The sequence below is a fragment of the Bacillus cereus group sp. BfR-BA-01309 genome, assembly GCF_022664315.1.
Classification (GTDB): domain Bacteria; phylum Bacillota; class Bacilli; order Bacillales; family Bacillaceae_G; genus Bacillus_A; species Bacillus_A mobilis.
Window position 1 is genome coordinate 344,865 of sequence record NZ_JAKUHE010000002.1, and the last position, 115,343, is coordinate 460,207.

Genomic DNA, 115,343 nt, shown 5'->3' on the forward strand with positions numbered 1-115,343 from the left:
TTCACGCATTGCTTTTTCAACTTTATCTGGATTTACCATAAAGAATTTTTCCATTGTTGGTGCATATGGCATTGCTGGAACGTCTGGACCTGCAAGACGTGCGATTGGCGCATCTAAATCAAACAGACAGTTTTCCGCAATAATTGCTGCCACTTCACTGATAATACTTCCTTCTTTATTGTCTTCTGTTACAAGAAGAACTTTACCTGTTTTAGAAGCTGCTTCAATAATTGCTTCTTTATCTAATGGATATACAGTACGTAAATCAAGAACATGTGCAGAGATGCCATCTTGTGCTAACTTTTCAGCTGCTTGAAGAGCAAAATGAACACATAATCCGTATGTGATAACAGTAATATCATCACCTTCACGTTTTACATCTGCTTTTCCGATTGGTAATACGTAATCATCCTCTGGCACTTCACCTTTAATTAAGCGATATGCACGTTTATGTTCGAAGAATAATACTGGATCTTCATCACGAATTGCTGCTTTTAATAAACCTTTTGCATCATATGGTGTAGAAGGGATAACAATTTTTAAACCTGGTTGGTTTGCAAACATCGCTTCCACAGATTGTGAATGATACAATGCACCGTGGACACCCCCACCAAATGGTGCACGAATTGTAACTGGACAAGTCCAATCGTTATTAGAACGATAACGAATTTTTGCTGCCTCAGAAACAATTTGGTTTACTGCTGGCATGATGAAATCAGCAAACTGCATTTCAGCGATTGGACGCATACCATACATTGCCGCACCAATTGCTACCCCAGCAATTGCAGATTCCGCAAGCGGTGCATCAAGCGCACGATCTTCACCAAATTGATCATACAAACCATGTGTCGCTTTAAATACGCCACCTTTTTTACCAACATCTTCACCTAAAACGAATACTTTCTCATCGCGTTCCATTTCTTCGCGCATTGCTAATGTAATAGCATCAATATAAGACATTACAGCCATGAAACGTTCCCCCCTATTCTGCGTATACGTGCTTCAATGCATCTTCAGGTGCTGCATACGGAGCATTTTCTGCATATTCTGTTGCTTCATTTACGATATGCATAATTTCGTCTAACATTTGTTTTTCAGATTCCTCAGTTAACACGCCAGCTTCTTTTAAATAAGCAGCAAATGTTATAATTGAATCTTTTTTCTTTGCTTCTTCTACTTCTTCTTTATCACGATAAACACGATCATCATCGTCACTAGAATGTGCTGTTAAACGATATGATACTGTTTCAATTAAAGTTGGGCCTTCACCACGACGGCCGCGGTCTGCAGCTTCTTTTACAGCTGTATATACTGCAAGTGGATCGTTTCCGTCTATTGTATATCCAGGCATACCGTAACCAATTGCACGATCTGATACATTTTTACATGCTAATTGTTTTTCAACCGGAATAGAGATTGCGTATTTATTATTTTCACACATGAAAATAACAGGTAGTTTGTGTACGCCAGCAAAGTTTGCGCCTTCATGGAAGTCACCTTGGTTTGAAGAACCTTCTCCAAATGTAACAAACGTTACTAAATCTTTCTTTTCCATTTTTCCAGCTAATGCAATACCAACTGCATGTGGTACTTGCGTTGTTACTGGAGATGATCCTGTCACAATACGATTTTTCTTTTGACCGAAGTGACCAGGCATTTGACGACCACCAGAGTTTGGATCTCCAGCTTTCGCGAAAGCAGACAACATAAGTTCTTTAGCTGTCATACCAAACGCTAGTACAACACCCATATCACGGTAGTATGGTAATGCATAATCTTTCTCTCTATCAAGAGCGAATGCTGCTCCAACTTGTGCCGCCTCTTGTCCTTGACAAGAAATTACGAATGGAATTTTACCAGCGCGGTTTAATAACCACATACGTTCGTCGATTTTACGTGCAAGTAACATCGTACGGAACATCTCTAATACTTGCTCATCACTTAAGCCAAGCTCTTCATGGCGCTTTTCTTTTACTTCTGCCATTTTTCATAACCTCCTAAATCCACATTTTTATGCGTGTAACGCTTTTCCATCTACAGCTAATGCTGCTTCACCAATCGCCTCAGATAATGATGGATGCGGATGAATTGTATGTGCTACTTCCCACGGTGTTGCATCAAGTACTCTTGCAAGACCAGCTTCAGAAATCATATCTGTTACGTGTGGTCCAATCATGTGAACACCAAGAATGTCATTTGTTTCTTCATCAACTACAAGTTTTACAAAACCATCTGATTCGCCGTATACAAGTGCTTTTCCGATCGCACGGAATGAGAACTTACCTACTTTTAACTTATAGCCTTTTTCTTTCGCTTCTTGTTCTGTTAAACCGACAGAAGCAACTTCCGGACTGCTATATACGCATTTTGATACCATAGAATAATCAATTGGTGTAACTTCTTTACCCGCAATATGTTCTACTGCAACAATTCCTTCATGAGAAGCAACGTGAGCAAGTTGTAAGCCACCGATTACATCTCCAATTGCGTAAATATGAGATTCTTTCGTTTGATAAAACTCATTTGTTTGAATGTATCCTTTTTCCACAACGATATCCGTATTCTCTAAACCAATATTTTGCGTATTGGCTTGTCTTCCTACAGATACAAGCATTTTTTCTGCTTTAAATTCTTTATTCTCACCGTTATGTTCAGCTTGAATTGTTACTCCATTATCTTTTACCAATGTTTCTGGTAATACTTTTGCACCAGTTACCACTTTAATACCTTTTTTCTTGAATAGACGTTGCATTTCTTTTGAAACGTCCTGATCTTCTAGTGGTAGTATCGTTTTCGCATACTCTAATACTGTAACTTCTACACCGAAGTCAGCAAGCATAGATGCCCACTCAATACCGATTACACCGCCACCAACGATAATAATCGAACTAGGAAGCGTTTCCATTTTTAGAGCATGATCGGAAGACATTACATACTCTCCGTCTAATTCTAAACCTGGTAATGAATTCGGACGAGAACCTGTTGCAACAAGTACATTTTTTGGAATTAACATTTCATTCTCTTCTCCACTTGCAAGTTCAACTGAAATTGTCCCTGGCATTGGAGAGAAAATAGATGGGCCAAGAATACGGCCAATACCTTCAAACACATCAATTTTACCTTGTTTCATTAAGTGTTGAACACCTTTATGAAGTTGCGTTACAATCTTCTCTTTACGCTCTTGCACTTTCGCAAAGTTTAGTTCTACATTACTTGCAATAACCCCGAACTCTTCGCTTTTTTTAGCAGTTGCGTATACTTCCGCACTACGCAAAAGAGCTTTACTAGGAATACATCCTTTGTGCAAACAAGTACCACCAAGATTTTCTTTTTCAACAAGTGCAGTTTTTAAACCTAGTTGCGATGCTCGAATAGCAGCAACATAACCACCAGTACCGCCGCCAACGATGACTAAATCATATTCTCTTGCCATTATCTCAACCCCTAGCTACTGTTTGTTTTTCTCGTACAACATACTCTTTCGGCGCTTCTTCTTCACGTAATACACGAAGTGCTCCTTCTGCTAATGCTTGTAATTCATCTTCCCCTGGATGTACGATAACATCAGCAATCCAGTCCACACGTTCTTTTATTTCATCGACAAGAATTTTACTGTACGCAAGTCCACCAGTTAGAACGATTGCATCAATTTTCCCGTGAAGTACAGCGCTAGCTCCGCCAATCTCTTTCGCAACTTGATATGCCATTGCTTTATAAATAAGAGTTGCTTCCGGATCACCTTTTTCAACCATTTGTTCTACTTTGATTGCATCATTTGTACCGATTAGACTTACAAGTCCACCTTGTCCAACAAGCTTTTTAACCATTTCGTCACGGTAATACTCACCAGAGAAACACATCTCAACTAATTGTCCTACCGGTACTGTACCAGCACGCTCTGGACTAAATGGTCCTTCACCGTTTAAGCCGTTATTCACATCGATAACTTTTCCTTTTTTATGAGCACCAACTGTAATACCGCCGCCCATATGTGTAACTAATAAATTTAAATCCTCGTATTTGTGATTTAATTCTTCAGCTACTTTACGAGCAACTGCTTTTTGGTTTAATGCATGGAAAATGCTTTTACGTTCCATACCAGCAATACCGCTTATACGAGCAATCGGCTCCATTTCATCTACAACGACAGGATCTACTATGAATGCCGGAATATTTAATCCAGAAGCGATTTCATATGCTAAAATGCCTCCAAGATTTGAAGCATGATGACCGCTAAAGCCATTTTTTAAATCTTCTAACATCGAATCGTTCACTGTGTATGTTCCGCCTTCGATTGGACGAAGTAATCCCCCGCGCCCACAAACTGCGTTTAACTTTGAAATGTTAATACCGTGAGAATGTAGAACTTCTAAGATCGTTTCTTTACGAAATTCATATTGGTCAATAATTCTCTTATATTTTCCAATTTGTTCTTCGTCATGACGAATAGTCTCTTCTAAAACGGGTCTTTCATTATCAAAAACACCAATTTTTGTGGATGTACTACCCGGATTAATAACAAGAATTCGATTTAAGGACACTGTTGCTACCTCCACTAATAAATTCAAAAGGAAGTGGAAACCTCGTAAGAGGTAACCACACCTTTTGTAAAAGTAATATATGAATGATTAGCGACGGCTAATAATGTCGTGACCGTTGCGTAAGTATGTGCTACGAGAGTTTTTCAAGCTTGCAATGCGCTCTTCAGCTAAACGATCTGCTGCTACATAAGTTGCAATGCCATCACGTTTTGAAATTTCGATTACTTTTGCAATTGTGTCATAAATTGACTCAACACGTTTTAGTGCACGTTCTCTATTGTATCCATATAACTCGTCTGCTACGTTAATTACACCACCAGCATTGATAACATAGTCTGGTGCGTATACAATACCCATTTCATGAATCACGTCGCCATGACGATCTTCTTTTAATTGGTTATTTGCAGAACCTGCGATTACTTTTGCTTTAAGTTGTGGAATAGTTTCGTCATTAACTGTTGCGCCTAATGCACATGGTGCGTAAATATCACATTCAACACCGTAAATTTCATTTGGTTCAACTGCTGATGCACCGAATTCTTCTACCGCGCGTTGTACAGCTTCTTTATTAATATCTGTAACGATTAGTTTTGCTCCTTCAGCGTGTAAATGTTTGCATAGGTGATATGCTACGTTACCAACACCTTGAACAGCAATTACTTTTCCTTCTAAATTATCAGTACCGAAAGCCTCTTTCGCAGCTGCTTTCATCCCACGGTAAACACCGTATGCAGTTACTGGAGATGGGTTACCAGAAGAACCGAATGATGGTGAAATACCTGTTACAAAGTCAGTTTCTTCGTGGATAATATCCATATCATCTACTGTTGTACCAACATCTTCAGCTGTAATGTAACGTCCGTTTAGTCCTTGAATGTAACGTCCTAATGCGCGGAACATCGCTTCGCTCTTATCTTTACGTGGATCACCGATAATTACTGTTTTCGCACCACCTAAGTTTAAGCCAGCTGCTGCGTTTTTGTATGTCATCCCTTTTGCAAGACGCAATGCATCTTCAATCGCCGCTTCTTCAGAATCATATGTCCACATTCTTGTTCCACCAAGAGCTGGTCCAAGTGTTGTATCATGAATTGCAATAATTGCTTTTAAACCAGATTCTTTATCTTGACAAAATACTACTTGCTCATAATCATATTTTTCTAAGTATTCGAAGATTTCTAATGTCATTGTCGTTTCCCCCTAGTGTTTTACCCTTTTTGGTTTATTTTGAAGCAGTCGTAACTGCCAATGCTAATGAATATACTTTTGTTTCTGCTGAATCAGCACGAGATGTTAAAACAATCGGTGCTTTTGCGCCAGCAATCATAGCTCCTACTTTTGCATCCGCAAAGTATACGAGTGATTTGTATAGCACATTTCCAGCTTCAATCGTTGGGACGAGTAAAATGTCTGCCTTACCTGCTACATCACTTACTATGCCTTTATGTTCTGCTGCAATTTGTGATACTGCATTATCTAAAGCAAGTGGTCCATCAACGACACAATTTTTAATTTGTCCGCGGCGATTCATTTGAGTTAACATCGCTGCATCAATTGTCGCTTGCATCGCAGGATTCACAACCTCTACCGCTGCAATTGGTGCTACCTTTGGCAGATCTATCCCTATTGCCCGGGCAACTTCTACAGTATTCTGTATAATAGCAGCTTTCTGTGTTACATCAGGTGCAATGTTCATCGCTGCATCTGTAACAAAAATTAGACGATCGTAATTTGGAACTTCAAATGCTGCAACGTGTGAAAGTACGCTACCTTTACGAAGTCCCCACTCCTTATTTAATACAGCTTTCAAAATATTTGCTGTTGGGATGTTTCCCTTCATAAGCACATCTGCTTCGCCATTTCTTACAGCTTTAACAGAAAGTTCTGCAGCCTCAGCACTTGATGCTGCTGCAATCACTTCAATATGTTCTGAAGTTTGTAAACCATGTTCTTGTAACATCCCCATTATTTTTTCTTGATTTCCATATAGACGAAATTGAGCTAGCTGTAATGTAATTGCTTTCGCTACAGCTTCAATTACTTCATGATCTTCAGCTACTGCTACAGCCACAGTTTTTTTAGGCTGGCCTGCTGCTTGATCAATTAAGTGTTCTAACTTCATATTTTGTAATCAACCCTTTCCGTCGTCCCTCGTCTTTTTATAAAGCAAATACCGTGCCAACTTTTCAAAGTGGTCTTACCAATAATGAAAACGCATTCAAAATGCAGTAAAATCAATACTTTAGAAAATAACAAAATATTCTGTCTTGATTTGTCGTATTTTGTATACCATGCAATAAATTGCATGGTACGCAATTTATTGCATGCTATTTTTTGCACACTCATACTTTTCTAGCTTGTAATATAAATTTCGGACCGAAATTCCTAACGCTCTTGCCGTTTGTGTTTTATTTCCGCCAAACCTCTCTAAATATTCATGAATGATATTCCCTTCAAACTCTGTCACTAAATGTTCAAGTGGCTTTTCCTCTAACTCGGGTAATAAATGAGTTTGCTTTGACTCCACCTGCTCTTCATTATGTAATGGCGGTAAATGGTGTACATCAATATAGGTCTCGTTATAATTCATAAAGATAATAGCTCTCCCCAAAATATTTTCAAGCTCCCTCACATTTCCTGGCCATTCATATGATTGTAAATATAAAATAGCTGGATCAGTGAGCCCCTCTATATTTCGGCCATAATCTTGATTAATTTTTTGAATTAATCTTTCTGCAATTGCCGGTATGTCCCCTTTACGCTGACGAAGAGATGGAATTTGAATTGGAATTTTATTTAATCGATAATATAAGTCCTCCCTAAACTCTCCTTCTAGAATGCCTTTTTCTAAATTCACATGTGTCGCTGCAATTACTCGAACATTGATAGGAATCGCTTTCGTTCCACCAACTTTTACAATCTCTTTTTCTTGCAACACGCGAAGGAGTTTCGCCTGCGTATTTGCAGATAGTTCCCCTATTTCATCTAAAAAGATACTACCGTTATTCGCTTCCTCAAAGAATCCACGTTTTCCGCCTCTTTTCGCGCCAGAAAATGCCCCTTCCTCATAACCGAATAATTCACTTTCGAGCAACGTCTCCGAAATAGCTGCACAGTTTACACGAACGAACTTATTATATTTTCGATTACTTCCATTATGGATAGCATGCGCAAACAATTCTTTACCTGTCCCTGACTCTCCGCGTAGTAATACTGTCGCTGGTGTATTCGCCCCAAGTTTTGCCTGCTCGATAGCCGCCGTTGTTTCATCAGAATTTCCGACAATGTCATCAAATGAATATTTCGCTTCTAACGTTCGAATAATTTGCCTTGCCCTATTCAATTCATTTGTTAACTTTTGAATTTCTGATACGTCACGAATTACACCAACGCTCCCTTTCAATATCCCATCCACAATGACTGGTGCTACGTTTACAATTACATCTCGCTTTTTTTGCCCAATCTTCATATGTATTCCTCGTACCGCCCTACGCGTTCGAAGTACTTTCATATGCATACTTTCACCTTCTACAATATCAGTTGTAGCTGGCTTTCCAATAATGTCCTCTTCTGTTAAACCTGTTAATTTCGTATAGGCAGGGTTAATTACTAACCCTCTTCCTTTTTCATCCACGACTGAAATCGCTTCTTCAGATGAGTTAATAATTGCCTCAAGTAACGTTTGAATCTCTTTTAAATCTGTAACTTCTTCCGCAAGATCTACAACTTCTGTTATATCTTTAAAAATCGCAAATGCCCCTTGTACCTCTCCTCCTTCTTTTAATATCGGAATACGGGTTGTAATAATTTTCTTTTCATTCTCTAATGTCAGTTCATAATTTACTTCTATTTGTTTCGTACGTATAATACGAAGCAATTTACTAGTCGGAATAACTTCTAAAATATATTTCCCTACCGCATCTTCTTTTTTATATCCGATAATACGCTCTGCACTTTTATTAAACAGGCGAACTTGTCCCTCTCGATCAATCACAATCATACCGTCATGTGTAGAATTTAAAATTAAATCCCCTTGCTGCGTTTGTTCTTCTAACTTTCCAATTAAATCTTCCTTCTCATATGCTAATCTCGTAACAATTTTCGCAATATCGCCTGGTATAAGCAGCGTATCTTTATGCTTCTTCTTTAATAAAACTTTATGTAAATCAGCGTCACCTGTCATATCAAACATTACATCAATGTGCATAGTAAGAAACTGCGTTACACTCTCTCCAATCGTAACCCCATATTCCGTAGCCATTTTTAATCCTTTCGCTAACGGATTTATATCAATAATCCCTATAATTTGAAATATATTTGAACTTTGTAACAGATTGAGCAGTGTACTGCCACCTTCACCAGCACCAACAATTAACACTTTTTGTTTCATATATTACACTTCCTCTCGAAGTATCTCTGCAAAATTTTTCACACCCTTATCTTACTCGTTCAGCCCCCTCTTGACAAACCCCCTTTCCATATAACATCATTAAAATAAACAAAATAATCTGAAAAGGAGCGTTTATATGCAGCGTTACCTTGCTCTATTATTAGCACTCATTCCTATTTCATTAGCTGTGTTTGGCATTAAGTTAATGAGAGATACTGTATTTGGGATTCTATTTCCTCCACTTTCTATACTGTGGTTACAATTTTTAATTGGCGCTCTTTGCTTCGCGCTCGGGTTTTATATTTTTGGTGGCTTCGTCTTACACCGAGACCGTAAACGAAATAAAGTACAAGCTCGCTTTAGAAGATAAGAAAGCCCTACTGATTATCAGCCTCACCAATCAGGCTTTTACGGGCGGTTGATCTCCCACCTAACTTCTTTGCTTTCACTGAATTTTGAGGCGGGGTCTTACTGCCCGCAAATAGCGGGATAAATAAAAAAATGAGACCGTTACACGCGGTCTCATTTTTTTATTGGCGATAAGATTCTTGCCGTTTCAGGGTAATCAGTAATAATCGCCGAAATATTCATATCAAAATATTTTCGCATAAGCGTTTCTTCATTAATTGTATAAGGACGAACCTCTACACCACTCTCCATCGTTAATTCAGCAACAGCATCTTGCAGATAACGATAATTCGGGTGTACTGCTGTAGCACCCATTTTTTTTGCATACGCCCATGGACTATGCAAACCTTCGCGATATAAAATCGCTGTTTGAATATCAGGAGCCATCATATGACACTTTTTCATACTGTAGTGATTAAATGAAGAAAATATAACACGATCTTCTAGATTATATTTCCGCACAAGCGTTATAACTTCTTCTTCTAAACCTCTGTATGGAATTTTATTATTTTTAAGTTCAATATTAAGTAGCAACTCTGTTTTTTCAATCCATTCTAACACCTCTTCTAAAAGAGGGATTTTACAAAATCCTACTTTATCACTGAATGTGTAGCTCGCATCTAATTTACATAAATCCTCATATACATAATTTCGAACCGCACCTTTTCCATTTGTTGTCCTGTTCACTGTTTCATCATGAATGACGACAACCTTTCCGTCTTTCGTTAATTGAACATCAAGTTCAATTCCATCTGCTCTAAAAGATTCAGCTGCTTCAAATGAAATCATTGTATTTTCTGGGTACGTTCCCGCTGCACCACGATGTGCAAATATAAGAGTCATCCTCACTCCCCCAATCTTATGCTATACTATACGAAAAAGGAGGTACTTCTATGAGACCATTACAAATTTCTCCAGACACTGCAGTCCGCCTATCAAAGGCATTAGGTGTTCCACTCGAACAACTTATGCATATGCCGCAGCACATTTTAATTCAAAAGTTAGTTGAATTAGAAAAACAAAATAAAGACGAAGAATAATATAGTCCTGTTTTGCAGGGCTTTTTATTATTTTCTATTATATCACGGATGACTTCCCCGCTAAAATCCCCTAACAGATATACCTTGATTCCATTTAATCTTTTTTCAAACATTTAATTGACTATAGATGAACCCCCTCTTTTAATAAAAGAGGGGGTTCACTACTCGATTCAGTTACTCAAATTATGCATTTTTCTTTTCTTTGTTAAAAATCATAAATAATTTATATAATCCTAAAGAAGCTGGAATATTCATAAATGCAAATGCCTCATAAGTATAATGAGGAGCTGTTTCCCATAGTAATAAGAAAGTAAACACACCTAACGTACTAATCATCGCAATACGTATAACTTCCGATTCATTTTCATCTTTCTTTTTATAAAGTATAACAGCCGCCAGAACAGCTACATAAACGAATAATTTGATAACATACGAATATATAGTAACGATTTCATAATTCGTTGTACTATAGTTCGATATGTAATTAGTTATCATGTCATTCTTCTGCTCAAACCATTCTCCAATACGGTACATGGAGAACTGACTTGATACCCATTCTCTAGTTATTTTTTCATTTAAATGTTGTACATAACCCGTTACACCAAGTTCACTGAAACGTTGCACTATAACTTCTTTATTGTGTTCATTCAAATCCTTTGTATTCTTTATGTTTTCATCATCAATATAATCTGCATCCGCCTGATTCCACACACCATACGTATCTTTGTTCAGCCCCATTTTCACCCAATGAGTGAATGGAATTTTTTCAATTTCATTATCGGTACTAAGATTTAGCTTTGTCGTTATACCTTTAAAACTTATAATAAGGATTAAACAAAATAAAACACTACTTAATACCTTTACGGAATACTCCTTACGAAACTTAAAAATATTTTCAATTAAAATCGCTAACGCTACCGCCAATGCTGTCGGTCTTATAATATAAGTACAAGCCGCGAAAACTCCTAATAAAATCCATAAAATAATCTTCATTCTTTTTGTTTCCGCCGTTTTCAAACACAAATATGTATACATCGTTGCTGAAATAAAAAATATTACTAATGTATGTGTATAGAAAACTGGCGCCTGCCAATATATAAAAATATTTAGCACAGATAACACGATCGATATGTGAGCAACTTTAAAGTTTGTAATTTTCCTTACAATCAATACATTTAAAATGATACTACCTGTTATACATACTATTGGTAATATTTTCATTGCCATATCTACACTTCCTACTAATTTAGCAAAATATCCTCCTAATAATACAATATGTGTATTATATGGATAAAATAGAAGCTGTCCCATTTCTAAAAATTGATTATCTCCATTAAACACAGAAACAATTCCTTGTTTAAGGATGGCATAATCTCCTATAACAGGGTTAAATGCGATGGAAGTAATCATTACTTCCGTCGTCAAAATGATTACGATACCTAAAGCAATCATAATATTTGTGTGCGTTCTTTTCATTTTATTAATAACCCATTTATAATACATAAAGAAGAGCGCAAATAAAAGCAACGTTGCCGCTATAACAGCACCGACTTTTTGGGGAGTATACTCCTCAGTCGGATAAGGAAATTCACCACTCATTAATATTATTTTCGGGATAAAAAATTTACTTACTATCATTGGAAATATAGATAAAAACACCGTCATAACAATGATTGGGTAAGCTCGATTCACTATTTTTTTTTAAAGTCATTCATCCATTCTCCTATATCTCTTAACTTTCCCAACGTTATAGAAATTATGATGTCAAACCCACGTATTTCCTATACATATCCTTATGTTCATTGCATTTTTCCACATAAATTTATATATTCCCTCAAAACCCTTAAATCGAAGGAAATAAAAAGACCAACGAATTCTAACATTCATTGGTCATTAAATAAAAAGTTCATTGGTTTTAAATTTAATATCGAGTATAAGTTTCAAGAATGTTTAAGCTTTACTAAAGCTTAAACTCCTTACCGATTCTACTCTCAGCTAGCCTTATGCTCAAGTCTCAGCTTATCCGCAACCATTGCGATGAATTCAGAATTCGTAGGTTTTGCTTTTGACATGGATACTGTATAACCGAATAAGGACGAAATAGAATCAATATTTCCTCGACTCCATGCTACTTCAATTGCATGACGGATTGCACGCTCGACGCGGCTTGCTGTTGTATTATATTTCTTCGCAATATCTGGATACAATACTTTCGTAATAGATCCCAGTAATTCGATATCATTGTACACCATAGAGATTGCTTCCCTTAAATACATATACCCTTTAATATGAGCAGGCACACCAATTTCATGAATGATACTCGTAATACTTGCATCTAAGTTTTTCGGTTTTCCATCTATTGTCGTTGCTGAACGGAAAGATGGAAGTGGACGTTTAATGGTAGCGTTCGCCTTACCGCTCACTTGACGAATATGACTCGTTAAATTCTCCATATCAAATGGTTTTAATATGAAATATGAAGCACCTAAGTCAACTGCTTTTTTCGTCACATCTTCTTGTCCAAATGCTGTCAACATAATTACGCTAGGCTGTCTTAGCCTTTCAATATGTCGCATTTTCTCTAGTACAGCTAAACCATCTAAATGTGGCATAATAATGTCTAAAACAAGTACATCCGGCTGCTTATCAGTTAATAAATTTAAACACTCTTGACCATTATAAGCAGTACCGATTACTTCCATATCATCTTGAGCAGCTACATAACTCTCTAGCATTGATACTAATTCTTTATTATCATCCACAAGACATACTTTAATTTTCTCCACAGCTTTTCCTCCCTTACCGAATCGATTCTCCGACATGTGTATCCTTCTAGGCTACATGAATTGTTCGACAATTGTGTGAAAATTCCCTTTTAAAGTTTGTTACTTTCCGATAAAATCACAAAAAAATATGTTTATCGCTCATTTATTCCCTTTCGCAACACATTCCATCATAGAAATACAACGAAACGTTCAACCCTTTTCTTTTATTTTACAACAAAAAACACCTCTTGCGGAGCTTTTACAAAATTTCAACGAATTTTTCAACAGAAAAGCGAGCTAATTAATAATTAGCTCGCTTTTCTTTCTTGTTCATAAATGTTAATTCCAGCCTCATGTAACATCCATTCAATATGAACACCATATCCTGATGTTGGATCATTTACAAATACATGTGTAACAGCACCAATTACTTTTCCGTTTTGTACAATTGGACTTCCGCTCATGCCTTGTACGATACCACCCGTTTTCGCTAATAAACGTTTGTCTGTGACTTTTATTACCATGCCTTTTGTAGCCGGAAACTTTTGCGGTACTGTACTAACAACTTCAATATCAAACGCTTCCACTTTATCTTTATCAATAACTGTTAATATTTTTGCTGGTCCCTCTTTTACTTGATGAGATAGTGCAATCGGCATTGCTTTATCCATTACACCATTTGGTATATTTGTATTTAATTTCCCGAATATGCCAAATGGACTATTTATTGTAATATTACCAATCACTTCACGATCTGGTGAGAACCTCGCTAATTTCTCTCCTGGATTCCCATGACTACCTCTTTCAATTGATGTAACCGTCGAACGCATAATTTGTCCATCTTCGACTTGAATCGGCTTTTTCGTATCGTTATCAGAAATGACATGACCAAGTGCCCCATATTTCATAGAATCAGGATGAACAAATGTCATTGTTCCGATTCCAGCTGCCGAATCACGAATATATAAACCAATGCGATAAGACGATTCTCCGCTGTCTTTTTGTGGTGTTAACTTAGTGCGGATGTGTTTTCCATCTCTTAACAAAACAAGATTAAGCGGTTCACCTGTTTCACCACTATTATGAATAAATGGTGCTACATCACTCATTCTTTCAATTGTTTTACCATTAATTTCAGTAATCATATCTCCAATTTGCACACCAGCTGTCTCACCAGGAGATACTTTCCCTTTTTCAGTTTGAATTAAATGATGGCCTACAACAAGTACCCCTTTTGTATTTAACTTCACACCAATTGATTGTCCACCTGGAATAACTTTAAAATCTTTTAATACTTTCACATTTACTTTTTTTACTGGAAAACCAGCAAGCTGAAACACCATATCTGCTTCACCATTTTGATGAGAATTTACCATAAGTCCTTGTTTTTGTTCATTTGAACTTACTGTAAACACATGACGATCTGTAGATGAAGCTTTAAAAACCGGTAATGACGCTATTTCTGATTGTTGTCCTTCAAAAACAACAAGTTGCTTCGGAGATGAAATAAACGTCCGAAGCGGTTTAAAACACCCAATAAAAACTAAAGAAACAAGGAGACAAATACCTATTATTTTGCGAAATCTTTCTAATTTCAATTTGTTCACTCTCCTCGCTCCTACCCCACATTCAGCCTTTTGGCTTCACTTTTTAATCTCTCCTTGCAGCGCTTTATTTATAACCGGAAGAATTAAGAAATCATTATTTGAGAAAAAAAGCTATCCATTACTGGATAGCCTCTGCTGTCTGTTTAAAATGATGCGCTTGCGTAAGTAATTCTTTCGCATGTTCTGTCGTTAAATCTGTAATTTCCACACCAGAAATCATTCGAGCGATTTCGGTTACTTTATCCTCCATAGTTAAAACGGTAACTGATGTAATTGTTCGATCATTCGCTACTTGTTTTCGAATAAACAAATGCGAATCCGCCATTGAAGCCACTTGAGGTAAGTGCGTAATACAAAGTACTTGCGAGTTTACTGATACTCGATAAATTTTTTCCGCAATAGCCTGTGCAACTCGACCACTTACACCAGTATCCACTTCATCAAAAATAACTGATGCAACACCTTGATGCTTAGAAAAAATGCTTTTTAAAGCTAAAATAATACGAGATAACTCTCCGCCAGAAGCGACCTTTGAAAGTGGTTTTAGCGGCTCACCTGGATTTGTTGAAATATAAAATTCCACATGATCGTAGCCATCCGCCGTAAGTCTTACCGGTGTTCCCTCTACAAAAGGCTCTTCAGCATTTCCTACTCGCTTCATAATTCTCACTTCAAATTTTGTTTTTTCCATATACAATTCTTTTAATTCCTGATGAATGGCATTTGTAAGATGCTCCGCAAGTTCATGACGCATATTACTTAACGACGTTGCTTCTTTCAGAATAACACTTTCTAATTCCTTTAATTGCTTCTTCGTCGTTTCAATATGAACGTCTTTATTTTCAATCGTAAAAATTTCTTGTTCAATTTTATCAGCATACGCTAAAATCTCTTCTACAGTATTTCCATATTTTCTCTTTAGCATACGAATTTCATTTAAACGCGTTTCAATTTCGTCTAAACGATTCGGATCATATTCCATCATATCGAGCTTTTCTCTAAGTTGATATGCAACTTCTTCTAATAAGTAGTAGCTATTTGCAATTGAATCATGGTTTTCTTGATACACTTCATCTAAATGTGTAATACTCTCCATTTGTCCCATTGCGCTTCGTATATTATCTAACCCTTGTCCGTCAGCGCTTAATGAGCGATATGCATCGCCTAATGCTTTGTAAATTTTTTCGAAATTAGAAATTTGCAATCGTTCTTCAGTTAATTCATTTTCTTCATCCATCTTTAAATCCGCCTTACAGATTTCTTCATGCTGGAATTGAATTAAATCTAAACGATGCGCCATTTGTTGTTCATTTTCACTTAACGATTTTAACTGTTTTTTTAACTTCTCATAGTCAGCGTATACATTTTGATATATACCCAATTGTTTAACAATGCGATCTCCATCAAAATGATCAAGCATAAACATATGACGCTCTTCATTCATTAAATCTTGTGTTTCGTGCTGCCCATGAATATCAACAAGTGTTTTTCCAATTTCCTTTAATATACTAAGGGTAACCAGCTTCCCATTTACACGACATACACTTTTTCCGTTTGCAGCGATATCACGCTTCAAAATAATCATGCCGTCTTCTATTTCTATATCCAATTCTTCTGCCTTTTCAATACACGGATGCTTATCATCTTCTACATAAAATAACCCTTCTATCTCAGCTTTTTCTGTTCCGTATCGAACAAATTCCGCTGAACCACGGCCACCTACAAGTAAACTAATCGCATCAATAATAATCGATTTTCCAGCTCCTGTTTCACCACTTAAAACCGTTAATCCTTTTTGAAAAGAAATATTTAATGCCTCAATAATAGCAAAGTTTCTAATCGATAATTCCGATAACAATGCCCCATTCACCTCGTTATAAACTAATCCCCTATTAAGGGCTTTTCTCAGTTCTTCATTCAAATAGTCATACTATATGTTTGTATGTATAAATTACTTTTCTAACCGCTCCATTGTACCAAACATTTGTTTTACGGGTCAATCCACCTATTTTCTAATTTTATTCAAAGAAAATATTATATTACAATTAAGAATTCACATTTTTAACCAATAAAAATATCCTGTTCACTTTCCACTTTACAGAGGAAAGCAAACAAGATTTTTTTGTTACAACATATTTAAGAAACGATCAGAGACAACACCTGTATCTTCAGGTGTACGGCAAATAATTAAGCAAGTATCATCACCACAGATGGTTCCGATGATCTCATCCCACTCTAAATGATCAATAAGTGCTCCAAGTGAATGAGCGTTACCAGGCAATGTTTTTAGCACAAGCATATGTCCTGCCGTGTCTAATTTTACAAATGAATCCACTAGATTGCGTTTTAATTTTTGTAACGGGTTAAATCGTTGATCCGCTGGCAAGCTATATTTATAGCGACCATCATGTAATGGCACTTTCACTAAGTGCAGTTCTTTAATATCGCGCGATACTGTTGCTTGCGTTACATTAAATCCCTCATTACGTAAAATATCAACTAATTCATCTTGTGTTTCAATTTCTTTGTTCGCAATAATTTCCCTGATTTTAATATGGCGCTGACCTTTATTCATACATTTGCACCTCACACTATCTCTTACCATAGTTTAAACATTGGTATACTTCACTTATTTATGTTAACTTATAATTCGTTGCTTGTACACAATTGTTTTTACAATCATTATACAATTACAACAAAAAGAGGAACAACATATGTTATTCCCCTTTTCCTTTTTGTTTTAGGACATCATGCGCCTCTGTAACTACTTGCTCAACAGAAACTGGAGAATGATTTTCGCCATTCTCGCGTTCACCATGCCATTTCAGATGAATTAAAAATTCAATATTACCATCCCCGCCCGTAATTGGTGAGAATGTTAAACCTTCTACGTCGTATCCTTCTTTTATAGCAAAGTCGACAATCATTTCCACGACAGCCTCATGTACTTTTCGATCACGAACGATACCTTTTTTCCCAACTTGCTCTCTTCCAGCTTCAAACTGTGGTTTAATTAACGCCGCTACATCTCCATTAGGCATAAGCATTGTTTTTAAAACCGGCAGTATGAGCTTTAATGATATAAATGAAACATCGATACTAGCAAATTGCGGTAAACCACGGTCTAATTCTGCTGGTGTCACGTAACGGAAGTTTGTCCGTTCCATTACGACAACACGCTCATCTTGACGCAATTTCCATGCAAGTTGATTGTATCCTACATCTAATGCATAAGATAATTTCGCTCCGTTTTGAAGCGCACAATCTGTAAAGCCACCAGTTGATGAACCAATATCTATCATAACTTTATTTTGTAAATCAAGATGAAATGTCTCTAATGCTTTTTCAAGTTTATAACCACCACGGCTTACATACGGCATAACTTGTCCCTTCACCGTAATCTCCGTATCTTGTGGGATCTTCTCTCCTGGCTTATCAAGTCTCATCTCATTCGCATATACAAGTCCGGCCATAACGGCGCGTTTTGCTTTCTCACGTGTTTCTATAAGTCCTCGCTCTACTAATAGTACATCTACTCTTTCTTTTTTTGCACTCATTTGTTACGCCCTTTTTTGTTTTGATGGAATCATTGTATGAATACGGTCTACAACAGCTTCTGTCGTTAAACCTATTTCTTCTAATAATTTTGTTACACTACCGTGCTCTATGAAACGGTCTGGAATACCCATTCTTTCAACTAACGCACTATGGTACCCGTTCTCAGATGCAAATTCAACTACTCCCGTTCCAAAACCGCCGATTAAGCAAGCTTCTTCAATCGTTAAAATCGGTATATTTTTTCCTAAGAGGTCATGTAAATATGCTTCATCCATCGGTTTAATAAAGCGAGCGTTCACTACTTTCACTGAAATCCCAGCCTTTTCAAGACGCTCAGCTGCTTCCATTGCCATTGGTATTGTCGTACCAAATGTTAAAATAGCCGCTTGTGTACCTTCTTTTAACGTTTCCCATGAACCGATTGGAATCGCCTTTAATTCTTCATCCATATGAACACCAAGTCCATTACCGCGTGCATAACGTAATGCGATTGGTCCATCTTCATATTGCATCGCCGTATATACTAAATGTTGCCCTTCATTTTCATCTTTCGGCATCATAAGTACCATATTCGGCAAATGACGTAAGAATGAAATGTCAAACACACCTTGATGCGTTTCACCATCTGCTCCTACTAAACCAGAGCGATCGATTCCGATAAAGACATTTAAATTTTGGCGGCATATATCATGAACAACTTGGTCATATGCTCTTTGTAAAAATGTTGAATAAATCGCTAAGAATGGCTTCATACCTTGCGTTGCCATACCCGCTGCCATTGTTGTAGCATGCTGTTCTGCAATACCAACATCAATCATACGATCCGGGAATTCTTTTTGGAATTTCTCAAGTTTCGATCCAACAGGCATTGCAGGTGTAATTGCAACGATACGCTCATCCGTTCTCGCTAGCTTAAGTACTGTATCACTAACAACAGCACTCCATGCTGGTGCAACTTCTTTCGGTTTCACGAAGTCACCTGATTCAATTTTATAAGGCCCTGTTCCATGCCAAGTTCCAATAACATCACTCTCAGCTGGTTTATAACCTTTTCCTTTTTTCGTAATAACATGAACAAGCACTGGGCCTTTTGTTTTCTTTGCATATTGCAACGTTTCGAATAACTTTTCATAATCGTGCCCATCAACTGGACCTAAATATGTAAAGCCTAATTCTTCGAAAAAGACACCGGATACTAGTAAATATTTAAGACTATCTTTTATTTTCTCTGCTGTCGCAGCAACTTTCCCACCGACTGCTGGGATTTTCTTTAATATATACTCTAGTTCATCTTTTACCCAATGGTATTTCCCTGCGGTACGTAGACGTCCAAGCACATTATGAAGCGCACCAACGTTTGGTGCAATTGACATTTCATTATCATTCAAAATAACAATCATGTCTGTTTTTTCATGTCCAATATGGTTCAATGCCTCTAAAGCCATTCCGCCCGTTAGAGCACCATCTCCAATGATTGGTATAACATATTCTTTCGTTTTCTTTAAATCACGTGCTAGAGCCATTCCCATTGCAGCAGATAATGATGTCGAGCTATGGCCAGTTTCCCATACATCGTGCTCACTCTCGCAACGTTTCGGGAAACCACATAGGCCCTGATATTGCCTTAATGTACCGAATTCCTTTGCACGTCCTGTTAAAATTTTATGTACATAGGATTGATGTCCTACGTCCCATAAAAATTTATCTTTCGGACTATCAAATAATTTATGCAGAGCAATTGTGAGTTCTACTACACCTAAATTAGGTGCAATATGTCCACCTGTTTGAGAGAGCTCTTCAATTAAAAATTTACGAATATCCTCACTCAATCCCTCTAGTTCACCGATAGACATATCTTTCAAAAAACTAGGGTTTTGAATTTGCGTTAGATCCACATGGATCACTCACTTTCATTTCATAATCTGTCAACATGTCAAATATTATAAAAAACATTTACACAAAACAAGAAATTATCTTTTTTTATTTTTCACCTTGTCCTGCAATTAACCAGTCTATTGCGCCCTAATCCTATTATAAACCATATTTCTTTAGGCGATGAAAAAAATAGCCGCTAACACGAAGTGATAACGGCAATGTAATCTACATATATTTTTGCCAATAACAAGAAAAGAAAAACCTTTTCCTACATTTATATCATAAAATGATGAATGACTCAACAAATGGAAACGCTGTTATATTAGTTATTACGTTTTGCAATCAAATCGCAAATAGATAGTAAATATTCATCTTGTAATTGCAAGGAACCAATAGCATCTTTTGCTTTTGCAATTGTATCTTCTAAAATATCCTTTGCTCTATCTAGAGTAAATAACGTCGTATATGTGCTCTTTTCGTTGGAAACATCACTACCAATCGGTTTTCCAATCTCTTCTTCGGTTCCTTCCACATCTAGAATATCATCTCGAATTTGGAACGCTAGGCCAATATATTTCGCAAACGCAAGTAATTTTTCTTCTTGTTCTTCTGTGGCATCAGAAAGTATCGATCCGGCAAGTACAGCGAATTCAAGTAGTTTCCCAGTCTTATGCTTATGAATATACTCCAACTCATCAATCGTAAGCTGTTTCCCTTCAGCTTCCATATCTGCCACTTGTCCGCCAACCATTCCTTCTGGTCCTGCCGCTTTTGCAAGCTCAAGTACAAGTCTTACTTTTTTTTCTGCAGAGATTTCCTTTTGTTCATATGCCATAATAACTTGAAAAGCATACGTCAACAAACCATCGCCTGCTAAAACTGCCATCGCTTCACCAAATACTTTATGATTTGTGGGCTTCCCTCTTCTTAAATCATCATCATCCATACAAGGTAAATCATCATGAACTAACGAGTATGTATGTATCATTTCAAGGGCACAAGCTGCACCTACTCCAAGATTTCTTTCTTTACCAAACGCTTGTAATGTCGCAAATAAAAGTAACGGGCGGAGACGCTTTCCACCCGCTTCCAAAGAATATGCCATCGCTTCACGAAGTACATTTGGGCATTGTAATTCATTTGCATAGCTTACAAGCTTCTCTTCTACGAAAGTTTTACTTTCTTTCAAAAAAGTATCAAAAGCAACAGTCACTATGCTTCATCTCCTAAAGCAGTAAACGGTTCAAGCTCTCCATCTTCCCCAAGAATAACTGCCATTTGTTCTTGTACGTTCTTCAACTTCTCATCACAAAGCTTAGATAATTCCATACCCTCTTTAAAATAAGAGATTGCTTCTTCTAAAGGTACGTCACCTTGCTCTAGCTTAGAAACGAGATGCTCAAGTTGCGAAATTGCCTCTTCAAAGCTTAATTTATTTTCCATTATTCAATTCACGCTCCTCTATGCCTGATACGCTACAATCTAGTATTCCATCTTGTAATTGAACTGAAACAGCATCTCCAAGGCTGACATCTTTCACACTTTTTAACACTTGCTTCTCTTCATCATATACAAGCCCGTACCCTCTCATCATTACTTTAAGCGGATTTAACGCTTCAAGTTTTTGAGCTACTCTTACAAAGGCAAATTCTTTCGTTTGAAGTAATGTTTGCATTTCACGTTGCAATTGCTTTTGCAATGTTTCAACCGCTACCTTTGTTTGCATAATTTTTTGAGCTGGGTGGTGCTTCTCTAAATAAAATGAAAGTTGTTTTAACTGATTTACCTTTTTATCAATATAGCGCTCTTTCGCTAAAACAAGCTGTTCTAACGCTCTATCTAATTGCTCTTCTTTTTGCTCATATACTTGTCTTGGATAACGGAACGCATAAGATTTTTGCAATACTTGTAGTTTTTCTTCTTTTTTATGTACTAACTCTCTCATTGCTCTTTGCAATCTTAGAGTTCTTTGTAATACCTTTTCTTGTAACTCTATAATGTTAGGCGCTGCCAGCTCAGCTGCTGCAGTCGGTGTTGGCGCACGTAAATCGGCAACAAAATCCGCAATTGTAAAGTCCGTTTCATGGCCTACTGCCGAAATAATAGGGATCTCACTCTTAAAGATTGCCCTTGCAACCATTTCTTCATTAAACGCCCATAATTCCTCAATAGAGCCTCCCCCTCGCCCAACGATTAGGACATCTATCTCTCCCATTTCATTCGCTGTACGAATCGCTTGTACAATGGAGGGAGCTGCTGACTCCCCCTGTACAAGTACTGGAAACACAATAATATTTCCAATTGGATAACGACGTTTAATCGTTGTTATAATATCACGAATCGCAGCTCCTGTTGGCGACGTAATCACACCTATTGTTTTAGCATAAGGAGGAATTGTTTTTTTATAAACTTGAGAAAATAAACCTTCTTCCTCTAAACGAACCTTTAATTGTTCGTAAGCTAAATGCAGGTTTCCGATTCCGTCCGGCTGCATGTCTTGAATATAAATTTGATAAGAACCGCTCGCCTCGTAAACGGAAATTTTCCCTTTCACAAGTACCTTCATCCCATTTTCAGGTCTGAATTTAATATTACGATTATGACCCGCAAACATAACCGCTGCGATTCTTGCATTTTCATCTTTCAATGTAAAATACATATGACCACGACTATGATTTTTAAAATTGGAAATTTCACCTTTTAACCAAACAGACTGCAAATGCGGATCATATTCTATTTTTGTTTTTATATAGCGTGTTAACGCTGTAACGGTTAAATATTGTTTCTCCATTTCTCTCTCCTCATAGCCGACTCAAATTATTTACAAACGACACCTGCACGTTTAGCAGATTCAACAGTATTATGAAGAAGCATTGTGATCGTCATTGGACCAACACCCTTTGGCACAGGTGTAATGTAACCAGCAACATCTAACACGTTGTCAAAATCAACATCACCACAAAGTTTGCCTGTTTCTAAACGGTTTACACCAACATCGATTACAACCGCTCCTTCTTTAATATAATCAGCTGTTATCATCTTAGGTCGCCCAACTGCTACGATTAAAATATCAGCTAACTTCGATAACTCTTTCATATTTTGCGTCTTAGAATGACAGTATGTGACAGTTGCATTTTCATTTAAGAACAATTGTCCCACTGGCTTGCCGACAATATTACTTCTTCCAATTACTACAACATGTTTTCCTGAAATATCAAGGTTTGTTTCTTTTACTAATTCTACAATACCGTGCGGTGTACATGGAAGGAATGTATCTTGTCCCGTCATCATACGTCCCACGCTGATTGGGTGAAATCCATCTACATCTTTTTCTGGTGAAATTCTTTCAATGATAGCTTTTTCTTCAATATGTTTTGGTAAAGGTAATTGCACTAATATGCCGTTAATACGGTCATCGCTATTTAAGCGATCGATTTCAGCAAGCAAACGCTCCTCAGTAATTGTTTCAGGAAGTTCAATTAGCTCTGAATAGATTCCTACTTGTTCACAGCCCTTTTCTTTTCCTTTTACATAAGAACGAGATGCTGGATCTTCTCCAACTAGAATAACTGCTAATCCTGGTACAATCCCTTGCTCTTTCAACTTCACAACTTCTTCTGTTAATTGTGCTCGTTTTTTCTCCGCAACTTCATTTCCTTTGATGATTACTGCTACCATTTTAAGATTCCCCCTTAAAGAAATTACAGTGTATCTTTTATATTAGATAAAACGCCGTTAATAAAACGACGAGATTCCTCATCCCCAAATGTTTTAGCAATTTCAATCGCTTCGTTAATTGTTACGTTGTGTGGAATTTCTTCCATGTATTTCATTTCATACACAGCTACACGTAAAATACTGCGATCAACAATACTAATACGCTCCAGCTTCCATTTTTTTAAGTTTTGACGAATCGCTTCATCAATTACTTCTTTATTTTCTACAAAACCTACTACAAGTGATTCTAGAAATTCATTTGTTTCTTCACCTTCATCTAGCGTGTTTTCCACAGCTACTTTCGGTTCTAATTCACCTGTAATATCCATTTGATATAATGCTTGCATCGCTCTTTCTCTAGCCGTCCTACGTTTCATTGTAACTCTCCTTTATGCTTCAAGTCTTTCCTTATGCTTTGTTATATTATTATAATTTATAAGCCGTCAATTCACTTACTCTTACAGTTTTCATTGATTTTCCAACCTTATAATACAATGATAATAACACAATTTATCGTTTCACACACGGGTTACAAGGCTGAAAAATAATAAAAAGATTAACTTCAAGTTCCATATCTTATCACAATGTACGTTTTTTGGAAAAACGAAACATTTCCTTTTTGATTTCTTTTTTTTTGAAATAGTATAATAATTAGAGGGTTTTAATTTGTGAAGAAATGAAACGATAAAAAAGGTGCCTATGTTACTAGGCACCTTTTTCATTCTTACACTGGTTCGATTTCTGTTTTTTGTGTTTCGAATGTTACGCCAACGATGTGAACATTCACTTCTTTTGGCTCAAGCCCTGTCATTGTAAAGAGTGCCTGGCGGATGTTGTCTTGAATCTTTTGTGCAACAACTGGAATTGCTACGCCAAAGTACATCACAACATAAAGGTCAACGATAATATCTTCGTTTGCTAATTCAACCTTTACACCTTTACCATGATTTTTCTTACCTAACTTCTCAACAACATCTGTAGCAAAATTACCACGCATTGCCGCTACACCTTCTACCTCAGCAGCTGCAATACCTGCGATTACTTCAATTACTTCTGGTGCAATTTCTACTTTACCAAGAGTTGTATCTTGACCCATATCTAACATATGTTCAGCCATGAAAAAAACCTCCTTTAATGTATCACTGCGTCACAAGTTCATGCTCTTCCAAAAATTTCGTATTAAACTCACCTTTTACAAAATCAGGATGATCTAGCAATTGCAAATGGAACGGGATTGTTGTATGTACGCCTTCAATGACAAACTCACTGAGTGCACGCTTCATTTTTGCAATTGCCTCTTCACGTGTTTTTCCGTGAACAATTAATTTAGCAACCATCGAATCATAGAAAGGTGGGATTGAATATCCCGGATATACAGCTGAATCGACGCGAATACCAAATCCGCCTGGTGGCAAGTACATTTCTACTTTACCTGGAGATGGCATAAATTTTTTGGCAGGGTTTTCCGCATTAATTCGGCATTCAATTGCCCAACCATTAAATTGTACTTCTTCTTGCTGTAACGATAACTTTTCTCCAGAAGCAACACGAATTTGTTCTTTAATTAAATCCATCCCTGTTACCATTTCAGTAACCGGATGCTCAACTTGAATTCTCGTATTCATCTCCATGAAATAAAAGCTTTTCGTTCTATATTCATAAATAAACTCAACCGTACCAGCACCTGTATAATCAACCGCTACCGCTGCTTTAACTGCCGCCTCACCCATCTGCTTGCGAACATTTTCATCAAGTGCAGGTGATGGACTTTCTTCTAGTAGTTTTTGCAAACGGCGCTGAATTGTACAATCACGCTCTCCTAAATGAATGGCATTTCCGTGTGTATCTGCCATTATTTGAATCTCAACATGGCGGAAATCTTCAACGTACTTTTCTAAGTATACACCAGGGTTCCCAAAAGCGGTACTAGCTTCTTGCTGTGTAATTTGAATTCCTTTTACAAGCTCTTCTTCATGGCGTGCGACACGAATACCTTTTCCGCCGCCACCTGCAGTCGCTTTAATAATAACTGGATATCCAATTTGATTCGCAAGCTCGATCGCTTCTTCGGTATTTTTAATAATCCCTTGTGAACCTGGTACAATCGGAACCCCTGCTTCTTTCATTGTATCACGAGCAACGTCTTTTGTGCCCATCTTTGAAATAGCTTCTGGACTTGGACCGATAAAAATCAAGTTACATTCACGGCATAACTCTGCAAAATCTGCATTCTCTGCTAAAAATCCGTATCCCGGATGAATAGCATCACAGCCTGTTAACTTCGCAACACTAATAATGTTCGTCAAATTTAAATAGCTTTCTTTCGAAATCGTTGGTCCTACACAATACGCCTCATCAGCAATTTGTACGTGAAGTGACTCTTTATCTGCTTCTGAATAAATCGCGACTGTTTCAATATCCATTTCTTTACAAGCACGAATAATTCGTACAGCAATTTCCCCACGATTGGCTATTAATACTTTTTTTATCATCACAAAGACTCCCTTATTACGCTTTTACAAGAAATAGCGGTTGTCCATACTCCACAAGTTGTCCATTATTAACAAGAACCTCAACAATTTCACCATCTACATCAGCATCGATTTCGTTAAATAACTTCATAGCCTCGACAATGCATACGATAGAATCTTTCGATACTCTATCCCCTACACTTACATATGCAGGTGTATCAGGCGAAGAAGAAGAATAGAATGTACCTACCATCGGTGATGTAATTTTATGTAGGTTTTCATCTTGAACAGCTTTTTTCTCTTCTTGTTTTGGTACTTCCACTTGTGCTGCCGCTACTGTTGTTTCAACTTCAACAGGTGCTACTGGTTGCACGACTTGTTTTGCTACAGGTGCTTGTACAGCAACAACTTCATTACCACGCTTTTTCATTTTGATTGTCGTACCATCTTTTTTGTATTCAAATTCATCAATATTAGAGCTATCAATTAATTTAATTAATTCACGAACTTCTTGAATTTTAAACATGTAAAATCCACTCCCATACTCTTGTTTGTCCCGTTTTTACAGATTCTCGTCATTAAAACTAGATTGACTGTAAAAATACGATGTACTCTATTAGAAAATGCATTTCATTTACTAATAGAAATAATTGCTATTTCCATCTTACGATAAATTTTTTAAACATTCCAATTTATATTTCTTTATAATAAATCGAAACTCCTGTAAAAATATTATTTCAATAAATATTTATTACCTAGTAATAATACCAAGTTTCATGCGAAATTGGCAAGACCACTTCCTAAAAAACATTCCTTACTTTTTCAAAATGCTACAAAGTAAACGTATCATTACCGCTTCACTCTTCACCTCATCTATAGTCAATAACATATTTTTACCAAATATTATTTTTTTGTTTACACGTCGTTCATCATTCCTTCATATAAGAATAGTATGTTCAAAGTGTAGAAAATATATCGTATCGAGGTGTGGACATATGATATGGCTCATTCTCTTCTTACCTGCCGTAATGGTCTGGGCATTCGTTCTCTTCATCCACGTCAAATCTGGAAAAAGTAATCATCGTTACCATGAACCGCTAATCTTTTACTCACAACGTATTTCTCCGTTCCGAGTTGAACATAGTAAAAACAACTACAAAGACGAAACGGAAAAAGGCTATCGAAAATGATAGCTTTTTCTATTATTATTTTTATCTAACTATTTTCAAACACTCTGATTCGTAAAAGCTAATAATCCGCGGAGGATTTCCCCGCGGATTATTAGCTTTTATTTTGTTGGTGGATCAAATTTCACACCTACATCTTTTGATCCGCCTTCACTTCTTACAAGCTGTATAATTTTATTCGCTTCTTTTTGTGAATGCTTTGCTGCCTTCACAGTTACTTTAATGTCAGTTCCATCAGCTCTTACAAGGGCATCCTTATATCCTCCTTGAGACTTAATCACTGTCTCAAGTAATTCTTGCTTCGTTTCCATTGTAGTAATTGCATCAAAATTATCTTTCGCTTTACTCTTTTCTGTTGCTGAAGATTTTGCTGAATTCATCACTTCTTGTAATCTTGATTTTTGTTCACTTCGCTGATCTTCCATTTGCATACGTAACGCTGTGAAATTTTCATCACTTGATTGAACTGTTACGTTAGCATCTTTTTTACTTGTTTCTTTGTTAGCACTCTCTTTTTTGTCTGTTTCTTTATTTGTTTCTTTATTTGATGTTTCCTTGCTTGTAGTTTCTTTTTTTGGCGTTTCTTTCGGTGCTTCATTTGTTACTGCTTTATCAGTACCTTGTTTTTCTTGTCCAATCTTTTCACCTGTTGCTGGTGATGCAGTATTCATTTTGTCAGGAGTCGTTACGTAATAAACAGATAGTACAACAACTAAACTTAACATCGTTAATAGCCAAACCGTTTGTTTTTTTAACACTTTATTTCCTCCCTATCAATTTTTCGGCGAAACTGAAACACGATAGGCTGGTACATCTAGCAGCCGTATTACAGCTTCTTTTACCATCGCTTTAACTTGTATATTATCCACTCCCTTTGCTACGACAAGGACCCCTCGCACTTTCGGTTTCTCTGTTCGTAAAACAACGGGAGTTTCTTTATCACCTTCACGTATAATAACTGTCTTTTCATCAAGGGACTCATCTTCTACTTCCCTCTTACCACCTGTCTTATCTGTTTCACCTGTTGTTTGTGAACGTTTCACTGTATTTTTTTCTAATATTTTTTCTTCAGATGAATCTAAATTCACTTTAATCGTTACATCTTTTACTCCCGCTATTTCTTCTAAGGCTGCTTTTAATTCTTGTTCATACGCTTTTTCATACTTTTCTACATTTGACATACTATCGTTATTTTTTTGTCCAAAAGTTGGTACGTCTTTTTCTTGGCTTTGCGTTTTTTGTTCTTTAAATACAGGTACTTCTTCTTTTTTTCCTGAAAAGTAATTACTAGAAAACATAAGCAAAATTCCAAGTATGAGTAGGACAAGTAAAAACTTAGGTGTTACCTTTTTTCCCTTCTCATTGCTTTCTTTTTCATCCCCATTCAATAAGTTTCGAAAAAATGAGAACTTCGAATTTTTATCTTTATTGTCCATTTACTCTACCTGTCCTCCCTTCCATTTGAACTTGGATTTGTTTATTCTCTAGTTGCCACCTGCTTGAAAAGAAGTCTTTCATTTCTACATTCGTTTCTTCTACTTTTTTTGGTGGTTCTTTCGTGTTAATTTCAACTGGTTTTACTGTTTCGATTGCATCATTTTTACTACGTTCTTTTTCTTTCAGCGTCACAACAACAGTTTGAATATCTTTCGCTGACTTTACTTCCGCGGTGCTTTCCGCTGCGACTATTTGTATTTCAGAGACTGTCATACCATACTTTTTCTCGAATTCTTTTCCTACTTCTTTTTTCATTTTGGTAGCCATCTCTTCTAAACTATATGCACGTGTAAGAGCTTGTATTTCTTTTTTCTTCGAATCTATTGAATTTTTTACAGATCCTTCTGCTACGTACTTCTCTTCATTAAAATTTGCGATTACTTCATTCACATCTGTTTGCAATAGTTTAAAAAGAGGCGTTAAAATTAAAACAACTAATAATAGACTTACAACGAATTTGACGTACTTTTGCAAATTAGAATTTGGAAGAATCAGATGCAGCATTGTCGCTAAGAGTAAAAAAACGATAATATTTCTAATCCACTCTGTAACAAATTGCATACCCTTCACCTCCTACCGCATCATAAGTGTAATGTTCCCCGCAGCAATAATAATTGTGATACTTAAAAAGAACATAAATGATACGATAGCTAAGCAAGCAAATACATAAATGATGCTTCGCCCGATAATATCTAAACATTGAATAATTGCTCCGCTGCCAACTGGCTGTAATACTGCTGCTGCGAATTTATAAATAAACGCGATACAAAAAATTTGAATCGCTGGAAAAGCAACAATTAAGCATAGAATGACGAGCCCGATAATTCCGACTGTGTTTTTTAATAATCCGGATGCACTAATAACAGTGTCCGCTGCCTCTGTAAACATTCTTCCTACTACAGGAATAAAGTTCCCTGTTACAAATTTAGCAGTTTTCACAGCGATTCCATCAGCAACCGCTGTCGCTGTTCCTTGTACAGATAATACCCCTAAAAAAATCGTTAAAAAAATACCGAGAATCCCAACGCTAACGTTTTGCAGAAGCTTGGACAATTTCGTAACTTTATATTGATCACTCATCGTACTTACAATACTTAATATCGTTGCAAGTAATAAAAGTGGTAGAACGATATAATTCATCAAAAGCCCGCTCGTGTTCATTAAGAAGATGATAATCGGATGAAAAAACGATACAGATACAACACCACCTCCAGTTGCTATGAGTGCAAGCAAGATTGGCAATAGCGCTAATATGAAATCTACCATTGTTTGTATCGTTTCTCTTGCATATGTCATGACGACATAAAAACTATTTAATGCGAAAATAATCAGTACCATATATACAACAGCATCCGCAATTTTACTTACACTACTCTTTGAAAATGCAGATTGTAGTGATTGCAACAATGCACTAAAAATCGTGAGCATAATGAGCGTTCCAAGTAGCTTCCCATTTGCAACAAGCTCGTGAAATAAATATTTTAATAAACCTAGCATCCACTCTTTTATAGAAATTTCTTTTTCTCCCTTTACGAACTCCATAAAGCTACCTTTTTGACTCTCTGGTAAATAACCTCCATATTTTGTAACAAGCCCGTCCCAAAATTGCTTCACATCTTCAATTCCGAGCTTATCCAATTGTTGATCAACGACGTTTGTTTCTACAGGAGAAGCTTGTACAACAACCGGTAAAGAAAAGAAAAGGAAGCAAGCAAATAGCAGCTTAGCTCCAAACCCCCTCAACATTCACTCCCCCTTATCCCGTCGGTAAAAATCCGAGAATAGTTTCAATTACAACCGTCAAAATAGGAATCGCCATTACTAGAATTAAGATTTTTCCAGCTAATTCAATTTTCGAAGCGATTGCACCCTGCCCTGCATCTTTTGTAATTTGCGCTCCAAACTCAGCAATATAAGCAATCCCAATAATTTTTAGCAACGTTTCTACATATACATTGCTAACTTTCGCTTCACTCGCTACCCTCTCAATCATTTGTAAAATAGAGTGAATTTGATCAATTAAAAGAAGAAACATCACGCTACCTACGAACACAATAAATAACGACGTAATGCTAGATTTATGCTGATTCAATACAGCTGCTAAAAACGTAGCAACGAGGCCTAATCCGACAATTTGTATAATTTCGATTCGAACCGCCTCCTTTACTGGAAGAGAAAGACACTCTTAATCTTGTCGAATAGCGTATTAATTAAAAATGCCACATGAAATAAAATAACGACAAAACCGACAAGGATAACCCAATTTGCAATATCCTCTCGCTTTAATTCTTTTAGTACAGTATGAATAAAAGCTAAAACAATGCCGATTCCGGCGATTTGAAATATTAATCCAACATCAATGGACATCGCCTTTCTCCCTCCTATAGCAGTAAAATTACGATAAGTAGCCCCGCTAGTACCCCTAAGCTCTTAATCATTTTTTCATATTGCAGTTGTAACGCTTTCGCTTCTTCTTCTTCTCTCTCTAAATGTGTAATGCATAAGCGTATATGTTTTTGTTGTGATTCACGATCATGTTGTCCGAGCGTTTCGCCAAATTGCTGCAAAATCTCGTACTCAGTTTGTTGAAATGCTGTTAGCTTCCAATTTTCTTTCAAACTATCTATCCAAGCTTCTCTTACCGTTTGTTCTCCGCTTTCTAGCCTTCTAGCGAAACTTTGAAATATCCAATTTAACGGCTTCGGCATTTGTTTCACTAATCGCTCGGCGGCTTCAGACAAAGGTGTATGCCCATACATAATTTCTGCCTCTAATGATTGAAGTGCCGCTTTTAATAATCTAAGTTGCCGCGGCCTCTCGCTATATTTTTTTGCGTATGAAAAGCCGAAAAAGGTGCTGACCGCAACGATTAACACTGCACCAAATATTTTTACCATACGCCCTCAGCCTTTCTATGAGGTAATACCGATTTTCCATATTTATCTTTCACTTGCATAACTGTTCCTGGCCCTCTTGCTTTTGATAGCTCCACAAACCTATCAAATATACCGAGCTCCAGCACCGCTTTTAGTGATGGACGTTTCACAACATCATCATAAGAAAATCCATGTGCACTTATAAAAAGCTGAACCCCTGCATGCACCGCCTCCATAATTGCTTCACTATCTTCTTTACGTCCGATTTCATCTACAATCAAAACATCTGGACTCATAGAACGAATCATCATCATCATTCCTTCAGCTTTTGGACATGCGTCTAACACATCTACTCGCGCTCCAAAGTCATATTGCGGAATACCTTTCACGCAGCCTGCAATTTCTGACCGTTCGTCTACAATCCCAACTTTACAAGAAGGAATGTTCGAAGCACTTACACCTTGACTCATGCAACGTGCTACATCTCTTAAAAGTGTTGTTTTCCCCGTTTGCGGCGGGCCAATAACCATCGTGTTTAACCATCGTGATTCATACAAATACGGCAAAAGTGGTTCAGCAATTCCTATTTTTTGACGAGCGATACGAATATTAAAGGAAGAGACATCTCGAATCATTTTCACTGCGCTTTTTTCTGTAATGACTTTTCCCGCCAAGCCGATTCTATGTCCTCCTCGAAGTGTCACATACCCACGTTTTAATTCCTCTTCCATCGTATAAATTGAGAATTGACTTAACTTATTCAATAAGTAAATGGCATCCTCTGCCGTAACGATATAGTCATAAAAAAACACTTCGCCATGAGCAATACACTCTAGCGGTCTTCCAATTCGAACACGAATTTCCTCTAGAGCATCGTACTGCTTACAACTTTCCACTAGCAGCTTCATCGTTTTCGGTAAAACTTCTAATACTTCTTTCATCAGCTTCTCCCCACTATACTCGACTTACTATTTCAACAACGCGATAAAAATGCAGCCAATTCCAAGCGCTAGAAAAAAGAGTTTCAAGAAAGAAATCTCACTTGCCACACTCGCTATACCTATTGTCATTGTTAAAATTAATACGGTCGGTCCAACAAACGCCAACATACCATTTATAAACAATGCTTTCTTCGCATCATTCACATAAAGCATAAGCAAAGCGGCGAATATTTCCGCGCTACCTGAAAACAACCGAAGTAGCCCCATTACAAGCACAGATGTTTCCATTGCCGCTAGCCACTGTTTCATTCTCCCACCTTCTCCCATAACGGTTACTAATGCTACATTCCAAAAAAGAATATATTTGTACAACCATATGCAGAGGTTGTCTATTTCAGAATTAAAAACATAATTTTTATCTAACGTCTTTATATAATCTGAACATTCGTATTTTTAAGTGGAATATTATGGTATATTTAATTTAAAAGAGGTATAGACGATGCAGCATGAGCGACAGAACTAAAGTCATCTCGCGTACGATCGTATCGCGCCATTTTTTAATTAGCTATAGGTACAAAATGAGGGGGAAAAATATGAAGGTATTAAAAATTAGTTTAACGATTGTAGTAGAATTAGCTCTTATTTATCTTTTTTCATTATTGGTCAGTTGGTCATTTATGGAGACCTTTTTCCTTGGTAGTTTAGCAATATTTGCAATTACGTGGCTAATTATTATGAGTAATCATAGAAACAACATTACAGATCATGCAATCAGTAAAACACTGACTGGCGTTGAAACTGGAGAGATAAAACCATTTCAAATTGTTTTGACTCCATACATTATGGGTACCCTTTCACTTGTCTTAGTTAGCTTTGTTATAACGGGGATTTATTATCTACCCTATTTCCTATAAAAAAAGCACTCGTGATAATCACGAGTGCTTTTCTACTATGCACGAGAAACGTATTTACCTTCACCAGTGTTGATGATAAGCATTTCGCCTTCGTTAATGAAGATTGGTACTTGTACAACAAGACCAGTTTCTAATGTAGCTGGTTTTGTTACGTTAGAAGCTGTATCTCCTTTAATACCTGGCTCTGTTTCTGTAACTTGTAATTCAACTGTGTTTGGAAGTTCAACACCAAGTACTTCATCTTGGTATGTCATAATAGATACTTCCATGTTTTCTTTTAGGAATTTAAGTTCGCGCTCGATTTGTTTTTCACCAAGTTCGATTTGCTCATAAGTTCCGTTATCCATAAATACGTGAGACTCACCGCTCGCGTATAAGTATTGCATACGACGGTTTTCGATGTGTGCTTTTTCTACTTTTTCACCTGCACGGAATGTTTTCTCTTGAACAGATCCTGTGCGAAGGTTACGTAGTTTAGAACGAACGAATGCAGCACCTTTACCTGGCTTTACGTGTTGGAAATCCATTACTTGCCAAAGGGCATTGTCCACTGAAATTGTTAAACCTGTACGAAAATCGTTTACTGAAATCATGTAAAAAAATCCTCCTGTATATTACAAAATAATAAGTTCTTTTGGTGATTTCGTAATTACTTCATTACCTTCACTTGTTACAATGATATCATCTTCAATACGTACGCCGCCAATACCTGGAATATAAATACCTGGTTCTACTGTTACAGCCATACCTGGTTCAAGAACTGTATCAGAACGGAACGCTAAACCTGGTGCTTCATGGATTTCAAGACCGATTCCATGACCAGTAGAGTGTCCGAAGTATTCACCATATCCTTTTTCCGTTATGTAATCGCGCGTTAACGCATCCGCTTCACGGCCTGTTAAACCAGCTTTAATACCGTTCACACCACGTAGTTGTGCTTCTAAAACGATATTATAAATTTCTTTCAATTTATCAGATGGTTCACCAACTGCAATTGTACGAGTAATATCAGAGCAATATCCTTTGTAATAAGCGCCGAAGTCTAATGTAACGAAATCTCCTGTTTCTATCACTTTTTCAGATGCCACGCCGTGCGGTAATGCCGAACGAAGACCTGAAGCAACGATAATATCAAACGAAGAAGATGTTGCTCCTTGTTTTCTCATGAAAAATTCAAGTTCATTTGACACTTCAATTTCAGATACTCCCGGGCGAATGAATGATAGAATATGTTCAAAGGCAGCATCTGCAATCTGTGCAGCTTCCTTTAATATCTTAATCTCTGAATCAGTCTTTATCAAGCGTAACTTTTCTACAAGCCCAGAAGTTGGGATAAATTCAGCATCGATCGCTTCTTTATGCGCTGAATAAGAACTATATGTAAGAGTATCTTGCTCAAAGCCAAGCTTTTGAATTCCTAGTTCCTTCACTTGCTTTGCAACTTCATCAATGATTAATCCTGCATGCTGTACAATCTCGTATCCAACTGCTTGTTTACTAGCCTGCTCTACATAACGAAAATCTGTAATAAATTGAGCACGATTTTTCGAAATCAGTACAACACCAGCTGTTCCTGTGAAGTTAGCCATATATCTACGACTATGTTCATTTGTTAACAAAATACCGTCAATACCAGCCTCATCAAATGCACTTCTTAATCTTTCGATTTTCTCCATTACTTTATGCCTCCCTCAATTTCTCCATTAATGCAAATAACGCTAACTTATAGCCATAAAAACCAAATCCAACAATTTGTCCCGCACAAACAGCTGCCGTCACAGATTCATGACGGAACGACTCACGCTGGTGAATGTTAGAAATATGTACTTCAATAACAGGAATCGAAATGCTCGCAATCGCATCTCGAATCGCATAGCTATAATGCGTAAATGCTCCAGGATTTAAAATGATCCCTTCATATATATCTTCCGCCTCATGAATACGATCAATAATCGCGCCTTCATGATTCGATTGGAAACATTCTAACTCCACTCCCATTGTTTCTGCTTCTTGCTTCATATCTGCTTCAAGTGTCGCTAGCGTGCCCTTTCCATATACATTTACCTCCCTGACACCGAGGCGATTTAGGTTAGGACCGTTTACGAGGAGTACCTTTTTCATATGCTTAAAACTCCTTAATATTAAATATCTATACAACATTTTAACATAGGAGTTACTTATTTGAATAGTTCGTCTTCTCTTCCCCTTCTCGCTCAGCTTTATTGGTATTTACTGCGTAGGAAACAGAATATGCTATAAACACACCATACAATATAAAAATACATATCGTCGTCACAATTGTTTCTTTCGGTAGATGGAGTGCGCTTTTAATAGCAGGCGCTATTAACCCCATTCCGAAAAATAGTAACGCCCACCAAAATAGTCCATAAATCATCCCTGGAAGAATTCCTTCAAACTTTGCTAAAAACGCTTTATACAAAAAGGCAATTAAAATCGAAAGTAGTCCCATACAAACAATTCCTGACACATTGCCCCATACCCCTTCTTTCCAGCTTCCAAAGGCAAATGGTAAAAGTAAATAGTTCGGTCCCGCTTCCGTAAATGAAAATATATGAAGGAAATACCATATCCCTCCCCAAAAGACTCCACCAAATAAACCAATTTGTACAAAATTCCTTGTTCCTAATTGTTCTTGACTCACATCGACACCTCCGCTCAATAGTATGCCCGAAACTATTTTGAACCATGTTTAAATACTGCGAAATTTGTCTATAAAAAGAATAAGAAATGTCCGACTCTCGTAACATTTTTCCTTGTCATATACTTGTATTTGTCGATAAAATAAAGGAAACTCGGTGATTGTCTTATTTCAAAATGACAGAACCCAGTATGACAATTGCCTCTTTTTCTACATAAGAGAGAAACAAATACAGGTTGGTGTTAACATGGCAGAAGAGTCAAAACAAATATATGGCGGGCAAGCAGTCATAGAAGGAGTTATGTTTGGCGGTAGAGAATATACTGTTACAGCGGTTCGTCGTAAAGATAAATCGATTGAATTTTATCGATTACCACGCGTTCGTAATAAAGCATTATCTATCCTGAAGAAAATTCCATTTTTACGAGGTATTGCCGCTATTGTGGATGCAAGTGCGAACGGAGCAAAACATTTAAACTTTGCTTCAGAACGATTTGATGTCCACCCAGAAGAAGACGAACAAATTGCAAATAACAAAGAAGAACAATCGAAATTAACGATGGTATTAGGAGTTGCAGCAGTTGGTGTTTTATCTTTTATATTTGGTAAAGTCATTTTCACAGCAGTTCCTGCACTACTAGCTGAATTAACGAGACCGATTTTCCCCTCTCATACAGGGCAAATCATTGTCGAAAGTGTCATTAAGCTCATGCTATTATTGAGCTATATATACTTTATTTCTTTAACCCCACTTATTAAGCGGGTATTTCAGTACCATGGTGCGGAGCATAAAGTAATTAATGCCTATGAGAATAACCTTCCAATGACTGTAGAAAATGTACAAAAACAAACTCGCCTTCATTATCGCTGTGGCAGTAGCTTTATTATATTTACCGTCATTATTGGAATGTTTGTTTATTTCCTTGTCCCTACAGATCCACTTTGGGCCAGAGTCGTAAACCGAATTTTATTAATTCCAGTCGTTCTCGGCATTTCTTTCGAAGTGTTACAATTTACAAATCGATTACGCGATATTCCAGTATTACGCATACTTGGATATCCCGGACTGTGGCTGCAACTGTTAACAACGAAAGAACCAACAGATGATCAAGTGGAAGTAGCCATTGCATCGTTTGAAGAATTATTACGTTTAGAAAACAAACAATAATTATTTAAAAATGGTGTTCAACTCCTTTCCTCATCGTTAATATACTATTTTTAATATATGTTTTTAGGAGGTGTCCCTTATGAACGGTCGTTCGTTTACTTTCGCTATATTTGTGCTTATTATCGGATTAGCAATATTCGGCCTTGTTTCATCTGTCATTACAGACCCAATGGGAGTGTTAAGAAATATTGGTATCATGTTGGCTGTCGTTGGTATCTTTTATTTACTCTACAAAATGTTTACAAACTCTAGTGGTTCTGCAAATTCGCAAAGCTCTTATAAGCGTGCTGCAAAACAATCGAACCGCAAACATGGGAAACAAAATGTAGCACCCCTAAGCAATTCATTATTTAAATCAAACGCTTCTAATGACAAAGGGAAAAAAGGCACTCCTTCCACTTTGAAGCGAAAAAGAAAACAATCTCATTTAACTGTCATTGAAGGTAAAAAAACAAAAAAGAAAGACCGTGCTTCCTTTTAGGAAATACGGTCTTTTTTTATATTTTGCAGTACTTCTTTCAAACTTTTATCTTTCATACTTTCAATTCGAAGGTGATGATTTTCAAAAGGTAAGTTCCGTGTCACATCATTAGGTACTACGACACACTTTAATCCTGCTGCAATCGCTGCCTTCAATCCGTTTAACGAGTCTTCAAATACAACTGCTTCAGACGGATCGATCCCTAAATCTTCTATCGCAATTCGATAAAGTGCTGGATCCGGTTTTACCTTTTCAACATCGTCTCTCGTTTTAATGACTTCAAAATAATCTCGAATTTGTAGCTCTTCCAAAAAAGGAATAATCCATTCTCTAGATGAACTGGAAGCTAATGCGATTTTCAATCCCATTTCTTTCGCTTCCTCTAAATATTCTTTTACCCCGTCACGAGCTTCTGGTATTTTCATTTTCTCTTTATGTAAAGTTTTCACTTTTTCTTTTAATGCATCCTTGTTAAACTTCTCTTTTAATTGCTCATTTAAATATGCATATAGTACATCATCTGTCGTTCCAATACATTTTGCAAATTCCTCTAAAGGTAACTCCCCGCCATACTCACGAACGGCGTCTCTGAAAGAGTGAAACCATATTGTTTCTGTGTCCACAATTAATCCATCAAAATCAAAAATAATTGCTTTCATAATTCTCCCATCCTTTTCGATTGAAATAAAAAAGGAAACGACATACGTTCCCCTTAATTACTTTTCTCTTCATTTGCTTTTTGAACACCACGAAGTGTTTCCACTCGAACCTCATCTTGTTCAAAGTATTGCACTAAATCACCAATGCGGTCAATTGCTTCCCAGCTTAAATGATGTTCAATTCCTTCTACATCATTGTAAATCTTGCTTTCATCCAAACCGATAATACGCATAAATTGCTCTAGCAAGTCATGACGGTATACGAGACGTTCTCCGATTTTTTTACCTTTTGATGTTAATACAAGCCCTCTATATTTTTCATAAATTAGATATTCATCTTTGTCTAATTTTTGCACCATTTTTGTTACAGAGGATGGATGTACACTCAGCGCTTCAGCAATATCAGATACGCGGGCATAACCCTTTTCATCAATCAACAAATAAATTTGTTCAATATAATCTTCCATACTAGGGGTAGGCATCGGTTTCCTCCATCCAATTTCATTTTGCTTATTCCGTACGAAGCAATCAATAAAATGATACACCAGAAAGAATAACGTGACAAGTTGAAAACAAGCCTAAATCTGCAAAAGAGAAAAGAACCTGCTTTCAAATACAAGTTCCTTTCACGTAAAATATTGAATTTCTGCGTTCGGAAAATAGTGATGAATATATCCTCTAATCGTTTCTTCCAATACTTCTGCCTCATCTTTTTTATATACGTATTTCCCGATGCCGTATCGTCCCCATTTGTATTTACGCTTCTCTTCATCCATTTCAAGCTTCGTGTTCGGATAACGCTCTTGAATGACCTTTTTTGCTGGTTTTGTAAAGCGATGTTGAATTAATTCAAATGTTAAATTCGGTATCGACAAATCTTTTAGTGCATTGTACAGTCGCTCAAATAGTTCACGGTATCCTTCTTCCCATCCTTCATGCATATAAAGTGGCGCAACTATAAACCCAAGTGGATAACCCGCGCCTGCTACTTTACGTGCCGCCTCAATACGCTCTTCAAACGGTGATGTCCCCGGCTCAAAATTTTTAATCACATACCGGGAATTAATACTAAACCGAAAACGAGTTTTCCCATTATGTTTTGCATCTAATAAATGATCAACGTGCGAATATTTCGTAACGAAACGTAAACGCCCATGCTCACTTTCTCCAATGAATTCAATAGCCCGCTTTAATGCATGTGTTAAATGATCAATCCCAACGATATCTGATGTACAAGCCGCTTCAAATCTTGTTATTTCAGGTGCTCTTTCATCCATATATTGCTTTGCCTTCTCAAATATTTCATCAAGATTAACATACACGCGAACGTAAGGCTTACTCCCAAGTGTCGTTTGCAAATAACAATAATGACAATGCCCCATACACCCTGTTGCAAGCGGGATTGCATATTCAGCTGACGGTTTTGACGTATCAAACTTTAATGTCTTTCTCACCCCAACAACAAGTGTTGCCTTTGCGTTACGATACTTTTGCAAATCATTTTCACCTGGCAAATTTCTAATTTGATTATGAGATGTCGTTTCACGAATTTCTAATCCCATCTTCGTAAACTTCTCATATAACTCTTTTCCAAGCGGATATTCAAGTGCCTTCGGTTCAAAGTAAACGAGTTTTGGCATAAATGGTTTCATACGTTTCCCTCCTCTCGTTAGTATGGGGAACGTTGAAAAATTAACACTCATAAAAGTTTTCCACGTCAGTAACTTGCGTTGCAAGTTACTGAATGTTATAATTTGGATATCAGCTACCTTGCAAGGCAAGTTACCTGAATAAAAGGTGGTGAAATCATGCACAGCCAAATGTTAAAAGGTGTGCTCGAAGGTTGCATCCTATACATCATTTCACAAGAAGAAGTGTACGGATATGAACTGAGTACAAAATTAAATAAACACGGATTTACATTCGTAAGCGAAGGAAGCATATATCCGTTATTGTTACGTATGCAAAAAGAAAAGTTGATTGAAGGAACATTAAAAGCCTCCTCACTCGGTCCAAAACGTAAATATTATCACGTAACCGATAAAGGATTAGAACAGCTTGAAGAATTTAAACAAAGCTGGGGAATGGTTTCAACAACCGTAAACAACTTATTACAAGGGGAGTGATAGGGATGAATGCACAAGACATGATTGAGTTGAATAATAAAAAACGTGAGCTTTTAACTTCCGAAAACGAAACTGCTTATGGCGATATGTTAGTATACCTTCGGTTATCTAATGTACCCGAACATCAAGTGGAAGAACTTTTGTTAGAAATATTAGACCACCTTATCGAAGCACAAACAGAAAATAAAAATGCTTACGACATTTTCGGAAATGATTTACAATCTTACTGCGATGAACTTATATCAGCTTTACCAGCCCAAACAAAATTAGAAAAAACTTCTTTAATCGGTTTTGTTATTAGCTTACTTCTTGCTATACAGTTTGGAATGGATGCCCTTGCTTCTCTTTTCATTTTCCTGTTTGAAAAAAATACCGATATAACAAGCCCACCTTTTAGCATCCCTGGAACTACTTTGTCTGTTTCACTCATTATTCTAGGAATACTGCTTATATTACATTTATTAAAGCGTTACTCTTTTAATAAAAAGATAAATTGGAAAAGACGAATTCTATTCGGACTCGCTTTTGCTACTCCATTTTGTTCAGCTATATTCGTAAATATTTATTTTAGAAAACAACCTTATTTCCTTTATCATCTAACTTTTTGGCAAAATGCCTTAATTGCTATCTTATTTTTTGTTTTATATAAATTACTATATAAAAAATCAAATTTTTAGCAGCCTTTCAAAAGGCTGTTTTTCTTCTGTCTAATTTTACAAATTGAAAAATTTCATAAAGAAAATAAGAAAAATGCAAAATAATTAAAGTTAATTGTTGACGTGATGCTTTTATTATCGGTATCATAAATCTTCGTGAGCAATTATTTTTCGTTATACGATTTTTTTATTATTACTGAATTTTTGAGAGGAGAAATTAGATGTCAGTTAAGAAGAAAACGCAAGTACGCACCGGCAAAATGGTACGTGAACTAATGTTAGCAGACGAAGATGTAAATGCTTCGCTAATTATGGTATATAGTGAAAACGGTGTAAACGCAGAAATTAAAATCGAGGGCTTAACGCCGAAATGTAACGAAGAATTATTTTTGAGCGGAAACGTGGATTGGAACAAGAGTGTTATTTATAAAATTGTTGATTTCACTGGGAACGCTGAAGTTGGTAAAGTTACATTAACAGCGATGAACAAAAATAATGTTTCTCTAGAAGTTGAGCGCGTTATGTGGAGCAAAGAAAATAAAGAAGCTGCTGAGCAAGAAGAAACAGTTGTAGAAGCTACTCCGAAAAAAGAAGTAGTTGTAGAAGCTCCAAAAGCAGTTACACCGGCTCCAAAACCTGTTACGCGAGTAGAAACACCTGTAGCACCTAAACCTACTCCGGTACCAACGCCGAAGCCAGTAAGTGTAGAAGCAGCTGTGGAATTATCTACTCCAGCACCTGTGAAAAAAGCAGTACCAACTCCAGTTACAAAGCAAGAGACAGCACCGGTTGCGCCTGCAAAACCGAAGCAACCTGCTTTGACTGAAACAAATACAAAACTACAAGAAAATTATGTGAAACTCGTGAAAAAGACAATTGAAGTTTGTCAAGATTACGAGCTTGGCATCGACATAGATGATTCTATTGAAAGCTTAAAACAAGAACTACAAAGCCAAGGTATTAGCGTTACATTTGACAAAGAAATTATGGACGTTGTAAATCGCCTTCGTTCTTTACAAGATAAAGGAATCAAAGTAGAAAAAGTACTTAATTTACTATAAAAAAATAAGAGGTGGCAATTGCCACCTCTTATTTTTTATAATTCCATTCCTTACTTTCATACTTCTCTTTTGCTAATGTTTGCACTTCATGTAACTGTTCTTCTGTTAATTCATACGGAACAAGCTCTACATCTAATCCTTTTTCAAACCCAACCTCAAACGCTTTAATTAACTGTTCGATTGTAAACGTACGGTCTGTTAATTCATTAATTGCTACCGCTTTAGAAGAGAACATACTCTTCATACGTTCTTTTACACGTTCATTCGGGAATAAAAACAAATCATATAATTCATCTAAATCTATTTCTAACGGAATCGATCCGTGCTGTAAAATCACACCTTTTTGACGTGTTTGAGCACTACCTGCGATTTTTCTTCCTTCTACTACAATTTCATACCAAGACGGTGCATCAAAGCATACGCCTGAACGTGGATTTTTTAAATTTTCACGGTCTGCTTCCGTTTTTGGAACTGCATAATACGCTTCTAATCCTAGTGCCTTAAAACCGTCTAATAAACCTTGCGAAATAATACGATACGCTTCTGTAACTGTTTTTGGCATATTTGGATGATCTTCAGACACAATAACACTGTACGTTAATTCTTTATCATGTAGTACACCCCTGCCGCCTGTTTGACGACGAACGAATCCATATTGCTTTTCGTTAACTACATCCATATTAATATCTTTTTCAACACGCTGGAAATACCCAACTGTTAATGTTGGTACTTCCCATTCATAAAAACGAATGGTTGGTGGCATTTTCTTTTCACTTTGCCAATTTAATAAACATTCATCTAACGCCATATTAAATGCCGGTGAACATTGACCAGAGTTAATATAACACCATTTTTCTTTTCCCATCCTGCACCTCATATAACCAATTATTTTTCACATTCTCTAGTCTACCAAATTCGACAAAATTTGTGAAAGAATACGAAATTTCTTCTTATATGCAAATGAATCTGTTGCATAAATACATACGGGCATTATAATATTGAAAGTAGGATAAGAAAAAAGGGAGCGATAGAACCGTGTCAACAACTTGGATTATTTTATTAGCCGTAATCGTAGCGTTCATCGGTTACACTGTATGGATGTATTTCTATCAGAAAAAATTAATTAAAACACTTTCAGAAGAAGAGTTTCGCGCTGGCTACCGTAAAGCACAGCTTATCGATATTCGAGAAGCAGACGAATATACTGCAGGGCATATTTTAGGCGCACGTAACATTCCGTTATCACAAATTCGCCTTCGTCATAAAGAACTTCGTAAAGATCAACCAGTTTACTTATACTGCCAAAGCGGATTCCGTACTGGTCGTGCGGCTCAATACTTAAAGAAACAAGGCTACAAAGATTTCTACCAATTACAAGGTGGATTCAAAACGTGGACTGGAAAAATTAAAAAGAAATAATAACATACAAAAACTAGCTGAATGATTCAGCTAGTTTTTTCATTCCATATTATTCGCAATATATAATAAATTTTGCTTAATCACATCTTTATCATTCTCTTGTGCATTACGATACAAAATCTGATATTCAAGTCCTTTCTCTTTCCATATAAGCGTAGCAAATTCGTCTCCTCGCTCAGAATCATCCTTATTTTTAAAATAAGCGAGTGCTCCATTATTCAATTTCATTTGTTCTTGAAATCGCTTCTCTTCCACGAGATCCGGAAAACTATAAGGAAAGTTCGCAACATTTAACTCAATATACTCATTTCTCCCCGGCTCCCGCTGTTTATATTTAATCATCAAAACAGTGTTCTTTTTTCCAATCGTTCTGACTTCCCCCTTCACATCACTCGTAATGTCATACGGTAAAAACGCCGGAACTTTAAATTTCACTGGAAAATATTTTGGAAGCTCCTTCAGCGGAATTGGATCTGTAACACGATCCATAGCTCCCCCTGTTGATCCCACAAAGTTTTTTTCTTCTTGCATCGTTTGCTGAAACGAACACGAACTTAGTACTAGACTAGAAAACACGAAACAAATGATTCTTTTTTTCAATTTGTTTCCGCCCTTTCTTCATACCGCTCTCTTTATGAAGAAAGCGTTAATGCCCGACTCATTAAAGTTTCACTTTATATGCTATTCATATTCGCTTCATTAACAAACTCCCCCTTTGAAAACTTTCCACGTTATTCTCACACATTTTGACAAAACTCCTTTATAGACGCAAAAAAGACCCCCATCATTCTCACGCCCAAATAAAAAGGTTACGCGAATAACAGAAGTCATGTTTATAACATAGTTTGTGAAAAGCTTTTCAGGTCAAGATTTTTTCATTCTTATTATTTTCCCTTTATAATAGTGGAAAGAGGTGATACATATGGCCAATATAAAACAAATTGCAAAAACCGCTGGTGTATCCATATCAACTGTTTCCCGCGTCCTTAATAATCACCCTTACGTAAAAGAAGAAAAACGTAAGCGTGTTCTAGATGCTGTTGAAGAATTGAACTATGCCAAAAATATAAATGCTATTCATTTAATAAAGGGAAAAACCTATACGATCGGGGTTATGCTCCCTTTCATTAACCTCCCATACTTCAGTACCATTATTGAAGGCATCGGAAACGAAGCGTTAGCAGCTGGATATCATATTAATTTATGTCAAACGAATTACGATAGCCTCGAAGAGATTCGCGTTCTTGAAATGATGAAAATGAAACAATTCGACGGAATGATTATTTGCTCTCGAACGAGTTCTTGGGAACAAATTGAACCTTTCGCAAAATTCGCCCCTATTATTTCATGTGAAAAGATGAAGCATCCCCTCATTTCATCTATCTATGTAGATCATTACGAAGGCTTCCGTCTCGGCACTGCCTATTTACTCAGTAAAGGGCATGAGAAAATCGGGATATGTTTAGCAAGAAAAACGAGTGCAAATTCTATAGAGCGCGAAAAAGCATTTGCTGATACGCTTCATAACGAAGGTAAAACGGTACATCCAGATTGGATTTTTCATCAGTGCTATACGATGCAGGATGGTGCAAAAATACTTCATCGCATTTTAAACATGAAAAATCGTCCAACCGCTATTTTCACAGCGAATGATCAAGTTGCAGCTGGTTTATTAACAGAGGCGCGAAAACATGGCATTCGAGTCCCTGAAGAACTTGCTATCCTCGGATTTGATAATCATGAAATTTCAAAAGCGTTAGAAATTTCAACTATTGAGCATCCTGGTCTCGCAATGGGCTCACATGCTTTTTCTTTATTCCATAAACAAATCCAGAGCGAGCAAATTGTCGGGAACGCAAAAGAGCTTTCATTCCATTTAATTGAGCGAGATACTGTCTAAAAAGAGCGTTACCTATTGCGCTCTTTTTCAGCTCTTCCCCTATTGACTTTATATTTTCCATCTCATATAATGAACCTAACGAACGGTAGGTAGGGGATGAAAATGACAGCAAACCGCATTAAAGCTGTAGCACTTTCTCATTTCGCACGCTACGGCTATGAAGGAACTTCATTAGCAAATATTGCTCAAGAAGTTGGGATTAAAAAACCATCGATTTACGCACACTTTAAAGGAAAAGAAGAGCTATATTTTATATGCTTAGAATCCGCTCTTCAAAAAGATTTACAGAGCTTCACAGACGATATCGAAAATTTTTCAAATTCGTCTACTGAAGAATCGCTCTTACAGTTACTAAAGGGCTACGCAAAACGATTTGGTGAAAGTGAAGAATCAATGTTTTGGTTACGAACTTCCTATTTTCCGCCCGATGCATTTCGCGAACAAATTATCGAAAAAGCGAATACACACATTGAGAACGTCGGAAAACTTTTATTCCCTATATTTAAACGTGCAAACGAGCAAAGTGAACTGCATAACATTGAAGTAGAAGACGCTCTAGAAGCTTTTCTATGCTTACTAGACGGACTTATGGTTGAGCTACTATTTGCAGGTTTAAATCGCTTTGAGACTCGTTTAAACGCCTCTTGGCAAGTATTTTGGCGAGGCCTTTCAAACTGACGGATTGCTCCTTTGCAATGCGTCGTTTTTAAGCCCTTTACCTAACGACTGGTAGGAAGGAGAAATGACATATGGCATGGATTTATGTAATCATAGCTGGTATTATTGAAATCTTTTGGGTCATTGGACTAAAACACGCGGAGGCACCACTTGAATGGGCTGGCGTTGCATTATTAATTACAATTAGTTTCGTTTTATTATTTAAAGCTTATAAAGATTTACCTGTCGGCACTGTATATGCAGTCTTTACAGGAATTGGAGCTGGTGGGATCGTTCTGACAGAGATTTTCATCTTCGGAGAACCTTTCTCTATTGTAAAAGTTTTATTAATCGGTTTAATCTTCTTCGGAGTAATTGGGCTAAAACGAGTAACAGAAGAAAAAGAAGCGAAGGAGGCCGCATAAAATGGCTTGGGTATTTTTGATTCTAGCTGGTATTTGTGAAATTATTGGTGTACTCTTTATGAAAGTAGCCACTGAAAAGAAAGGCTGGGCACCAAAAGTTATTTTAATCGCTAACTTCGGCGTAAGCTTCTTCTTCTTATCTCTTGCGATGGACACATTACCGATGGGAACTGCTTACGCGATTTGGACTGGAATCGGAACTGCCGGAAGTGCACTTCTAGGTATTCTTATTTTCCGTGAATCAGCGGAGTGGCGTCGACTTGCCTTCTTAAGCTGCATTCTATGCGGCGCTGTTGGCTTAAAACTATTAAGCTAACGTGAGGTGAACGTCATGTGGAAAGAAAAAGGAAAACAAATGTTAGCATGGATTACACTCGGGATTGTCATTCTACTGCAAATCAGTTTTCACATAATAGAATGGTTGTTTCATAAAGTAATATCCATTCTTACATTTCTTCCTAGCATGGCACTCGAAATTGCATCTATTGCTTGGTCAGTTATTGCCTCCATTGCAATCGTCATTATATGGAGTATCGCCAAACTATGGAATAAATTATTTAAAAAGGACAGTACTTCTGAAAAAGAGTAACTGTCCTTTTTTACATTCATTTCGACTTTCTGTAGAAGTTTGATGTGATAAGACAAAGAAGACCAACTATGACAATACTTATACCAATCCCTTTATGCAAATTAGGAAATGGTGATGGTATATCTGAATAGAAATTTGCTAATACGAGACCGATCGAAAATAAAAATATCCCTATTCTATATAACCATTTTCTTTTGTTCATCATTCTCCCCCTAACATTTTTCATACACTCCTTTCTTTTGGACATACTACCTAAAAAAGGAGTGGATAATATGCAAAATTCTATACATAAGCAGATCCTATTTTTATTTTTCTTCTTTCTCATTCTCGTTATCATTTTCAGCTTTATATTACATACTCCAAAAGATGTTGTACCGAATAGCCTCTCTGTTTATAAACTCTTACTTTCATATTGTCGTTATTGAAGAAGGTGCCTTACATAAGGCACCCTTTAAAATTCTCTCTTCTCATACAATTTCACTGAAACGAAGATAGATACTATGAACATGCATATTGAACTAACGAATAACACGCTGTTATATAGTTGAATTTGTTCTAGGTTGATTTCAAACAAAGTTTCTAAAATAACAATCGGTGCCATGAATATTACTATCGTAATAAAAATAGTTTTTTTATACCCTAGCCAAAACGCTATCGGTAGAACAAAACTTAAATATACTAAAATGAAGCTAATACTAGTAAACACTGTCGTTTCAATAAATTCAAATAGGTTAACCCCACTCTTCATTCCCATCGTGAAACAACCGACCGTTGCGCTTATAAAAAGAATAATTATTGCTACTATATATTTTGCATACACAATTTGTTTTCTCCATATTGGTAAGCTATTTACTATAACTTCACTCTCATTTTTACTATCTGCTTCAAATGTTTTTACTGTTGCCCCAATTGTAAAAATTACTGACATAATTATGAACAGATTTTTCGTATCTGTTAAGGCCATATAAAAGAAAACAGGATACAGTATGTACCAAATTAAAAATTTCCATTGAATGATGAAATCTTTTAAAATTAGTTGTTTCAATGCTATTCCCCCCTCACAGATCACGCTCATTATAAAAATGAATTGAGAAAAACATGGACATAACATATAAAAGAAGCAGCCCTGCTATAAAACAACTATTTACAACAAGACTCGTGTTCCAAACATTCTCTATATCTAACCACACTTTACTTACAATCAGTCCACTTAAATACCCAAATGCAATTCCGATGAAGTGTGCAATTTGTTTTGCACTGCTATATCCCACTGAAAATTCAATTGGGAGTACAATCATGCTATAAACCAATCCTCCCGTGATTCCGCCAAGAATTTCTCCCCATAGCATAAACACAGTTGTATTTTCATTTTGCAACTGGATTAAACTAACCACAAGTGAGAAAACTCCGCCTAAAGTAACTAAAATACTTACAAATATGTATTTTGCTATGACAATTTCTTTACGCTGAAACGGTAAACTATTTATTATCATTTCACTTTTATTCCTATTCTCATAACTCATTGACAGCATCATTCCAAGAACAGGTATAAACATAATAAATGTCATCAGAAAACTATCACTACGAAAATCAACAATAGCAAGGAAAAACAAACATATTAGATACACAAAACTTAACTTTCTTTGCAACATCATATCTTTTAAGACTAATTGCTTGATCATGTTTTACCCTCCTAATATGAAAATGCCCCTTCTATAACTCTGCCTCCTGAAACATTTTCATTGAGAGCAACATTGATATGACTATACTTACTAACACTCCGATACCAACAACACTCATTGCTAGTGTAGCCTCTTGAGAGTGGAGTACTTTTAACATGATTATTTCATCACCAAAAATATTGCACATAAGGCCAATCATACCCATTAAAGGAAAAATCATAATCACATTCAAGACAGTAATAGCTTTATATCCCCCAATGTAATTAGTAGGTATCGTTACTACACAATAAATCGAGGTTGCTGCTATTGCTGAAAATATTGCATATCCAGGAATAACTATATCTCTGTTCAACAAAATATTTCCTAATATTACGACTATAGAGGTTATACTCAAACCGACTATAATAAATAATGTGGTTGAAATATATTTAGCTATCACTATCTCTTTTCTCATTATAGGCAAACTCACTAATACTTTTTCTGTTTTACTTTTTTCTTCATAATAAAAAGAAATATATATAATCGTACTACATGTCATAAATAATCCTATTGCAATCCCCATTGGTTCTACAGAATTTCTAAAAACAGATAAAATAGGTATTAAAAAATAAAAAGGAAACATCTTCTTCTGTAAGAAAAACTCCTTCAAAATTAACTGTTGCATATGAATTCTCCTCTCTACAAATCACGTGCTTCATAAATTCTAATTGTAAGAAACATAGAAGCGATATAAATACTGACTAATGCAATGAATCCAACTATAAATACACCAATATGCAGAGGATTCATAATCCACTCAAGGAATGGAGGTGTTGTTTCATTCAGCCCATCACTAATAAATATCCAAAGTATCCCACCCACTCCTATTGATGCTGCTGATACTAGACTTCTTACTACCTTCGATTTTGTACCATAATAACTAGGGAAAAAGGTGACAACTAAAAATACGGCGTAAACAACCCCATTTATTACTTCATACCACGGAATTTCAATGTATAGATTAGGATGATATGCACCGATATCACCAATAACAGCGATACCTCTTATAAGGAAAATAAGCAACAAAGTAGAAAACATGCCACCTACAATAAATATTGCACTGGAGATATATCTAGCAATTATGATATCTTTTCTACTTAACGGTAAACTATTCATAACAATGTCGCTTGTATTCCTTTCATCTATTACGATTAATATCGTAACTGAGGAAAGCGTTGCAAATACACAACTCATAGGAAACAGCATTCCATCACCGTTTTCAAATAAAAAGAATATAAAGGGTATAGTAAGATACACTGGCCATATCCCCCGAAAAAAGAACAAATCTTTATATACGAGCTGACGCATAGGCACCTCTTCCTTTCGCGGTGTGAACGATAATATCATCTAATGTAGGCTTTTCTAGTACAACTTCACTTCCAAACCAATCGATAATTGCTTGTTTATCCTTCGCTAACCCTTCGAAACCGAACTTATTTTTTCGTAATCCAACAAATAGCTCTTTTCCTTCTCGGTCTAGTAAATCGTTACTTCCTTTTACGACTACGTAGTTCTCCATTAATTCATCTTTTTCACCAGTAAATATAATTTCTCCATCGTTGATGAACGTAATATAATCTGCAATGCGCTCTAAGTCTGTTGTAATATGTGTTGAGAATAATACAGATACTTCATCTTCCATTACAATTTCTTGCAACATATCAAGTAATTCACTTCGAACAACTGAATCTAATCCTGCTGTCGGTTCGTCCATAATAATAAACTCCGCGTGGTGCGAAAGTGCGATGGCAATTGCAAATTTCATTTTCATCCCTTTTGATAGTTCTTTAATTTTTTTATACTTCGGAACTTGCAATCTATGCATATACGATTGATACTGCTCGTCGTCCCACTTTTTATATAACGGCGCAATAATACGCTTCATTTGTTCACACGTTAAATCTTCATAGTAATGATTTTCATCATATACAAAACCGATATTTTGTTTTATTTCTTTTTCGGCTTTCTTATTGTCCTTGCCAAAAATTTTTATATCGCCGCTATCTTTTCGAATTAAATTCATAATCATTTTGATCGTCGTACTTTTCCCGGCTCCATTCGGTCCGACAAATCCCATAATATATCCGCGTGGTAATGTAAAACTTATATTTTTCACTGCAAAATCTTGATAACTTTTACAAACATTTTTTAGCTCTAACATCTCTTATTCCCCCTCATATAAACACGCAATCATCTGCTGTAAATCTTCAAGTGACAGCTGCAACGCTTTACTTTCATTCACAATCTCTTCCGCTTTACTTTCCAGTAAACGTAGCCGCTGTTCTCTTAGTAGTTCATTATTTTTACGTGAAACATAAGTCCCCTTCCCAGCAACAGTTTCTATATATCCTTCTTTTTCAAGCTCCTCGTACGCACGCTTCGTTGTAATTACACTAATTTGTAATTCCTTCGCTAAGCTACGAATAGACGGTAATTGGTCTCCACCCTTTAAACCACCATTTAAAATAAGCTGGCTTAATTGTTTTCTTATTTGCACATAAATAGGGTCTTGGGAAGAATTCGAAATAATAATATTCATGTTTTCCTCCAGTGTGTGTATATACTGTGTATACCTTATATACACAGTATATACACGACATCCTATTTTTGGCAAGAAAAAAAGACCAACATTTTCCTGTTGGTCTTTCGTATATGTATCACTTTTCAAAGCGATCTAACATCTCATCTCTCATTCCGAAACTCACTACCGCAATTCCTACATACATAAACAGAAGGAACGCAGGATGAACTGTGTTGTACCAAGTGCTATCAACAATTAAATAAATCGTTAATGCGACAACAAGAACAAACGCTAAGATAAACATATAAAAGTGTCTTGTGCTACCCATGATAAACTCCTCTCTTCTCACTTCACCATTCAACAGTATATTTTATCGAATAATTCGATATGACTCAAGGTTAACTTTCTGTTATGTAATCAAGTTCCACCTTTACAATGTCCTCACATGCTATTGAAATGATTGTTCCTTGCTTATCAATTGCCGTCACTTCTCTATTATCCATTACACGATGCGCTACTCTTTCTAGTACTTTTCCTTGGTCTCGATAACAAAATTCTTTTATATCTTTAATCGTTTTTCCGTTTTCTAAATGGTATATCATTCTATAACACCGATATCCCACATTTTCCCCCCCCAGCTTGCTCGTTTTTTCACATATACATAAAAATGAGTCATTCCTATCTCATTACATCTTCTTAATTTCAATAAAATTCTAACAAAAATAAATACTTTTATCAAACCGACTTTTTCAACAAAATCACCTATGAAACTGCTTCTTTACGCCATTATGAAACAAAAAATATAAAATAGTAACATTTTCTTCACCACTTCTGCATAAAGTGAAACTTTAATCAGTGGGGGATTTTTGTTTATCCCCCTTGATTATCAGCCCGCAAATCGAGGGACAAATTCTCCATACAAAAAAAGAACCCGCATATAGCGAGTTCTTCCTTTGTTATGCTAATCAAACTTGTACAGGTGCTAGCTTTTCATAACGTAAAACTGGTTTACGAGCAGCCAATGTTTCATCCAAACGTTTAATTACCGTTGTATGTGGCGCTTCTTGTACAACTTCTGGATTTTCTTCTACTTCTTTAGCAATTTGAATCATCTTATCAATGAAACCGTCTAAAGTTTCTTTTGATTCTGTTTCTGTCGGCTCAATCATAATACATTCTTCCACATTTAATGGGAAGTAAATTGTTGGTGGATGGTAACCAAAATCAAGCAGGCGTTTTGCAATATCTAATGTACGTACACCAAGTTTCTTTTGACGACGACCTGATAATACAAACTCATGCTTACAATGTCTATCGAATGGAAGATCATAGAACGGTGCTAGTCTTCTCATCATATAGTTCGCATTTAATACCGCATACTCTGTTACTGCACGTAGTCCATCTGGACCCATAGAACGAATGTATGTGTATGCACGAACGTTAATTCCGAAGTTACCATAAAACGGTTTTACGCGCCCAATTGCTTCTGGACGATCATAGTTAAAGCGATAGCCATTTTCCGTTTTCTCTAAAATTGGTTTTGGTAAGTACGGAATTAAATCAGCTTTCACACCTACTGGACCAGAACCTGGGCCACCGCCGCCATGAGGACCTGTAAATGTTTTATGAAGGTTTAAATGCACAACGTCAAATCCCATATCTCCTGGGCGCGCTTGGCTTAATACCGCATTTAAGTTTGCACCATCATAGTATAATTTACCGCCTGCATTATGGACGATTTCTGCCATTTCTAAAATGTTTTCTTCGAATAAACCTAATGTATTAGGATTTGTTAACATAAGTGCTGCTGTTTCTTCGTTTACAACACGTTTTAAATCTTCTAAGTCAACAAGACCATTTTCATTTGATTTTACTGTAATTGTTTCAAAACCAGCTACAGTTGCAGATGCTGGATTCGTTCCGTGAGCAGAGTCAGGAACAATTACTTTCGTACGGTTAAAGTCACCATTTGCTTCATGGTATGCACGAATTAACATTAAGCCTGTCCATTCTCCGTGTGCACCAGCTGCTGGTTGTAATGTAACAGTATCCATACCTGTAATTTCAATTAAATGCTCTTGTAAGTCGTACATTAATTCCATTGCACCTTGTACTGTCTTTTCATCTTGCAACGGATGAATATTTGCAAATCCTGCAAAACGAGCTACACTCTCATTAATTTTCGGATTATATTTCATCGTACAAGATCCAAGTGGATAGAATCCAGAATCTACACCGTGGTTACGGTTTGAAAGTGCTGTATAGTGGCGCATAATGTCAAGTTCAGATACTTCTGGTAGCTCTGCATCTTCTACTCGAATATAATCGCTCTCAAACACATCTTCTAGTTTCACTTCTTCTACATCTAATTTTGGTAGGCTATATCCTATGCGTCCTTCTTTACTCACTTCAAAGATAAGTGCTTGGTCTTGGTTCTTCATTGGATAGCCCCCATTTCGTTTACAAGTGTGTCAATTTCCTCTTTTGTACGAAGCTCAGTTACTGCTACAAGCATATGGTTTTCATGCTCTTTATAATCACGGCCTAGGTCGTAACCGCCGATAATATTCTTTTGTAATAATGCATCGTTTACTTCTTTCACTGGACGCTTGCAATCTACAACAAACTCATTGAAGAATGGTCCAGCAAATGTTACAGCGAAGCCTTTCGCTTCAAATTGACGTTTTGCATATTGTGCTTTAGAAATGTTTTGACGTGCCATTTCTTTCACACCTTGTTTACCAAGTGCTGTCATTGCAACTGATGCTGCTAATGCATTTAACGCTTGGTTTGAACAAATGTTAGACGTCGCTTTGTCACGGCGAATATGCTGTTCACGCGCTTGTAACGTTAATACAAACCCACGTTTACCATCTGAATCTACAGTTTGTCCAACAAGACGTCCTGGAATTTTACGCATAAATGCTTTCGTTGTTGCAAAGTAACCACAGTGTGGTCCACCAAACTGCGTTGGAATACCAAATGGTTGTGCATCACCGATTACAACATCCGCACCAAATTTTCCTGGTGGTGTTAATGCGCCTAATGATAATGGATTTGAAGAAACGATAAATAATGATTTTTGTTGATGAACGATTTTTTCAATATCAGCTAATTTTTCAACTTGTCCGAAGAAGTTTGGATATTGAACGATTACACAAGCAACTGTATCATCTACTTCACTTTGTAATACGTCTAAATCTGTTACACCATCTTTATGATTAATTTCAACAACTTCAAGATGTTGACCTTTTGCATACGTTTCAAGTACTGCTCTTGATTCTGGATGAACTGCGCTAGATACAAGAATTTTCTTTTTACGAGTATGGCCAGCTGCTAGCATTGCCGCTTCAGCTAAAGCTGTACCTCCATCGTACATAGAAGAGTTTGCTACATCCATTCCTGTTAATTCACAAATCATTGTTTGGAATTCAAAGATTGCTTGTAATTCCCCTTGTGAAATTTCTGGTTGGTATGGCGTGTAAGCTGTATAAAATTCTGAGCGAGAGATAACGTGATCTACAATTACTGGAGCGTAATGATCGTATACACCTGCTCCTAAGAAAGAAGCGTATTCTTTTAAGTTAGCATTTTTACTAGCCATTTGAGATAACTCTTTTAACAGCTCTGGCTCTGATTTTGCTTCTTTAATTTTTAAATCCCCTTTAAAACGAACACTCTCTGGAATATCAGAGAATAACTCATCGATCGTTTGAACGCCGATCGTTTGTAACATTTCTTTTTTGTCTTCTTCTGTCATTGGAAGATAACGATGCAACATGAAATCTACCCCTCTCCCCGTTACTTTGAACGTTTATAAAATGGTGTTGGAACAACTACTGCTTTGACGCGTTTATTACGAATTTCAATTTCTACTTCTGTATCAACTGCTGCGTATTTTACATCAATTAGTGCTAAACCAATGCTTTTCTTTAACGTTGGAGATTGTGTACCACTCGTTACTTCCCCGATTTTTTCTTCTCCAATAAATACAGGGTAATGTGTACGAGGAATTCCACGTTCGATTACTTCGATGCCGACTAACTTACGAGGCGCACCGTTTTCTTTTTGCTCTTTTAACGTTTCTTTTCCAAAGAAGTCTGCTTCTTTATTTGGTTTTACCGCAAAGCCAATTCCAGCTTCAATCGGTGTAATATCTTTTGATAATTCTTGACCATAAAGTGGTAATGTTGCTTCGAAGCGAAGTGTATCACGAGCACCTAAACCACATGCTTTTAAGCCTTCTTCTGCTCCAACTTCAAGAAGTTTCTCCCAAAGTTTTGCAGCATCTTCACTCTTACAGTAAATTTCAAATCCATCTTCACCTGTGTAACCCGTACGAGATACAAGTGCTGGAATTCCATCTACAAGAATATCGTTTTTAAATTTAAAGAACTTAATTTCTTTCAAATCTTCTGACACAACTTTTTGTAAAATGCCTTCTGCTTTTGGTCCTTGAATTGCAAGCTGTGCAACTTCACTAGAAACATTGACTACTTTCGCATCGCCAATTACATGGCTAGCTAACCATTCGTAATCTTTCTCGATATTTGATGCGTTGATTACTAATAAATAGTCTTCTTCACCACGTTTGTAGATTAATAAATCATCTACTGTACCACCATTTTCGTAGCACATAGCTGTATATTGTGCGCCTCCTACCTTTAAGGTAGAAACGTCATTTGTAACAACACGTTGTAAAAATGCTAAACTATCTACACCTTTTACCTCAACTTCTCCCATATGAGAAACATCGAACAAACCTGCAGCCGTACGTACAGCTTCATGTTCTTCTTTAATGCTTGAAAATTGAACCGGTAATTCCCAACCACCGAAGTCGATTGTTTTCCCACCATACTTCGCGTATACATCAAATAACGGTGTACGTTGTAATGTAATCATGCTCTCTCCCCCTTATGCTTTGACAAATCAATAAAAGTTGCTCGCCATATCTAAACATTTTCACTCTGAAAAGATAGGATATACGGAATCTCATTATATTTTTTTATGAAAGCGTAAATAAAAAATCACTTTCTTGGATAAAATACGAAAGATTCCACACATTTCACACCATTATCCTAACATCATTCGCTATATTTCATCAATATTCTAGCATAAAAAATAATTTAGAATTTTTTATTCTTAATCTTATTAAATACAACTTTCAAAATTTAACCCTTTATCTTTGCCTATTCTTTAACTTTTAGTATGTGTAATAGTGCCTTATTACAAGGTTTATATAATAAAGATTTTTTTAATAATTACTTTAGTTTATAAAAGGTGGGAGAGTCGTAATGAATGTCGATATTTCCGTAGATCGAACGTGGCAAAACAATTTTTTAAATAGAATTGACGAAGATGGCCCTTGGACAAACTGGGATTTATATCATTTAGCATATAAAACAGAAAAATCGTTACTTGTTCCTACTTTCGATGGATTACAAGCACCGAAACATTTATCTCATTTCACACCACTTCCTCATCAATTAGAAGTCGCTCAAAATGTCATTGAACAAATGAATGGTAAAGCGATACTGGCAGATGAAGTAGGACTTGGGAAAACAATTGAAGCTGGGCTTATTTTAAAAGAATACATGGTCCGCGGCCTTGTGAAAAAAGTACTTATACTCGTCCCGGCCTCTCTCGTATCACAATGGGCATACGAACTAAATACAAAGTTTTTCATTCCAGCTGTAGCCCAAAAGAAAAGCTATTCATGGGAACAAGCCGATGTGATTGTATCATCAATTGATACTGCAAAACGTTCACCGCATCGCGATATCGTTTTGAACTTAGAATATGACCTTATTATTATCGATGAAGCACATAAACTTAAAAATAATAAAACAAAAAACTATGAATTTGCACAGCGTTTAAAAAAGAAATTTTGCTTATTATTAACTGCTACTCCTGTTCAAAATAAGATTGATGAAATTTTCAACCTTGTATCTTTATTAAAGCCAGGACATTTAGGCAATCAATCCAACTTTGAAGAATATTACGCTTCAAAAAATCGTTCAGCCGAATCTGATGAAGATTTAAAAGCTCTTATTAATAAAGTAATGGTCCGAAATCGACGGCATAATACCGGGATTGATTGGCCAAAGAGACATGTACGTACAATTTTCGTTGAGTTTAATGAAGAAGAGCAAGCTTTGTATAACGGGATTGAAAATTGGCGAGGACAAGACGCCTTCACATCCGCTTTCTCATCGTTAACTTTAAAACGGGAAGCATGTAGTAGTCGTGAGGCCGTTTACTATTCATTAAAAAAACATGTAGAAAAACGACAGAAGGAAAATGAGCATTACATAAAAGACCCGCATATTGATGTGCTAATGGATAAAATTAATCATATTCCTTTCAACTCAAAAGCGAATAAAGCTCTTGAACTTATAAAAGAAATTGACGATAAAGTCGTCATCTTCACAGAATATCGAGCGTCACAAATGTACTTACAATGGTTTTTACAACAGCACGGTATTTCTTCCGTTCCATTCCGCGGCGGGTTTAAACGCGGGAAGAAAGATTGGATGAAGGAGCTTTTCCAAAACCACGCACAAGTATTAATTGCCACTGAAGCTGGTGGTGAAGGGATTAACTTACAGTTTTGTAGCCATATGATCAATTATGATTTGCCATGGAATCCAATGCGCCTTGAACAAAGAATCGGACGTATTCACCGTCTTGGTCAAAAGAATGATGTTCATATTTATAACTTAGCTACAAAACACACTGTTGAAGAACATATTTTGAAACTGTTATATGAAAAAATCAATTTATTTGAGCGTGTTATCGGTGAACTTGATGAAATTTTAACGAGAATTAATATGAAAAACATCGACGCGCACATTCAAGAAATATTTGCGCAATCAAAAAGCGAAGGAGAAATTCGAATTAAGATGGAAAACTTAACATCTATTATCGACTTCGCGAAACGAAATGAAGCTGAGGTGCAAGGCTATGCAGCAACATGAAATTCATAATTACTTATACAATTTTTTCGAGGCGAATAACTGTGAAATTTTACAGCGCTCCCCTCATCTATTAGATGTGCAGTTAACAATTGAGATGGATAAATTATTAATGAATCGCCCTTTTTATTGGCACTATCTTGAGAAAACAGGAGGCGTACCGAATCCGATGCGCCTTACTCTTATTACAAATCCAGAAAATGAAGAAAACGATGGCGAGCTTATTCACTACGGTTCACCACGTCTTCATCAAATTTTTCAAACGACTAAAGAATTAGGCTCTTACATACGTTTATATGAGGAAGTACGGCATAGCGGGGCAACACATACACCGCTCCACCCTTGGCTCGGTGTAAATATTAAAGTTTCCTATCAATGTGATCGAAAAAAAGACATCCTTCACTCCATTGGGATTCATCTCATTTCTGGCACAATGATCGCAAACTTTCATGAAACATTAGCTAAAATTAAACTTACACCGAAAATACCTGACTTTTGTTTTACGCTCTCGCCTATCATTAAACCGCAAAGTGGTTTACAACGTATAGAGGACGCGTTAAAGAATATTATTGCAGAAGATGACCATACGTGGGCGAAAGAAGCAAGAGTGCGCTGGAATCACGATTTAGACCTTTTAAATCGTTTTTATGAAGAAAGTGATGAACTTCCCGAAAGCTACGAAATTGAAAAACAAGCACTGCAAGAACAATACGAGCCACGTATTACAGTGCAAATTATTAACGGTGGACTTTTTTATGTTACCGCGAATCATTTTTTATCTTAAAAGAGCTCCTTCTGCTTTAGAAGGAGCTTTACTTTGAGTTATCCTCTATCGCTATTACGCTCTTGTTGTTTTTGCTTTGCCATACGTTTTTGATGCGCACGATCCTTTGCACTCACATGATTTGCATCAGTTGGAAGATTTTCTTTTGAACGGCCAATTCCATTGCTCATCTGTTTCACTCCTTTTATATCTTTCAAAATACACCCTTATTTTCAGCTAGAGATACAATCCTTATACAAAAAAATAAGAGCAGCCATTGGCTACTCTTACTCACTCACATATTTTTGAAACATATCATGGATGCCTTTATTTACTAGGTTCGAGATCTGCTCGTCAGATTTATTCGGATAACGATCACGCAATCTGATAGATGCCTTCACCATTAAATTTTCTAATACAGAACGGCCACCTTCTCCATAAATAATTTCAGCATATTTAACAAGCCTTCCATCCTCTACTGTTGCTGGATTATGATTGAAGAAAAATTTACTCATTGTCTCCACCTCTCTCTTTTGATAACGTTTACATTTATATAGATTATTTATGTTATTTATTTCACAATATTGTATGCATGTATATTTAATTAGTTTCATTATAAAGCAACATATCGATAGTAAATATGTGATTTTCCGTCCATTTTGTGAACAAACTAAAAATGAAAGCGTTTCCTTTATTATATACTAAAAAAACTTACTACGCTAGGGGCAATTTTTTCAATCTACTAATCCCTCAAAAAGCATATATTTTTTCTTTTCCCATTAAACCTTATACAATTTTCAGAAATTATATTATAAAATATATGTATGACTTAAGGAGGCCCTATATGAATCAAAATAAAAAAGCTATATTAGATCTTGTCTTTTATCTCGTAATCCCATTCCTCATTTGGAAATTTGCAAAACCTTATATCGATCCTTATTACGCGATGTTACTTTCCTCTGTTCCGGGGATTATTTATACACTGTATACCTTTAAAAAAGAAAAACAGTTTAACGTAACAGGATTCTTTATTTTAATTACACTCATTTCTAATACAACAGTAGACCTATTATCTGGATCAGCTGAACGAATGTTGTGGAACGATGCGTATTATCACATCGTACTAGGTATTATCGTTATATGTACCATTTTTATAAAAAAACCACTTATGTTATATTTCGCAGCAGATATTGCAGCACTACAAGGCCATGACCGTGATAAAAGTCGTGAACTGTATCGAGATAGTCGTATCTATCCGGCACTACAATATTTAACACTATTTTTCGGGCTACAATTCATATTAAAAAGCTTCTTAAAAATTTATTTCATCTCTGTTTTCGGTGTAGATGGCTATGGTGAAATGAGAGCAATTATGACCGCTGTTGGATGGGGCATTTCTATTTGTATCGGAATTGGATTTGTCTGGGTGAACAATAAAATACATGCCGTTACAGAAGAAAAAGAATCCGTACAGTAAATGAAAATCCCCTAGTAGTATCATACTACTAGGGGATTTTTATTTTGCTGCACATATTACGAAATCGTTAACTTGATTTTTTCCTTTTATCTTTTACGTTTCGATAAAACAAAGCAGCACTTAGCGGCATAACACCAAACCACTTATTCATAAATGGCTCTTTTTCAGCACGGCGTTGTTCTTTCTTTTGTTTACGATCTTCTTTTGGAGCATCCATATACGACACAAACTGCTGTGTCACAAAGCGAACATAATCATTAGTAGACATATTATCATCACCTCTACTTGATTAGTATGTCCACTTTTTTATTCATTAGTCTTTTCTTTTAATTCATTCATAATTTGCTTTACAGACTTATTCGTCGTATCAATATGAATATGAGCCTCTTCATAATAAGCTCGGCGCGATTCAAATTTTGCCACAAATGCCTCTATATCTTTCTTCTGAAATAGTGGACGTGTCGTATCTTCACGAAGCCTTTCTGCAATTACATGTGGATCACAATATAAATACACGACAGTTCCATTTTCCTTCATCCACTTTCGGTTTTCCTCTCGTTCAATGATGCCGCCACCAGTTGTAATAATTACATTACAACTCGGTAGTGAACGTAACATTTCACTTTCATATTCCCGAAAAGCCATTTCGCCTTCTTCAGCAAAAATATCACGAATTGCCTTCTCCTGCTTCTCTTCAATTTTTTGGTCTGTATCGACAACATCCATATGAAGTTCTTTACTTAATGCTTTTCCAATTGTTGTTTTCCCTGATCCCATATAACCGGTTATGTATATAGATTTCATGTTCTTTCCTCTCAATCATCCGTTATTATTTGTTATTATAACGAATGATTACATTATTTAATAAAAAAACGTTTTGTTCTTCTTATAAAATGAAGAACAAAACGTTTCATACACGCTTTTACTTATAAGCGCCTCTTCTTACCCACTGCGTTGCAATCCATTTCTCGCCTTTCGTTACAGGTGCCCCTCCATGTAACGTAAGCTCATTTAATGATTGGTCTTGATAAAAATACTCAAAGTATACTGCCATTCCCTTTCTAGGGTGCACAGAAAGATTTAATTTAGGGAAGAACGTTTCTCCGCCCTCTTCTACATCATTTAAGTACATGACAAGCGTACTAATACGATTATTAGCAGCTGATCTACTATGTTCTGCAAAATAATCATAGTGCGCTTTATATTGTTGATCCACTTCATAATTTAAAATGTGTAATCCTTCTCCATGCGACGCAGGAACATTCATGATAGATGAAATTCGTTTTTCAATCTTCGCAGTAAGTTCATTATCGTCCAAAAATGCACCCTTACTCGTTCGAATATCATTTACATCACGTGATGAACCAACTTTAGAACGCGCTAACTTACTTTTAGACAATTCAATTAATTCATCGCATTCTTCATCGCTTAATACATTTCCTAACACGACAATAAGAGGTTCTTCGAATTTTGAAATAATGTGTATTTCCCTATCTTCCGTCATAATCGCATTTCCTTTATGATCAAAAATAGTTTGTTCCTTATTTTCACCTATTTGATTGTTATTTGTCATTTCCCTATTCTCCCTAAAAAAATATGTTTGGATAGCTTGAATATATCACATTCTTTCTACCTTTCTCTTTTTTGAGAAAATTTAAACTTTCAATTGTTTTATTTCTCCATTTCCTATAAAAAAACAGCCTGTTTTAAAATGAGAAATTATGGTTTTTATCCGTATATTTCACAGACTATCCTTCTATCCAATCGAATATTTTTTCATCCTTTTTTCTATAGCGAAAGCTTACTTTATAGAAAACTTCCTGTTTAATTTTGCACTGCAACGACACGAGTATAACATCGTTTTCAAAGTCGTAATTTCCACTTACTTCGCCCTTTTCATATTGAAAGAAAAATGTATCTTCCTTTTCTTTTTGCTGTAAGTCTTTTTTTATACTTGTAATCGATCGATTTAGTAGTTCCTCCATTACAAACTTTTGCTCTATTTCAATATAAAATTTTTTATCTATAAGTAACATATTCGTTTCGTATATAAAGAACGAAGTTAATAATACAAGAAAAATGATTGTTCCTGGCATCGTAAATCCATCTTGTTTTCTCATATATTCATTTCCATTTCGCTATACCTTACAGCTACACCTTCATGTATTTTCCCACTCCTATCTTTCACATTTATAAAAAGCAAATGTGATGTTACTTCATACGAAACCATTCCAACATTTTGTAATATAACTTCTCTTCCGCGCATATTTACTTTTCTTATCAGATGATTATTCAATTTTTCATACGTCACTTCATCTCCAGTGCGAAGCTGGAAACGCAACAGACTATCTTTATTTTCATTGACTACTTTTTCTACAAAAGATACTTCACGAAACTCTAACTGTACTTGTCCTAAAAATACATCCCATTCCCAATTATTTAATCCTTTTGATTGGTCGTTTTCTACCCCAATAAAATTTAAACGTGGCAAGAGTAACACGAACAGTGATAACAGAAAAAAACATACGATCATTTCTATTAATGTAAACCCAACTTCTAATTTATTTTTTCTCCTGCATAAAAGCATTGTTCCACCATTCTTCCTTTCACATCTTTCCACATAGCACAAACTTCATTTCCTCCCCAATATGTGTAATATACATTTCCATTTACGATTTTTTCTTGTTGTTGTTTCGCCCCATTTTCATACATATATAAAGCCGCTTCTCTTTTTAATAATACAAATGCTTTATAACGAATTTGTATGTTTTTTCGTTCTTGCATAATCAATACTGTTTGCGGAAGTAGTAAAGACACTGCCATCATTACTATACTTAACGCTACAAGCATCTCAACCATCACTGATCCTTTTTGACATTTCACGATACGTAAATCTCCCTCTTCCAAGCTGAAATACAATCTCATATTTATAACTTCGATACGAAAGTAAAATCGTGCCACCTCTATTAATATTTCCACTCGGATTATATGTCATCGGATTTGGAAAAGTATTCAAATCAATTTGTATATCGCTATCATATTCTCTTTTAATTATAGTAAAATTCGTACTTAGCTCCCCTATATAATACATATGTCTATCTTTATGCCATCGTAATGTATAGTGTTTTTGACGATTTATCGCTAATTGTTGCATATACAAAATATCATTTGAAAACTGTCTTAAAAATTGTTCGACTTTTTGCTTTTCGTGTAATGAATGTACGTTAAAATACGTGACTATACTTAGTACAGAAATTGCAAATAGAACGAGTAGCATTTCTAAAAGAGTAAAACCTTTTTGTTTCACAGTTTCCCAGTTGTTACTGTGCCATCATTTGAAATATGAATGGATTCACCATTCGGACACTTATCAGTTGTAATATATTTTTCATCCCTTAGCTCTTTTAGCGAGGGGATTTTATTATGTTGTAATTGGTACACCTGTATTTGAGCTTCTATAGATTTCACATAGGCTTTACATCCTGTTCCTTCGACAGATGAGCGCTGTGTAACTACATTCGGAATAATTAATAGTAATAATACAGTGATGACGACCATAACTAATAACATTTCTAAAAGGGTAAATCCCTCCTCATTCTGCATGTAAACACCCCCTAAATAGAATTCATCATTTGAAACATTGGCATAATCATCGCTAAATACATAAGAACGACTATTCCTCCAATACACGTAAATAAAATTGGTTGAATGATCACTAACATACGGTTAACTTTTTGCTCCATCTTTTCCATAATAAGATCGCTATAGTCACCTAATTCAATCGCCAAATTACCATTTGCTTGTCCATGCGTAATAATATAAGAAAGTTCTTCCTCATAATATCCACTTTTAGCAATAATAGATTGCAACGGTTCTCCCGCAATTAATTGGCGTTCAATTCGGCCCGCTTCATACTGAAAGAACGGATGATATTTTTGCTCCATCATTATTGTTAGAGCCTCAAGTACTGATAGTCCACCGTATAATAAACCGCTCAATTGAGTGGCGAAATAATGTGAATGCTTTAAAATAAGAAATGTTTTTACGAGGGGGATACGAAGCTTAAATTTTACCTGCTGAATATGCGGGAGTTTCCGAAAGTACAATATATATACACTACAGCCAATCATAACGATAAAAATAGTGCTAAAAATAAGATAGGGTAGTAGCTTAATCGCACTTAATATTTGTTCTGTAAATAACGATGCTGTAGAACCGAATGAACTATATACCATATCAACCTGCGGTAATAAAATGCGGTTAAAAATCACAATCATAATTATTAAAAAGAACGCCAAAAACATAGGGTACTGCATTATTTTCATCATATCTTTCCTATACTTATCCTTTTTATAAAGAAGTGCGCTCCCTTGTTGCAATGCAAAAGAAATATCACCATGTTTCTCGGCATAAAATAAATAACTTAACATCTCCTGATGAAACTTTAATTGATGAAAAGAATCGTGTAGACTTTTTCCATCTTTTAATCCATCAATCATGTGCTGCAATTGTACTTTCTTTTCTAAAGGTAATTGAAACCGTAAAAATTCTAATGCCTGCAAAAGGGAGTATCCTTTTTCTAATAGTTCTCCTAATCGTTTTAGCAATACTACTTGATCACTTAAACTCCATATTTTCTTAAACATACACATCCTCTTCTAAAAATCCTAAAGCGTATCCTTTTCGTATCGAAGATTCTAATGTTTCGTGCTTGTATGTGACACATTCCCCATTCGCTTCTTTAATTGCTTGTTTTAACTCATATCCATATAACAACTCATAAATACTCGCTTGTCTTACTTGCCTCATTGATTTACATAAAGTTGAGCACTTTCTTTTGCAAAACGGACACTTCAATTCGACAAGTCGTTGTGCAGCTATAGCCAATAAAGATTGTTCAATTTCTTGCCTCGTTATACCAAAATCCATGAACCTGAGTATCGCCCCTTTCGCATCATTCGTATGCAGTGTCGTCATTACTAAATGTCCAGTCAAACTTGCTCTTATAGCAATTTTCGCTGTTTCTTCATCACGAATTTCACCGACTAAAATAATATCCGGATCATGACGTAAAATAGCCTTTAATCCTGCCTCATATGTGATACCTGCTTTTTCATTTATTTGAATTTGTAATACATCGTCATTTCTTTTTTCAACTGGGTCCTCCAGTGTAACGATGCGACGTGTTTTCTTTTTTCTAATTACCTCTAACAATGCATACATTGTTGTTGTCTTTCCAGAACCAGTTGGTCCAGTAAATACGAGTAACCCATGTGAATAGTGTAAAAAAGAGAGTAGTTTCTTCGCTGTACTTGGAAATAACGAAAGATGAGATAACGGCTGAATAGATGCTTGTAAATGAAGACGAATAACGAGACTTTCTTGATATACAGTTGGTAGCGTGGAAAGGCGTAAATATACTTCTTGCCCATCCATTTGTAAATACAGTGAACCATTTTGTGGCTTCCGCCTCTCCCCTATATCCATGGATGCTAAAAATTTAAAGTGTGAAACAAGTTTTTCTCCAAATTCCTTTTCGATACAATATCTCGTCATTAAATCTTTTCCTATACGCAGTTGAACCGCTACATCCTTCTTCCGGGGTACAATATGTAAATCCGAAGCTTGTACCCTGCACGCTTCTTTCAAAATCGTATTCGCAAAACTTTCAATTCCATTCATCATTTTTCCCTCCCCACTATGTATATAGCATGAAAAAATTTATAAGAAAAATCAGCATTTTTGTATTTTCACCAGAGGGAAAAGGAAAAATATGTTTGTGAAATTATGAACAATTTCCGAATTATTGTCTGAAATTACCTATATGAAAGTTTATCTGTATTATAATGTTATTATCTTGGATAAAGTGATAAAGGTGGAGATCCTCATGGAACAAGCTTTAAAAATTACAGGTGTATTATCTGACCCAACTCGTTATTACATTTATAAATATATTTCTCAAAAACATAGTTACGTAACTGTACAAGAAATTGCAGATGAGTTTGACATTCATCCAAACGTAGCGCGTTTACATTTATCTAAATTAGAAGATGTTCATATGCTGAAATCGGAAACGAAGAAAACTGGAAAAGGCGGACGACCAAGCAGATTATATGTATTATCTGAAGATGTTATCCAATTACAATTTCCATTCCGTGATTATCAATTGTTAGCAAGAATAGCATTTAATTCTTTACTTAGCCTTGGCGCTGCTGGTGAAAAAGCACTATACGAAACTGGAAAACAATTTGGAGCCGAATTAATGCAACAACATATGCTGCGTTTAAATGTGAATGAAGATGCTTTAACAGTCGAGCAAAAAGTTCAAATTGCAAAAGAAGCTTTCTCAACAGCTGGCTTATCACCGGCATTTGAATTAAGTGCAGATGGAACGAAAATTTTCTATGATGTACACAATTGTCCATTTAAAGAAGTTGCTGTTCATCACCCAACTGAAATTTGTAATATGCACGGAGATATGATGAAAGGGATTTTTGAAATCCTATTCCCTAACACGGAATTAACACGAAATGACAGTCTACTAGATGGATGTAAATCTTGTAATTATAAACTAACAATTTAATTTCTCATATAAAAAGAAGCCAATTATAATTGGCTTCTTTTTATATGAACGAATATTTACAATAGTAAGAAAAATAAACTATAATGAAGTGAGGTTTACTTTTTTTAGAAAAGGAGGGAGATGGCATGGAGCGCATGTTTCGCGTTCTCGGCTTTTGGACTGGAATTTTCTCGGTTATGTTTTACGTAGGGGATATGCATTCGACCGCACTACTATTTTTAGGACAAACAGGTTTCTTCGTACTTTTAAGCTATTTAAATTTAACAGAGCGTATGTATATATACGTATTCGGGGCATATTTGACTGTTTTCTTCATAGGATTTACATACTACACGACGTTTTTACTTGTCCCTGGGGCTGGACATTAAAAGATGGCATTTTGCCATCTTTTTTTAAATTCCGTAATTTCCTAGTTGACTTATAGGTTTTATTACCTTATATTCTATATAACAGATTGGAATTAGGGGGAATCAACATGAATACACTGCTTGTCGGAATTAACGTTGCAGTCATGCTCATCTTAGTTGGCGTATTATATTATATGCAACGTAAGCATGTATCTTTTAATAAACGTGTATTTACTGCTTTAGGAGTCGGAATTATATTCGGTCTTATATTACAATTTATTTATGAGCCAACTTCTAAAGTAATTATTGAATCAAATACTTGGTTTGGCTTGATCGGTAACGGTTATGTGAAATTACTTCAAATGATCGTTATGCCACTTATTTTAGTATCTATTATTTCAGCCTTTACAAAATTACAGTTAACGAAAAACCTTGGTAAAATTAGTGGTCTTATTATCGGTATTTTAATTCTTACTACAGGAATCGCTGCAGCTGTCGGTATCGCTGCAAGTGCTGGATTTGATGTATCAGCAACAGGCCTACAACAAGGTGATGCAGAATCTGCTCGTCTGAAGCTAGTTGAAGAAAGATTTACTTCTATTGAAAAAACAACAATTCCAGATAAATTATTAGAACTATTGCCTACAAATCCGTTTCTTGATTTAACAGGCGCTCGTCCAACATCAACAATTTCTGTTGTAATATTTGCAGCCTTTATCGGTATCGCCTTTATAGGTGTAAAACGAAAATATCCAGAACAAGCAGAACTATTTAAGAAAATGCTTGATGCTGTATATGCAATCGTAATGCGTATGGTAACATTAATTTTACGTCTTACTCCATACGGCGTATTAGCTCTTATGGCAAAAACAGTTGCTGGTAGCGATATAAATGCTATTTTAAAACTTGGTAACTTCGTGTTAGCGTCTTACGTAGCACTTATCGTAATGTTCGTTATCCACTTATTATTAATTGCTCTATCTGGTTTAAATCCAATTCAATATTTAAAAAAGGTATTCCCTGTATTAACATTTGCATTCACATCTCGCTCTAGTGCTGGTGCAATGCCATTAAATATTGAAGCGCAAAAAGAAAAGCTTGGTATTTCCGAAGGGATTGCCAACTTCGCAGCATCATTTGGAGTATCTATCGGGCAAAACGGTTGCGCAGGTATTTATCCAGCAATGCTTGCAATGATGGTCGCTCCAACGGTAGGAATCGATCCATTACAACCACAATTTATTTTAACTTTAATCGCTGTCGTTGCGATTAGCTCATTCGGTGTTGCCGGTGTTGGTGGCGGTGCAACGTTCGCAGCGTTAATCGTACTATCTACAATGAACTTACCAATCGGTATTGTCGCTCTTGTTATCTCAGTTGAACCATTAATCGATATGGGCCGTACAGCTCTTAACGTAAGTGGTTCTATGACAGCAGGTCTTATTTCTAGTAAATGGCTTGGTGAATTAGATCAAGATACGTACAATCAAGATGATACAAAAACTGGTGAAATTGCTTCATAATGAAAAGACCGCTAACAAAAACTGTTAGCGGCCTTTTTTAGTTCTTTTCATCTTTCTCTTTGTCTTTTATACATAAGGCATCACGTATAGATATAACGAAAATATACCGTTTTTCATTTTTTAATAACTATTAGTTTTAAACTAAAGACTAACTATTATTCCTCATCTGCAAACTGTAAAAACTCTTCCAAGCGCTCCTTTAACTCCTCTTCTATCTCACAATAAGATTCATCAACAAGTTCACCACTTAACTTACTTCCCCAAAGCCTTATTTGAAGCGGTACTCCTAAAAAATAATTACAACATTCCCAGATAGGAACTGTATAAAATTCAATCATCTTCCCTTCTTCATCTAATACAGCTATCGAAACGGATGAAGAATATCCTGTTTCAAAAGGATATTCTTTATCTCTGATGAGTTCTATAAATAATTCCATGTTTTTCTCTATGTACAAATGTGAATAATCTTTAAAAAGTTTAAATGATATTCTCTCTATTTCCTTCTCCATGCATTGAATTTTCTCTTTTAACTCCAATGTAAAATCTCGTTCTTTATACTTCATTTCTGTCTCCTTACAAATAGAAAAAGAGAATACAATAACATATTCTCTTCTCTCAAATATATTTCATTATCTCACAGCCCGTCCTTTTCACAAATAACCATTTTGTTCGCACCATTTATGAAATTGTCCTACGTCTACTCCAACTAACACGATATCCTTTAGGTCTACATCAATGATTTGTTCTCCAATTACAATAGCAAACTGCGATTCTAATTTTGTCTCGTCTTTCTTTACAATTCCAATTCGGTTCCGATGCGGTCCATCTTTTATATATGCTTTTTGTCCTACAATATCAAAGTTCAAGATTTTCACCTCTTTTACTGCGCTCAAATTGGAAATACGATCTCCACCTCGGAAAATTTCCTTTCATTGCACTATTTCTCTATATATATGACGAAACAATAAAAGAGTCCTTCCTTCTTTACAATTATTTTTTCTTTGTTTCATTTTTGTGATCGAAACGTAAAGTTTATAATAAAATACACTTGGAAGCGCTTTCTATGTAATTTTTTATGTTATACTATAGAAGTAGAACTTCGTAAAGAGGGTTAAAAAATGAATATAAAAACGATAAAAAAGGTAATTGAAGCATTAAAAGTATATGGCTTTCAGAATGTATCATTCTGTGACAAAACGAAGCAATTTTTATTTCATAACGAAATGGATATTATGAGCGGCTATGCAGAAATAACATATAGTAGTCAATTTGAAAAATTCAACGTACAAATTCATCCGATTGAAACACATCACCAAGCAGAGTTGCAAGAGGTTGAAAGACATATACAGGCCTGTATAAGAAAAGTGGAATATTTAAACGCACTTCTTAGCGGACAGACAAAACTAGATGACAAAATTATTATAATGTAAAAAAAGAACGTGATAGCCTCACGTTCTTTTTTTACATTATACGTTCATCTTTTCCTTCAGTTGTAATCCTGTAATGGATTGTAATACATCCATTGCTTCTCCGAATGTCATATCAAAAATTGTTTTATCTTCTATGTATGGAAACTGTCTAAAACGCTTTTCTAACATTTTCACGGCGTCCGATGTAAAGTTTGCACTATCAATTCCAAATTCTGTTTCAAGAAGAACGATCCAATCTAACACGTGAAAACCTAATCCATTTACGAATGAAATAAGTTTTTCTTCTGGCTGTGAAGATAAGAATACGCATCGTTCCATCTCACTAAAAAGTTCTTCTCCTAAAATATCAGCTAATTCCTCATCATGTTCGCGGTCAATAATTTCTTCATAACCATAATCATCAACAAGCTCCTCAACTTCTTCACTATCCTCACAAAGCAATTGACTAAGAAGTGCATCTTTCTTAAACTCACTATTTTGTACGACTTCTAAAAAGCTCGTTTCCCATCCATTTTCTAATTTCATATTATATACTCCTTTATATACGTTTCTTATCATCACTGTACCCAAAAGATCACTTTTATAACCTTTTAGACAGTTATTATTATTTCACGTGATCCATAACATAAGATGCAAATTCAGTTGCATCTCCTTCAAAAATATTTATTTCTGGCAAATGATAGAACGTTGTTTGAAGCGGGTTTCTTTCATGGTATACATATATCTTTTTCTCTAGCGCAATCGCCATTCCAAACTCTGTATGGCTCCCGTTTCCGCCATCTAATATAAGTAAAAAGACATCCGCTTCTTTTATAGCATTCTTTTCTGCCTGACCAATTTCTCTTAATTGATCTTGATTCACTGCTCTTTCGTTTCTTATCCAATCATATGTATGGTGCCATCCTGCATGTTTCAGTTCATTTGCTATAGAACGTACAAGATGTTTATTCTGGAATCCTGAGGCGACATAAAAATTCATTTATATACACTCCTTCATTATGTATGGGAAACTCCTTTTAGCGTTACTTGCTATACACATAATAAAGAACGACTTCAAAAAAAAATTCCCATCTTTAAAACTTATTTGCGTTTAAATGATGGGATTCTTCATGCTCTTCTTTTATTTTTTTCTTTTTATAACTTTCATCAGCTAACATTTCTAGTTCAGCTGTTATTTCTGATTTTTCAAGTTCTCTTTCTTGCGAAAATTTCCTTGAAATATAAACAATAACACTACCAACGTACAACACAAAGCATATAATAAGTGCAGTATTTTCATAGAGACTTAGCTCCAACACAGTCACTCCTAATCCATTCGTATTTTCACGCTTCATTAATTGGAATTTCCCTACTAATCCATTTGTTATTGTAACATAAAAACACTGTTTCTTGGAATCTTTCATCCTATTAAAAGAGGCATGATTGTTTCATCATGCCTCTGAAATATGTTGAATAATTGTTTGAATTGCTTCTTTTCCATTATATTTTTTCAATGCTGTTTTATACATCTCATTATTTTGATTTAATTCTTCGACATGCTTTATAAGAGATTTTACAGTCACATCTTCTTCATACAATACAGAAGCATATCCTTGTCTTTCAAAAGACTCTGCATTTAATATTTGATCTCCACGACTTGCAAATTTCGATAGCGGAATTAAAACCATCGGCTTTTGCAATGTTAAAAACTCAAAAATGGCATTAGAGCCCGCACGCGAAATAACAAAGTCTGTTATCGCTAATATGTCTGGCAGCTCTCCATGTATATATTCAAATTGTCTATATCCTTCTTTATTTTGTAAACTTTCATCAAGATTACCTTTTCCGCAAAGATGAACGATTTGATATTTTTTCAGAAGTTCTGGTAACGCCTCTCGAACCGTTTCATTAATTTTCTTTGCGCCCAAACTTCCTCCCATGATTGTAATAACTGGCTTTTTATGTGAAAAACCTAAAAACGCTAAACCTTTTTCACGATTTCCCTTTAGCACTTCTTCACGTACAGGAGATCCTGTATAAATTACTTTTTCTTTCGGTAAATGTTTCGCAGCTTCTTCAAATGTAACAAATATTTTCGAAGCAAAACGGAGCGCAATTTTATTTGCTAGTCCTGGCGTCATATCAGATTCATGTAATAAAACAGGGACTCTATTTAGCCATCCTCCAATTACGACTGGTACAGATACGAAACCACCTTTTGAAAAAATCACATCCGGTTTTAGTTTTCGGATCCTTACATACGCATCCATAACACCCTTCATTACAAGAAAAGGATCTTTTATATTTTTCAAATCAAAATAACGACGTAGCTTTCCGCTTGCAATACTATAGTACGGAATGCCTTCCTTTTCTATAATCGTTTTCTCAATTCCTTGATGAGAACCGATATAAGAAATATCCCAATTCTGTTCTTGTAAATGTGGAATGATGGCTAAATTAGGTGTTACATGCCCTGCCGAACCGCCACCTGTAAAGACTATTTTCTTCATACGTCTCCCCCTTCTACACTATAATACACTAAAATATCTTGCCTCAGGGTGAGAAAATACCATAGCCGTCACAGATGCTTCTGGCTCCATCATAAATCCTTCCGTTAATGAAATACCTATTTCTTCTGGGTGAATTAAGCGAAATAACTTTTCTTGATCCGCAAGTTCTGGACATGCTGGATAACCAAAGGACACGCGTATACCTCTATATTTCGTACGGAAACGTTCTTCCATCGTCAGTTCTGGTGAATCCGGAATACCCCAGCGATCACGAATGAGCATATGTGTTTTTTCAGCAAGTCCTTCTGCTAGTTCAAGCGCTAACGATTGAATGGCATGACTGCGTAAATAATCACCCTTCACCTTCCACTCTTCAGCAATGTCCCGAACACCTTCCCCAACCGTAACAGATAGGAAAGCAACATAGTCCATCTCATCTCCAACTGGGCGTAAATAATCACCTAAAGTACGATATGGTGCTTTTCCTTGTCTAGGGAATGTGAAACGCTCTATAACACGCGTATGATCTTCTGGATCATATATTACAATATTTTGTCCGTCGCTTTGCGCTGGGAAAAATTGATACACTGCTTTCGGTTTTAACCAAGATTGTCCTTCCTGCAATAGTTCGTCTATTAAATCATTTAATTCGTGCGCTCTTTTATCCCCCTCTCGTAGAAGCTTCTTCACATTTCCTTTTAATCCAAGGTGATGTCCAAGTAACATCTGTCTATTTAAAAATGGAGCAAGATGAAGGGCTGGAATATCACGTAATACAATTCGCTTTGTTGAATCAGGCACTATAACCTCTGCCTTCGGTAATGGCTCAATTACTGCTGGAATCTCTACTTTCTTCTCCTCTTTTTCTACGATATGAAGATGACGCTCTTTTTTATCTTGTTTCATCTTCTCACGCTCTTCTTCCTTTTGAAGCTTATTAATAATATCCAGACCAGTCATCGCATCACTCGCATAGCATACGAGCCCTTTATATGATGGTGAAATACGGTTATCTGTAAACTTTCTCGTTAACGCTGCCCCACCTACAACGATTGGAACATCAATATTTGCTGCTTTTAAATCTTCAGCAGTCGTTACCATTTGTTGCGCTGATTTTACTAATAAACCAGAAAGACCAATAATATCAGGCTGCTTTTCTTGTACTTCTTGTACAATTCGATCCGAGCGAACATTGATTCCTAAATTAATAATCTCATATCCGTTATTCGATAAAATAATTTCAACGAGATTTTTCCCAATATCATGTACGTCACCTTTAACAGTTGCTAATAATACTTTCCCTTTTTTCGCACTATCGCTAGATTCCATATGTGGCTCTAAATAGCTTACGGCAGCTTTCATACTTTCAGCACTTTGCAATACTTCAGCAACGATAAGCTCATTATTATTAAATAATCGTCCCACCTCATCCATTCCTGTCATAAGTGGACCATTAATAATATCTAAGGGCTTTCTTCCTTCTGTAAGTGCAAGACTTAAATCTTCTTGTAATCCTTGCTTCGTACCTTCTACAATGTAATTTGCTAGCCTTTCATCAAGAGTTAATGTTTCTTGGATAACGACATCTTTCTTTTTTGCCACGCGATAGAAGTTTGTGAATTCTTCCAACGTCGCTTGCGTCGTTTCAAAAAGCAATGCATCTGCAAGACGTTTTTCTTCCTCAGGAATTGACGCATACCGCTCTAATTTTTCCGTATTCACAATCGCATAATCTAATCCTGCTTTCGTTGCATGATATAAAAAGACGGAATTTAATACTTCGCGTCCAGCTGGTGGTAAACCAAATGATATGTTACTTACACCTAAAATCGTTAAACACTCTGGTAACGCTTCTTTAATAAGACGAATTCCTTCTATCGTCGCTGCCGCCGAGCCAATATATTCTTCATCACCTGTACCTACAGGAAATACTAGTGCATCAAAAATAATATCTGACGGGCGTATACCATATTTCGTCGTCAATAACTCATAACTTCTTTTCGCAATTTCGAGTTTTCGTTCTGCACTAACCGCCATACCATCTTCATCAATTGTTCCTACAACAATAGCAGCACCATATTTCCGAAGGAGCGGCGTCACCTTTTTAAATCGTTCTTCTCCATCTTCTAAATTAATTGAATTAATAACAGCTTTTCCTTGAATATAAGTAAGAGCTCGCTCCATCACATTTTCATCTGTTGAGTCAATCATAATCGGTACTTTTAACACTTTCGTAACTTCTGCCAAGAAGTTTTCCATATCTTCTATTTCATCGCGATCAGGATCTGCCATACAAATATCAATAATATGAGCATTTTTCTTCACTTGCGCTCTTGCGACTTCAGCAGCCTCTTCAAATTTCCCTTCTGCTACTAATCGTTTAAATTTACGTGATCCAATAACGTTTGTTCTTTCACCAACAAATAACGGTCTCATAGAATCATCATATTGAAGTGCCTCTAATCCACTAACCCCATGTCCAGCTCTCTCTTGCTGTTCACGCGGCTTAAGAGACGCTAACGCAGATTTCATTGCTTTTACATGTTCTGGTGTTGTGCCACAACAACCACCGATAATATTAACCCATCCTTCTTCAGCAAATCGCTTCACTTTTTCAGCGAGAGAAGATGGAGATTCATGATAATGTCCATCTTCATCAGGAAGACCTGCATTTGGATAACAAGAAATGTAACACTCCGATAAATCAGATAGGGAACGAATATGGTCTCTCATAAATTCCGGGCCAGTCGCACAGTTTAACCCAACGGACAATGGCTTCATATGTTCTACCGATAAGTAAAAAGCCTCAATGGTTTGCCCAGCCAGAGTCGTTCCCATCGGTTCAATCGTTCCTGAAATCATGATAGGCACAATTTTATTTAGTTCGTCAAAAGCAGCTTGAATTCCAATATAAGCTGCCTTCACGTTACGCATATCTTGACTCGTCTCAACGAGTAATACATCTACGTCGCCATTTAATAATCCTCTTGCCTGCCGTGTATAGGCTTCAATTAATTCTTCAAACGTCACACCACCAGTAACACTAATGGCTTTCGTTGTCGGTCCCATTGCTCCCGCAACATATACTTCCTTGCCACTTTCATTGACCGCTTGCTTCGCTAAACGCGCTGCTTTCTCATTTAGTTCCTCGTCTAAATGAGACAACTCATAATCACTTAATACAATATTTGTCGCCCCAAATGTATTTGTTTCAATAATATCCGCTCCAGCTTCAATATAAGCTTTATGAATCTTCAAAATGACATCAGGCCTTGTTTCTACTAAATATTCATTACAACCTTCGTACTCTTCTCCTCCGAAATCTTCCGCAGTTAAGTCCTCTTGCTGAATCATTGTTCCCATTGCACCATCTAATATTAAAATGTTATTTTGTAATTTTTCTTCTATACATTTCATCAGTTAATACCTTCTTTCACTTCTTGCTTTTCTCTCACATATTTAACAAGATGTTCTGTAATTTCATATTTTAGAAATGGTGTAATAAGATAAATGCCGTTAAAATATTTCATCGCCGCATCGATTAATTCTTGTGAAATGCGAATTCCTTCCTCAATTGCTGCCTCTTTCGTTTCATGTCCATCCATTCTCTCCCTTATTTCTTCAGGTAGCGTAATGCCTGGCACCTCAAAATGAAGAAAATCTGCATTCCGTTTACTTATTAATGGCATAATCCCAATAAAAATAGGTTGTTCCAAATGCTTTGTCGCTTCATATACTTCTTCAATTAACGCGATATCGTAAATCGGCTGCGTTAAGAAATATTCCGCTCCAGCATCTATTTTCCGTTCCATTCGCTTAACCGCTGCCTTTAAATGTCTTACATGCGGATTAAACGCACCTCCCATTGAAAACCTTGTTGCTGGCCCTATTGATTTCCCTAAAATGGAGCGCCCATCGTTCATTTCTTTGATCATTTTAATGAGCTCAATAGAGGACAAATCATATACAGAAGTGGCACCTGGAAAATCACCAACACGTGCCGGATCTCCAGTTAAAGCAAGCACTTCTTCCATGCCTAACGCTGATAAACCTAGTAAATGAGATTGTAGTCCAATGACGTTATGGTCTCTACACGTTAAGTGAGTCAATACCGGAATATCGTGCTTCGTTAATAATGCCCCCATTGCCATATTCGAGACGCGAGGCGATGCTAATGAATTATCTGCTAGAGTAATAGCATCTGCTCCAGCTCTTTTCAATGCTCTTGCGCCTTCAAAAAATCGCTGCGTATCTAACGTTTTCGGTGGATCTAATTCCACTACTACTGTCGTTTGTTTTTTTGCTTTCTCTGCTAATGTGACATGAGCTTTCGAACGTTTCTCGTGTGTATGAACTACTTTCGGTCTTTGAATCGTATCCTTTTCTATTACAGGCGTAACATTTGCAATTGCACGTTTCATACTTTCAATATGTTCTGGAGTCGTGCCACAACAACCACCTAATAACCGAATACCTTGCTCAATAAATTTCGGTGTCATCGCTTCGAAATAAGCTGGACTTCCCTCATATACGTAACGTCCCTCCACATAATTTGGGAGACCTGCATTCGGATATGCTGACAAGTAGCCATTTTGCGGAATCGATATCATTTTAAAAGCTTCCGTCATATGAAGTGGTCCTAATTGGCAGTTCAATCCAACCACATTTGCACCATAATCTAAAAGCTGTTTTAATATTTCATTTACATCATTTCCATTTTGAGTCGTACCTGCCTCATGTAACGCTAATTGAGCTACAATTGGAATATTCGTTTGTTTTCGTAACACCTGAACAGCATGAAGTAATTCAAACTCATCATAGAAAGTCTCTAATAGCAGTCCATCAACCTGTTCTTCTAGTAATGCACTTGCCTGCTCAAGTAGCATAAATTCTCTTTCTATATCAGTCGTTGTAACAGCTCCGATATGTTTCATACCACCAATTGTTCCTAAAATTGCATTTCTATCTGTCACAGATGCTTTTGCCAATTTCACTGCCGCTCTATTAATTTCAGTAACTTGATTTTCTAAACCATACATACGTAATTTCGCTTCATTTGCTCCGTACGTATTTGTTTGAATTACATCGGCCCCAGCAGCTACATATTGCTTATGAATCGATATAATTAAATCTGGATCAGATATATTCAATTCTTCAAAACTACTTTGCAAGCCATGTGAATGTAATAACGTCCCAACCGCGCCATCACCTATTACAATTCCTTTTGATAATAAATCTAGTAATTTCACAAATCTCCCTCATTTCTATCAATATAAAAACCCCCTCTTCACTTTGAAGAGGGGGACATAATCGATCCTCCTCTTATCATGCAAAACATTCGTTTTGCAGGTATTAGCACCGTTTCAAACATTTAGTTTGAAGGTTGCCGGGTTTCACAGGGCCTTTCCCTCCACCGCTCTCAATAAGAGTTTGTCTTTATTATTTTATTTATGTAGCTAAAAGGAAATGCGTTCCCCTTTTAACAATGTTTGTTAATTTTTTAATAAATTTAGCATGCACAAATACAAAAGTCAATGACACTTGCGGAAAAATAAAAATTATTTAAAATAAAGTTGCAATTCAATTATCTTTTGTTGTAAAGTTAAAAACATAATAAAATTTCATACGAACATTCTTATCTAGAGAGGTAGAGGGACTGGCCCTATGACGCCTCAGCAACCATTAACATTTGTTAATAAGGTGCTAATTCCAGCAAATTGTGAAAGATTTGACAGATGAGAAGAAGACTCTATTCAAACCGAAAGCCTTCTTCTTAGAAGGCTTTTTTTATTTTACATTCACTTAATTGTTAATTTAAAAAGGAGGAATTTTTACATGTCAAATATTGAAACAAAACTAGCACAAATCGGAAACCGGAGCGAAACTACAACAGGAACTGTTAATCCGCCTGTTTATTTCTCAACTGCTTATCGTCACGAAGGAATTGGTAAATCTACTGGTTTTGACTATTCACGAACTGGAAATCCAACTCGCGGTCTTTTAGAACAGGCAATCGCAGACTTAGAATACGGCGAACAAGGTTATGCCTGTAGCTCCGGAATGGCGGCTGTTCTCCTCGTCCTTTCGCTATTCCGTTCTGGAGAAGAACTTATTGTGTCTGAAGATTTATACGGGGGCACTTATCGATTATTTTCTGAGCACGAAAAAAAGTGGAACGTTCGATGTAAATACGTAAATACACAATCTATTAAACAAATTGAGAAAGCTATCACAACTGAAACGAAAGCTATTTTCATAGAAACTCCGACTAATCCATTAATGCAAGTTACTGATATTGCCGCTGTCGCAACTGTAGCGAAAAGACACGGACTACTCCTTATTGTAGACAACACATTCTACACGCCTTATATACAACAGCCATTAACAGAAGGTGCTGACATTGTACTGCATAGTGCAACGAAATATTTAGGTGGGCATAACGACGTACTAAGCGGACTTGTCGTTGCAAAAGGAAAGGAACTTTGTGAGGAAATCGCTCATTATCATAATGCCTCTGGTGTGGTCTTAAGCCCATTTGACTCATGGCTATTAATTCGTGGTATGAAAACGTTAGCGCTTCGTATGAAACAACATGAAGAAAATGCAAAAGCAGTTGTCTCTTATTTAAATGATGAGGACGGGGTAACAGATGTATTTTATCCTGGAAGAGGTGGCATGATCTCATTTCGTCTGAAAGATGAAACGTGGATTAATCCATTCTTACAATCTTTATCCTTAATTACATTCGCTGAAAGTCTTGGTGGTGTTGAAAGTTTAATGACATATCCAGCAACGCAAACACACGCTGATATTCCTGAAGAAATCAGAACAGCCAACGGTGTATGCAATCGGCTTCTACGATTTTCCGTTGGCATTGAAAATAGTAACGATTTAATTCAAGACTTAAAGCAAGCCATTAAACTTGTAAAAGAAGGTGTAAGAATATGAGTTATTCTATAGATACACTCTTACTGCACAACCAATATAAACATGACTCGCAAACAGGAGCTGTTAACGTTCCCATCTATAACACATCAACATTTCACCAATTTGATGTAGATACGTTCGGGAAATATGACTATAGCCGATCTGGTAATCCAACACGTGAAGCTCTTGAAGATATCATTTCTTTATTGGAAGGCGGAACAAAAGGATTTGCCTTCGCATCGGGAATTGCAGCGATTTCTACTGCATTCCTCCTTCTTTCACAAGGTGATCACGTACTCATTTCAGAAGACGTATACGGAGGCACTTATCGAATTATAACTGAAGTTCTCTCCCGTTACGGTGTTTCACATACATTTGTTGATATGACCAATTTAGAAGAAATAAAGCAGAACATTAAGCCAAACACAAAACTCTTTTATGTGGAAACACCTTCTAATCCACTTTTAAAAGTGACAGATATTCGTGCTGTTTCTAAACTTGCCAAATCTATTAATGCCCTTACTTTTGTTGATAATACATTTTTGACACCATTATTCCAGAAGCCACTTGATCTTGGTGCCGACGTCGTTCTTCATAGTGCCACAAAATTCATTGCCGGTCATAGTGATGTTACTGCCGGATTAGCTATTGTAAAAGATGCCGAACTCGCCCAAAAACTTGGATTTTTACAAAATGCATTCGGCGCTATTTTAGGTCCTCAAGATTGTTCTCTCGTGCTTCGCGGCCTAAAAACATTGCATGTACGTCTTGAACATTCAGCTGCTAACGCCAATAAAATTGCGCACTATTTACAAGAGCACGCTAAAGTTCAAAATGTCTATTATCCTGGTTTACAAACACATCTTGGATTTGATATTCAACAATCTCAAGCTACATCAGCCGGAGCTGTCCTATCTTTCACTTTACAATCAGAAGACGCACTCCGCCAATTTTTATCAAAAGTAAAATTACCTGTCTTTGCCGTTAGTTTAGGAGCTGTCGAATCGATTCTTTCCTACCCAGCTAAAATGTCACATGCAGCACTATCGCAAGAAGCTCGTGATGAAAGAGGGATTTCTAATTCATTACTTCGATTATCCGTCGGCCTTGAAAATGTTGACGATTTAATATCCGATTTTGAAAATGCCCTTTCTTATGTAGAAGAACCTGTAAATGCATAGAGAAAAAAGAAGATATGAAATTAAATTTTCATATCTTCTTTTTATGCTGTTGCGTATATTTTACTTTTCGTATAGTTCATAAAAAAACGAAAAAGAACCATCTTTTTCCAAGCAATAAATTAATTGATATATTAAGAAGTAAAAAAAGGGGCAAAAATAATGGATACTTGTGCAGATGTTTTAATCGTTATCGATCTACAAAATGGAGTATGTTATAGCGAAGAACATTTATTTGATTTACAAAACTTACTTACAAAAGTAAATAATAGAATTTCTTCATACAGAAAAGCAAATAAACCAATTCTTTTCGTTCAACATTGTGATGATGATTTAGTACCCGAAAAAGAGCTTTGGGCTATTCATGCTGATTTAGATGTTCAAGAACAAGATTTTTTTGTAAGAAAGACACATGCCAATTCATTTTATAAGACAAACTTAAAAGAGGTTTTAGATCGATTATCTGTACGTCGTATTGAATTTTGTGGTGCCCAAACAGATTACTGTATGGATGCTACGATTAAATTCGCTCATGGACTAGGATACGAAAACTTCATGGTACAGAAAGCAACCTCTACGTTAAATAATCCATTTATGTCTGCAAAAGATACAATTGATTTTTATGAAAATATATGGAATCACAGATTTTTAAAATTAATACAGGGTGAACGCTAGAATATATAACTAATGTCTTGGTAATTCTAAAATTTATCAGCTATATTCAAACATTTCGTTTTCACCATAACGAAGCTGACTACGTTCAGCTTCTTTTCTTATAACCTGTTTTATATTCTATATATAACATTATAATTCCTTTGTCATATTATTTTAAAAATTTCGTATATTCATTTGAAAGAATAAGAAATTCATGATAAAATTGTGTTACAAATATATCTATATCTTTCAATTTTTAAAACGCATCGAAATTTTCACCCAAAAATGTCATTTTACAAAACCGTGCTAATTTATCTACTTTATTTACATCAGGGTCTCTTTTCTTACAATTTCTTTACTTTAGGAATTTTTTTCTGCAACAACTGTTTTCTTTTCTTTAATTTTTTGGTATGTATAGTATGGTATAACAGCTCACACGGAGGTGGAAAAGAACATGTTAGAAACCTTTCAAAAAGAAATAGAACTATATGAAAGCAATGCAGAATTATTGAAAGTACTTGCTCATCCTGTTCGCTTATGTATTGTAAAAGGATTAATTGAACGTGGTCCAAGCAACGTTTCTACAATGTACACTGGCTTAAACATGCCACAATCTACAATTTCACAGCATTTAGCAAAGTTAAAAAGTGCTAAAATCGTTTCAAGTGAAAGAAAAGGGTTGGAAATTTATTACAAAGTAGAAAACGAGACAATTATTCAACTCGTTCGCGTATTATTGGGTTAGGGACTCATAAACAGAGAAAAAGGGCGTATTCTATATTTTTTATCTCATATCTTTAATATAAATATATATCATGAGAGGAAATATATGATGCTACATAAGTCGTATTAAAAAACAAGACACAGAAATATGCTGTGTCTTGTTTTTTTATATTTTCAAATACCGTTCCAAGCGTAACTGTTGCATATGTTTCGTATGTATAACAACATCAAATGCATCCCCTAATCCTCCGCTCAAAATCATAGAACGAACTGCACGATTTTGTTTTTGAGTTTCAGAAAAAGGATTTCTATCTTGGTGACCCGTAAGCTGATCTAATATTCCTGCTGCTAACAAGAATTCAGACTGTTTCTTATGCCATACTGTATTCATGCCTTGCAAGCTAAACATCTCTTTCAGTTCGTCCCAATGAATATGAGTAGTAAGATCCATTTCACCTGGATGTGCTAAAGGATTACGGATTAGCTTATGCTCGTAATACCCTCGTAAACTTCCTTCTTGATGTGCAGGATGCATCCATTCTTCTTTTGTATATCCATAATCAACAGTAATACATATACCTTTTTGAAACCATTTCGCAATTTCTTTTATATATTCTTCCATCGCAATTGGCACTTCAAAACGCTGACCTTCTGCAAGATGAATATTATATTTCAATAAGTATCGACCGATGCTTTTATGTAACGGCCTCCATACTTCTGCAAGTTTCCCTTCCTCCGTGTACGTAACACGTACCTCATACAACATTCCATTTCTCTTCTCAATTACTTCAACAGGAAATGCATCAAACAACTCATTCGAAAAAAGAATCCCATCGAACGATTCTCCCATTTCACTATGCGACGTATAATACGACACATTTGAAAACGAACAAAGATTTTTCTGCTGCAAGCTTCTATGAAAAGGGCTCATTTCAATCATTGAATAACTTAAATCGATAAAGGTTTCTGGAGATAATTGCTTCCATTCTTGTAAAACATCATAGGCAAACCTTCCTGTTCCCCCACCAATCTCACAAATATTCGGAGCAACTTCACCATTTTCAACAAGACGAATAAAAAACTTAGCAAAGGTTTTTGCAAAAACAGAGGACACATTGCTACTTGTAAAGAAATCCCCTTTTCTTCCAATTTTTTCACGTTCTTTCATATAATAGCCATGCCCCTCTGTATACAATACAAGGTTCATATACATACTATACGAAATTGAATAATCCTTCTCTTTCCCCATCCATTCTTTTAAAATGAGCTCCATCCCCATAATGACTCCTTACTGTAAAAATGGATTATTTTCTTTTTCAAAACCAATGCTTGTTTCTGGACCATGTCCACATAGCACCGCTGTTTCATCTGGTAATACAAATAATTTTTCTTCAATACTTCCAATCAATTCAGCAAAACTTCCACCAGGTAAATCTGTTCTTCCGATGCTCATTTGGAACAATACATCTCCAGAAAATACAGCATTCGCCTCTTTAGAGTAATAAGAAATACTGCCCGGAGAATGTCCTGGCGTCTCAAAAATCTCAAAATTAAATGAACCAATTGCTAGTGCACCTTCTGCATCAATAATATGATCTGCTGGTTTTGCTGTAATGCTGCGATTCATCATAAAAATTTGAGAGCCATTTACAGTTGCATCTCCTAACCAATCTGCTTCTTCTTTATGTACGTACACAGGAATATGAAAAGCGTCTCTTACCGCATCAACAGCGCCAATATGATCGAAGTGAGCATGTGTTAATAAAACAGCCAGTGGCTTTAATTGTTCTTCTTGTAAATATGTAACGAGCTTCTCTCCTTCGTGACCAGGATCAAAGATAATACACTCATTTTGATCATTCGTTAAAATATAAGCATTCGTTTGTAATGGGCCTAACGGCATTTGTATCCATTTCATATGAAAATCTCCTCCAATTATTAAACTTACTTTCAATGATACAACATTTTTTTCTCTTAGGAAAAGAAAGGATGCTATCTCGACAATCATTTTTAAAACATGTACAATATAAAAGAGTAAATATTCCAAAAACTCACATTAAGGAATGAGTAGACAGAGGAGGATATTGTATGGGCCTTGTTATTATTTTTGCGCTAGTCACTCTGTTAGCTGTATTTGCTACGCTTAGAACACTTCGTGAAAAGAACTTTTTCGCAGGCGGCTTTGCAATTGCAACTGTACTCGTTTTCGGATGGTTTACAATCATGACTGTTCTATATAACGGGTACCCACCAGCAGCTTAATTCATTAACATGTTATTCTTCATCAAGATTTCACACAAAAAGAGGAAGGGTTTCCCCTTCCTCTTTTCATATTTCACAATTTATACCATCTTCGCTTCGTATTTGTGCTTTTTTACAAGCCAAGCTCCTCCGATAACACCTGCATCATTACCAAGTATTGCAATCGCTAACTTCGTGCTCTTTACAGCACGTGAAAAAGCATATTGCTCGAAATAGCGTTGAATTGGCTCTAATAGTGCATCTCCAGCTTTAGACACACCGCCGCCAATAACAATTTTCTCTGGGTTCAACGTACTAGCAAGGTTCGCTACAGCTAATCCTAAATAAGAAGCTACTTTTTCTACTACTTCGCTTGCTAGCTCGTCACCTTGTCCAAGTGCTTCAAACACATCTTTTGATGTAATGCGCCCTTCTTCGGCTAACATAGAACGTAGCATACTCTCTTTATCAGTCTCTTGTATTTTTTGCATAGCAACACGCACAATACCTGTTGCAGATGCTACTGTTTCTAGGCAACCAGACTTCCCGCAATTACATGGGAAAGCATTTTCTGTAACGACTGTAATGTGTCCAATCTCACCAGCAGCACCGCTTACGCCGTGTACAATCTCACCGTTGGCAATTACACCGCCGCCAACACCAGTGCCAAGTGTCATACAAATTAAATCTTTTGCTCCTTCACCAGCACCTTTCCACATTTCACCAAGCGCTGCTAAGTTTGCATCATTATCAATAACAACAGGTAATCCTGTTTCTACTTCTAATAAATCTTTTAACGGATAGTTTTTCCACCCTAAGTTAACCGCTTCGTAAATCATTCCAGATGCCACGTGTACAGGACCAGGAGCTCCCATACCAATACCGATTAACTTGCTTTTCAATTCGCCTAACTCTTCTAACTTTTTATCAATAGCTTTCGCTACATCAAGCGTAATATGTTTTCCTTGCTCATTTGTATTCGTAGGGATTTCCCACTTATGTAAAATTTCACCGTACACATTAATAAATGCTAATTTAATCGTTGTACCACCAAGGTCAACACCAACTAACCATTTCTCTTCCATGTTGCTTACCTACCTTTATCTAATTCTTATTTAGCTCTTTTTGAATTTCTTGCTTCAATAAAAATAAAGCTGTTTGATAGTCTTGTGGATCGATTAGCTGTGATTGATTTAATTCACGCAATTCATCTTGCATTAATTGTAAATCTGCAATTCGATCACCCGTATAAATAATCGTACCAAATTTCTTTAGCAATTGCTGAATATCATAAATAGATACCATTTCATCACCCTCTATGCTCACTTACTATAAAAAATTATAATAAGAAAACGTTCACATATTTTATTATAATCAAGAAGAAAAAGTCTCGTCAATTTTTATTTGTCTATACAAGCCCATTTTTAACCATTGTTCCTTTTTCTGTAATAATTTTTTCTACATTTTTATCAAACGGCTCTACTGGAATATGTTCCACCATTTGAAAACTATAAGCTAATGATAGCGTTTTCCCTTTATAATGCACGAGATAACGATCATAATAGCCACCGCCATATCCAATCCGTTCTCCTCGCCCTGTATAAGCTACGCCCGGCACGATTTGAAGATCAATGTCATCTGCACCAACTTCTTCCGTAAGCGCTGGAATTGGTTCACGTAAATTCATATACACTGTTTCTAATTGATCAAAATTACTAATTTGTCGGAAGGACATTGTTCGTGTTCCTTTATTACACTTCGGAACAACAACGTTCTTTCCCTCTTCCCAAGCTTTTTCGATAATAGGATATGTATTCACTTCATTTTCCATTGAGAGAGTGATTCCGATTGTTTTAGCTTCAACCCACTCTTTTTGCGCATACAACGAAAATGCAATTTGCTCTGATAAAGTTGTATACCGTTCTTCTGATAAAGAATTCATGTGCTCTATTATTTGTTTACGTAAACGTAGTTTCTCTTCTCTCACACATTTTCCTCCTCACAGTGATACTTGTCTCTACGATGATAGTGTATCACTTTTAACAGAGGAATCGAATAAAAAAAGAAACAGTAGGAAAATATTCCTACTGCTTACTTTGTTTCACGGTGTAACGTAGACTTCTTGTCACGCTTGCAATACTTTTTAAGCTCGATACGCTCAGCGTTGTTACGTTTGTTTTTCTTTGAGATATAGTTACGATCTCCGCATTCTGTACATGCTAGAGTAATATTCACACGCATTCTTATTTCCCTCCAGTACTAATAACTTAAATCAGACTATACTATAATACCACTTTTAAAATAAAAATTCTACACCTTTTGATATTGTCTAATTTTTTCTATAAGATTTTTCATGTTTTCCCTTGCTATTACTGGGTTTCTAGCATGCGAATACACTAAAAATTTCGGTTGTTTTGTGTCGGAAACGATATAAGACCACTCTTTTTCGGTATATTTGAACTGTACTCCTTCAAATATACCTTCTTCTTTTCTTTCCATATCAGCTAATAATTTCCTCATTACTTTCCCTTTTTCATTCCATGAACATACAACTTCATCACACAGTAAATAAAGTGGCGGCGATTGCTCTACTATGCTGAGAAATGTTTTTCCCTGCAATGCTATTAGCTCAAATAATTTTCCTATTCGATATAAAATATCTCTCTTCCATCTCGCTTGAAACGACTTTTTTTCATCCTGCGTATAAAATAGAAGGTAACATTCTCCTAATTTCAAAGACATTGGGTAAATATTTCCTGCCGATTCAAGCAATAAATCCGGAATATCTACCTCCTCAAAATCTGTACCTTGGTAAATATTACTATGATTATCATATAACTCGAAATAATTTCCTTGCTCGGAAAACATAAGTGCCATATTTGCTTTACTTGATTTCATCAAGGCTTTCACATGATCCTTTTGTTCACCTGCATAAATCCATGTAACTGTGCATCCAAGCCTTTGCAAAAAGAGCATAATTAAATGTTGTAACATATCATTTCTTTTATTAATAAGAAGATGAAACTTCTGTTTTTGTATTTTTTCAATATCAATGCGTTCTAATACAGCCTCTATATAATCATGTAAAGAAACGTGGACTAGCTTATTCTGTCCCATTTCCTTCTCACATACGTAATAAAACGACTCAGAAATATATACTTGTTCTATCGCTTTTTGCTGCTTATACGTTAATTGTACCCCATCCTTACCATACAACTTTATTACAACCTCTTTTTCATTTTCCACTTGAATGAAAACCCCACCTGCACATTGCAAATCCTGAATACTATACTGAAAAAGCGACTCGTTCATTTCTTTGCATTCCATCGTATGAACCCCGATACCATGAATCGCATGAAGAAAAAGATTTTTATAAGAAGTCGTTTCTATATGTTCTTGACTCCCGATTAATATACTTTCTCCTTTAGCAAAAAGAGATCCATACGCCATCGCAACCTTCACAATAAATTGAGGAGTGATCTCAACATTACCTCTTCCTACAATGCGGCTTTTTTGCAACCACCCTGCACTCTTTTCACTTTCTTGAACACCAGCCGATCCTACTACCGAATAGCTGTCAATCGCCTTATATGGCCATAGTTTTCCCTTTTGCTTAATTACCGTACTTTTCCCTATATGACAATGATCCGCTACAATGCTTTTTTGAAACAGTGTAACGTCATCTTCCACCATTGTATGCTCTCCTATTGTCGTTTCTAATAGCTCGCAATACTGCCCAATGTGCGCATTTGCAAAAACAATACTTTTTTGAAGATGAGAATAACTTGAAACAATACTATTTTTCCCGATAATAGAGTACGGCTCAATTACAGCTCCAGCACCAATCTTTGCTCCCTCTCCAATAAAAGAAGGGCCGTGAATTTTCGTTCCTTTTCCAATCGCCACACCTTCTCCCATCCATACCATCGGCAATACTTCCGTATAAGGAATAGGCACTTGTAATTTTTTCGTTAACAAATCAAATTGTGCTTGGCGATATTGATCAAATGTACCGATATCTAACCAATAGCCTTCTGACAAATATGCAAATAATGCGTTCTTATTTGCCAATAATGGAAACACATCTTGACTGAAATCAAAAAATTCTTGGGGCGGTATGTAAGAAAAAATTTCTGGCTCCATAATATATATACCTGTATTCACAATATTAGAGACTACTTCATTCCAGCTCGGTTTTTCTATATATCGTGTAACCTCTTGTTCTTTGTTCATTACAACTAAACCGAATGAGAGTGGATTTTCTACTTCCTTTACAAACATAGTTACCATTCTTTTCTTTTGCTCATGAAACGTAATTCCTTCTGATAATTGAAAATCAGTTAACGCATCCCCACTTATCACAACAAACGTTTCATCTAAAAATGTTTCCGCTTGTTTAATACTCCCTGCGGTTCCAAGCGGCGGAGAGTCTTCAAAGTAGTACAAATTGACGCCCCATTTGCTACCGTCACCAAAATATTGCTTAATGGCTGTGCTCATATACTGAACAGTAATTGCAATTTCACGAATACCATGCTGACGTAATAATTCAATATTGTATTCCAAAACTGGCTTTTCTAATAATGGCAACATCGGCTTTGGAGTATTACATGTTAATGGTCTAAGGCGTCGTCCTTTTCCTCCAGCTAAAATAACCCCCTTCATATACTTCAGCCTCCACTTATATAATGTTCAGTAACTTCATATACGATATGTATATTATCTACCCCGCATTAACTAGCAGTATAAAATGAAACTTTAATTAGTAGGGATTTTGCTGCATCTCCCACTGATTATTAACCCTGACCACTCAGGCTTTTACAGGCAGTAAAACTCCCTATATACATGTACCTTTTAAACACCTAATAAGAAAGCGCTTACTATTAATTAGGTAAAATATTACTTATGAAATGAATAACATATATGCCCTATTTTTTCCATTATATTATGATACATCTTATCATCATAAACTAAAGGAAACAACGAGCTTTTTTTGTCATGTTTTGACTAAAAAAAGCAGGTGATGTTTCACCTGCTTTTTTCTTTATTCATTTAATAAGTAATGCTTTCCTTTTACTAAATAAAAAACATTTTCAGCAATATTTGTGATATGATCTGCTACACGCTCGATATATCTCGCCACAAAGGATAATTGTGTGATTTGTGTAATCGCTTCTGGTTGTTCTGGAACTGAAGATATAAATTCACGAATCGCTTTCCCATATATTTCATCAACTGAATCATCCATTTCAGCAATTTGTTTCGCAAAAGTTAAATTTTCTTGCTCATATGCTTCCAATGCTAACTGTAACATCTTATCTGCAATTGCAAACATTTCATCAAGATTGTGCAAACTAACAACTACTTCTTTTTCCCCAAGACGAATTGTTGATTTTGCAATATTAACGGCATGATCTGCAATACGCTCTAAATCTGTCGCTGTTTTAATTGAAATGAAAATCCTTCTTAAATCACTTGCTACAGGTTGCTGCTTCGTAATAAGCATAAGCGCAAGATCATTTATTTCCTCTTCTAAATTATCCATACGATAATCACCATCTATTACCTCTAACGCTTTCTCTACATCCCTTTTATGAAGACCTTCCATAGCAAGCAATAAAGCCTCCCTCGCTAGCTCTCCAAGCTCAATCACCTTTTGCTGTAACGTTTTTAAATCACACTGAAACTGTTCTCTTACCATCGTTTCTTCCCCCTCAATATTATGTGCCATTATATATATAAATCTCCTATTTTAAGGCCTCTTCTCTCTGTAATCAGCCTTAAAATAGGAGAAGTATTCCTTCTCAGCAAATAAGAAATACCCTCTGTTAAGAGGGTATTTGCTCTTAGCCTTGCAACGACATCAACCAAATCGGCCTGTAATATAATCTTCTGTACGCTTATCTGAAGGTGTCGTAAATAATTTATTTGTATCTGTATACTCCACAACTTCTCCACTTAAGAAGAAAGCAGTTTTGTCTGAAATACGTGCTGCTTGTTGCATATTATGCGTTACGATAACAATACTAAAGTCTTTCTTTAACTCTTGAATTAATTCTTCTACTTTTAATGTTGAAATTGGATCTAGTGCCGATGTTGGCTCATCCATTAAAATAACGTCTGGTTCAATTGCTAAACAACGTGCGATACATAGACGCTGTTGCTGTCCACCAGATAAACCGTATGCATTATCATGCAAACGATCTTTTAACTCATCCCAAATCGCTGCTCCACGTAAACTTTTTTCAACAATCTCATCCAATGTTTTCTTATCACGAATACCATGAATTTTCGGTCCATATGCTACATTTTCATAAATAGATTTTGGAAATGGATTTGGCTTTTGGAACACCATTCCCACATGAGTTCTTAATTCTTCAACTGGGTATGATTTATCAAATATATTGCGTTCTCTATATTCAATTACACCTGTAGTTCGCACGATCGGTACTAACTCTACCATACGATTTAATGTTTTTAAGTACGTTGATTTACCACAACCACTTGGCCCGATAATTGCTGTAACTTCATTCTCATGAATGCTTAAGTTAATATCTTTTAAAGCGTGGTCTTCTCCGTACCATAAATTTAAGTTTTTCGTATCAAATACTACTTTCTTTGGTGCAGTCTCGATTTTCTCCTCGTTTTTCACCTGTACATTTACTACTGTTGCTACCATTTGAATTCCCCTTTCATCCATTTCCAACTTATTTTCGATTTCGTAACCATAAGACAAATATATTGATAAAGAGCAACAAACCTAACAAAACAATCATTCCAGCAGCTGCTACATACTGAAATTCTTCTTGCGGCCTACTCATCCAATTAAAAATTTGAATTGGTAAAACTGTAAATCTATCAAACATACTAAATGGAACATAATTTGCAAATGCAAGTGCCCCGATAACTAATAACGGTGCCGCTTCTCCAATCGCTCTTGATATCGCTAACGTACAACCCGTTATAATTCCTGGGAAAGCATATGGCAATACAATTTGATACATCGTTTGCCACTTCGTAGCACCTAATCCGTAAGAAGCTTCTAATAATGAACTTGGCACAGATCGTATCGCTTCTTGACTCGCTACAACAACTGTCGGTAAAACGAGTAAACTCATCGTCAGTGCCGCCGCAATGATACTCTCACCTAAATGAAGAGCATATACAAAAATAGTTAAGCCGAGTAATCCAAATACAACGGAAGGTACTCCTGCTAACGTTTGATTATTAATTTCTATTACCTTTTTAAATATAGATTCCTTCGCATATTTCTCTAAATAAAGAGCAGTTCCGACTCCAAATATAAAGGAGACTGGTATAACAATACTCATAAATAATATTGTTCCTGACAAAGCTGCAGCAATCCCAGCTTCTTTCGGATTACGCGAAGCGAAGTTTATAAAGAAATCTAACGAAAGGTAATTTATACCTTTTTCGAAAATTTGAAAAAGTAAAATAAGCAGTATTACTATTGAAAATAAAATTGCTATATAAAATATCAATTTGTAAACTCGGTCTTTTAAAAAGCGTGATGCCATATTCGCTTGTATTTTTTTATGATTCAACATTCGCATATTATGTCACCCTCCTAAAGCGGCGCATAATAGACTGCGAAATGATGTTCATGATAAAAGTAAATAAGAATAAAGTTGCGCCTACAGCATACATGCTGTAATAAGTAATTGTTCCATGCGGAGCATCACCTAAACTCACTTGCACAATATAGGCTGTTAGCGTTTGAATAGAGTGTGTCGGATCGAGTGATACATTCGGTGTGGATCCCGCTGCAATTACAACGATCATCGTTTCACCAATTGCTCTGGAAGCAGCTAATATGATCGCTGCCATAATCCCTGTAAAAGCCGAAGGAAATACGACTTGTTTTACCATCTCAAACCGAGTTGCTCCAAGTGCTAACGAAGCTTCTTTCGTTCCTTTCGCTACAGCTCTCATCGCGTCTTCAGATAGAGACGCAATTGTAGGTATCATCATAAAGCCAATAACAATACCTGGACTGATCGCATTAAAAAACTGTAAATCTGGTATAATCCGTTGTAAAAGCGGTGTGACAACTGTTAATGCAAAAAAACCATATACAATTGTCGGAATACCTGCTAATAGTTCTAACATCGGTTTTAATACTTTCCTTGCACCGTTTGAAGCATATTCACTTAAAAATACGGCACACGCTAAGCCGATAGGAATTGCTACGAGCATGGCAATTGCTGTTACAAGGAACGTTCCACATATAAGTGGTAATATACCGAATTTAGGATCTTCAAAAAAAGGTAACCATTCTTTTCCCGTCAAAAAGGAGAGTAATGGTATTTTTTGAAAAAACATCAATGTTTCATTTGCCAATGTAAAAATAATTCCAAGTGTCGTCACAATAGACACGCTAGCAATTATTTTTAGTAATAATGGAACGATTCGATTGATTCGCTGCGTTTTTTTTCTTTGTTTTGTATTTCTTTCAATCAAATGTTGTACAGAAAATGTAAATTGACTTTTGTCATTATGAGCCAAAGATGAAAACCCCTTTCCACCCTGACATTACCTTTTTATTTCTGTTAACATCCGCAGCTGTTCATTGTATTTTTCTTTTGGTAATTTTACATATCCAACCTCTTCAGCAAGATTACCTACATGCTGAATCATAAACTCAATATAATTTGCTACATTCATTTTATTTCGGATAGATGCATCATTCACATAAGCAAATAGCGGCCTAGATAATGGCTTATACTTACCTGATTGAATGGTATCTTTCGTCGGAAGTACACCATTCACTTTTATTGCTCTCACCTTATCTCGATTGGCCATATAATAAGCATATCCTACAAAAGCAATGGCATTTTTATCATTCATTACCCCTTGCATAATAACTTGATCATCTTCAGACAAAGAGACTTTTTTTACAATGCGACTATTTTGTAAGATGACATTTTGAAAATAATCAAACGTACCAGAGTCTACACCTGGCGCATAAAACTTCACCTGTTCACGTGGCCATGATGAATGAATTTGTGACCATCGCTTTTCGCTTCCATCTTCACTCCATAATAGACGTAACTCGTCTACCGTCATATTGTCTACCCAAGTATTTTGGCGACTCACAACGATCGTAAGGCCATCGTAAGCGACTTCAAACGGTGTAAACTGAATGGAGTTTTTCTTCATTTCATTTTCTTCCACTTGTTTCATTGATCTCGAAGCATTATTTATATCTACTTCTCCTTTACTGAAACGATTAAATCCTCCTCCTGTTCCAGAAACACTGATGGAAATTTTCACGTTTGGATGCACCTTTGTATATTCCTCTGCTACCGCTTCTATAATAGGAAAAACTGTTGAGGATCCATCAACTCTCACTTCTCCCATTTCATTCACAGCAAATGCAGTAGACGTGCCAACATAAAGGAAACATGTCGACAGTATGAAAACTTTAATCGATGCACTTATCCATTTCACGTGTTCTTCCTCCTAGAAGTAACCGGAAATAACAGGATTACAGATATAAGAATACTGCTAAACTATTAATTCGGTTTTAATTGTTTGTAAAAGTTTTGTAAAGTTCCACAAGAATCAACATTAAGTAAAAATTTAATCCGTAGCCATTGTTCATCCTCGCTGATGATTGGTCCATAAAACCGTTATCCTCCAGAAAGATGCACAAGTATCATTTATGGGCCCCTTGATTTTCCGATATAATATGCTTGTCCACTTTATTAAAACGTATGCGTGAACCATAAAAAAAAGCACACTATCTTTTCAGATAGTGTGCTTTTTTACAACCTTTTTATTCCTCATCTTGATCTTCTTTTTCATTTTTATTATCTTTTGCATCTTTACCATTTATTTCTTGGTTTTTCAAATCATAGTAAGCATCCATAATTTCACGACTAATGTATCCATTAATACCAGTCTTATCATCATGTACCCACGGAACAACAACAGAGAATGCTACTTCTGGATCTTCAAGTGGCGAATAACCTACTAATGTTAAGTTATAAGTCTCCACACGCTGACCATCTGCTTTTTTACCAATCGCTTTATCTCCACCATACACAGTTTGCGCTGTACCAGTTTTCCCTGCAGCTTTATATTTTGCACCAGTAAAGTATTTCGTAGCTGTACCGCCTGAATCGTTAAATACTTGTCTAAATCCTTCTTGAACACGTTTAATTTGTGATTCAGGCATATCAATACGATTTAGCACTTTTGGCTCCATCGAATGAATAACTTTTCCAACTTCATCTGGTTTCGCTTCCGGTTGACGAATTTCTTTAACAACTTGCGGTTGCATACGATATCCACCATTGGCAATTGTCGAAATATATTGCGCTAATTGAAGTGGTGTATACGTATCATACTGTCCAATTGATAAATCTAATAAGAAACCTGGGATATTGTCTGTAGTACCTCTTTGTCCAGCAGATTCATTCGGTAAATCAATGCCTGTTTTTACACCCAGTCCAAACTGACCATAATAGTATCGCATCGTATCATATGCTTTTTGCGGTATATTTAACGTACCACCTCTAACATATGGAGCATTAGCGATATTCATCGCTGTTTTAAACATATATACGTTAGAAGACATTTTTAATGCTGTTAAATCGTTAATATATCCCATCGTCTTCCAAGAAGATTTCTTCTTCGTCCCTTTTAATACGATTGGTTCATCGAGTTGAACTGAACCCGGTTGAATTGCACCCGTTTGATATCCTGTAAGTACTGTCGCACCTTTTACAGTCGATCCCATCGGATAAGAACTTGTCATCGTTCCTAATGCGAAATCTTGTACTTTCGTTTCGCCATTTTCATCCACTAATTGTTTCCCAGCCATAGATAACACTTCACCATTTTTCGGATTCATCATTACAACAAATGCTCGATCTAAAAGAGGTTCTGACCCTTTAAATTTCGTTAAATTTTTGGTAATAATATCCTCCACACGCTTTTGTAATTCCATATCAATTGTTAAGTTCAGATTATTACCGCTTTGTCCTTGTGATACATTAATCGTTTCCAAAATATTACCATTTTTATCTGTAATATTTTTCACTTCCGCTTTCGTACCATGTAGGCTATCTTCATATTGCTGTTCAAGATAACTTTTTCCTACTCGTTCATTCCGATTATAATCACGAACAAGATAGTAATCTAGTCTTTCTCTCGGTAAACCTTCATCTGATGTCGAAACTCCGCCAAGAACGCTTCGGAATAAATCATCATACGTATATTTTCGATCCCAATCAACATTCGTATCTACACCCGGTAATGCTGCTAGGTTTTCACTAATAATCGCATATTCTTGTTCTGTAGCATCCTTCTTAATAACTTGAGGTGTCATCGCATATCCGCCGTCCATTTTGCTTTTAATTGCTAGCACTTCTAAATCTTTTGCAGATAATTGATTCACTTCTTCTTCTGTCACGCGATTTCGTTGACGCTCATCTAATTCTTTATCGTCAATTTTTTTATCTTTTAACTCTTGACGATCTTTATTTGTAATTTTTTCTTTCGCTTCCTCTTTATGCATAGCAAGCCAATAATCTTTTTTATCGCGATCTGTTAATTTATCTGTCGGTACTTCAATCAAATCTGCTAGCTTTTTCGCTGTTTCTAAGCGAGCCTCTGCAGTTGACCCTTTCATTTTTGTAAATGTAATCGTACGCACAGCTGCATTATCTACTACAGCTCGTCCATAACGGTCAAATATTTTCCCACGTGGTACAGGATTACTTATCGTCGAGTTCTCTTTCCTCTCCACTTCATTCTTATATTCCTCACCGCGAACAATTTGTACATATCCAAGCCTTACAATAACCGCGGAGAACAATAAAAACACGCAGAAAAACAGCACGTTTAACCGAAAAGGAACGTGAGTCTTTTTCTTTTGTTGTTTCTGCTTCTTGCTCATACAAACCCCCTCTACCAACAGCTATGTAATGTGAAAGGGACACCTTCATACAGGTGTCCTCACTGCTGTCTTACATCTTTTTCTATTCTAGCATAAAACAACCGAGAAGTTAACCTTCTGGTTCTGTTTGGTTCTGCGCAGTCGCTTGCGTTACAACACTTGTTTTACTCGCATTTCCCTCAGCATATTTGACATTTTTAACTGCAAAATAGATAAGAAAATGTCCTGCACCTAAAATACATAATAAGTAAGGTAAACTTTTTTCAGGCGGAAAGAATAGTACAGCACATAAAAAACTTAAAATCGAGCAAATTCTTCCTGCATTTAACCATAATTCCCGGACAACTACATACTCTACACGCCACTCTCTCGCATTTTTCGCTCTGCCAATTACATCATATGTCATGGACCCGTACGGAACGAGCAAAATAGGGTATGCAATCGCAATACACGCTGCATAAATAAGTAATTTTGCGTATGTAACATTGAATATAACTAAAAATACGACAGCATATAAAATAATGCCTCCAAGCAAAATTGCTTTTTTTCGCCATTCTTTCTTTAACATACGAGTAACTAAATAGTAACACACAAATGATACAGCCGAATTTACTAAGCTATACTTCCCTAATGCGAGTTCGCTATCAGTTGCTAAATACACGTACACGGAAATCACAAAAATAAACGTTCCCTCTCTCAGCCCTTGGAAAAAATGAGCACGTGTAATTCTTCCCCAATTTTTATCAATCTGCCGCTCTTTCAATACTTGTACAATTTCATACCGTCCTTCACATTCTCTCTTAGATACAAAAAAGCTTAAAATGACAGCAATTGCAAATAACAATAACGAAAGAAAGAATATGACCGTATAGCCACTCCATTTTTCCATACGTGAAATTGTGTATCCAGCTGCTATCGGTCCAATCATGCCAGAGAAGGATGTAAGAAGTCCAAGAAACCCGTTAAAGAAATCTCTTGTTTCTGGTTCTGTAATCTCAAATGTTAATAAGTTAAACGCGAGCCAGTAAAAACCATATCCGACTCCTAAAAGAGCCCCCATTAATAAAATATAGTGAGAAGCGCTTTTTCCCGCTACTAAAACAACGATAAAAAAAATTGCCAACGTGCCTACGCCTATTCGTAACAAGATTGAGCGATCAATACGTTTCGCTAATTTCCCACCTATAAGAAATGTGAGAGGCTGTAATACAACGCTGGCCAAATTATACAAGCCAAGATTCACATAATTTTGTGTTTGTTTCCATAAATAAATGTTAACAAACGTATTCGATAAAGAAATTGCGAGCGTGTATAAACCTCCAATAAGGAGCAATAACACTAAATCCCGATTCACTTCAACGTCACCAATTATATGTTTCCACTTCATACACAACTCTCCTTTACTTCATGTTCTAGTCTTCCAAAGACAAGCCCAATTATGTAAAAGGAAAGCATAGAAAAAAGCTAGGAGAATTCTCCTAGCTTTTTCTATCGTTATTACAATTACTTAGCTTCTTGGTAACGTTTTTCAGCAGCGTTCCAATCTACAACGTTCCAGAATGCACCGATGTAGTCTGGACGACGGTTTTGGTAATTTAGGTAGTAAGCATGTTCCCAAACATCTAAACCAACAACTGGAGTTTTACCTTCAGTTAGAGGAGAATCTTGGTTTGGCGTGCTTGTTACTTCTAACTCACCATTGTTTACTACTAACCAAGCCCAGCCAGAACCGAAACGAGTTGCGCCAGCTTTTGCGAATTCTTCTTTGAATGCATCGAAGCTACCGAATTTCGCTTCAATTGCAGTTGCAAGTTCGCCTACTGGTTGTCCGCCACCGTTTGGAGATAAGATTGTCCAGAAGAATGTATGGTTAGCATGTCCGCCACCATTGTTACGTACTGCTGTACGGATTGCTTCTGGTACTTCGTTTAAGTTTGCAACTAATTCTTCTACGCTTTTGTCAGCTAATTCTGCATGACCTTCTAAAGCAGCGTTTAAGTTTGTAATGTACGTGTTATGGTGTTTTGTATGATGGATGTTCATTGTTTCTTTGTCAAAGTGAGGCTCTAAAGCATCATACGCATAAGGTAAATTTGGTAATTCGTGTTTTGCCATTGTTATATTCCTCCCAGTTTATGTATTGCCACTTAAGTGACATACAACTTCATTCTACCCTAATTGCCATAGGGTGCAAACAAATAAATCACATTGTCTTGCTATCATTAACGTAGCAAAATTCCCACTTCTTTTCAATTAAAATGCTCATATATTCCGTAAAAAAAGCTCCCTTCTACAAGGAAGCTTCCTACTGACGTAATAAACATGTGAAATGGATATGGACCCTGTAGGACTCGAACCTACGACCGGACGGTTATGAGCCGTCTGCTCTAACCAGCTGAGCTAAGGGTCCACAATTATGTATGTAACAACATATCAAATAAAGGAATTCCTATCGGATATATCCTTTAAGAAATGTAAGATAAATTTACCATACGAAAAAGAAAAGTGTCAATTGTATTTTTCTCATTTAAAAGAAGAAAATTAATAAAAAGAAATTTAGTTATCTCCACTATATGTAAATATAATATATCTTGAGATTCTCTAGATTCCTACGTTACAATGATTTTATACATACACAAAGGAAGTGAATCTATGTCCATATTTACCCAATTAGCAAAAAGCGTATATTCGCCTAAAGATATGGCGCTATTCCGTTTTCAAAAAATCGGAAAAACCATTTTGTATATTATGCTACTTTGTCTAATCACTACTATTCCAAGAACATTCTTTTACGGTAGCTTTATCCAAGATAGTGTTACTATGGTAAATCAAGCAATTGAAAAAGATTTACCTGATTTTAAAATCGAAAACGGTGAACTAAAAGCAGATATTGAACAACCTATTCAAAAGGAAGAGGGAGATGCTCTTTTCGTATTTGATCCCAATACAACAGATATAGAACAATATCAAAACAAAACTGGTTTATTTATTTTAAAAGATAAAGTAGTTTCTATAGGAAATGGTCAGCAACAAACATACTCCTATAATGATTTATTAGGGACATCTCTTGAGAAGAAAGATTTGCAAGATTTTATTTCTGTATTCGATAGTATTTATCCAATTTTACTAGCCGTTATTGGCGTGTTAGTGTACCTATTCCAATTGTTTATTACTTTCTTAGGAATCACTTTACTTGCGTTTATAGGTTCTGCTATGAGTGGTCAACGTAAATTATCTTATAAGCAAGTATGGACGTTAACTGCATACAGCTACACAATTCCAACAATCTTCTTTATGATTATGGATTTATTCAAAATTGTTGTACCTGGTTCAACATTCATTTATATCGCAGTTGTTTTAATTGTTCTATACTTAACGATTAAAGAAGTTCCAAAACCGAACGAAAAAAATGCCTAAATAGGCATTTTTTTTTTGGACAAGCATATATTCCTAGCAAAGGAGTGAAGAATATGAAGAGATTAGGTATATTCTTATTCGTGCTTGTTCTTGGTTATATATTTTATTACGATATAAAAATCGGCACTTTACCGATGTTAAGTTCATATAAAAAAACAAATGCGGCCCAAACGTTAAAACAAGAAAGTACAGATACAAAACAAAATAAAGAGAACAAAACAGAAAAAGAAACAGATGTCACTTATAAAACAATAGAAGTCAAAACAGGTGATACGGTTCTTTCCATTACAGAAGCGATTAATAAGAAGAAAATCCCTTCTATCGAAAAAGTAATTGATGATTTTAAACAATTAAATAAAAATACATCTGCTACAAAAATACAAATTGGAAAGTCTTATAAATTCCCGTTATATCAATAAGCAATCACTTAATCCTTGTCAATTACATAAAGGCGCTGATACAATAGTAAAAGTGAAACCGAGCACTTCGGTTTCTATAGCCCTGTATCACGTATACTATCATTGATATGAGGGACTAAATAAGAAACTTCTTTTATAAGGAGAGCGATCTATTCGTGAATGAAATGACTCATCGTACAAAAACACGTCCAGTTAAAGTCGGTAATTTAACAATTGGCGGTAATAATGAATTAATTATACAAAGTATGACAACAACAAAAACACATGATGTTGAAGCAACAGTTGCTGAAATTAAACGTTTAGAAGAAGCTGGCTGTCAAGTCGTTCGTGTTGCTGTTCCAGACGAACGCGCAGCAAATGCTATTGCTGATATTAAAAAACAAATCAACATTCCACTTGTTGCTGATATTCATTTTGATTATCGCCTTGCTTTAAAAGCAATTGAAGGTGGCATTGATAAAGTACGTATCAATCCAGGTAACATTGGTCGTCGCCATAAAGTAGAAGCTGTTGTAAATGCAGCAAAAGAACGCGGTATTCCAATCCGTATCGGTGTAAACGCAGGTTCATTAGAGCGTCACATTTTAGAAAAGTACGGATACCCAACTGCAGATGGTATGGTCGAGAGCGCCCTACATCACATTAAAATTTTAGAGGACTTAGATTTCCACGATATTATCGTATCTATGAAAGCCTCTGATGTTAATTTAGCAATTGAAGCATACGAAAAAGCTGCACGTGCTTTTGATTATCCATTACATTTAGGTATTACAGAATCTGGAACATTATTTGCCGGAACTGTAAAAAGTGCCGCTGGTCTTGGAGCAATCTTAAATAAAGGCATCGGAAATACACTACGTATTTCATTAAGTGCTGACCCAGTTGAAGAAGTAAAAGTTGCACGTGAACTATTAAAGTCATTCGGCCTTGCATCTAATGCTGCAACACTTATTTCTTGTCCAACTTGCGGTCGTATTGAAATTGACTTAATTAGCATCGCTAACGAGGTAGAAGAATACATCTCTACACTAAAAGTACCAATTAAAGTTGCAGTACTTGGCTGCGCTGTAAACGGTCCTGGTGAAGCTCGTGAAGCTGATATCGGTATTGCCGGTGCACGCGGAGAAGGATTATTATTCCGTAAAGGGCAAGTTGTTCGTAAAGTACCAGAAGAAATCATGGTAGAAGAACTGAAAAAAGAAATCGACGTAATCGCTGCTGAAATGGCTGCTGAACGAGAAAAAGAAAAAGAAAAAGAAACACAAGAACAATAAAAAGAAGGTTGCCACAATATTTGTGAGCAACCTTCTTTTCTACGTAAAAGCTCGTCAGTTATATAACTGACGAGCTTTTACTTTGCACATTTTGGACAACGGCCGTATATTTCAAACTTATGACCGGTTACTTCATAACCGTTAAAATCTTTATTCATAAAATCCATCGGGCAGGAAGTAATCTCTTTCGTTCCCCCGCAATCTAAGCAAATAAAATGATGATGATGCTCCATAATAGAACATGTAAAACGAAAATGTTTTTCACCATTTAATTCGGTTTGTTCCAGAACACCAATTTCAGCAAACACCGTTAAGTTACGATAAATCGTATCAAAGCTAAGACCTGGATAATCATCCTTCATATGCTCTAAAACGTCTTTCGCCGTTAAATAACGATTGTGAGCTGCAAATAACCTGAGCATTTCTTCCCTTTTCCCAGTATGTTTATATCCTTTATCTTTCATTAGGCGTAAAGCTTCTGTTAGATTCATATCTATCCCTACTTTATGCAGTTTTTTTCTTTTTCCATAAAATCGCACCAATTAAAATAAGAACTGCTATCATAACAATTGTACCACCTGGTGCTAGATCAAGTTGATATGAAGCAAACATTCCACCAATTACTGCAATTTCACCAAATAAAATGGAAAAGAAAATTGTTTGTTTAAATCCATTCGCAATACGAATACTTGCTGCAACTGGTAAAGTCATTAATGATGATACGAGAAGAACCCCTACTACACGCATTGATACTGCAATGACAAGAGCAACCAATATAATGAAAATAAAGTGAATCCACTTTGCACTCAAACCAGTTGATACAGCGTATTCCTCATCAAACGATAGTAAAAATAACTCTTTGTATAATAAAGTAATCGTTACAATAACAACAATTGCTACAATGCCAATAATGATTAAATCTGTACTTGTTACAGCACTTACACTCCCAAATAAATAACTAAATAAATCAGTGTTAAATCCATTTGCAAGTGATATAAAAATAACCCCAATCCCCATTCCTGCTGAAAGAATAATCGGAATTGCTAATTCTTGATAATGTTTATATACAGTACGTAATTTTTCAATTAGTAACGCCCCACCAATAGAAAAAACCATTCCCATATATAAAGGATTTAAAAATCCTCCTGTAAAAATTGTTTTTTCTAGTAGTAAACTTGCAGCAATACCCGATAATGTCACGTGACTTAATGCATCGGCAATAAGCGACATACGGCGAATGACCACAAACACACCGATAAGCGGTGCAACAAGTCCTATTAAAATCCCTGCATATAAAGAGTTACGTAAAAAGTCATATTGTAAAAAATCTTGTATCATTATATCCTCCCGTGATGCTCATGCTCGTGTTCTAAACGATGAACATGATGTCCATATAAGACGGACATTTCCGCATCTTCTAACTCTCGGAACTTCTCTACATTTCCATGGAAATGTAGATGTTGGTTTAAGCATGCAACATGTGTTACCTTTTCCGTAACAGCTCCCATATCATGAGTAACGAGAATTAATGTGATTCCTAACCTTTTGTTTAAATTCTCTAATATCTCATAAAAACTTTCTACATTCTTCACATCGATTCCAACAGTAGGCTCGTCCAAAATAAGTAATTCAGGATCACTAACGAGCGCACGAGCAATAAATATACGCTGTTGTTGTCCGCCAGAAAGTTCTCCGATATTGCGCCCTTGAAACTCACTCATCCCTACATCAGCAATCGCTTTTTCTACCTTTTCCTTATCGTTTTTCGTAAAAAAGCGAAACAGCCCTTTTTTCGAAACGAGTCCCATTGATACAACTTCAAAAACAGTTGCCGGAAAACCAGAATTAAAGCTATTTGCTTTTTGCGACACATAACCAACTTTGTTCCATTCTTTAAACTTCTTACTATCAACACCAAACAAACGAATACTTCCCTGTTTTGGCTTTAAAACGCCTAATAAACATTTTAGCAAAGTTGATTTCCCAGAACCATTTGGCCCAACTAAACCTAAAAAAGCTCCCTTCGGAACTTGCAAATTAATATCTTCTAACACATTTCGATCTTCATATCGAAATGACAATCCTTCTATTTCTAATATATTATTCATAGCATCTCACCTATTTTAATTCAGAATGATTCCGATTTATATCTATTTGAATTATAGTACAGCTTATTATAGTTGTAAACCAATCTGCCTAAAATATATCATTTTTTTCAAGAAACCTTACTATTATAACAAAAAGCAGAGAAAAATTCTCTGCTTTCGAAAAATATTCCTATAAAGTGAAACTTTAATCAGTGAGGTTTTCTTCATCCCCCACTGATTATTTGCCCTTAAGATACATGTTTTAGTGAATAGCTGATTTAAACTTACCACCATTTGTCTCTTGCGTACTCATAATCGTAACAAACGCATTCGCATCAATTTCATACACAATTGATTTTAACTTTGTCACTTCCAGACGCGTTACAACTGCATAAATAACTTCTTTTTCTTTATCTGTGTAACCGCCTTTCGCTACAAGCTTTGTAGTTCCACGACCAAGACGATGCAAAATCGCATTTGATACTTCTTCATATTGATCTGATACAATTAAAACGGCTTTCGTTTCATCTAAACCTTGAATGACTGTATCAATTGTTTTGAAGGCAATATAGTACGCCATAACAGAATACATAGCTTGTTCAACACCAAATACAAATGCTGCCCATGCAAAAATAAATAAGTTCACAAACATTACAAATTCACCAACAGAGAAAGGTAATTTCTTCGTTAATAAAATACCCATAATTTCTGTTCCGTCCATTGATCCACCATGACGAATAACGAGTCCTACACCAAGACCTAAAATAAGACCACCAAACACTGTTGCTAAAATTGGCTCTGTTGTAAATGGCGGAACAGCATGTAACGTTGATTCAATAAATGCTAAAGCTACAATACCGAACGCCGAAGATAGCATGAACGTTTTTCCGATTTGCTTATAGCCTGAATACATAAATGGGATATTGAGAATAACGACTAAAGTAGAGAAACTTAACCACCAAATATTAGGAGTAAGATAATCTAATATAAGAGAAATACCAATAATTCCACCATCAATAATTTTATTTGGCATTAAAAATAGTTCAATTGCTACCGCTGCGCATGCCGCCCCAAAAATAATCATAACTAAACGATAAATAAGATGGATAACACTTTCTTTTCGATGTTGCTTCTGCTCCATAAATCCTCCCTATACTCTTTTTCTATAGTTTTGTCCTTATATTATAACATACGCTTCTTTTTCTCATGAAAAAAGAAACTCTATACGAATATGTACAAGCTACGTACTCATATATTTCGATAGAAGAACGTGTGAAGGAGGATAACTCGATGAACCTCATTAAACAACTCGTAAATAAAAAATTAAATCATATTTCTACAAAAGAGTTATTGAAATATAGCAAAGAATATGAAGTCTCTATTACGACTGCCCAAGCCGATCAAATTGTTTTACTTATGAAAGGAAAGAATATTAACATTTACGATAATGACGAACGGCTAGCGCTCTTAAAACAAATAGCAAAAGTAACCTCCCCTGCTACTGCCCAACAAGTAAATACTTTATTTCAGCAACTACTAAAATAAGGAGGGGAAAATCCCCTCCTTATTGCGCTTTAATTTTCTCAAGAATTCCTTCATCAAAAGTACCATTTTTCAGCATTTCAATTTCTAATTTATATGGCGGCTTCTTATCTTTTTTATCTTCACCTACATATGGAGTTTCAAGAATTTTTGGTACGTGCATTAACTGCGGATGATGCACAATATGATGTAACGCTTTATAACCGATATGACCGAAGCCGATATTTTCATGACGGTCCTTTCCTGCGCCGCGTACATTTTTACTATCATTAATATGAAGTACCTGCAAACGATCAATACCAACAATTTTATCAAATTCGTTTAATACGCCGTCAAAATCATTTACAATATCATATCCTGCATCGTGCGTATGACACGTATCAAAGCATACTGATAATTTCTCATTATATTTTACACCATCAATAATCTTTGCAATTTCTTCAAAGCTACGACCGCATTCCGTTCCTTTTCCTGCCATCGTTTCTAACGCAATGTTAACCGTCTGTTCTGGCGTTAACACTTCATTAAGCCCTTTAATAATTTGTTGAATACCAGCATCCGCTCCTGCCCCAACGTGCGCACCTGGGTGAAGAACGATTTGCTTCGCCACACCTAATGCCGATGTTCTTTCAATTTCCATGCGAAGGAAGTCTACACCTAATTGGAATGTTTCTGGCTTCGTCGTATTCCCAACATTAATAATATATGGCGCATGTACGATAATGTCCTCAATACCGTTTAGTTCCATATGTTTTCTTCCTGCTTCTATATTCAATTCTTCAATTGGTTTTCTTCGTGTATTTTGCGGCGCACCTGTATAAATCATAAACGTCGTTGCACCGTATGAAACAGCCTCTTCACTTGCTGCTAATAACATTTTCTTACCACTCATGGAAACATGAGATCCAATCTTTAACATACAATCACCTCTTCAATATACAATAGATATAATGATAGCATAATTTGTAGAAATATGTAGTGAATTGTTTGTTCCTAAAACACTACGCAAATTGTAACTGGCTATACCGAAACTTTAATCAGTGTTTTTTCCATTCCCCACTGATTATTATCCCGCAAATAGCCAGATAAAGTGAAACTTTAATCAGCCCTCACCAATCGGACTTTTATGGGCAGTTGATCCCCACCTAACTTCTTTGCTTTCGCTGAATTTTGAGGTGGGGGTCTTACTGCCCATTAAAGCGGGATAAAAAAAGATAAGGGGGCTCCCCTTATCTTTTTTTATTGCTATATTTTTTCTTCACTTTGTCACGTTCTGTTGCAAGTTTACGTTTATAGTTTGGTTTTACTTTTTTCGGCTTTTTAATAACTTTTGTTGCCATAACGTCAAGTTCATCATTTGGTTTCTTACGGCTCTTACGACGACGACGTTCACCTAAATCCGCCCACTCATCTCCGCGTAAATCTACATGCTTGAATTCAATATGACGTTGTTTTTCTAAACTATCTAACGCTTCTTCGTTTGCTGGATCATAAATCGTCACTGCAATACCTGAATGCCCTGCACGTGCTGTTCTTCCAACGCGGTGAACGAAGAAATCTAAGTCCGATGGAAGTTCGTAGTTAATAACATGACTAATTCCTTCAATATCAATACCACGTGCTGCTAAATCAGTTGCAACAATATATTGGAATTCAAGGTCACGAATTTGTTTCATCATTTTTTTACGATCACGCGGCGATAAATCTCCGTGAATTCGTCCAACTTTTAAGCCACGTTCCATTAATCCGTCAGCAACCTGATCCGCCATCTTCTTCGTATTCGTGAAAACAACTGCTAAATATGGTTTAAATTGTAGCAACATTTTGTTCACTAAATCGATTTTGTTACGATGTTTAGAAGGTACTAAATAATGTTCAATATTCCCAGCCGCAACTTGTTTTGGATTGATATGAATATGCTCTGGATTCTCCATATATTTCTTCAGAAACGGTTTTAGTTTTTGAGGAATTGTTGCAGAGAAAACTAGCATTTGCAAGTTTCTAGGCATGCGTGCTGCAATTTTGTCTACATCATGAATGAATCCCATATCAAGCATTAAGTCTGCTTCATCGACAATAATCGTATTTGCTTTATGAACAAATAGCGCTTGCTCTTCTACTAAATCTTTAATACGTCCTGGTGTTCCAACTACAACATGAGGTTGCTTTTTCAACTTTTCAATTGATCGTTGTTTATCAGTTCCACCAATTAAACAACGTGCTGTAATCATTTGATCTTCCGCACAAAACTTTGTTAATTTCACGATTTCTTCGTAAATTTGTTGTGCTAACTCACGAGTAGGCGCTGTAATAACAAGTTGTACTTCTTCACGACTTGCATTAATTCTGTTCAATGTAGGAAGTAAGTATGCATGTGTTTTCCCAGAACCTGTTTGGGATTGTCCAATTACACTTACACCTTTTTTCACAACCGGGAAAATTTTCTTTTGAATTCCTGTCGGCTCTGTAAAGCGTAGTTCACGAACTGCATCTATTAAAAATGGTTTAAAATCATACTGTGTAAAAGTTTGTTGTGTCATAAGTTACACCTTCTTTCTAAATTTCTACTGCGCGCACAAATCAGTCAAGTCTACATTATATCGAAATCTACAAGTAAAATCCATCTTTAGTTTAGGTTTTTCCTTCAAAAACTAACCTTCTTCCCTCTTATTGCATATTGTATGTGTATATACCTAACTGAAGAAAGGAGGATTTCTCACATGTTTCCAAAATCCCCCACAAGGCAAATGTATCCGAATCCAGGACAGCAACCTTATACACCATATCCAATTCCACAACTACCACCGATGGCACAAAAAAAGAAAGGGTTCCTTGCTAAACTCTTTAAAAAAAATGATCCCACCGAGCCTTTCATGCAAATGGTTCCACCTTATCGACAAATGGAAGGACCGCCGCCAATGATGCACCAGCAACCGCCGCCACAATATCAACAACAATACCAATACCAACAACAATACCCGCAGCAATACTCACAACAATATCAACCATACATGCAGCGGCATCCAGAGCAAATGATTCCCCCTCAAATGTATGAATCAAATGAAACGCGCGGCGGTGCAGCAACTACAGCAGCATCCAGTAGCGGCATCGGCAGTTTTTTTGCGAATTTAATTTCGAATCCAACTAATATGATAAACAATATTGAAAAAGTCTCCCAAGTCGTTCAATCTGTAAGCCCTGTCGTCGAACAGTACGGTCCTATTATGCGTAACTTACCAAGCATTGTTAAAATCCTCACCTCTGGAAAAAGTACGGAAGAAGATCCAACTGAAGATCAAGCTGAAGACATAGCAGAAAAGGTTGAGGTAGCAACTCCGCCTCCTCCACAAAAAAAAAGAAAAAGAAAAAAAATAGTGATTGAGCCAGTCATAGAAAAAGAATTACGAGAGGAGCCTGTTCAAAAAATAGCAACAAAACCAAAACTATATGTGTAACAATCCTTTGTTTTCTATCCACTCCTCCTTTATAATGTAAAAGACTATGCACAAAAGTATCCCTTGTTTAGAAGGAGAGGATTACTCATATGAAAATTGTTAAAATTTCCCCTCGTGGTTATTGCTACGGTGTTGTGGACGCGATGGTTATTGCACGTAACGCCGCATTAGATACATCATTACCAAGACCTATTTATATTTTAGGTATGATTGTTCACAACAAACATGTAACAGATGCGTTCGAAGAAGATGGCATCATTACATTAGACGGTCCAAGTCGATTAGAAATTTTAGATAAAATCGAATCTGGTACTGTTATTTTCACTGCACACGGTGTTTCTCCAGAAGTTAAACAACGTGCAAAAGAAAAAGGTTTAACGACAATCGATGCCACTTGTCCAGATGTTACAAAAACACATGACCTTATTGAAGCAAAGAAAGCTGAAGGTTACCATGTCATTTATATCGGCAAAAAAAATCATCCAGAACCAGAAGGCGCAGTTGGTATCGCACCTGATATCGTTCATCTTATTGAAAGAGCTGATGATTTAAAAACATTAGAAATTCCAACGGATAAGATTTTAGTTACGAATCAAACGACAATGAGCCAATGGGATGTTCAGCATTTAATGGAGGACATTCAGAAGAAATTCCCAACAGCAGAATTCCATAAGGAAATTTGTTTAGCAACTCAAGTTCGCCAAGAAGCGGTCGCTAAACAAGCTGATGTTGCCGATTTAACAATTGTTGTCGGTGATCCGAAAAGTAACAACTCAAACCGTTTAGCACAAGTATCACAAGAAATCGCTGGTACGAAAGCATACCGCGTCGCAGACGTAAGTGAGATTAAATTAGAGTGGCTACAAGGTGTAGAAAACGTAGCTGTTACAGCAGGTGCTTCTACTCCAACTCCAATTACGAAAGAAGTTATCGCTTTCTTAGATCAATATGATCCAATGAATCCCGCTACGTGGGAGAGAGTTCGAAAAGTACCGTTACAAAAAATATTACCTCGTGTAAAAGTGAAAAAAGAACAATAATAAAAACCGTTGCCTATATGAGCAACGGTTTTTATTTTTCTTATACAAATGTAAATGGATCTGTATGTAATTGCGAAGCATGAATGTGTACATTGAGTTTCTTTGCATCCACTTTTTCTTGTAATTGCTTTTGCACACCTTGCTTCATTACTTTTTCAACGTTATGTCCTGGGTCAACTATATTTAAGCCGAGCATCATCGCATCATGAGCAACATGATAATACATGTCACCTGTTACATATACATCCGCTCCCTTAAATTTAGCTTGATTGATGTATTTATTACCATCGCCACCAAGTACAGCTACTTTGCGCACTTTATCATCTAATTTCCCAACAACTCGTGCACCCTTTACATCTAATGATTTCTTTACATGTTCTGCAAACTGTCCAAGTGTCATTTCTTCTTGTAAGTATCCTATTTTCCCAAGCCCTAATGTTTCGCCTTTGTTATCAAGCGGATACACATCATACGCTACTTCTTCATATGGATGTGCCGTTACCATTGCTTTAATCACTTTTCGCTGTAGTGAAGCTGGAATAATCGTTTCGATTCGCACTTCTTCTACGCGCTCTAACTGTCCAGTTTCCCCGATATAAGGATTTGTCCCCTCTTGAGGTACAAACGTACCTGCACCCTCGCTACTAAACGTACAGTGGCTATAATTGCCGATATGACCAGCACCTGCGTCTCCTAATACTTTCCGTACTTCTTCTGCATGAGTTACTGGCACAAACACAACAACCTTTTTCATTTCTTCTGCATATGTCGGTGCCAGAACTTCTGTATTTTGCAATCCTAACGCCTCAGCAAGTAAATCATTTACCCCGCCCTTAGCGACATCCACATTTGTATGTGCTGCATAAATGGCAATATCATTTTTAATACACGTTTCAATAATTCTTCCATACGCTTTATCTGTATGAATCGCTTTTAACGGATTAAAAATTAAAGGATGATGCGCAATAATGACATTCGCTCCTAATTGAATTGCTTCCTCCACAACTTCTTCCGTTACATCTAACGCAATCAATACGTGTTGTACAGGTTTATTAAGCGCTCCAATCTGCAGGCCAATCTTATCTCCTTCCATTGCCAAATGCTTCGGATACATACTTTCAAATAAAGAAATAATTTCATGGCCGTTTGGAATTTTACTCATGATAAAACCTCCCCTATCATTTTCATTTTCGCTTCTACTTCCGCACGCTTCGCTTTTGTTTCTTCAGAATCAGCCGCACGTTCTAACTGTTTTAAAATATTTTGGAAGTTTTTCAATTCCCCCTCCCATTTCTCAACGAAAGCTTCACCTTTTTCTTTTATTAAAAATGGACCCATAAACAATTCAGCTTGCTTATTTTCAGAGTAAGGCATCGCAATGTTTCCACGCTCTCCTACTAAGATCTCGTAAATTTTCCCATCTTCTTTTACGATTTTTTCATGGATAAGCTCCCATCCATTTTCAATAAACCATTCACGGATGTGATGCGCTGCAATATTCGGTTGTAAAATTAAACGCGTTACACCTTCTAACTTTTCTTTACCACTTTCTAAAATGTCACGAATTAACGCTCCGCCCATTCCGGCAACCGTAATTACATCTACTTCTCCTGGCGCAATAACAGCTAATCCATTCCCTTTACGCACATCCACTTTATCTCGTAAGCCACTTTCAGCTACAGTTGCTTGTGCAGAGCGAAATGGTCCATCTACAACCTCTCCTGCAACTGCTTTTGTAGCAATATTATTTATAATTGTATAACACGGTAAATACGCATGATCCGATCCAATATCAGCAACTGTAGATCCTACTGGTATTTCACGCACAACTTCTTCTAATCGTTTTGAAAGCTTTACTTCATTCATGTATTTCCATTACTCCTTCTCTTGTCAGTCTGTCTCCATGATAATGAATTTATAGTAGTTGTTGCAAGCCCATAACAACAATTCACTTCTCGATCACTCATCGTATTTTAGAAAATATAGAAAAACAAGCCCTTTGCATAAGCAAACGGCTTGTCATACGGAACTTTATTTTTTCTTCGACAACCAATCAGCTACTTTAGCCGCTTGATCAGCTGGAACTATATTTGGTGGCATATTTCCTTTTCCTTTCGAAAGAATTTCTTTAATTTCATCTTTTGAAAGTTTCCCACCAATCTTTTGTAAATTAGGCCCTACTGCCCCTTGTAACTGGTCACCGTGGCAGCTCGTACAGCTTTGCTTCACAATATCCTCTGGCTTCGATGCTGTTTGCACTGGCTTCCCACCATTTTTTGCATCAGCTAACTCTTTAGATTTATTTAGCCCCTGAAATGAAAATACAAACATAACGATAATACCTAATGCTGCAATAAGAGCGAACGGAATCAGCGGATTACGTTTCATATCTCTTCTCCCCCCTCTATACCCCTAAATAGTTAGATGATTCAGTCATTTCCATTGTACTTGAAAACGCTCTATCAGAAAAGAGTAAACTACTAATCGTTAAAAATATTCCATAAATTCAGTTTATTGTTTTTTATTGTTATATCGCTTATTATTTCGATAATTATTAACGTTTCTCATCATATTTTTCACTTTTCTACATATATCTTTGTATAGAATAAACAAAATTAATCGAAAAATCGAAAAATGAGCATTTGCAAATCAAAAGACAATTCTGTAAAATAAATTACAAGAAATTGTAATCGTTGCTGATAGCTAAAGTTTAACAAAAGTTAACAAAATAAAAAAGTTTACTTCACAAAGGTGAAGTAAACTTAAAAAGAACCTATTCTAAGAAATCCTTAAGACGCTTACTACGGCTTGGATGTCTTAATTTACGAAGTGCTTTTGCTTCAATTTGACGGATACGTTCTCTCGTTACGCCGAATACTTTCCCAACTTCTTCAAGCGTACGAGTTCGTCCATCATCTAAACCAAAACGAAGACGTAGAACATTTTCTTCACGATCTGTTAGTGTATCTAACACATCTTCTAATTGTTCTTTTAGCAATTCATACGCTGCATGGTCCGCAGGCGATGTTGCTTCTTGGTCTTCAATGAAATCACCTAAATGGGAGTCATCTTCTTCACCAATCGGTGTTTCAAGAGAAACTGGCTCCTGTGCAATTTTTAAGATTTCGCGTACTTTTTCTGGAGCAAGATCCATTTCTTCACCAATCTCTTCAGGAGATGGTTCGCGTCCTAAATCTTGTAATAATTGACGTTGTACACGAATTAACTTATTAATCGTTTCAACCATATGAACTGGGATACGAATTGTTCGTGCTTGGTCTGCAATCGCACGTGTAATCGCTTGGCGGATCCACCAAGTTGCATACGTACTAAATTTGAAACCTTTACGATAATCGAACTTTTCAACCGCTTTAATTAGACCCATATTCCCTTCTTGGATTAAGTCTAAGAAAAGCATGCCACGGCCCACGTAGCGCTTTGCAATACTTACTACAAGACGTAAGTTTGCTTCTGCAAGACGACGTTTCGCTTCTTCATCGCCATCTTCAATACGCGTTGCAAGTCGAATTTCTTCTTCTGCAGATAGTAAATCTACACGACCAATTTCTTTTAAATACATACGAACAGGATCATTGATTTTAACCCCAGGTGGTACACTTAAATCATTAAGGTCAAATTCTTCTTCTGTTTTTGAAATTTGGCGATTATTAGGACCTTCTTCGTTGTCGTTGTCACCGACTAAGTCAATCCCTTGTTCACCTAAATATTCATAGTATTCATCCATTTGATCGGATTCAATTTCAAATCCATTCATGCGTTCTGCAATCTCTTCATATGTAAGAACGCCACGTTTTTTTCCGAGCTCAGTGAGTTGTTCTTTCACTTGCTCAAGGGTCATTTCAGTTTCAATTTGTTTAGAACGAGCTGGTTTGTCAGCCATCTGTTCCCCTCCTTACGCGAGATACAAACATTCATTATACTAAAAATTTATCAAAAAAGCTATTTTCTCGCTTTTTGATTTTGTAAATATGCTACATAATATTTAGCAGCCTCTACAGGATCTGTTTTTTCCATTTGTTTTATCTTAAAGATGATTTCCGTCTTCTCAAGTTTTTCTTGATGACGTCTAAGCGTATCCAAATGGCCTTGTAACACTTCTTCTGTGTATTCTGGATTAATAAATTCATCCGTCGAAATATCAGTGATAATATTTTTCAACTTCTCATCAGAGAGCCAACTTAAAAATGTTCCGACTGAAGGTTCATTTCCCTTTTCATAATATGCGTATAGTTCATATAAAATCCCTTTATGTTCTTCTGTGTGAAAATCTTCTATATGGGATTCCATACGAACAGCCACTTCTGGACTTTGCAACATATGGTAAATAATTTCTCTTTCTGCCCTTTCAAAACCTGTTAACTTCGGTTTTGTTTGAACAATTTGAGACGGCTTAGAAACCTGCTTTACTTGTTTTTGCTGTACCTTTTGTTCTTTGCGATATTGGTGCAATTGATTCAAAAGTGTTTCCATTGAATACGAAAATTCTTGCGATAATGACTTCAAATATGATTCTGCCTGCATCGCATCCTGTAGCAACGATAACTCTTTTAAAACACTTTTCACATATTCTTCTTTGCCAGACTCATCTTGCAAATTTTTCCCTAAACGCAAATAATTTATTTTAAAACCAACAAAACTTATACTTGATTTCACAAGATTTTCAAAAGCAGTTGTCCCATATTGTTGCACATATTCATCAGGGTCAAGCTTATCTGGCAAGGATATAACTTTCACTTGGCAACCGACTTTTAGCAATAATTGCCCTGCTTTCATCGTTGCTTCTCGCCCTGCTTTATCACCATCATAGCAAAGAACAACAGTTTCAACGTTACGTCGCAGAAGTTTTGCTTGTTCTTCAGTTAAAGCTGTTCCCATTGTCGCAACAGCTTCTTCCACACCACTTTTTACCGCAGCTAGTACGTCGGCATACCCTTCAAAAAGGGCCACTTGCCCACGTTTTCTAATAAACGGCCTCGCTTGGTGGAAGTTATACAACAATTTACTTTTATGAAAAATCGGTGTTT

Annotated in this window: 133 protein-coding genes, 1 tRNA gene and 2 riboswitches (2 of these 136 cut by a window edge); of the genes, 34 read left to right on the plus strand and 100 right to left on the minus strand. The window is 36.2% G+C overall.

Going from position 1 to position 115,343, the window contains the following annotated elements; all coding sequences use genetic code 11:
* The 7 genes from bfmBAB to MR115_RS05395 all read right to left on the minus strand — a co-directional run.
* Positions 1–969 carry the 5' portion of a 3-methyl-2-oxobutanoate dehydrogenase subunit beta gene (gene bfmBAB, locus MR115_RS05365; protein WP_000290073.1) on the minus strand. Its footprint begins 15 nt before the window's first position, so 969 of the gene's 984 nt are visible here — the first part of the coding sequence; it begins with the start codon at positions 967–969; its stop codon lies beyond the left edge, outside the window.
* Between the two features lie 13 nt (positions 970–982).
* Complete coding sequence (gene bfmBAA / locus MR115_RS05370) at positions 983–1,984, minus strand: 3-methyl-2-oxobutanoate dehydrogenase subunit alpha (protein WP_061677485.1); 1,002 nt, start codon at positions 1,982–1,984, stop codon at positions 983–985.
* A 27-nt stretch (positions 1,985–2,011) separates the two neighbouring features.
* Complete coding sequence (gene lpdA, locus MR115_RS05375) at positions 2,012–3,433, minus strand: dihydrolipoyl dehydrogenase (RefSeq protein WP_000090438.1); 1,422 nt, start codon at positions 3,431–3,433, stop codon at positions 2,012–2,014.
* Between the two features lie 4 nt (positions 3,434–3,437).
* Positions 3,438–4,541, minus strand: a complete 1,104-nt coding sequence (buk, locus tag MR115_RS05380) for a butyrate kinase (RefSeq protein WP_000056195.1) — start codon at positions 4,539–4,541, stop codon at positions 3,438–3,440.
* A gap of 87 nt (positions 4,542–4,628) precedes the next feature.
* Positions 4,629–5,729, minus strand: coding sequence for a leucine dehydrogenase (locus tag MR115_RS05385; RefSeq protein WP_000171356.1), 1,101 nt, complete (start codon positions 5,727–5,729; stop codon positions 4,629–4,631).
* Between the two features lie 34 nt (positions 5,730–5,763).
* Positions 5,764–6,663: a phosphate butyryltransferase gene (gene yqiS / locus MR115_RS05390; protein WP_242240330.1), complete on the minus strand. Its 900-nt coding sequence runs from the start codon at positions 6,661–6,663 to the stop codon at positions 5,764–5,766.
* Between the two features lie 195 nt (positions 6,664–6,858).
* Entirely contained in the window at positions 6,859–8,931 is a 2,073-nt protein-coding gene (locus MR115_RS05395) for a sigma-54 interaction domain-containing protein (RefSeq protein WP_242240332.1), read from the minus strand.
* A 136-nt stretch (positions 8,932–9,067) separates the two neighbouring features.
* Here MR115_RS05395 and MR115_RS05400 point away from each other — a divergent pair, with 136 nt between their 5' ends.
* Entirely contained in the window at positions 9,068–9,301 is a 234-nt protein-coding gene (locus tag MR115_RS05400; RefSeq protein ID WP_001190187.1) for a DUF2627 domain-containing protein, read from the plus strand.
* A 152-nt stretch (positions 9,302–9,453) separates the two neighbouring features.
* On the opposite strand, the gene MR115_RS05410 is transcribed toward MR115_RS05400, so the two are convergent.
* Positions 9,454–10,182 carry a glycerophosphodiester phosphodiesterase gene (locus tag MR115_RS05410; RefSeq protein WP_242240334.1) on the minus strand — a complete coding sequence of 243 codons (729 nt, stop codon included), beginning with the start codon at positions 10,180–10,182 and terminating at the stop codon, positions 9,454–9,456.
* A 50-nt stretch (positions 10,183–10,232) separates the two neighbouring features.
* On the opposite strand from MR115_RS05410, the gene MR115_RS05415 reads away from it, so the two are divergent.
* Entirely contained in the window at positions 10,233–10,379 is a 147-nt protein-coding gene (locus MR115_RS05415; RefSeq protein ID WP_001247671.1) for a YycC family protein, read from the plus strand.
* A gap of 183 nt (positions 10,380–10,562) precedes the next feature.
* Here the strand turns inward: MR115_RS05415 and MR115_RS05420 are convergent, their stop codons facing one another.
* The 15 genes from MR115_RS05420 to accB all read right to left on the minus strand — a co-directional run bounded on the left by MR115_RS05420 (position 10,563) and on the right by accB (position 26,898).
* A complete protein-coding gene (locus tag MR115_RS05420; protein WP_242240618.1) occupies positions 10,563–12,044 on the minus strand; it encodes a glycosyltransferase family protein in 1,482 nt (493 codons plus the stop codon).
* A 326-nt stretch (positions 12,045–12,370) separates the two neighbouring features.
* A complete protein-coding gene (spo0A, locus tag MR115_RS05425) occupies positions 12,371–13,165 on the minus strand; it encodes a sporulation transcription factor Spo0A (RefSeq protein ID WP_000411416.1) in 795 nt (264 codons plus the stop codon).
* A 287-nt stretch (positions 13,166–13,452) separates the two neighbouring features.
* Complete coding sequence (spoIVB, locus tag MR115_RS05430; RefSeq protein ID WP_063260843.1) at positions 13,453–14,751, minus strand: SpoIVB peptidase; 1,299 nt, start codon at positions 14,749–14,751, stop codon at positions 13,453–13,455.
* A gap of 118 nt (positions 14,752–14,869) precedes the next feature.
* Complete coding sequence (gene recN / locus MR115_RS05435) at positions 14,870–16,609, minus strand: DNA repair protein RecN (protein WP_242240335.1); 1,740 nt, start codon at positions 16,607–16,609, stop codon at positions 14,870–14,872.
* A gap of 267 nt (positions 16,610–16,876) precedes the next feature.
* Entirely contained in the window at positions 16,877–17,326 is a 450-nt protein-coding gene (argR, locus tag MR115_RS05440) for an arginine repressor ArgR (RefSeq protein WP_001032581.1), read from the minus strand.
* A gap of 142 nt (positions 17,327–17,468) precedes the next feature.
* Complete coding sequence (locus tag MR115_RS05445; protein WP_242240337.1) at positions 17,469–18,308, minus strand: TlyA family RNA methyltransferase; 840 nt, start codon at positions 18,306–18,308, stop codon at positions 17,469–17,471.
* A gap of 3 nt (positions 18,309–18,311) precedes the next feature.
* Complete coding sequence (dxs, locus tag MR115_RS05450; protein ID WP_097864733.1) at positions 18,312–20,204, minus strand: 1-deoxy-D-xylulose-5-phosphate synthase; 1,893 nt, start codon at positions 20,202–20,204, stop codon at positions 18,312–18,314.
* Positions 20,205–20,506: 302 nt separating this feature from the next.
* Positions 20,507–21,397 (minus strand): (2E,6E)-farnesyl diphosphate synthase, encoded by an 891-nt coding sequence (ispA, locus tag MR115_RS05455; RefSeq protein ID WP_061677470.1) that lies wholly within the window; start codon positions 21,395–21,397, stop codon positions 20,507–20,509.
* A complete protein-coding gene (gene xseB, locus MR115_RS05460) occupies positions 21,397–21,627 on the minus strand; it encodes an exodeoxyribonuclease VII small subunit (RefSeq protein WP_000428423.1) in 231 nt (76 codons plus the stop codon). Before xseB ends, ispA begins: the two co-directional genes overlap by 1 nt.
* Entirely contained in the window at positions 21,617–22,975 is a 1,359-nt protein-coding gene (gene xseA, locus MR115_RS05465) for an exodeoxyribonuclease VII large subunit (RefSeq protein WP_242240339.1), read from the minus strand. Before xseA ends, xseB begins: the two co-directional genes overlap by 11 nt.
* A 26-nt stretch (positions 22,976–23,001) precedes the next feature.
* Complete coding sequence (folD, locus tag MR115_RS05470) at positions 23,002–23,862, minus strand: bifunctional methylenetetrahydrofolate dehydrogenase/methenyltetrahydrofolate cyclohydrolase FolD (RefSeq protein WP_098498686.1); 861 nt, start codon at positions 23,860–23,862, stop codon at positions 23,002–23,004.
* A gap of 23 nt (positions 23,863–23,885) precedes the next feature.
* Positions 23,886–24,278 (minus strand): N utilization substance protein NusB, encoded by a 393-nt coding sequence (gene nusB, locus MR115_RS05475; protein ID WP_000830249.1) that lies wholly within the window; start codon positions 24,276–24,278, stop codon positions 23,886–23,888.
* 347 nt (positions 24,279–24,625) lie between these two features.
* The gene (locus tag MR115_RS05480) at positions 24,626–25,018 is read right to left on the minus strand and encodes an Asp23/Gls24 family envelope stress response protein (RefSeq protein WP_000807630.1); all 393 of its coding nucleotides are present in this window, start codon (positions 25,016–25,018) and stop codon (positions 24,626–24,628) included.
* Between the two features lie 22 nt (positions 25,019–25,040).
* Positions 25,041–26,393: an acetyl-CoA carboxylase biotin carboxylase subunit gene (accC, locus tag MR115_RS05485; protein WP_061677463.1), complete on the minus strand. Its 1,353-nt coding sequence runs from the start codon at positions 26,391–26,393 to the stop codon at positions 25,041–25,043.
* A gap of 16 nt (positions 26,394–26,409) precedes the next feature.
* On the minus strand, positions 26,410–26,898 hold the full coding sequence (gene accB / locus MR115_RS05490; protein WP_242240342.1) for an acetyl-CoA carboxylase biotin carboxyl carrier protein: 489 nt from the start codon (positions 26,896–26,898) through the stop codon (positions 26,410–26,412).
* Between the two features lie 469 nt (positions 26,899–27,367).
* Here accB and MR115_RS05495 point away from each other — a divergent pair, with 469 nt between their 5' ends.
* Complete coding sequence (locus tag MR115_RS05495; RefSeq protein WP_081110186.1) at positions 27,368–27,562, plus strand: DNA recombination protein RecO; 195 nt, start codon at positions 27,368–27,370, stop codon at positions 27,560–27,562.
* A 98-nt stretch (positions 27,563–27,660) separates the two neighbouring features.
* Here MR115_RS05495 and MR115_RS05500 read toward each other — a convergent pair whose 3' ends face one another.
* From MR115_RS05500 to MR115_RS05540, 9 genes are read right to left on the minus strand one after another with little or no spacing between them, the layout of a single operon-like run.
* The gene (locus tag MR115_RS05500) at positions 27,661–28,317 is read right to left on the minus strand and encodes a SpoIIIAH-like family protein (RefSeq protein WP_242240345.1); all 657 of its coding nucleotides are present in this window, start codon (positions 28,315–28,317) and stop codon (positions 27,661–27,663) included.
* 15 nt (positions 28,318–28,332) lie between these two features.
* Positions 28,333–28,995 (minus strand): stage III sporulation protein AG, encoded by a 663-nt coding sequence (gene spoIIIAG / locus MR115_RS05505; protein ID WP_242240351.1) that lies wholly within the window; start codon positions 28,993–28,995, stop codon positions 28,333–28,335.
* Complete coding sequence (gene spoIIIAF, locus MR115_RS05510; RefSeq protein ID WP_001161039.1) at positions 28,985–29,617, minus strand: stage III sporulation protein AF; 633 nt, start codon at positions 29,615–29,617, stop codon at positions 28,985–28,987. The genes spoIIIAG and spoIIIAF overlap by 11 nt, the downstream gene beginning before the upstream one ends.
* A gap of 12 nt (positions 29,618–29,629) precedes the next feature.
* Positions 29,630–30,802, minus strand: a complete 1,173-nt coding sequence (gene spoIIIAE, locus MR115_RS05515; protein WP_242240354.1) for a stage III sporulation protein AE — start codon at positions 30,800–30,802, stop codon at positions 29,630–29,632.
* Between the two features lie 10 nt (positions 30,803–30,812).
* Positions 30,813–31,196: a stage III sporulation protein AD gene (spoIIIAD, locus tag MR115_RS05520; protein ID WP_079998460.1), complete on the minus strand. Its 384-nt coding sequence runs from the start codon at positions 31,194–31,196 to the stop codon at positions 30,813–30,815.
* A 23-nt stretch (positions 31,197–31,219) separates the two neighbouring features.
* A complete protein-coding gene (gene spoIIIAC, locus MR115_RS05525; protein WP_000020914.1) occupies positions 31,220–31,423 on the minus strand; it encodes a stage III sporulation protein AC in 204 nt (67 codons plus the stop codon).
* A gap of 14 nt (positions 31,424–31,437) precedes the next feature.
* On the minus strand, positions 31,438–31,953 hold the full coding sequence (gene spoIIIAB / locus MR115_RS05530) for a stage III sporulation protein SpoIIIAB (protein ID WP_000238690.1): 516 nt from the start codon (positions 31,951–31,953) through the stop codon (positions 31,438–31,440).
* A complete protein-coding gene (gene spoIIIAA / locus MR115_RS05535; RefSeq protein WP_242240357.1) occupies positions 31,947–32,873 on the minus strand; it encodes a stage III sporulation protein AA in 927 nt (308 codons plus the stop codon). The genes spoIIIAB and spoIIIAA overlap by 7 nt, the downstream gene beginning before the upstream one ends.
* 27 nt (positions 32,874–32,900) lie before the next feature.
* Positions 32,901–33,182 (minus strand): YqhV family protein, encoded by a 282-nt coding sequence (locus MR115_RS05540; protein WP_000816054.1) that lies wholly within the window; start codon positions 33,180–33,182, stop codon positions 32,901–32,903.
* Positions 33,183–33,466: 284 nt separating this feature from the next.
* Here MR115_RS05540 and MR115_RS05545 point away from each other — a divergent pair, with 284 nt between their 5' ends.
* Entirely contained in the window at positions 33,467–33,787 is a 321-nt protein-coding gene (locus MR115_RS05545) for a hypothetical protein (protein ID WP_242240360.1), read from the plus strand.
* A 35-nt stretch (positions 33,788–33,822) separates the two neighbouring features.
* On the opposite strand, the gene efp is transcribed toward MR115_RS05545, so the two are convergent.
* Genes efp through MR115_RS05565 form a run of 4 tightly spaced genes read right to left on the minus strand, consistent with a single transcriptional unit; the run spans position 33,823 to position 36,449 of the window.
* Positions 33,823–34,380, minus strand: a complete 558-nt coding sequence (gene efp, locus MR115_RS05550) for an elongation factor P (protein WP_000626520.1) — start codon at positions 34,378–34,380, stop codon at positions 33,823–33,825.
* A 21-nt stretch (positions 34,381–34,401) separates the two neighbouring features.
* Entirely contained in the window at positions 34,402–35,463 is a 1,062-nt protein-coding gene (pepQ, locus tag MR115_RS05555) for a Xaa-Pro dipeptidase (protein WP_000411049.1), read from the minus strand.
* Between the two features lie 4 nt (positions 35,464–35,467).
* Positions 35,468–35,908, minus strand: coding sequence for a type II 3-dehydroquinate dehydratase (aroQ, locus tag MR115_RS05560; RefSeq protein ID WP_000757087.1), 441 nt, complete (start codon positions 35,906–35,908; stop codon positions 35,468–35,470).
* Between the two features lie 52 nt (positions 35,909–35,960).
* Positions 35,961–36,449 carry a YqhR family membrane protein gene (locus MR115_RS05565; protein ID WP_073516477.1) on the minus strand — a complete coding sequence of 163 codons (489 nt, stop codon included), beginning with the start codon at positions 36,447–36,449 and terminating at the stop codon, positions 35,961–35,963.
* 244 nt (positions 36,450–36,693) lie between these two features.
* On the opposite strand from MR115_RS05565, the gene MR115_RS05570 reads away from it, so the two are divergent.
* Positions 36,694–37,614, plus strand: a complete 921-nt coding sequence (locus MR115_RS05570; protein WP_000807116.1) for a DUF1385 domain-containing protein — start codon at positions 36,694–36,696, stop codon at positions 37,612–37,614.
* A 79-nt stretch (positions 37,615–37,693) separates the two neighbouring features.
* Positions 37,694–38,095 (plus strand): SA1362 family protein, encoded by a 402-nt coding sequence (locus MR115_RS05575; RefSeq protein ID WP_046956360.1) that lies wholly within the window; start codon positions 37,694–37,696, stop codon positions 38,093–38,095.
* Here MR115_RS05575 and MR115_RS05580 read toward each other — a convergent pair.
* The 3 genes from MR115_RS05580 to splB form a co-directional block, all read right to left on the minus strand.
* Positions 38,092–38,754 carry an HAD family hydrolase gene (locus MR115_RS05580; RefSeq protein WP_242240362.1) on the minus strand — a complete coding sequence of 221 codons (663 nt, stop codon included), beginning with the start codon at positions 38,752–38,754 and terminating at the stop codon, positions 38,092–38,094. The genes MR115_RS05575 and MR115_RS05580 overlap by 4 nt on opposite strands.
* Before the next feature lie 53 nt (positions 38,755–38,807).
* On the minus strand, positions 38,808–39,236 hold the full coding sequence (mntR, locus tag MR115_RS05585; protein WP_001143071.1) for a transcriptional regulator MntR: 429 nt from the start codon (positions 39,234–39,236) through the stop codon (positions 38,808–38,810).
* 144 nt (positions 39,237–39,380) lie between these two features.
* A complete protein-coding gene (gene splB / locus MR115_RS05590; protein ID WP_242240366.1) occupies positions 39,381–40,406 on the minus strand; it encodes a spore photoproduct lyase in 1,026 nt (341 codons plus the stop codon).
* A 156-nt stretch (positions 40,407–40,562) separates the two neighbouring features.
* Here splB and MR115_RS05595 point away from each other — a divergent pair, with 156 nt between their 5' ends.
* The 3 genes from MR115_RS05595 to MR115_RS05605 all read left to right on the plus strand — a co-directional run bounded on the left by MR115_RS05595 (position 40,563) and on the right by MR115_RS05605 (position 42,597).
* The gene (locus tag MR115_RS05595; RefSeq protein ID WP_000556083.1) at positions 40,563–40,880 is read left to right on the plus strand and encodes a PadR family transcriptional regulator; all 318 of its coding nucleotides are present in this window, start codon (positions 40,563–40,565) and stop codon (positions 40,878–40,880) included.
* A gap of 5 nt (positions 40,881–40,885) precedes the next feature.
* The gene (locus tag MR115_RS05600) at positions 40,886–41,557 is read left to right on the plus strand and encodes a DUF1129 family protein (RefSeq protein ID WP_242240369.1); all 672 of its coding nucleotides are present in this window, start codon (positions 40,886–40,888) and stop codon (positions 41,555–41,557) included.
* 200 nt (positions 41,558–41,757) lie between these two features.
* On the plus strand, positions 41,758–42,597 hold the full coding sequence (locus MR115_RS05605; protein ID WP_151633132.1) for a hypothetical protein: 840 nt from the start codon (positions 41,758–41,760) through the stop codon (positions 42,595–42,597).
* A 28-nt stretch (positions 42,598–42,625) separates the two neighbouring features.
* On the opposite strand, the gene MR115_RS05610 is transcribed toward MR115_RS05605, so the two are convergent.
* Positions 42,626–43,462 (minus strand): lipoate--protein ligase family protein, encoded by an 837-nt coding sequence (locus MR115_RS05610; protein WP_063260831.1) that lies wholly within the window; start codon positions 43,460–43,462, stop codon positions 42,626–42,628.
* Positions 43,463–43,632: 170 nt separating this feature from the next.
* Here MR115_RS05610 and MR115_RS05615 point away from each other — a divergent pair, with 170 nt between their 5' ends.
* Positions 43,633–44,016, plus strand: a complete 384-nt coding sequence (locus tag MR115_RS05615) for a rhodanese-like domain-containing protein (protein ID WP_048531103.1) — start codon at positions 43,633–43,635, stop codon at positions 44,014–44,016.
* 39 nt (positions 44,017–44,055) lie between these two features.
* On the opposite strand, the gene MR115_RS05620 is transcribed toward MR115_RS05615, so the two are convergent.
* A complete protein-coding gene (locus tag MR115_RS05620; RefSeq protein ID WP_242240619.1) occupies positions 44,056–44,592 on the minus strand; it encodes a DNA polymerase III subunit delta in 537 nt (178 codons plus the stop codon).
* Positions 44,593–44,938: 346 nt separating this feature from the next.
* On the opposite strand from MR115_RS05620, the gene MR115_RS05625 reads away from it, so the two are divergent.
* From MR115_RS05625 to MR115_RS05645, 5 genes are all read left to right on the plus strand, one after another.
* Positions 44,939–45,916, plus strand: a complete 978-nt coding sequence (locus MR115_RS05625; protein ID WP_242240372.1) for a LacI family DNA-binding transcriptional regulator — start codon at positions 44,939–44,941, stop codon at positions 45,914–45,916.
* A 96-nt stretch (positions 45,917–46,012) separates the two neighbouring features.
* A complete protein-coding gene (locus MR115_RS05630; RefSeq protein WP_002073006.1) occupies positions 46,013–46,594 on the plus strand; it encodes a TetR/AcrR family transcriptional regulator in 582 nt (193 codons plus the stop codon).
* Positions 46,595–46,665: 71 nt separating this feature from the next.
* Positions 46,666–46,998, plus strand: a complete 333-nt coding sequence (locus MR115_RS05635) for a DMT family transporter (protein WP_061677420.1) — start codon at positions 46,666–46,668, stop codon at positions 46,996–46,998.
* A gap of 1 nt (position 46,999) precedes the next feature.
* The gene (locus MR115_RS05640; RefSeq protein ID WP_242240374.1) at positions 47,000–47,314 is read left to right on the plus strand and encodes a DMT family transporter; all 315 of its coding nucleotides are present in this window, start codon (positions 47,000–47,002) and stop codon (positions 47,312–47,314) included.
* A 15-nt stretch (positions 47,315–47,329) separates the two neighbouring features.
* A complete protein-coding gene (locus MR115_RS05645) occupies positions 47,330–47,587 on the plus strand; it encodes a DUF3975 family protein (protein WP_242240376.1) in 258 nt (85 codons plus the stop codon).
* A 16-nt stretch (positions 47,588–47,603) separates the two neighbouring features.
* Here MR115_RS05645 and MR115_RS05650 read toward each other — a convergent pair whose 3' ends face one another.
* From MR115_RS05650 to gcvT, 12 genes are all read right to left on the minus strand, one after another.
* Positions 47,604–47,789: a hypothetical protein gene (locus MR115_RS05650; RefSeq protein WP_242240379.1), complete on the minus strand. Its 186-nt coding sequence runs from the start codon at positions 47,787–47,789 to the stop codon at positions 47,604–47,606.
* Between the two features lie 249 nt (positions 47,790–48,038).
* Positions 48,039–48,662, minus strand: coding sequence for an ABC-2 transporter permease (locus MR115_RS05655; RefSeq protein ID WP_242240621.1), 624 nt, complete (start codon positions 48,660–48,662; stop codon positions 48,039–48,041).
* Positions 48,646–49,269, minus strand: coding sequence for an ABC-2 transporter permease (locus MR115_RS05660; protein WP_242240381.1), 624 nt, complete (start codon positions 49,267–49,269; stop codon positions 48,646–48,648). The genes MR115_RS05655 and MR115_RS05660 overlap by 17 nt, the downstream gene beginning before the upstream one ends.
* A 31-nt stretch (positions 49,270–49,300) precedes the next feature.
* Positions 49,301–49,933, minus strand: a complete 633-nt coding sequence (locus MR115_RS05665) for an ABC-2 transporter permease (RefSeq protein WP_242240383.1) — start codon at positions 49,931–49,933, stop codon at positions 49,301–49,303.
* 14 nt (positions 49,934–49,947) lie between these two features.
* Entirely contained in the window at positions 49,948–50,616 is a 669-nt protein-coding gene (locus MR115_RS05670) for an ABC-2 transporter permease (RefSeq protein ID WP_242240387.1), read from the minus strand.
* Positions 50,597–51,469, minus strand: coding sequence for an ABC transporter ATP-binding protein (locus tag MR115_RS05675; protein WP_242240390.1), 873 nt, complete (start codon positions 51,467–51,469; stop codon positions 50,597–50,599). Before MR115_RS05675 ends, MR115_RS05670 begins: the two co-directional genes overlap by 20 nt.
* Positions 51,470–51,472: 3 nt before the next feature.
* Positions 51,473–51,847 carry a GntR family transcriptional regulator gene (locus MR115_RS05680; protein ID WP_098884388.1) on the minus strand — a complete coding sequence of 125 codons (375 nt, stop codon included), beginning with the start codon at positions 51,845–51,847 and terminating at the stop codon, positions 51,473–51,475.
* Positions 51,848–51,965: 118 nt separating this feature from the next.
* Positions 51,966–52,157: a hypothetical protein gene (locus MR115_RS05685; RefSeq protein ID WP_000535935.1), complete on the minus strand. Its 192-nt coding sequence runs from the start codon at positions 52,155–52,157 to the stop codon at positions 51,966–51,968.
* A 70-nt stretch (positions 52,158–52,227) separates the two neighbouring features.
* Positions 52,228–52,431, minus strand: a complete 204-nt coding sequence (locus tag MR115_RS05690) for a DUF3929 family protein (protein WP_061677400.1) — start codon at positions 52,429–52,431, stop codon at positions 52,228–52,230.
* A 363-nt stretch (positions 52,432–52,794) separates the two neighbouring features.
* A complete protein-coding gene (gene gcvPB / locus MR115_RS05695) occupies positions 52,795–54,270 on the minus strand; it encodes an aminomethyl-transferring glycine dehydrogenase subunit 2 (protein ID WP_097818180.1) in 1,476 nt (491 codons plus the stop codon).
* Positions 54,267–55,610 (minus strand): aminomethyl-transferring glycine dehydrogenase subunit 1, encoded by a 1,344-nt coding sequence (gcvPA, locus tag MR115_RS05700; protein WP_063260821.1) that lies wholly within the window; start codon positions 55,608–55,610, stop codon positions 54,267–54,269. Before gcvPA ends, gcvPB begins: the two co-directional genes overlap by 4 nt.
* A 20-nt stretch (positions 55,611–55,630) precedes the next feature.
* Positions 55,631–56,731, minus strand: a complete 1,101-nt coding sequence (gene gcvT / locus MR115_RS05705) for a glycine cleavage system aminomethyltransferase GcvT (RefSeq protein WP_000631760.1) — start codon at positions 56,729–56,731, stop codon at positions 55,631–55,633.
* A 392-nt stretch (positions 56,732–57,123) separates the two neighbouring features.
* Here gcvT and MR115_RS05710 point away from each other — a divergent pair, with 392 nt between their 5' ends.
* Positions 57,124–58,806, plus strand: coding sequence for a DEAD/DEAH box helicase (locus MR115_RS05710; RefSeq protein WP_088028642.1), 1,683 nt, complete (start codon positions 57,124–57,126; stop codon positions 58,804–58,806).
* Entirely contained in the window at positions 58,793–59,587 is a 795-nt protein-coding gene (locus MR115_RS05715) for a YqhG family protein (RefSeq protein ID WP_061677395.1), read from the plus strand. The genes MR115_RS05710 and MR115_RS05715 overlap by 14 nt, the downstream gene beginning before the upstream one ends.
* A 38-nt stretch (positions 59,588–59,625) precedes the next feature.
* On the opposite strand, the gene MR115_RS29805 is transcribed toward MR115_RS05715, so the two are convergent.
* Both MR115_RS29805 and MR115_RS05720 read right to left on the minus strand, forming a co-directional pair.
* The gene (locus MR115_RS29805; protein WP_061677393.1) at positions 59,626–59,757 is read right to left on the minus strand and encodes a hypothetical protein; all 132 of its coding nucleotides are present in this window, start codon (positions 59,755–59,757) and stop codon (positions 59,626–59,628) included.
* Positions 59,758–59,853: 96 nt separating this feature from the next.
* Positions 59,854–60,081, minus strand: coding sequence for a hypothetical protein (locus tag MR115_RS05720; RefSeq protein WP_000032702.1), 228 nt, complete (start codon positions 60,079–60,081; stop codon positions 59,854–59,856).
* Positions 60,082–60,154: 73 nt separating this feature from the next.
* Here MR115_RS05720 and MR115_RS05725 point away from each other — a divergent pair, with 73 nt between their 5' ends.
* Both MR115_RS05725 and MR115_RS05730 read left to right on the plus strand, forming a co-directional pair.
* Positions 60,155–60,271 (plus strand): hypothetical protein, encoded by a 117-nt coding sequence (locus tag MR115_RS05725; protein WP_003279814.1) that lies wholly within the window; start codon positions 60,155–60,157, stop codon positions 60,269–60,271.
* A gap of 139 nt (positions 60,272–60,410) precedes the next feature.
* On the plus strand, positions 60,411–61,043 hold the full coding sequence (locus MR115_RS05730; protein ID WP_001073110.1) for a VC0807 family protein: 633 nt from the start codon (positions 60,411–60,413) through the stop codon (positions 61,041–61,043).
* A 67-nt stretch (positions 61,044–61,110) separates the two neighbouring features.
* Here the strand turns inward: MR115_RS05730 and MR115_RS05735 are convergent, their stop codons facing one another.
* The 10 genes from MR115_RS05735 to comGA all read right to left on the minus strand — a co-directional run bounded on the left by MR115_RS05735 (position 61,111) and on the right by comGA (position 66,725).
* Positions 61,111–61,311 (minus strand): YqzE family protein, encoded by a 201-nt coding sequence (locus MR115_RS05735; RefSeq protein WP_000106080.1) that lies wholly within the window; start codon positions 61,309–61,311, stop codon positions 61,111–61,113.
* A gap of 38 nt (positions 61,312–61,349) precedes the next feature.
* Positions 61,350–61,847, minus strand: a complete 498-nt coding sequence (locus MR115_RS05740) for a shikimate kinase (RefSeq protein WP_242240395.1) — start codon at positions 61,845–61,847, stop codon at positions 61,350–61,352.
* A gap of 118 nt (positions 61,848–61,965) precedes the next feature.
* Complete coding sequence (locus MR115_RS05745; protein ID WP_242240398.1) at positions 61,966–62,616, minus strand: 2OG-Fe(II) oxygenase; 651 nt, start codon at positions 62,614–62,616, stop codon at positions 61,966–61,968.
* 175 nt (positions 62,617–62,791) lie between these two features.
* On the minus strand, positions 62,792–63,163 hold the full coding sequence (gene comGG / locus MR115_RS05750; protein WP_242240401.1) for a competence type IV pilus minor pilin ComGG: 372 nt from the start codon (positions 63,161–63,163) through the stop codon (positions 62,792–62,794).
* Positions 63,160–63,630 carry a competence type IV pilus minor pilin ComGF gene (gene comGF / locus MR115_RS05755; RefSeq protein ID WP_242240404.1) on the minus strand — a complete coding sequence of 157 codons (471 nt, stop codon included), beginning with the start codon at positions 63,628–63,630 and terminating at the stop codon, positions 63,160–63,162. Before comGF ends, comGG begins: the two co-directional genes overlap by 4 nt.
* On the minus strand, positions 63,600–63,902 hold the full coding sequence (comGE, locus tag MR115_RS05760) for a competence type IV pilus minor pilin ComGE (RefSeq protein ID WP_242240623.1): 303 nt from the start codon (positions 63,900–63,902) through the stop codon (positions 63,600–63,602). Before comGE ends, comGF begins: the two co-directional genes overlap by 31 nt.
* Positions 63,895–64,350 carry a comG operon protein ComGD gene (gene comGD, locus MR115_RS05765; RefSeq protein ID WP_242240406.1) on the minus strand — a complete coding sequence of 152 codons (456 nt, stop codon included), beginning with the start codon at positions 64,348–64,350 and terminating at the stop codon, positions 63,895–63,897. Before comGD ends, comGE begins: the two co-directional genes overlap by 8 nt.
* A complete protein-coding gene (comGC, locus tag MR115_RS05770) occupies positions 64,347–64,646 on the minus strand; it encodes a competence type IV pilus major pilin ComGC (RefSeq protein ID WP_242240408.1) in 300 nt (99 codons plus the stop codon). The genes comGD and comGC overlap by 4 nt, the downstream gene beginning before the upstream one ends.
* Positions 64,647–64,657: 11 nt before the next feature.
* On the minus strand, positions 64,658–65,689 hold the full coding sequence (comGB, locus tag MR115_RS05775) for a competence type IV pilus assembly protein ComGB (RefSeq protein WP_242240411.1): 1,032 nt from the start codon (positions 65,687–65,689) through the stop codon (positions 64,658–64,660).
* Entirely contained in the window at positions 65,682–66,725 is a 1,044-nt protein-coding gene (gene comGA, locus MR115_RS05780) for a competence protein ComGA (protein ID WP_061677380.1), read from the minus strand. The genes comGB and comGA overlap by 8 nt, the downstream gene beginning before the upstream one ends.
* A 205-nt stretch (positions 66,726–66,930) precedes the next feature.
* Between comGA and MR115_RS05785 the strand changes: the two genes are divergently transcribed.
* The 3 genes from MR115_RS05785 to MR115_RS05795 all read left to right on the plus strand — a co-directional run bounded on the left by MR115_RS05785 (position 66,931) and on the right by MR115_RS05795 (position 69,496).
* A complete protein-coding gene (locus MR115_RS05785; RefSeq protein ID WP_061677379.1) occupies positions 66,931–67,626 on the plus strand; it encodes a helix-turn-helix transcriptional regulator in 696 nt (231 codons plus the stop codon).
* Between the two features lie 125 nt (positions 67,627–67,751).
* The gene (locus tag MR115_RS05790; RefSeq protein WP_000440714.1) at positions 67,752–67,994 is read left to right on the plus strand and encodes a DUF2626 domain-containing protein; all 243 of its coding nucleotides are present in this window, start codon (positions 67,752–67,754) and stop codon (positions 67,992–67,994) included.
* 107 nt (positions 67,995–68,101) lie between these two features.
* Positions 68,102–69,496 carry an L-cystine transporter gene (locus MR115_RS05795; RefSeq protein ID WP_001094339.1) on the plus strand — a complete coding sequence of 465 codons (1,395 nt, stop codon included), beginning with the start codon at positions 68,102–68,104 and terminating at the stop codon, positions 69,494–69,496.
* Positions 69,497–69,651: 155 nt separating this feature from the next.
* Here the strand turns inward: MR115_RS05795 and MR115_RS05800 are convergent, their stop codons facing one another.
* Positions 69,652–70,059, minus strand: a complete 408-nt coding sequence (locus MR115_RS05800; protein ID WP_061677378.1) for a hypothetical protein — start codon at positions 70,057–70,059, stop codon at positions 69,652–69,654.
* A gap of 87 nt (positions 70,060–70,146) precedes the next feature.
* Positions 70,147–70,362, minus strand: coding sequence for a DUF3912 family protein (locus MR115_RS05805; RefSeq protein ID WP_071721146.1), 216 nt, complete (start codon positions 70,360–70,362; stop codon positions 70,147–70,149).
* 252 nt (positions 70,363–70,614) lie between these two features.
* Between MR115_RS05805 and MR115_RS05810 the strand changes: the two genes are divergently transcribed.
* The gene (locus MR115_RS05810) at positions 70,615–70,926 is read left to right on the plus strand and encodes a hypothetical protein (RefSeq protein ID WP_242240413.1); all 312 of its coding nucleotides are present in this window, start codon (positions 70,615–70,617) and stop codon (positions 70,924–70,926) included.
* Positions 70,927–70,962: 36 nt separating this feature from the next.
* Here MR115_RS05810 and MR115_RS05815 read toward each other — a convergent pair whose 3' ends face one another.
* The 6 genes from MR115_RS05815 to MR115_RS05840 all read right to left on the minus strand — a co-directional run bounded on the left by MR115_RS05815 (position 70,963) and on the right by MR115_RS05840 (position 78,664).
* Positions 70,963–71,451: a hypothetical protein gene (locus tag MR115_RS05815; RefSeq protein WP_061677376.1), complete on the minus strand. Its 489-nt coding sequence runs from the start codon at positions 71,449–71,451 to the stop codon at positions 70,963–70,965.
* A 79-nt stretch (positions 71,452–71,530) separates the two neighbouring features.
* Positions 71,531–71,905 carry a nucleoside 2-deoxyribosyltransferase gene (locus MR115_RS05820; protein WP_242240415.1) on the minus strand — a complete coding sequence of 125 codons (375 nt, stop codon included), beginning with the start codon at positions 71,903–71,905 and terminating at the stop codon, positions 71,531–71,533.
* 94 nt (positions 71,906–71,999) lie between these two features.
* Positions 72,000–72,260, minus strand: coding sequence for a DUF3966 domain-containing protein (locus MR115_RS05825; protein WP_000817963.1), 261 nt, complete (start codon positions 72,258–72,260; stop codon positions 72,000–72,002).
* Between the two features lie 96 nt (positions 72,261–72,356).
* On the minus strand, positions 72,357–73,415 hold the full coding sequence (murG, locus tag MR115_RS05830) for an undecaprenyldiphospho-muramoylpentapeptide beta-N-acetylglucosaminyltransferase (protein WP_242240418.1): 1,059 nt from the start codon (positions 73,413–73,415) through the stop codon (positions 72,357–72,359).
* 18 nt (positions 73,416–73,433) lie between these two features.
* Positions 73,434–76,832, minus strand: coding sequence for a methionine synthase (metH, locus tag MR115_RS05835; protein ID WP_242240421.1), 3,399 nt, complete (start codon positions 76,830–76,832; stop codon positions 73,434–73,436).
* Complete coding sequence (locus MR115_RS05840) at positions 76,832–78,664, minus strand: bifunctional homocysteine S-methyltransferase/methylenetetrahydrofolate reductase (RefSeq protein WP_242240424.1); 1,833 nt, start codon at positions 78,662–78,664, stop codon at positions 76,832–76,834. The genes metH and MR115_RS05840 overlap by 1 nt, the downstream gene beginning before the upstream one ends.
* Positions 78,665–78,734: 70 nt before the next feature.
* Positions 78,735–78,844, minus strand: a riboswitch (SAM riboswitch).
* Positions 78,845–79,047: 203 nt separating this feature from the next.
* A riboswitch (SAM riboswitch) is annotated at positions 79,048–79,157 on the plus strand.
* 93 nt (positions 79,158–79,250) lie between these two features.
* Between MR115_RS05840 and metI the strand changes: the two genes are divergently transcribed.
* The 4 genes from metI (at position 79,251) to MR115_RS05860 (ending at position 82,919) form a co-directional block, all read left to right on the plus strand.
* Positions 79,251–80,363, plus strand: a complete 1,113-nt coding sequence (gene metI / locus MR115_RS05845) for a cystathionine gamma-synthase/O-acetylhomoserine thiolyase (RefSeq protein ID WP_242240429.1) — start codon at positions 79,251–79,253, stop codon at positions 80,361–80,363.
* Entirely contained in the window at positions 80,360–81,523 is a 1,164-nt protein-coding gene (gene metC / locus MR115_RS05850; protein WP_242240432.1) for a cystathionine beta-lyase, read from the plus strand. Before metI ends, metC begins: the two co-directional genes overlap by 4 nt.
* Positions 81,524–81,682: 159 nt before the next feature.
* Positions 81,683–82,195: a cysteine hydrolase family protein gene (locus MR115_RS05855; RefSeq protein WP_242240434.1), complete on the plus strand. Its 513-nt coding sequence runs from the start codon at positions 81,683–81,685 to the stop codon at positions 82,193–82,195.
* Positions 82,196–82,628: 433 nt separating this feature from the next.
* Entirely contained in the window at positions 82,629–82,919 is a 291-nt protein-coding gene (locus MR115_RS05860) for an ArsR/SmtB family transcription factor (protein ID WP_000894375.1), read from the plus strand.
* A 144-nt stretch (positions 82,920–83,063) separates the two neighbouring features.
* Here MR115_RS05860 and MR115_RS05865 read toward each other — a convergent pair whose 3' ends face one another.
* The gene (locus tag MR115_RS05865; protein ID WP_242240436.1) at positions 83,064–84,176 is read right to left on the minus strand and encodes a class I SAM-dependent methyltransferase; all 1,113 of its coding nucleotides are present in this window, start codon (positions 84,174–84,176) and stop codon (positions 83,064–83,066) included.
* A 9-nt stretch (positions 84,177–84,185) separates the two neighbouring features.
* Positions 84,186–84,815, minus strand: a complete 630-nt coding sequence (locus MR115_RS05870) for an MBL fold metallo-hydrolase (protein WP_063260804.1) — start codon at positions 84,813–84,815, stop codon at positions 84,186–84,188.
* A gap of 170 nt (positions 84,816–84,985) precedes the next feature.
* Between MR115_RS05870 and MR115_RS05875 the strand changes: the two genes are divergently transcribed.
* On the plus strand, positions 84,986–85,159 hold the full coding sequence (locus MR115_RS05875) for a DUF2759 domain-containing protein (RefSeq protein WP_000524846.1): 174 nt from the start codon (positions 84,986–84,988) through the stop codon (positions 85,157–85,159).
* Positions 85,160–85,239: 80 nt separating this feature from the next.
* On the opposite strand, the gene glcK is transcribed toward MR115_RS05875, so the two are convergent.
* The 14 genes from glcK to MR115_RS05945 form a co-directional block, all read right to left on the minus strand.
* Complete coding sequence (glcK, locus tag MR115_RS05880) at positions 85,240–86,223, minus strand: glucokinase (RefSeq protein ID WP_063260803.1); 984 nt, start codon at positions 86,221–86,223, stop codon at positions 85,240–85,242.
* Between the two features lie 19 nt (positions 86,224–86,242).
* The gene (locus MR115_RS05885; RefSeq protein ID WP_000253699.1) at positions 86,243–86,443 is read right to left on the minus strand and encodes a YqgQ family protein; all 201 of its coding nucleotides are present in this window, start codon (positions 86,441–86,443) and stop codon (positions 86,243–86,245) included.
* Positions 86,444–86,546: 103 nt separating this feature from the next.
* Positions 86,547–87,125: a 5-formyltetrahydrofolate cyclo-ligase gene (locus MR115_RS05890; RefSeq protein ID WP_063260802.1), complete on the minus strand. Its 579-nt coding sequence runs from the start codon at positions 87,123–87,125 to the stop codon at positions 86,547–86,549.
* 104 nt (positions 87,126–87,229) lie between these two features.
* Positions 87,230–87,379 carry a 50S ribosomal protein L33 gene (gene rpmG, locus MR115_RS05895; RefSeq protein ID WP_001265616.1) on the minus strand — a complete coding sequence of 50 codons (150 nt, stop codon included), beginning with the start codon at positions 87,377–87,379 and terminating at the stop codon, positions 87,230–87,232.
* Between the two features lie 69 nt (positions 87,380–87,448).
* Positions 87,449–89,803, minus strand: coding sequence for a sugar phosphate nucleotidyltransferase (locus tag MR115_RS05900; RefSeq protein WP_242240439.1), 2,355 nt, complete (start codon positions 89,801–89,803; stop codon positions 87,449–87,451).
* 379 nt (positions 89,804–90,182) lie between these two features.
* Positions 90,183–90,839: a phosphate signaling complex protein PhoU gene (gene phoU / locus MR115_RS05905; protein WP_033656402.1), complete on the minus strand. Its 657-nt coding sequence runs from the start codon at positions 90,837–90,839 to the stop codon at positions 90,183–90,185.
* Positions 90,840–91,001: 162 nt separating this feature from the next.
* Positions 91,002–91,817, minus strand: a complete 816-nt coding sequence (gene pstB, locus MR115_RS05910; protein WP_000226681.1) for a phosphate ABC transporter ATP-binding protein — start codon at positions 91,815–91,817, stop codon at positions 91,002–91,004.
* Positions 91,818–91,845: 28 nt separating this feature from the next.
* Positions 91,846–92,712, minus strand: a complete 867-nt coding sequence (pstA, locus tag MR115_RS05915) for a phosphate ABC transporter permease PstA (RefSeq protein WP_242240442.1) — start codon at positions 92,710–92,712, stop codon at positions 91,846–91,848.
* 1 nt (position 92,713) lies between these two features.
* Positions 92,714–93,664, minus strand: coding sequence for a phosphate ABC transporter permease subunit PstC (gene pstC, locus MR115_RS05920; protein WP_242240445.1), 951 nt, complete (start codon positions 93,662–93,664; stop codon positions 92,714–92,716).
* Between the two features lie 27 nt (positions 93,665–93,691).
* Entirely contained in the window at positions 93,692–94,609 is a 918-nt protein-coding gene (gene phoX, locus MR115_RS05925) for a phosphate ABC transporter substrate-binding protein PhoX (protein ID WP_071721126.1), read from the minus strand.
* Positions 94,610–94,937: 328 nt separating this feature from the next.
* Entirely contained in the window at positions 94,938–97,064 is a 2,127-nt protein-coding gene (locus MR115_RS05930; RefSeq protein ID WP_242240447.1) for a peptidoglycan D,D-transpeptidase FtsI family protein, read from the minus strand.
* Positions 97,065–97,173: 109 nt separating this feature from the next.
* Positions 97,174–98,451, minus strand: a complete 1,278-nt coding sequence (locus MR115_RS05935; protein ID WP_242240449.1) for an MFS transporter — start codon at positions 98,449–98,451, stop codon at positions 97,174–97,176.
* Between the two features lie 116 nt (positions 98,452–98,567).
* Entirely contained in the window at positions 98,568–99,179 is a 612-nt protein-coding gene (gene sodA / locus MR115_RS05940) for a superoxide dismutase [Mn] (protein WP_001052034.1), read from the minus strand.
* 221 nt (positions 99,180–99,400) lie between these two features.
* Positions 99,401–99,474, minus strand: a tRNA-Ile gene (locus MR115_RS05945).
* Between the two features lie 242 nt (positions 99,475–99,716).
* Here MR115_RS05945 and MR115_RS05950 point away from each other — a divergent pair.
* From MR115_RS05950 to ispG, 3 genes are all read left to right on the plus strand, one after another.
* Positions 99,717–100,481: a DUF1189 domain-containing protein gene (locus MR115_RS05950; RefSeq protein ID WP_061677337.1), complete on the plus strand. Its 765-nt coding sequence runs from the start codon at positions 99,717–99,719 to the stop codon at positions 100,479–100,481.
* Positions 100,482–100,534: 53 nt separating this feature from the next.
* The gene (locus MR115_RS05955) at positions 100,535–100,900 is read left to right on the plus strand and encodes a hypothetical protein (RefSeq protein WP_097819264.1); all 366 of its coding nucleotides are present in this window, start codon (positions 100,535–100,537) and stop codon (positions 100,898–100,900) included.
* A 164-nt stretch (positions 100,901–101,064) separates the two neighbouring features.
* Positions 101,065–102,174: a flavodoxin-dependent (E)-4-hydroxy-3-methylbut-2-enyl-diphosphate synthase gene (gene ispG / locus MR115_RS05960; protein ID WP_122950842.1), complete on the plus strand. Its 1,110-nt coding sequence runs from the start codon at positions 101,065–101,067 to the stop codon at positions 102,172–102,174.
* A gap of 77 nt (positions 102,175–102,251) precedes the next feature.
* Here the strand turns inward: ispG and MR115_RS05965 are convergent, their stop codons facing one another.
* From MR115_RS05965 to MR115_RS05980, 4 genes are all read right to left on the minus strand, one after another.
* Positions 102,252–102,665, minus strand: coding sequence for a Fur family transcriptional regulator (locus tag MR115_RS05965; protein ID WP_001054512.1), 414 nt, complete (start codon positions 102,663–102,665; stop codon positions 102,252–102,254).
* Between the two features lie 13 nt (positions 102,666–102,678).
* Complete coding sequence (locus MR115_RS05970) at positions 102,679–103,512, minus strand: metal ABC transporter permease (RefSeq protein ID WP_097819263.1); 834 nt, start codon at positions 103,510–103,512, stop codon at positions 102,679–102,681.
* Positions 103,512–104,282, minus strand: a complete 771-nt coding sequence (locus MR115_RS05975; RefSeq protein ID WP_242240451.1) for a metal ABC transporter ATP-binding protein — start codon at positions 104,280–104,282, stop codon at positions 103,512–103,514. Before MR115_RS05975 ends, MR115_RS05970 begins: the two co-directional genes overlap by 1 nt.
* Positions 104,283–104,523: 241 nt before the next feature.
* Positions 104,524–105,402 carry a YitT family protein gene (locus MR115_RS05980; protein ID WP_061677326.1) on the minus strand — a complete coding sequence of 293 codons (879 nt, stop codon included), beginning with the start codon at positions 105,400–105,402 and terminating at the stop codon, positions 104,524–104,526.
* Between the two features lie 149 nt (positions 105,403–105,551).
* Here MR115_RS05980 and MR115_RS05985 point away from each other — a divergent pair, with 149 nt between their 5' ends.
* Positions 105,552–105,806 (plus strand): DUF2624 domain-containing protein, encoded by a 255-nt coding sequence (locus tag MR115_RS05985; RefSeq protein WP_061677324.1) that lies wholly within the window; start codon positions 105,552–105,554, stop codon positions 105,804–105,806.
* A 19-nt stretch (positions 105,807–105,825) separates the two neighbouring features.
* Here the strand turns inward: MR115_RS05985 and MR115_RS05990 are convergent, their stop codons facing one another.
* Positions 105,826–106,722, minus strand: a complete 897-nt coding sequence (locus MR115_RS05990) for a deoxyribonuclease IV (protein ID WP_061677322.1) — start codon at positions 106,720–106,722, stop codon at positions 105,826–105,828.
* Positions 106,723–107,032: 310 nt separating this feature from the next.
* Positions 107,033–108,343 (minus strand): DEAD/DEAH box helicase, encoded by a 1,311-nt coding sequence (locus MR115_RS05995; protein ID WP_061677320.1) that lies wholly within the window; start codon positions 108,341–108,343, stop codon positions 107,033–107,035.
* Positions 108,344–108,523: 180 nt separating this feature from the next.
* Between MR115_RS05995 and vrrA the strand changes: the two genes are divergently transcribed.
* Both vrrA and MR115_RS06005 read left to right on the plus strand, forming a co-directional pair.
* Positions 108,524–109,258, plus strand: a complete 735-nt coding sequence (vrrA, locus tag MR115_RS06000) for a VrrA/YqfQ family protein (RefSeq protein ID WP_098324765.1) — start codon at positions 108,524–108,526, stop codon at positions 109,256–109,258.
* Positions 109,259–109,347: 89 nt separating this feature from the next.
* On the plus strand, positions 109,348–110,298 hold the full coding sequence (locus MR115_RS06005; RefSeq protein ID WP_000706674.1) for a 4-hydroxy-3-methylbut-2-enyl diphosphate reductase: 951 nt from the start codon (positions 109,348–109,350) through the stop codon (positions 110,296–110,298).
* Between the two features lie 40 nt (positions 110,299–110,338).
* Here MR115_RS06005 and MR115_RS06010 read toward each other — a convergent pair whose 3' ends face one another.
* From MR115_RS06010 to dnaG, 5 genes are all read right to left on the minus strand, one after another.
* Positions 110,339–111,460, minus strand: coding sequence for a Nif3-like dinuclear metal center hexameric protein (locus tag MR115_RS06010; protein WP_242240453.1), 1,122 nt, complete (start codon positions 111,458–111,460; stop codon positions 110,339–110,341).
* Positions 111,457–112,164 (minus strand): tRNA (adenine(22)-N(1))-methyltransferase, encoded by a 708-nt coding sequence (locus MR115_RS06015; protein WP_242240455.1) that lies wholly within the window; start codon positions 112,162–112,164, stop codon positions 111,457–111,459. The genes MR115_RS06010 and MR115_RS06015 overlap by 4 nt, the downstream gene beginning before the upstream one ends.
* Before the next feature lie 165 nt (positions 112,165–112,329).
* Entirely contained in the window at positions 112,330–112,686 is a 357-nt protein-coding gene (gene cccA, locus MR115_RS06020; RefSeq protein WP_242240457.1) for a cytochrome c550, read from the minus strand.
* Between the two features lie 385 nt (positions 112,687–113,071).
* Positions 113,072–114,199 carry an RNA polymerase sigma factor RpoD gene (gene rpoD, locus MR115_RS06025; protein ID WP_000764063.1) on the minus strand — a complete coding sequence of 376 codons (1,128 nt, stop codon included), beginning with the start codon at positions 114,197–114,199 and terminating at the stop codon, positions 113,072–113,074.
* 59 nt (positions 114,200–114,258) lie between these two features.
* On the minus strand, positions 114,259–115,343 hold the 3' portion of the coding sequence (dnaG, locus tag MR115_RS06030) for a DNA primase (protein WP_242240459.1). It continues 712 nt past the right edge of the window; the window shows 1,085 of its 1,797 coding nt (coding positions 713–1,797); the start codon falls outside the window, past its right edge; the stop codon is at positions 114,259–114,261.

Excerpts from the sequence above, each read along its gene's own strand:
- bfmBAA (WP_061677485.1), bottom strand. The coding sequence starts at position 1,984 with ATGGCAGAAGTAAAAGAAAAGCGCCATGAAGAGCTTGGCTTAAGTGAT.
- lpdA (WP_000090438.1), bottom strand. The coding sequence starts at position 3,433 with ATGGCAAGAGAATATGATTTAGTCATCGTTGGCGGCGGTACTGGTGGT.
- MR115_RS05385 (WP_000171356.1), bottom strand. The coding sequence starts at position 5,729 with ATGACATTAGAAATCTTCGAATACTTAGAAAAATATGATTATGAGCAA.
- yqiS (WP_242240330.1), bottom strand. The coding sequence starts at position 6,663 with ATGAAGTTAGAACACTTAATTGATCAAGCAGCAGGCCAGCCTAAAAAA.
- MR115_RS05395 (WP_242240332.1), bottom strand. The coding sequence starts at position 8,931 with ATGAAACAAAAAGTGTTAATTGTTGGTGCTGGTGAAGGTGGCAGTACA.
- MR115_RS05400 (WP_001190187.1), top strand. The coding sequence starts at position 9,068 with ATGCAGCGTTACCTTGCTCTATTATTAGCACTCATTCCTATTTCATTA.
- MR115_RS05410 (WP_242240334.1), bottom strand. The coding sequence starts at position 10,182 with ATGACTCTTATATTTGCACATCGTGGTGCAGCGGGAACGTACCCAGAA.
- MR115_RS05415 (WP_001247671.1), top strand. The coding sequence starts at position 10,233 with ATGAGACCATTACAAATTTCTCCAGACACTGCAGTCCGCCTATCAAAG.
- MR115_RS05420 (WP_242240618.1), bottom strand. The coding sequence starts at position 12,044 with ATGACGGTGTTTTTATCTATATTTCCAATGATAGTAAGTAAATTTTTT.
- argR (WP_001032581.1), bottom strand. The coding sequence starts at position 17,326 with ATGAATAAAGGTCAGCGCCATATTAAAATCAGGGAAATTATTGCGAAC.
- MR115_RS05445 (WP_242240337.1), bottom strand. The coding sequence starts at position 18,308 with ATGAGTGCAAAAAAAGAAAGAGTAGATGTACTATTAGTAGAGCGAGGA.
- xseB (WP_000428423.1), bottom strand. The coding sequence starts at position 21,627 with ATGGAAAATAAATTAAGCTTTGAAGAGGCAATTTCGCAACTTGAGCAT.
- xseA (WP_242240339.1), bottom strand. The coding sequence starts at position 22,975 with ATGGAGAAACAATATTTAACCGTTACAGCGTTAACACGCTATATAAAA.
- folD (WP_098498686.1), bottom strand. The coding sequence starts at position 23,862 with ATGGTAGCAGTAATCATCAAAGGAAATGAAGTTGCGGAGAAAAAACGA.
- nusB (WP_000830249.1), bottom strand. The coding sequence starts at position 24,278 with ATGAAACGTAGGACGGCTAGAGAAAGAGCGATGCAAGCATTATATCAA.
- MR115_RS05480 (WP_000807630.1), bottom strand. The coding sequence starts at position 25,018 with ATGGCTGAACATATGTTAGATATGGGTCAAGATACAACTCTTGGTAAA.
- accC (WP_061677463.1), bottom strand. The coding sequence starts at position 26,393 with ATGATAAAAAAAGTATTAATAGCCAATCGTGGGGAAATTGCTGTACGA.
- accB (WP_242240342.1), bottom strand. The coding sequence starts at position 26,898 with ATGTTTAAAATTCAAGAAGTTCGTGAATTAATTAAATTAATTGATAGC.
- MR115_RS05495 (WP_081110186.1), top strand. The coding sequence starts at position 27,368 with ATGATATGGCTCATTCTCTTCTTACCTGCCGTAATGGTCTGGGCATTC.
- spoIIIAG (WP_242240351.1), bottom strand. The coding sequence starts at position 28,995 with ATGGACAATAAAGATAAAAATTCGAAGTTCTCATTTTTTCGAAACTTA.
- spoIIIAF (WP_001161039.1), bottom strand. The coding sequence starts at position 29,617 with ATGCAATTTGTTACAGAGTGGATTAGAAATATTATCGTTTTTTTACTC.
- spoIIIAE (WP_242240354.1), bottom strand. The coding sequence starts at position 30,802 with ATGTTGAGGGGGTTTGGAGCTAAGCTGCTATTTGCTTGCTTCCTTTTC.
- spoIIIAC (WP_000020914.1), bottom strand. The coding sequence starts at position 31,423 with ATGTCCATTGATGTTGGATTAATATTTCAAATCGCCGGAATCGGCATT.
- spoIIIAB (WP_000238690.1), bottom strand. The coding sequence starts at position 31,953 with ATGGTAAAAATATTTGGTGCAGTGTTAATCGTTGCGGTCAGCACCTTT.
- spoIIIAA (WP_242240357.1), bottom strand. The coding sequence starts at position 32,873 with ATGAAAGAAGTATTAGAAGTTTTACCGAAAACGATGAAGCTGCTAGTG.
- MR115_RS05540 (WP_000816054.1), bottom strand. The coding sequence starts at position 33,182 with ATGAAACAGTGGCTAGCGGCAATGGAAACATCTGTGCTTGTAATGGGG.
- MR115_RS05545 (WP_242240360.1), top strand. The coding sequence starts at position 33,467 with ATGAAGGTATTAAAAATTAGTTTAACGATTGTAGTAGAATTAGCTCTT.
- efp (WP_000626520.1), bottom strand. The coding sequence starts at position 34,380 with ATGATTTCAGTAAACGATTTTCGTACAGGTTTAACAATTTCAGTGGAC.
- pepQ (WP_000411049.1), bottom strand. The coding sequence starts at position 35,463 with ATGGAGAAAATCGAAAGATTAAGAAGTGCATTTGATGAGGCTGGTATT.
- aroQ (WP_000757087.1), bottom strand. The coding sequence starts at position 35,908 with ATGAAAAAGGTACTCCTCGTAAACGGTCCTAACCTAAATCGCCTCGGT.
- MR115_RS05570 (WP_000807116.1), top strand. The coding sequence starts at position 36,694 with ATGGCAGAAGAGTCAAAACAAATATATGGCGGGCAAGCAGTCATAGAA.
- MR115_RS05575 (WP_046956360.1), top strand. The coding sequence starts at position 37,694 with ATGAACGGTCGTTCGTTTACTTTCGCTATATTTGTGCTTATTATCGGA.
- MR115_RS05580 (WP_242240362.1), bottom strand. The coding sequence starts at position 38,754 with ATGAAAGCAATTATTTTTGATTTTGATGGATTAATTGTGGACACAGAA.
- mntR (WP_001143071.1), bottom strand. The coding sequence starts at position 39,236 with ATGCCTACCCCTAGTATGGAAGATTATATTGAACAAATTTATTTGTTG.
- splB (WP_242240366.1), bottom strand. The coding sequence starts at position 40,406 with ATGAAACCATTTATGCCAAAACTCGTTTACTTTGAACCGAAGGCACTT.
- MR115_RS05595 (WP_000556083.1), top strand. The coding sequence starts at position 40,563 with ATGCACAGCCAAATGTTAAAAGGTGTGCTCGAAGGTTGCATCCTATAC.
- MR115_RS05600 (WP_242240369.1), top strand. The coding sequence starts at position 40,886 with ATGAATGCACAAGACATGATTGAGTTGAATAATAAAAAACGTGAGCTT.
- MR115_RS05605 (WP_151633132.1), top strand. The coding sequence starts at position 41,758 with ATGTCAGTTAAGAAGAAAACGCAAGTACGCACCGGCAAAATGGTACGT.
- MR115_RS05610 (WP_063260831.1), bottom strand. The coding sequence starts at position 43,462 with ATGGGAAAAGAAAAATGGTGTTATATTAACTCTGGTCAATGTTCACCG.
- MR115_RS05625 (WP_242240372.1), top strand. The coding sequence starts at position 44,939 with ATGGCCAATATAAAACAAATTGCAAAAACCGCTGGTGTATCCATATCA.
- MR115_RS05630 (WP_002073006.1), top strand. The coding sequence starts at position 46,013 with ATGAAAATGACAGCAAACCGCATTAAAGCTGTAGCACTTTCTCATTTC.
- MR115_RS05635 (WP_061677420.1), top strand. The coding sequence starts at position 46,666 with ATGGCATGGATTTATGTAATCATAGCTGGTATTATTGAAATCTTTTGG.
- MR115_RS05640 (WP_242240374.1), top strand. The coding sequence starts at position 47,000 with ATGGCTTGGGTATTTTTGATTCTAGCTGGTATTTGTGAAATTATTGGT.
- MR115_RS05645 (WP_242240376.1), top strand. The coding sequence starts at position 47,330 with ATGTGGAAAGAAAAAGGAAAACAAATGTTAGCATGGATTACACTCGGG.
- MR115_RS05650 (WP_242240379.1), bottom strand. The coding sequence starts at position 47,789 with ATGAACAAAAGAAAATGGTTATATAGAATAGGGATATTTTTATTTTCG.
- MR115_RS05655 (WP_242240621.1), bottom strand. The coding sequence starts at position 48,662 with ATGAGCGTGATCTGTGAGGGGGGAATAGCATTGAAACAACTAATTTTA.
- MR115_RS05660 (WP_242240381.1), bottom strand. The coding sequence starts at position 49,269 with ATGATCAAGCAATTAGTCTTAAAAGATATGATGTTGCAAAGAAAGTTA.
- MR115_RS05665 (WP_242240383.1), bottom strand. The coding sequence starts at position 49,933 with ATGCAACAGTTAATTTTGAAGGAGTTTTTCTTACAGAAGAAGATGTTT.
- MR115_RS05670 (WP_242240387.1), bottom strand. The coding sequence starts at position 50,616 with ATGCGTCAGCTCGTATATAAAGATTTGTTCTTTTTTCGGGGGATATGG.
- MR115_RS05675 (WP_242240390.1), bottom strand. The coding sequence starts at position 51,469 with ATGTTAGAGCTAAAAAATGTTTGTAAAAGTTATCAAGATTTTGCAGTG.
- MR115_RS05680 (WP_098884388.1), bottom strand. The coding sequence starts at position 51,847 with ATGAATATTATTATTTCGAATTCTTCCCAAGACCCTATTTATGTGCAA.
- MR115_RS05685 (WP_000535935.1), bottom strand. The coding sequence starts at position 52,157 with ATGGGTAGCACAAGACACTTTTATATGTTTATCTTAGCGTTTGTTCTT.
- MR115_RS05690 (WP_061677400.1), bottom strand. The coding sequence starts at position 52,431 with ATGATATACCATTTAGAAAACGGAAAAACGATTAAAGATATAAAAGAA.
- gcvPB (WP_097818180.1), bottom strand. The coding sequence starts at position 54,270 with ATGAAGAACCAAGACCAAGCACTTATCTTTGAAGTGAGTAAAGAAGGA.
- gcvPA (WP_063260821.1), bottom strand. The coding sequence starts at position 55,610 with ATGTTGCATCGTTATCTTCCAATGACAGAAGAAGACAAAAAAGAAATG.
- gcvT (WP_000631760.1), bottom strand. The coding sequence starts at position 56,731 with ATGATTACATTACAACGTACACCGTTATTTGATGTATACGCGAAGTAT.
- MR115_RS05710 (WP_088028642.1), top strand. The coding sequence starts at position 57,124 with ATGAATGTCGATATTTCCGTAGATCGAACGTGGCAAAACAATTTTTTA.
- MR115_RS05715 (WP_061677395.1), top strand. The coding sequence starts at position 58,793 with ATGCAGCAACATGAAATTCATAATTACTTATACAATTTTTTCGAGGCG.
- MR115_RS29805 (WP_061677393.1), bottom strand. The coding sequence starts at position 59,757 with ATGAGCAATGGAATTGGCCGTTCAAAAGAAAATCTTCCAACTGATGCA.
- MR115_RS05720 (WP_000032702.1), bottom strand. The coding sequence starts at position 60,081 with ATGAGTAAATTTTTCTTCAATCATAATCCAGCAACAGTAGAGGATGGA.
- MR115_RS05725 (WP_003279814.1), top strand. The coding sequence starts at position 60,155 with ATGCATGTATATTTAATTAGTTTCATTATAAAGCAACATATCGATAGT.
- MR115_RS05730 (WP_001073110.1), top strand. The coding sequence starts at position 60,411 with ATGAATCAAAATAAAAAAGCTATATTAGATCTTGTCTTTTATCTCGTA.
- MR115_RS05735 (WP_000106080.1), bottom strand. The coding sequence starts at position 61,311 with ATGTCTACTAATGATTATGTTCGCTTTGTGACACAGCAGTTTGTGTCG.
- MR115_RS05740 (WP_242240395.1), bottom strand. The coding sequence starts at position 61,847 with ATGAAATCTATATACATAACCGGTTATATGGGATCAGGGAAAACAACA.
- MR115_RS05745 (WP_242240398.1), bottom strand. The coding sequence starts at position 62,616 with ATGACAAATAACAATCAAATAGGTGAAAATAAGGAACAAACTATTTTT.
- comGG (WP_242240401.1), bottom strand. The coding sequence starts at position 63,163 with ATGAGAAAACAAGATGGATTTACGATGCCAGGAACAATCATTTTTCTT.
- comGF (WP_242240404.1), bottom strand. The coding sequence starts at position 63,630 with ATGCTTTTATGCAGGAGAAAAAATAAATTAGAAGTTGGGTTTACATTA.
- comGE (WP_242240623.1), bottom strand. The coding sequence starts at position 63,902 with ATGGTTGAGATGCTTGTAGCGTTAAGTATAGTAATGATGGCAGTGTCT.
- comGC (WP_242240408.1), bottom strand. The coding sequence starts at position 64,646 with ATGCAGAATGAGGAGGGATTTACCCTTTTAGAAATGTTATTAGTTATG.
- comGB (WP_242240411.1), bottom strand. The coding sequence starts at position 65,689 with ATGTTTAAGAAAATATGGAGTTTAAGTGATCAAGTAGTATTGCTAAAA.
- comGA (WP_061677380.1), bottom strand. The coding sequence starts at position 66,725 with ATGAATGGAATTGAAAGTTTTGCGAATACGATTTTGAAAGAAGCGTGC.
- MR115_RS05785 (WP_061677379.1), top strand. The coding sequence starts at position 66,931 with ATGGAACAAGCTTTAAAAATTACAGGTGTATTATCTGACCCAACTCGT.
- MR115_RS05790 (WP_000440714.1), top strand. The coding sequence starts at position 67,752 with ATGGAGCGCATGTTTCGCGTTCTCGGCTTTTGGACTGGAATTTTCTCG.
- MR115_RS05795 (WP_001094339.1), top strand. The coding sequence starts at position 68,102 with ATGAATACACTGCTTGTCGGAATTAACGTTGCAGTCATGCTCATCTTA.
- MR115_RS05800 (WP_061677378.1), bottom strand. The coding sequence starts at position 70,059 with ATGAAGTATAAAGAACGAGATTTTACATTGGAGTTAAAAGAGAAAATT.
- MR115_RS05810 (WP_242240413.1), top strand. The coding sequence starts at position 70,615 with ATGAATATAAAAACGATAAAAAAGGTAATTGAAGCATTAAAAGTATAT.
- MR115_RS05815 (WP_061677376.1), bottom strand. The coding sequence starts at position 71,451 with ATGAAATTAGAAAATGGATGGGAAACGAGCTTTTTAGAAGTCGTACAA.
- MR115_RS05820 (WP_242240415.1), bottom strand. The coding sequence starts at position 71,905 with ATGAATTTTTATGTCGCCTCAGGATTCCAGAATAAACATCTTGTACGT.
- MR115_RS05825 (WP_000817963.1), bottom strand. The coding sequence starts at position 72,260 with ATGAAGCGTGAAAATACGAATGGATTAGGAGTGACTGTGTTGGAGCTA.
- murG (WP_242240418.1), bottom strand. The coding sequence starts at position 73,415 with ATGAAGAAAATAGTCTTTACAGGTGGCGGTTCGGCAGGGCATGTAACA.
- metH (WP_242240421.1), bottom strand. The coding sequence starts at position 76,832 with ATGAAATGTATAGAAGAAAAATTACAAAATAACATTTTAATATTAGAT.
- metI (WP_242240429.1), top strand. The coding sequence starts at position 79,251 with ATGTCAAATATTGAAACAAAACTAGCACAAATCGGAAACCGGAGCGAA.
- metC (WP_242240432.1), top strand. The coding sequence starts at position 80,360 with ATGAGTTATTCTATAGATACACTCTTACTGCACAACCAATATAAACAT.
- MR115_RS05855 (WP_242240434.1), top strand. The coding sequence starts at position 81,683 with ATGGATACTTGTGCAGATGTTTTAATCGTTATCGATCTACAAAATGGA.
- MR115_RS05860 (WP_000894375.1), top strand. The coding sequence starts at position 82,629 with ATGTTAGAAACCTTTCAAAAAGAAATAGAACTATATGAAAGCAATGCA.
- MR115_RS05865 (WP_242240436.1), bottom strand. The coding sequence starts at position 84,176 with ATGGGGATGGAGCTCATTTTAAAAGAATGGATGGGGAAAGAGAAGGAT.
- MR115_RS05870 (WP_063260804.1), bottom strand. The coding sequence starts at position 84,815 with ATGAAATGGATACAAATGCCGTTAGGCCCATTACAAACGAATGCTTAT.
- MR115_RS05875 (WP_000524846.1), top strand. The coding sequence starts at position 84,986 with ATGGGCCTTGTTATTATTTTTGCGCTAGTCACTCTGTTAGCTGTATTT.
- glcK (WP_063260803.1), bottom strand. The coding sequence starts at position 86,223 with ATGGAAGAGAAATGGTTAGTTGGTGTTGACCTTGGTGGTACAACGATT.
- MR115_RS05885 (WP_000253699.1), bottom strand. The coding sequence starts at position 86,443 with ATGGTATCTATTTATGATATTCAGCAATTGCTAAAGAAATTTGGTACG.
- rpmG (WP_001265616.1), bottom strand. The coding sequence starts at position 87,379 with ATGCGTGTGAATATTACTCTAGCATGTACAGAATGCGGAGATCGTAAC.
- MR115_RS05900 (WP_242240439.1), bottom strand. The coding sequence starts at position 89,803 with ATGAAGGGGGTTATTTTAGCTGGAGGAAAAGGACGACGCCTTAGACCA.
- phoU (WP_033656402.1), bottom strand. The coding sequence starts at position 90,839 with ATGGTAAGAGAACAGTTTCAGTGTGATTTAAAAACGTTACAGCAAAAG.
- pstB (WP_000226681.1), bottom strand. The coding sequence starts at position 91,817 with ATGGTAGCAACAGTAGTAAATGTACAGGTGAAAAACGAGGAGAAAATC.
- pstA (WP_242240442.1), bottom strand. The coding sequence starts at position 92,712 with ATGCGAATGTTGAATCATAAAAAAATACAAGCGAATATGGCATCACGC.
- MR115_RS05930 (WP_242240447.1), bottom strand. The coding sequence starts at position 97,064 with ATGAGCAAGAAGCAGAAACAACAAAAGAAAAAGACTCACGTTCCTTTT.
- MR115_RS05935 (WP_242240449.1), bottom strand. The coding sequence starts at position 98,451 with ATGAAGTGGAAACATATAATTGGTGACGTTGAAGTGAATCGGGATTTA.
- sodA (WP_001052034.1), bottom strand. The coding sequence starts at position 99,179 with ATGGCAAAACACGAATTACCAAATTTACCTTATGCGTATGATGCTTTA.
- MR115_RS05950 (WP_061677337.1), top strand. The coding sequence starts at position 99,717 with ATGTCCATATTTACCCAATTAGCAAAAAGCGTATATTCGCCTAAAGAT.
- MR115_RS05955 (WP_097819264.1), top strand. The coding sequence starts at position 100,535 with ATGAAGAGATTAGGTATATTCTTATTCGTGCTTGTTCTTGGTTATATA.
- ispG (WP_122950842.1), top strand. The coding sequence starts at position 101,065 with ATGACTCATCGTACAAAAACACGTCCAGTTAAAGTCGGTAATTTAACA.
- MR115_RS05965 (WP_001054512.1), bottom strand. The coding sequence starts at position 102,665 with ATGAATCTAACAGAAGCTTTACGCCTAATGAAAGATAAAGGATATAAA.
- MR115_RS05970 (WP_097819263.1), bottom strand. The coding sequence starts at position 103,512 with ATGATACAAGATTTTTTACAATATGACTTTTTACGTAACTCTTTATAT.
- MR115_RS05975 (WP_242240451.1), bottom strand. The coding sequence starts at position 104,282 with ATGAATAATATATTAGAAATAGAAGGATTGTCATTTCGATATGAAGAT.
- MR115_RS05980 (WP_061677326.1), bottom strand. The coding sequence starts at position 105,402 with ATGGAGCAGAAGCAACATCGAAAAGAAAGTGTTATCCATCTTATTTAT.
- MR115_RS05985 (WP_061677324.1), top strand. The coding sequence starts at position 105,552 with ATGAACCTCATTAAACAACTCGTAAATAAAAAATTAAATCATATTTCT.
- MR115_RS05990 (WP_061677322.1), bottom strand. The coding sequence starts at position 106,722 with ATGTTAAAGATTGGATCTCATGTTTCCATGAGTGGTAAGAAAATGTTA.
- MR115_RS05995 (WP_061677320.1), bottom strand. The coding sequence starts at position 108,343 with ATGACACAACAAACTTTTACACAGTATGATTTTAAACCATTTTTAATA.
- vrrA (WP_098324765.1), top strand. The coding sequence starts at position 108,524 with ATGTTTCCAAAATCCCCCACAAGGCAAATGTATCCGAATCCAGGACAG.
- MR115_RS06005 (WP_000706674.1), top strand. The coding sequence starts at position 109,348 with ATGAAAATTGTTAAAATTTCCCCTCGTGGTTATTGCTACGGTGTTGTG.
- MR115_RS06010 (WP_242240453.1), bottom strand. The coding sequence starts at position 111,460 with ATGAGTAAAATTCCAAACGGCCATGAAATTATTTCTTTATTTGAAAGT.
- MR115_RS06015 (WP_242240455.1), bottom strand. The coding sequence starts at position 112,164 with ATGAATGAAGTAAAGCTTTCAAAACGATTAGAAGAAGTTGTGCGTGAA.
- cccA (WP_242240457.1), bottom strand. The coding sequence starts at position 112,686 with ATGAAACGTAATCCGCTGATTCCGTTCGCTCTTATTGCAGCATTAGGT.
- rpoD (WP_000764063.1), bottom strand. The coding sequence starts at position 114,199 with ATGGCTGACAAACCAGCTCGTTCTAAACAAATTGAAACTGAAATGACC.